Source organism: Kribbella sp. VKM Ac-2571, from assembly GCF_004362255.1.
Lineage (GTDB): Bacteria > Actinomycetota > Actinomycetes > Propionibacteriales > Kribbellaceae > Kribbella > Kribbella pratensis.
Genome location: NZ_SNWS01000019.1, coordinates 56559 through 170315, shown reverse-complemented (window position 1 = coordinate 170315; position 113757 = coordinate 56559). Strand labels below are relative to the sequence as shown.

Below are 113757 nucleotides of genomic sequence, written 5' to 3'. Positions count from 1 at the left end.
GTACCCGATCCCGCCGGTCGTTGTCTCCAGCAACGACGAGAGGTACGCGTCCGCGACGTACTGCGACAGCACCAGGATCCCGATCGCGGGCAGCTCCGCCCGGATCGCCGCCGCGGCCCGCAACCCCTCGTCGCTGTTCCCGGGCGGCATGCGTACGTCGGTGATCACCATGTCCGGCGGATCCTTGCGTACGACGGCCAGCAGCGCGTCCCCGTCCCCCACGGCGTCCCGTACCTCGTGCCCGGCGCGATCCAGGATGCTGGCAAGCCCTTCCCGCAGTAGCAGCGAGTCCTCCGCCAGCACGATGCTCAATCTGGGGCTCAATCGCCGAGTCGGCACGGGCACTCCATCCTCAGTCGGGTCGGCCCACCGGGTGGGCTGTCGACGTCGAGTGTGCCGCCCAGGGCGTCCAACCGCGTCACCAACCCAGTCAGACCCGTCCCCGCACCGAGCTGCGCGCCACCGATGCCGTCGTCCTGCACCGTGATGACGAGCCGGTCGCGGTCCACCCAACCGGTCACCTCGCACGTCGACGCCTGCGCGTGCTTGGCGACGTTCGCGAGCGCCTCACTGACGACGAAGTACGCCGCGGCCTCGATCGGCCCCGGCAGCCGCGTCGGGATCGACAACCGCAGCGTCACCGGCAGCGGCATCCGATCGGCAACTTCCCGTACGGCGGCCTCCAGCCCGTGATCCACCAGCACCCGCGGATGGATGCCTCGGACAGCGGCCCGCAGATCCGCCAACGCAGCCTCCGCCTCGCCGTGCGCCTTCACCACCAACCGCCGGCCCTCGCCCTCCGGCAGGTCCAGCTCGGCCAGACCGAGCGTCATGGTGAGTCCGACGAGTCGCTGCTGTACGCCGTCGTGCAGGTGCCGCTCGATCCGCACCCGCTCGGTCTCGAACGCGTCGACCAGATCCAGCCGGGAACGCCGCAGCTCGGCGAGATTCCGCTGCAGTTCCTCCTGCCGCGGTCCGAGCATCGCCTTCGCCAGCGAGGCCTCCGCTCCGGCGATCACCCCGAGCAGGTACGAGCTGACGGCATAGAACACCGGCCCGAACACGATCAGGAACAGCAGACCTTCGCCGGCCGAGTTCAGGTCCCACGACCCCAGCATCACCGTGTCGCCGCCGCCGGCGAGCACCGGCGTCACGAGCGTGATGCCGAGGATCGTCGCGCCCAGGCCCCCGAACAGTGCACTCAGCGGCCAGACGAAGGTGCCGAGCAGGAACCCGTACCCGAGGGCCCGCATCGACGCCTGCTCGCGGCGCCGGAAGGTCAGCCGTGCCTTCAGCGACAACCCGGCAGGCAGGTTCGCGTGCGGACTGCTGATCCCGTCAAGGAGCATCAGCCCGGCCCGCCACCGCTCGACCCGGCCGATCACCACCCCGATCAGCGGGAACGCGCCGATCATCACGATCCCGATCAGGATCGGGCTCAGCAGCGCGCTCAGACCGGCGAGTCCGATCAGCACCCCGATCGACAGCACACCGACCGGCACCGAGGTGAGGAGGTACGCGTACACGCGCCACGGCCACGACGAGATCAGGTACCGCGGCGACGCCAGCGCGGCCCACACCGTCATAGGTCTCTCCACCGTGCCAACCCTAGGCGTGAGACAGCCCCGGGGCGGTAGCGTGCGCGCTACTGCAGGTCTCCCTCGTGGGCCAGGGTCCAGAACGCCGTACGCCGGTTTGCTGGGACTATGACCGCTACTGCGCCCACCTACCCGTACACCGCGCCGGCCGAGCCGCCTGCGCTGCTACTGGACGGCATCACCAAGACGTACCGCTCCAAGGCTGGGGCGGTCGACGCGCTGCGCGGGGTGACGTACCACTTCGCGCGGGGCTCGTTCACCGCTGTGATGGGCCCGTCCGGCTCTGGCAAGTCGACACTGCTGCAGTGCGCGGCAGGACTCGACCACCCGACCACAGGGACCGTGGTGCTCAACGGAGTCACCCTGCTCGGGCTGAACGAGGTGGAGCTAACGAAACTGCGACGGGCCGAGATGGGCTTCGTGTTCCAGGCGTACAACCTGTTGCCGTCGTTGACCGTGTACGACAACGTGGCCCTCCCCCTGCGCCTCACCGGCCGCCGCCCGGCGCGGAACGACGTACAGCGGGTGCTCGAACAGGTCGGTCTGGAGGAAAAGGCAAAGCGGCGCCCAGCCGAGTTGTCCGGCGGCCAGCAGCAGCGAGTCGCGATAGCACGGGCACTCATCACGCGGCCGTCGGTGTTCTTCGCGGACGAGCCGACCGGCGCACTGGACAGCGGCACGAGCCGGCAGATCCTCGGACTGTTGCGGGAGGCAACCGACCGCGCGGGCCAGACCGTGGTGATGGTGACCCACGACCCCGTCGCGGCCGCGTACGCCGAGCGCGTGCTGTTCCTGTCCGACGGGCTCCTCGCCGGCCACCTCGACCGCGCCACACCCGCCCAGATCGCCGCGGCGATGAGCGACCTGGAGCGGTGATGTTCTTCCTCAGTCGGCAGACCGTCGGGCGGCACCGGTCGCTGTACGCCGGGTCGTTCGTGGCGCTCGCGGTCGGGGTGTTCCTGCTCGGGCTGGCCGCGACCGCGACGGCCGCCACGATCGCCTACCACGGCCCGGCCTCCGCCAGTATCAGCGTCACGACGCTCGGCGGCGACGGTACGGCGCCCCAGAACGTGAAGGTGCCGTTGTCGGACGCCGATGTGTCCGGTTTGCAGACCGTGCTCAGCATGGTCGGAGCGATCAGCGGGTTCATCACGATCTTCGTGATCGCCAGCACGTTCGCGTTCGCCGTCGCGTCGCGGCGGCGGGAGTACGGGCTGCTGCGGCTGATCGGAGCGACGCCGCGGCAGATCCGCCGGATGGTGCTCGGCGAGGCCGTCGCGGTCGCGCTCGCCGCATCGCTGACCGGAGCGATCGCGGCTCAGCTCGCGACACCGCTGTTGCTGCGCAAGGCGTCGTACACCGAGTTGGCACCCGTGAAGCTGGAGCCGGCCTCGCCGTGGGTTCCGCTCGCGATCGCCGTCGGGGCGGGAATGTTGGTCGCGATGCTCGGTGCGCGTTCGGCGGCCCGGCGGGCGGGCCGGGTCGGGCCTGTCGACGCGTTGCGCGAAGCCTCGCTGGAGCCGCCGCGGATCGGGCCGGTGCGGGTCGTGTTCGGGCTGCTGTTCCTGGCCGGTGCGATCACCATGCTGACGCTGATCCGGCCGTCGAGCGGTGAGGGCGCCGTACCGCTCGCGATGTTCACGCCGATGGTGATGGTGATCGCGCTGACCCTGCTCGCGCCCCTCGTCGTGCCGCTGGTCGGACGGGTGTGGGCGGTTCCGCTCGTCGCGTGGACGCAGGTGTCGGGGCGGCTGGCGCGGAGCAACGTGCTCGCGGCACCGCGGCGGAGTGCGTCCCTCGCGTCGCCGATCCTCGCCATCTCGGCGATCGCCGGGTCCATGGTGCTGAGCCTCAGTTTTGCCGCGGACAGTGCGGCGGCGACCATCCGGGACGCGGTCCGGGCGCCGATCGTCGTCACCGGAGCAGCGCCCGTGGCCGGCGCTGGTGTGAAGGCGGTGGATGCGGGTGTGCCTCTTCAGGTGGTTCGGGTGGCGGCCGACTACGCGGAGCTCGAGGATGCCGAGGGGATCGATCCGGTCGTCGCGTCGCAGACCCGGGACCTGACCGTTCGGTCCGGTGATCTCGGCGCGCTGACCGGCAATACGGTTGCTGTCAGCAAAGAGATGGCGGGGTTCGAGGGCTATCGCGTCGGCGACGAGGTCCCGGTGGTGTTCCCCGACCGGACGCCGGTGAAGCTTCGGGTGGTCGCGATCGTGAAGGACGCGTTCGGCGTGAACCCGTCGTTCCTGATCCCGCTCGAACTCGCGCGCAAGCACGCACCGGAGGCCCGGACGGAGCGGAGTTTCGTCCTGCCCGCCGACGGGATTGCTCCGGCCGACCTCGCGCAGCGGATTCCCGGTGCGCAGCTGGCGACCGACTGGGAGGCCGACCAGGCGGAGGGTCTGCGGAAGGGGAACCGGCTGGGGCTCGTCATGCTGCTCGGGCCGGCCGCGCTCTACAGCGCCATCGCGATCGCCAACACGCTCCTCATGGGCAGCCTGCAGCGCCGTCACGAGTTCGTCACCTCACGGTTGCTCGGTGCGACGCCGGCGCAGCTACGGCGCATGGTGCTCTGGGAGTCGTCGCTGGTCGGTGCGGTGGCTCTGAGCCTCGGGGCCGCGATCACGATCACGGTCGGCGTTCTCGTACGGCACTCGATGACATCAGGCGTCGCCGACGTACCGATCACCGTGCCGTGGGGCATCCTGCTGGGCATCGGCGGACTTTGTCTGACGCTGGCGGTAGGGTCCGCTCTGGCCCCGACTACGTACCTCCTGCGGGTCGTGGCCGGGCAAAACGTAATCCAGCAGGGACAATAGGTACGGCGCCGGACCGTCGCGGCGCCCGTACCGCTTGATCGAGGAGTTCGTAGACCCGCATGGCACGTCGTACCAGTACCGCCGAACCCGAGGACTTCGAGGAGCACATCCTCGACGTCGACGTCTCCGACGAGATGCGTACCAGCTACCTGGAGTACGCCTACTCGGTGATCTACTCCCGGGCGCTGCCCGACGCCCGGGACGGGCTGAAACCGGTCCAGCGGCGGATCCTGTTCTCGATGGCGGAGAACAACATCCGCCCCGACCGCGGCCATGTGAAGTCGGCCCGCGTCGTCGGTGAGGTCATGGGTAAGTACCACCCGCACGGCGACGGGGCGATCTACGACGCCCTGGTCCGCACCGCCCAGCCGTGGTCGATGCGCGTGCCGCTCATCGACGGCCACGGCAACTTCGGCTCCCTCGACGACGGCCCAGCCGCGATGCGGTACTGCCTGACTGGTGACACCCGGGTGCGGCTCGCTGACGGCAGCTCGCCCAAGATCGCCAACCTGATGAACCTGCCGGAGAACTCCGAGGCCTACCTGGACCTGGAGGTTCTCGACAAGGACGGCAAACCGGTCCGTGCAACCAAGTTCTTCAACTCCGGCGTACACCCGGTGAAGAAACTGGTGACGAAGAGCGGCCATTCGCTTCGCGGCAGTCATAACCACCCGGTGCTGTGCCTTGTGCCGGTTCTCGGTGTGCCGATGTTCCAGTGGCTGCGGCTGGACGAGGTGAAGCCCGGCACGGTGGTCTGCCTCGCCCGCAACGCGTGGACGACGGACGTCCCGATGGCCCACGAAATGACGCTCGGCACACTGTTCGGCGCCTGGGTGTCAGAAGGGTTCGCTTCCGCGGAACGAGCTGGATTCAACAACACCGACCCGGAGTACTTCGAGTACATTCTCGCCGCGTACGACGCTGTTGTCGGCGGCCCGCGCTACGTCTACTCGAGGAAGACACGGTCAGAGCGCACCATCCACGAGCTCGACGTTCAGAACCTGACGGCGTTCCGGGAGAGCCCGCTGGCGAAGCTGATCGGGTTCAAGGCAGCCGAGAAGCACATCCCGGAAGCAGTGTGGAACGGCACGGTCGGCCTCAAGCGCGCGTTCCTGATGTCGCTCTACGAGGGCGATGGCGGAATCCGCCAGGCCAATGACGCGTCGATAACCGTCCAGTACTCGACGTACAGCCAGACCTTGGCCGCCGAGCTCCAGGAGCTCCTGCTCGAGTTCGGCGTGCACAGCAACCTGACGCATTACGCCCGCGGCGAGTATCGGCTGGTGATCTCCGGCCGACACAACATCCACGCCTTCCACGAGCGGGTCGGGTTCCTGGCCGCCAAACGGCACAAGCTACAGGAACTGCTGCACAAGACGCCGCGGTACACTCATCGGCTCACCGGCGACCACGCGCCGTACGTCGCGGACTTCGTGCGCGAGTCTCTCGGCGCCGGCCGGGGCACGGGTAAGAGCTGGCTGCTCAACCACAACTTCGATCGTTTCGAGCGCTGGCAGGTCGACCGCAGCTTGCTGGTCAGCAAGTTCGAGGATCCCGAGATCCTCGGCGTCGTCGCGCCGATCATGGACTCCGGCTATCGCTTCGTCGAGGTCGCTGCGGTCGAGGACTGCGCGCCCGAGGCGGTGTACTCGATCCGGGTGGACAGCGACGACCACTCCTTCCTCGCCGGTGGCTTCGTCAACCACAACACCGAGTGCCGGATGGCGCCGCCTTCGATGGCGATGACGACCGGTCTGGACGAGGACGTCGTCGACTTCAAACCGAACTACGACGGCCAGGAGACCGAGCCGTACGTCCTGCCGGCCGCCTTCCCGAACCTGCTGGTCAACGGCGCTGCCGGGATCGCGGTCGGTATGGCCACCAACATGGCCCCGCACAACCTGGTCGAGGTGATCCAGGCGCTCCGGCACCTGATCAAGACGCCGGGCGCGGACCTCGACGACCTGATGCGATTCATCCCCGGGCCGGACCTGCCGACCGGCGGCAAGATCGTCGGCCTGGAAGGCATCAAGGACGCGTACGCGACCGGCCGCGGCAGCTTCAAGATGCGCGCCACCGCACGCGTCGAGAACGTCACCCCGCGCCGCAAGGGCATCGTGGTCACCGAGCTGCCGTACTCCGTCGGTCCGGAGAAGGTGATCGAGAAGATCAAGACCTTGGTGCAGAGCAAGAAGCTCCAGGGCATCGCCGACGTCAAGGACCTCACCGACCGTACGCACGGCACCCAGCTCGTCATCGAGGTCAAGAACGGCTTCGTCCCGGAAGCGCTGCTCGAGCAGCTCTACAAGCTGACCCCGCTCGAGGACGCGTTCCACGTCAACAACGTCTGCCTCGTCGAGGGCCAGCCGCGCACCCTCGGCCTGAAGGAGCTGCTCGAGGTCTACCTCGAGCACCGGTACGACGTGACCCGCCGGCGCAGCGAGTTCCGCCGGAAGAAGGCCCAGGACCGGCTGCACATCGTCGACGGCCTGCTGATCGCGATCCTGGACATCGACGAGGTCATCCAGGTGATCCGCAGCAGCGACGACTCGGCCGAGGCCCGGGCCCGGCTGATCGAGATCTACGACCTGTCCGAGGTCCAGGCGAACTACATCCTGGACATGCCGCTGCGCCGGCTGACGAAGTACTCCAAGCTCGAACTGGAGACCGAGAAGGGCGAGTTGGAGCGCGAGATCGAGGCGCTGACCGCGATCATCGAGGACGTCGCACTGCTCCGTAAGACGGTCTCCGACGAGCTCGCCGAGGTCGCGAAGACGTACGGGACGCCGCGGCGGACCGTGCTGCTGGAGTCGTCCGGCGCGACCAAGACGGCCGCCGTGCCGCTCGAGGTCAGCGACGACCCGTGCTGGATCCTGATGAGCTCGACCGGGCTGCTCGCGCGCACCAACGGCGTGGAGCCGTTCGGTCCCAGCGACTCGCGTGCGAAGCACGACGCGATCGTGTCCGCGGTGAAGAGCACCGCCCGCGGGCAGTACGGCCTGATCACCAGCGCGGGCCGCTTGATCCGGCTCGAGTCGCTCGACCTTCCCGCCGTACCGACGACGGCGAACGCGCCGAACCTGCAGGGTGGCGCGCCGATCGCGGAGTTCGTGTCGCTGGACCCGGGTGAGAAGGCGCTCGCACTGACCACGATGGATCCGGATTCGGTCGGGGTCGCCCTCGGTACGGCGGGTGGCGTCGTGAAGCGCGTCGTACCGGATCACCTCAGCAACCGTGACTCGTGGGAGATCATCGGCCTCAAGGACGGCGACGAGGTCGTCGGAGCGGTCGAACTGACTACGGGTGACGAGGAGCTGTGCTTCATCACCTCCGACGCGCAACTGCTGCACTTCCCCGCGTCGGCCGTGCGGCCGCAGGGGCGGACCGCGGGCGGTATGGCCGGCGTACGGCTCGCCGCGAAGGCGAAAGTGGTCTTCTTCGGCGCCGTCGACACCGGGCGTGAGGCGCAGGTCGTCACCATCGCGGGCTCGTCGTCGGCCCTGCCGGGGACCGAGGTCGGCGCGGTGAAGGTGACGCCGTTCAGCGAGTACCCGGGCAAGGGCCGCGGGACCGGTGGTGTGCGTTGCCAGCGGCTGCTGAAGGGCGAGGACGGCCTGCTGCTCGGGTATGTCGGCACGGCGCCGGTGAAGGCCAGCGCGAACAGTGGCGCACCGGTCGAGCTGCCACCTGTCGACATGCGGCGCGACGGCTCCGGCGTACCGGTTGCTCAGCCGATCGCTGCATGCGCTCCCGATCTGGCAGGCTGACCTCTGTGAAGAGAGTGCTCGCGCTGTGCGCGGTCGTGGTACTTGCGGTGGCGGGCTGTAGCGACAAGAAGGACACAGGCGGGAACCAGCCCACCGCAGACGCGGTCGGGCTGCTGACCGACGTCAAGAAGACCATTGACGAGGCCGCCAGCGTGCACATCGTGCTGACCGGGCGCGACCTGCCGGACAACGCGCAGACGCTCGCCAGCGGGGACGGCGTCGCGACGCACGCGCCCGCGTTCAAGGGCAAGCTGACCGTGCGGTCGTCCGGTTCCCCGATCGACGCCGACGTGGTGGCGGTCGGGAGCAAGGTCTACGCCAAGGTGTCGTTCTCCCCCAGCTACATCGAGCTCACGCCGGCCCAGCTGGCCGGCCTCGGCGCACCCGACCCGGCGATCCTGCTCGATCCGGCGAAGGGCCTGACCGCGGTCCTGCCGACGCTCAAGGACGCCAAGGTGAAGGGCGAGACCCGCGAGGGCGCGAAGGTCCTCACCGAGGTCACCGGCTCCGTCGACGGCAAGTCCCTCCAGGGCATCTTCCCGAAGGCCCCGGCCGACCAGAGCTTCCCGAGCACCTTCAAGATCGACAAGAGCAGCAAACAGCTGATCTCGGCGACCATCACCGGCCCGTTCTACTCCGGTGCCACCAGCAGCTACGACGTCACTCTGGACAAATACGGCGAGAAGATCGAAATCACGAAGCCGTGACCCCGAGGACCCGCCTCACGCTGGCTTCGATCGCCGTTGCGTTTGCGGCGGCCGATACGTACGTCGTCGTGCTGGCGTTGCCGGACATGATGGCCGGGGTCGGGCTGTCCGCGGACGAGTTGCAGCGGGCGGCGCCCATCATCTCCGGGTTCCTCCTCGGATACATCGCCGTACTGCCGCTGATCGGGCGGATCGCAGACGTTGCCGGTCGTACGCCGGTGCTCGTCGGGGCGCTGTTGCTGTTCGCGGTCGGGTCGCTGATCACGGCCGGTGCCTACGACCTGCCCCTGGTGGTAACCGGTCGGTTTCTTCAAGGGGTCGGCGGCGGCGGACTGGTGCCGGCGACGCTGGCGTTGGTCGCGGACCTGTGGCCGGCGGAGCGGCGCGGGTTGCCGTTGGGCGTGGTCGGGGCAGTGCAGGAGCTGGGCTCCGTGCTGGGTCCGTTGTTGGGTGCCGTCGTACTCGCGGTAGCTGACTGGCGGTACATCTTCTGGCTCAACCTTGTCGTCGCCGTCGTCCTCGCGCTCCTGCTTCGCGGCCGCTGGCGACCACGGCTCTCGGGCGCCGTCGGGGTGCTCGCTTGTCTTGCGCTCGGGCTGACACTCACAGCACCGGATCGGCTTGCGTCCGGGGTGACGCTCGGTTTGCCCTTTGTGCCCTTCACCGGCACGTCCCGGCTGCTCACGCCGATCGGGGTCGTCACGCTGGTACTGGCGCTTGTCTGGCTCGGTCTCGTGCTCTGGCGGACTCGTGGACATCTCACCGCAGTGCTCTCGCGAGTCGACCTCGTCGGTGCGCTGCTGCTCGCGCTGGCACTGGCTGGTGTCGTGCTCGCTTTCGCGACGGCGGACCCCGAGCGCGAACTGATGTCGCCCGCTGGACCGTGGCTGCTCGTCACCGCCGCCGTGTTCGCCGTCGCCTTCGCGCTGTGGCAGCGTCGTACGGCGGCCGCGATCGTGCCTCGTGGCCTGCTGGGTGGCCGCCCGGCGTGGGGCTCGTTGGTGGTCAGCTTTCTGATCGGATGCGCGCTGATCGCGGCGCTGGTCGACGTACCGGTGTTTGCCCGCACGACACAGGGCGGTGGACAGCTGGCCGCCGCACTGGTCCTGCTGCGGTTCCTGATCGCTCTTCCGGTCGGTGCGGTCGTCGGCGGGTGGCTGACCCGGCGCTATGGGCTCGGATTGATCACCGGTGCCGGGCTCGGCTTGTCCGGGGCGATGTTCGTCGTGATGACGTTCTGGAGCCGTACGGCGCTGGATCACTGGCCGGCGACCGTCGTACTGCTCGTCTGCGGCTTCGGATTCGGCCTGGCGCTGTCACCGCTCAACACCGCGATGCTCGGTGCAACGCCCGCCGACAGCCACGGCCTCATGAGCGCGCTCGTCGTGGTCGCGCGGATGGTCGGCATGCTCGTCGGCGTCTCGGCGCTGACCGCGATCGGCCTCCGCCGGTACTACGCGATTGCCGACGGCATCAAATCGCCCAACGAGCTCTGCCCGAACTCCCCCGGCGACTGCCGCCCGTTCGTCGACGCGCTCCGCGACGCGGCCGTTTCACAAGTTCACGCGATCTTCGCCGGGGCCGCCGTGTGCGCGTTCCTGGCCGCCGCTCTGGGTGTCCTGCTCCTCGGGCGGCGTGGCGTACTGCACACATGATGATCATCATGAGGGACAGGCGTCTCAGGTCGCGTAACGTGAAGCCGTGACACCTGGTACCCCTGCTCCTGCCGCCGGCCTGTGCTCGACGTTCTGTCGGGTACTGCAGGAGCCGTTGCCCGGTACGGCGGTGGTCGCGACCGGATGGGTCGTTGTCGAGCAGCCCGGTCCGTGGGGTGCGAAGGCACCTACACAAAGTCACCTCGACCCGGGATTCGGTGGCGCCTTCGACGACGAGTGCAAGAAGGTCGACGTACGGTTCGGCCTGATCCGCTCCCCTGGCCGGCACGCGGACTCGGTCGAGCGGGCGCACCAGGTGTTTGTCGCCTCCACGAGGCCGGGGAATTCGTGGCTGCTCGGCGGCCAGGTCGCGGATCCGTCCGAGCTCACCGACCTCGACCTCGGCGCGGTCGCCCGTGGTGATCGCGCAGCCGCTGTCGCCTCACTGCCCGTCCTGACACCGCTCGACGAACCGATCGTGCTGGTCTGTACCAATGGGAAGCGCGACGAGTGTTGTGCGCTACTCGGACGGCCGTTGGTGTCGGGGCTGGCTGAGCGCGTGCCGGGTCGGGTCTGGGAGGCCAATCACCTCGGCGGGCACCGGTTCGCGCCGACCGCGACGTACCTGCCGGCCGGGACCATGCACGGGCATCTCACCGTCGACACAGCTGTCGAGGTGCTGGCCGCGGCCGACCGCGGCGAAACAGTGCTGACCGGGCTGCGCGGCCGGTCCACCTGGACCAAACGCGGTCAGGCCGCTGAGGTCGCCGTACGTTCATTGATCGGAGATCTGTCATTGGATTCGTTGGCGGTCGTCGGCGAAGGCGCCGACACCGTCACTGTCCAGCATGTCGACGGGCGGGCGTGGACCGTGCCGGTCACCAGTGCACCAGCCGATCCACCCCGTCCGGACTCTTGCGGAAAGGAACCGTTCGCCATGTCGATTCTGCACGCCGGTACCCCAGTGTCAGGCCCAGTGTCAGGGCCAGTGCGATGAGCGGGGGGTTCGACGACCTGCTCGCCGCCAACGCGGAGTACGCCGCCGACTTCCACTACGGCGGATTCGACGGCATCGCCCATGCCGGGATCGGCCTCGTCACCTGCATGGACTCGCGGATCCCGCCGCTGGAGATGCTCGGTCTCAAGCCCGGTGACGCGAAGGTCCTGCGGTCCGCCGGCGGGCGGGTCACCGAGGTCACGATGACCGGCCTGGTCCTCGGCGTCCAGCTGCTCGGCGTCCGGCGGATCATGATCATCCCCCACACCCGCTGCGCGATGGCCGCGATGTCCGAGGACGACCTCCGCGCGAAGGTCGAGCGGGCCGCCGGCAAACCGGCCGGCTACTTGCCGATCTCGGTCATCCCCGACCAGCTCGAGGCCCTCCGCCGCGACGTCGCCGCCGTCCGCGAACACCCCCTGATCGGCCAGGACATCCTCGTCGGCGGCTTCATGTACGACGTGGACAACGGCCGCCTCACCCAAATCGACTGACCGACACGGCGGGGCACCGTCAGACGAGCCGGGGTAGCCCCTGTTCTTGCCCGGGGTAGGGCGTGTTCATCAGGGTTCGAGGGTGACTTTGCCGGTGTCCAGTTCGTAGTAGGCGCCGGCCAGTTGGAGGTCGCCGGACTTCTCCAGTGGGGCGATGACGGGTGACCGGCGGAGTTCGGCGAGGACGTGGGTGACGTTCGCGTGGACGGCGTTGGTGAGGCGGTCGCCGGGCTTGCCGGAAGTCTGGCGGACGGCAGGAGCAAGGGTGTCGACGAGATAGCCCAGCTTTCCGGGGTGCCTGGTGGGTTCGTCGACGGCCTTGATCGTGGCGTCCAGCGCGCCGCAGCGTTGGTGGCCTAGGACGAGCAGGAGTGGGGTGTGGAGTTCCGCGACTCCGAACTCCAGGCTGCCGATCACGGACCGGTCGAGCGCCCCGCCGGCGCTGCGTACGACGACCAGATCGCCGAGGCCCTGGTCGAAGACGAGCTCGATCGGTACGCGGGAGTCGACGCAGCCGAGGATCGTGGCGAACGGGTGCTGTCCCTTGCTCACCGCGATCCGCCGAGCGATCCCCTCGTCGAGATCCTGCTCCTCGGCGGCGACGAACCGCGCGTTGCCCGCCAGCAACCGCTCCAGCGCCTGCTTGCCATCAGCAACCACAGCCGACGTGAGCGGCTGGCTTCCGACCACACCCGCCGACGTGTGCGGCCCATCACCTCCCACCGCTGCGCCCGGCGACGTACTAGGATCGGCTTCCGTAATGCAGGCAGCGAGGGCACCGGTGCCCAAGGCTGCGCCGCAAGCGGTGAGGATGTGGCGGCGGGACGGAGTCTTCATCGGCGGGTCTCCTCACGCGCACACGGCCGGGGCGGTGCCGTCTCGTCGACCGTAGCAGATTGCATACAGTCTGCAGTACCCATGAACACCGAGGATCTCTCGGATCCCGCCCGGAAATCTGATAGACACCCTTTATGAGACTCCGCCCCAGCTCATTCCACCGCTCCCTGGTCGCCGGCGCCCTGGCGCTGACCGCCGTACTCTCCGGAGCGCCGATCGCCCAGGCACTCCCGGCCACCGCGCCCGCCTTCCGCGGCGGACCGGTCACCGGCTGCCTGGACCAGTCGATCGTCGGCACGGTCGAGGAGCAACGACTCAGCCGAGGCATCAACGGCGGTCCATCAGTGCCCGCGGAGATCCTGCGCCGCTCAGGCTTCGACCGCCAGGTCGACCTGTTCACACAACTCTTGTGCCGCGTCCCCAGCCGCCAGGCCGCAGCAGCCCTCGTACGCACGCAAGGCGAGGCCCTCTGGCGTACGGCGACCCGACGCGCGCAGCGTGCCCCGCAAGGCACCGACGCGCTACCCGCGACGGACGACCGCAGCCTGTACTGGGCGCGCATCTCAATGGCCCTCGCCCTGCGCCAATGGCAACCAGCCTTCGGTCTCGGTACGACGGAACGGGCCAACCTGATCCGCTCGTTCGAGTATGCCTCCCGCGGCATCACCAGCACCCGTTTCACCCCGGGCGTCCGCAAGATCCTCGTCACCGGATTCGACCCGTTCACGCTCGATGCGGACATCCGGATCGGCAACCCGTCCGGCGCCAACGCGCTGACCCTCGACGGCCGGCGCTGGCAGGTGAACGGCACGACGTACGAGATCCAGACGGTGATGTTCCCGGTCCGGTACACCGACTTCGACGAGAACATGGTTGAGAACGCGCTCGCACCGCACTACCGCCCCGGCCCGCAGCACGCCGACCTGGTGATGACCGCGAGCCAGGGCCGGGTGGGCATCTTCGATCTCGAGGTCTTCAACGGACGCCGGCGTTCGGTCAGCTCGATCGGCGACAACAACAACCTCTGGGGCGGCGGCACGATCAGCGCCCCGGTCGTCTCCCCCAGCATGCCGGCAGGCCCCGAGTGGCTCACCTCGAGCCTGCCGCTCGCGCGGATGGCCAAGACCGAGGTCCCGCCGTTCCGGACCCGCGTCAACACCTCCGTGCTGGAGATCCCCGCCGGCGAGACCACACCGGTGCGCCGGCCGGACGGTCCCACGGCCGGTTCGATCGCATCCGAAGGCACCGGCGGCGGGTACCTCTCCAATGAAGTTGCCTACCGCAACACTCTGCAGCGCGACCTGCTCGACCCGTCGATGCCGGCCGGCCATCTGCACGTCCCGGTGCTGTCGTTCGACCTCGCGAACAAGACCGCGATCACCGACCCGACCTACGAGGCCAACCGGGACGCGATCGTCGCCGGCGCCCATGCGATCCTGCGCGCCGCCCTCTCATGATCAGAATAGTCGCCATGTGATCACTATTCTGGTCACAACTTGAGAGTGGCGACCGTCCCTACGCTATTTGTCGACTCTTCGACATTCAGCTCGAGCCTCTCCGCCTGGCCGGTGTCCTCGAGCATCCCACGCAAGAGGCGACCACTGAAGTGATCACCGCCGTACCTGAAGTGATCAGAATTGTGTTCATGAAGTACCGGCCGGACGGTTGCTGGAGGCAACGTCATTCCGCCAGGATGATCGGGAACGCCTGCAGCACCGAGTCGAACTGATGGTCGGGGGCCGGGGCGTCGGTTGCGGGCCGGTTTCCGATTTGGATTGTGTGGAGGCCTGCCGCGATGCCGCCGGCGATGTCGTGGGAGGGGTGGTCGCCCACCATCCAGCCGCCGTCGAGGGTGGTGCCGGTTCGGGTCGCGGCGAGTTCGAAGATTCGTCGGTCGGGTTTGCGGACGCCGACTGTTTCGGAGACGCAGGCGTAGTCGATGGCGTCGGCGAGCTGGGTGTACTCGAGTTTCAGGTTCTGCTGGACGGTGCCGCCGTTCGTCACCACCGCTATGCGCCACCCGGCTGCACGCAAGTCGGCCAATCCGTCGAGCACAGGCTGCTCGACCCAGGCGAACAACGGATGTTCCTCGTCGTACGACGCCACCAACTCGTCCACCGGAGCCGCGAGCCCGAACCGCTCCCGCACCAGCTCGAACAGCTCCGCCCGCGGCCGGAACCCACCGTTGTCATGAGCAACCAACCACTCGACGGCGGACTCCCCCAGCCCGATCCAATCCGCCCACCAACGGGCCCACTTCAGGAACGCCCCGTCCCGATCGATCAGCGTGTTGTCCAAATCAAAACAAACCAACCGAGGCGTCCGCTCCACACCCCCACCCTCACACTCCCCGGACGTCCAGGCCATCACAATTGACCGCACTCCGCGCGGACAAGCGTGCACACGCCGGGCAATTGGCAATTGTGATGGGCTGGGTGTCCGCCTCGACTCAGACGTCGATGCGGTTTTCGTCCAGTTCGTAGGCGCCTTGGACGAGGAACTCCTTGCGGGGAGCCACGTCGTTGCCCATGAGGAGGTCGAAGACCTTGGCGGCGGCTTCGGCGTCGTCCACCGTGATGCGCCGGAGGGTGCGGTGCCGGGGGTCCATGGTGGTTTCGGCCAGCTGGTCGGCGTCCATCTCACCCAGACCCTTGTAGCGCTGCGGCGGCTCCTTCCAGCGGACGCCCTTCTTCATCAGTTCGGCCGTCTTCCGCTGGTACTCCGCGTCGCTGTACGTGTACAGGTACTTGTCCTGCCCCTTCTTCGGGTTCGTCAGCTCGAACCGGTGCAGCGGCGGTACGGCGGTGTAGACGCGCCCCGCCTCGACCAGCGGCCGCATGTACCGGAAGAACAGCGTCGCGAGCAGCGTCCGGATGTGGGCGCCGTCGGAGTCGGCGTCCGCCATGAAGATGATCTTGCCGTAGCGCGCCTGCTCGAGGTCGAACGTGCGGCCCGAGCCGGCGCCGACCACCTGGATGATCGACGCGCACTCGACGTTCTTCAGGACGTCGCTGACCGACGCCTTCTGCACGTTCAGGATCTTGCCGCGGATCGGCAGCAGCGCCTGGAACTCCGAGCTCCGCGCCAGCTTCGCCGTACCGAGCGCCGAATCACCCTCGACGATGAACAGCTCGGACCGGTCGACGTCGTTGCTGCGGCAGTCCGCGAGCTTCGCCGGCAGCGCCGACGACTCCAGCGCGGTCTTCCGCCGCTGCAGCTCCCGGTGCTGACGCGCGGCGACGCGGGTCCGGGAGGCCGCGACGACCTTCTCCAGGACGGCGCGCGCCTGCGCCTTGTGCTCCCGTTTCGTCGACGTCAGGAACGATTCGAGCTCGGTCTGCACGACCTTCGCCACGATCCGCGACGCCGCCGGCGTACCCAGCACTTCCTTCGTCTGCCCGTCGAACTGCGGCTCGGCCAGCCGCACCGTCACGACCGCGGTCAGACCCTCGAGTACGTCGTCCTTGATGATCTCCTCGCCGCTCTTCAGCAGCCGGGTGCCGTCAAGTGCGTTCGTGAAACTCTTCGACAGCGCCCGCTCGAACCCGGCGACATGGGTGCCGCCCTTCGGGGTCGCGACGATGTTGACGAACGACCGCACCTCGGTCTCGTACCCGTCGCCCCAGCGCACCGCGATGTCGACGTCCAGGTCCCGCTCGACGTCGGACGGGGTCATGTGGCCGGCGTCGTCGAGCATCGGCACGGTCTCGGTGAAGTGCCCCGTCCCGGCCAGCCGGATGACCTCGGTCACCTTCTGGTCCGTCGCCAGGAACTCGCAGAACTCGCTGATCCCGCCGTCGTGCTTGAAGGTCTCCTCGGTGAGCTCGTCGCCGCGCTCGTCGCGGATCACCAGCTCGAGCCCCGGCACCAGGAACGACGTCTGCCGCGCCCGGGTGACCAGCTCGTCGTAGTTGAAGGTCGCATCCTTGGTGAAGATCTGCCGGTCCGCCCAGTACCTGATCCGGGTGCCGGTGACGCCCTTCTTGGCCCGGCCGGCCTTGCGCAACCCCTTCGCCGGGGTGAAGCCGGCCGACGCGCCCTCGCCGTCGAACTCACCCGCGACACCGCGCCGGAACGACGTCGTCCAGATCACCCCGCCACGGTCGACCTCGACGTCGAGCCGCGCGGACAGCGCGTTCACCACCGACGCGCCCACGCCGTGCAGACCGCCGGACGCGTTGTACGACCCGCCGCCGAACTTGCCGCCGGCGTGCAGTTTGGTGAACACGACCTCGACACCGCTGAGCTTCGTCTTCGGCTCGATGTCGACCGGGATCCCGCGCGCCCGGTCGACGACCTCGACGGAGCCGTCCTTGTAGAGCACGACGTCGATCCGGTCGCCGTGCCCGGCCAGGGCCTCGTCGACGGCGTTGTCGATGATCTCCCACAGGCAGTGCATCAGGCCGCGGCTGTCGGTGGACCCGATGTACATACCGGGCCGCTTCCGGACCGCCTCGAGACCTTCGAGGACAAGCAGATGGCGGGCGTTGTACGCCGGGTCGATCTCGGTACTGCGAGGCGTCGGGGCGGCCACAGGGCTCCTTCACTGGATTGCCACACTTACACACCGCAGCTTATGCGGCCGCACCCCCAAAACGTGGCAGGCGGGGCCTGTGACGACTGGCCGGTGGGTACCGGAGATGCATGTCGCGACAGGTATCGATCCGGACTCGATTCGGAGTGGCGTACGACACTCCGAATCCGAGCAGACGGTGACGGTTTCATGGCGCACAGTGAGAGAAGAAGCACCCCGCCTCCGTGGCACACCAGAAAATCACCCGAAGACGAAACGATTCCGCGTCAGCAAGCGTCATACGAGGACAGGTGGTTCGTCTCACATACGGACACGTTGTCCCCACCGGGAAGCGATCCGCATGTCAGGATGTTGCAATCTGGTGAGTACGGAACTAGATGAGATGAGGCCTCAATGACTACAGCACTCGCCCCGAGTTCGGCGCTGTCTGCCGCGGATCGTTGTGACCGCTGCGGTGCGCAGGCCTACGTCCGAGTCACCCTGACCAGCGGTGGGGAGCTACTTTTCTGCGCCCACCACGGCCGCGAGCACTCGGAGAAGCTGCGCGACATCGCGATCACCATCCACGACGAGACCGGTCGGCTCGAAGCCACCCCCACGGTCACCGTAGACGACGAGCGGTGACCCACAAGCTGTTCTAAACGCGCCAGCGCCGGCGCCAAAGTCATCACAGGCTTCGATGGCGGTTCACCCGAGAGGTGAACCGCCATCCCTCTTTTGACCGAAAAGGCTTACACGACAGGTACGCCGGGACCGGGCCCGTGCCGCCGTAGTTCCTGCCAGGCGCGCGCCAGCCGCGCGACCGCATCATCAAGCACTTGCTCGGAGTAGGCGAAGGGCACCCGTAAGTAGTCGTTGTGTGCACCCGACGGATCCATGGCCTGCCCGGCCACCACCTCGACGCCGTGTCGCAAGGCCACCTGCGCGAACACGCGCGCATCAGTGTCCGGCAACCTGACCCACAAGGCCGATCCACCGACCGGCGGCGACCATTCCCAGTCCGGTAGCCGTTCGGTCAGCAACTCCCCCATCAGCTTCTTCCGCACGGTCGCCAGCCGCGCCCGGGCCGACGTCACCTCGGTCAGCCGCGGCAGCAGCCGGGCAGTCAGCGCCTGGTCGATGACCGGGCTCCCCAGGTCGGCCAGCGCCTTGTGCCGCGCCAACCGCTCGGCGAGCGGACGCGACGCCCGGATCCAACCGATCCGCAGGCCGCCCCACACAGCCTTCGACACCGACCCGATCGTCAGCACCTCGGCGTCGTCCGGCGCGTACGCCGCAAGCGGCGGCGGGATCTGCGGACCGGCCGGATCCCACGCCGAGTACGCGTTGTCCTCGACCACGACGACCCCGTGCCGCGCCGCCAGTTCCGCGACCTGCCGGCGACGGTTCGCCGACATCAGCCGACCGGTCGGGTTGTGGAACGTCGGCATCACGAACAGCATCGCCGGCTGATGCTCCGCGAACGCGGCCTCGAGCAGATCCGGCCGGATCCCGGCATCGTCCAGCGATACGCCGACCACTCGCCCGCCCGCCGCGCCGAAGAGATCGAAGCACCCCGGCCAGCTCGGCTGCTCGATGGCGACCGTGGCACCGTTGCGCAGGTACATCTGTGTCGCCAGCGCGATCGCCTGATGTGCGCCGGTCGTCACCACGATCTCGTCGGGTGACGTCGGCAACCCGCCCTCGGTGAAGTGTTCCGCGATCCGCTCACGCAGCACCGGCAGACCGCGCGGGTGGTACCCGACGTCGCCGAGCAGTGCGGGCAGCTCGTCGGAGGCCAGCGCGATGAGCTCCGACGACAGTTCGGGCAGCCCAGGATCCACGGCGTACGTGAGCGAGATGACCTCGCCCGGTCCGACGGTGATCCGGTGGAACAGCGACTCGCCGTACCCGGCGGGCATCTGCTTGTCCGATCGTGAACGACCTCGTCCGGCCGTGCGCGCGACCGTCGTACCGCTGCCGCGCCGGCTCTCGACCAGGCCGCGGGCACGGAGTTCGTCGTACGCCGCGACGACCGTCGAGCGACTGATCGCCAACGAGTCGGCCAGGCGCCGTTCGGCCGGGAGGCGGGCGCCGACCGGGAGCTCCGCGGAGCCGATCAGTGCGGCGATCTCGTCGGCCAGCCGCCGGTACAGGCCGCCGCTGCGGATGCTCAGCCGGTGTCCGATCAGGTCGGCCAGCGCCGACGGGTCTCCAGAACGGTCCACTTCTCCTCGGATTGGCTCGGGTGGACTGCTTCTCGCGTCGCCAGGCTAGTACCGGAAGGCAGTCCAGTTCGAGAGCAGGAGTGCGAAGACATGATGATCGGTCAGCTGCTGGGGTTCACCGGCGCGACGGTGGTGCTGGTCGGGATGCCGGGGCCGAACAACCTGTACATCTCGCTTCGCAGCCTCACCCAGGGGCGTCGCGCGGGCGTCGTCTCGGCGCTGGCCGTCGAGACCGGGACGCTCGTCTACATCGTCGTGACCGCGCTTGGTCTCGCCACCCTCGTGCAGGCGTCTCCCACACTCTTCACCGCAATCACCGTCGCAGGGGCGCTCTACCTCGCGTACCTGGGTCTCAAGTTGCTCAAGGCTCCCGTGAGCGACCACGCGGCAGATATCCAGGCCGCGCCGCTCGGCCGGGTGTTCCGCGACGGTGTCGTGGTGAACCTGCTCAACCCGAAGGCCGCGTTGTTCTTCCTCGCGTTCCTGCCGCAGTTCGCGACCCGCGGCGCGGATCCCGCTCAGCTCCGCACCGAACTCCTGGTGCTCGGCGTCGGCACCTTGCTGATCGGCCTCACCCTCGACCTCTGCTACGCGATCGGCGCCGACGCCGTAGGCCGCCGCTTCCGCTCGGTCCGTACGACGAGCCGCCGGCGCAATCTGATCGTCGCGGCGATCTACCTCGGGCTGTCCGCGTTCGCGCTGATCACGGCATTCTCAGGACCCTCCACAACCACCACTGAACCGTTCTCGAACCGCAGCGACAACTTCTCGCCGCCGACCCGCAACCCGTCGAGTTCGAGCACCTGCCAGGGCAGCGAGTCAGCGGGATTGATCGCCAGCGTGCCACCGGGTACGTCGGGCTCGATGCCGAACGCGGCGACCAGGACGGCGACCGCCGAGGCCGCTGCCCACGCCTGCGGACGGCACGAGAGCGGGTACGGCGTCGGCGTACTCTCCACACCCGTCCCGCGTCCGCCGTACAACTCCGGCAGGCGGTAGTCGAACGCCTCCGCCGCACGCACCAGACCCTCGACGTACGACGACGCCACGTCGGCCTGACCGCTCGCGAACAGGCCTTGGACCGTCATCGCGGTGTCGTGCGGCCACACGCTGCCGGTGTGGTACCCGAGCGGGTTGAAGCGGGTCATTGCGGTGGACAACGTTCGCAGCCCGAAGCCACTGTTGAGGTCCTCACCGGCCAGTACGTCGGCGACCGTCTGCTCCTCGTCCGCGTCGAGCAGTCCGGTGCCGAGCAGGTGGCCCATGTTCGACGCACGGCCGGCGACCGGGTTCTTCGCGCCGTCGAGCGCGATCGCCGGGTAGCCGTCGACCCAGAACTCCTCGCGGAAGCGTTCCTGCAGCGCGGTCGCCCAGGTCCGCCACTCGTCGCCGGACTCGCCGTGCGCATCGAGCAGTTCGGCGCCCTTGACGGCAGCGGCGTACGCGTACCCCTGTACCTCGCACAGCGCGATCGGGACCGTCGCCAACGTCCCGTCCGGCCACTGCACCGCGTCGTTGGAGTCCTTCCACCCCTGGTTCGCGAGCCCGTGGCCCGACTCGTCGACGTACTCGAGGAAGCCGTCGTCGTCCGGGTCGGCGTACTCCTTCATCCAGGTGAGGGCGCGCTTCAGGTTCGGCAGCAGGTCACGGACCTCGTCGGCGGGCATGCCCCAGCGCCATGCCTTGTGCAGCGTCATGATCCACAGCTGGGTCGCGTCGTGGGTGCCGTAGTACACGGCTGGGAGGACCAGTCCGCCGCCGTGGTCGGCGACCTCGGCGCGGAGCTCGTGCGGGATCTTGCCCGGCTGTTCGGCGGATCCGGCGTCGACCTTGGTGCCTTGCCGCGCGGCCAGCGCCCGCAGCGTGCCGGCGGCCAGCGTCGGGTCGACCGGGATCAGCATGCCCGACGAGATGAGCGAGTCGCGGCCGAAGAGCGTGAGGTACCAAGGCGGACCGGCGCCGAGGTAGCGGTCGTCGTCGGCTGCGAGTTGGAGCGCGCGGACGTCCTCGAGCGAACGGTCCAGCCAGCGTTCGACGCGTTTGTCGTCACAGCGGACAGTGACGTCGTACGGCGTGCGCTCGGCCGGCGGCTCGATCGAGAAGCCGGTGTTCGACTTCGGGAAGTCGGCCGTCACGCGCACGGTGATGGTGAACTCCTCCCCCGGCTCGACGCGCGGCGTGGCCGAAACGCCGGGGTCGGCGGTGACCACGACGCGGGTGTCGTCGCTCTCCCAGCGCGTGCGGCCGGGGCCGTCCGGGAGCGGGGCGAGTTGCGGCAGGCCGGTGGCGGCGCCGCTGCGGACCGCCGCCGTGCCGGCGAGATCGGTGCCGAGGGCAACATCCAGCCGGCCCTCGATCGCCGACCGGGAACGGTTCACCAGGGTGATGCGCTCGGTGAGACCTTCGGAGTCGACGGTCCGGGTCCGGTACAGCATCACCGTCGGGTCGTGCCGGGTGTCGCCGAGCCCCTCGACCATCGCGACGTACTGGTGGGTGGCCGCGTCCCGCTCGTCGACGTGCACCGGGATCGGCTCGCGTCCGTCGACCGTCACGCTCAGGTGGGACAGGATCCGGCGGTCCCGGGCGTACACGCCCTCGGCGCCGGATCCGGTCAGCTGACCGGAGCGGGGCGACAGGACCACCCACGGAGCAGCGAGCGCGGTGACCAGTTCGTGCAAAGGGGACGACATGTCTCCACCCTAAAGGTCGGTCGGTGCGAGAGAGTGTGGGTATGGAGACAGGCGTGGCCGTACTGGTCGGGATCGGGATCTTCGTCGGGATCGTGGGCATCGTCGTACCGATCCTGCCCGGGGCGATTCTCAGCCTGGCGGCGATCCTGGTCTGGGCGATCGTCGAGCACAGCGCGATCGGGTGGGTCGTGTTCGCGATCGCCGTGGTCCTGATCGGTGCTAGTCAGGTGGTGAAGTACGTCGTACCGGAGCGGCGGCTCCGTGAGGCCGGCGTACCGCGGCGGTCGATGATCGTCGGGATCCTGCTCGGCATCGTCGGGTTCTTCGTCATCCCGGTGGTCGGCATGTTCGTCGGCTTCCCGATCGGCGTCTACCTGTCCGAGCTGCAGCGGCAGCGCGACCACGCCGCGGCCTGGACCTCGACCAAGCACGCGCTCCGCCAGACCGGCGTCTCCATCCTCATCGAACTGGTCGGCACGTCACTCGCCGCAGCCGTCTGGCTCGTCGCGGTGCTTTTCGTCGTCTGAGCGACACAGTTCTTAGGTGATTGCCAGCTTCCTCTTATTCGCTGTGGAGGTTCGTCCAAGCCCGACGCGCCATCCTGGGAGGGACGAGTGCCGGGTGACGTCCCGGTACGCAGTACGGAAGGCGCAGCAGGATGAAGCTCTCTCAGAAGCGATGGCGGCTGCTCGGCACGGTGGCCGCCGTGGCCGTGACGACTACGGCCGGCGGGGTCGCTTGGGCCGCCAGCAACGCGGACCCGACGCCTTCGCCGTCGGCCTCCCCCTCCAGCCCGTCGACGCCCGGGCAGCAGCAGAAGCCGGACCGACCGGGCAAGGGCGGATTCGGGCCGCGGGGCGAGTTCGGGCTCGGCGGGGCGCTGCACGGCGAGTTCGTCGTACCGAAGGACGGCGGCGGGTACCAGACCGTCGCGACCCAGCGCGGCGAGGTCACCGCGGTCAGCAAGGACTCGATCACCGTGAAGAGCGCGGACGGGTACAGCCGGACCTACACGCTCACCGAGGACACGCTGGTCAACGCGGCCCGCGACGGCATCGACGACGTCAAGACCGGGAACACCGTGACCGTGATGGCTGTGGTCACCGACGGCAAGGCGACAGCCAGCTCGGTGAACGACGGGACCGTTCGCGACGCGGCAGGCCAGAAGTGGGGCTTCAAGCACGGTCCACGCTGAATTCGCACCGGGTAGGCGCGGACGACTCACAGGTGATTGCCAGGAACCTTCCAGGGTTCGCATGGGAACCACCGGCACACTGACACCATGAGTCCGCATCTGCTGGTTGTCGACGACGAGCCGAACATCGTCGAGCTGCTGTCCGCGAGTCTGCGGTTCGCCGGGTACGACGTGACCACGGCGACCCACGGCGCCGAGGCGCTGCGCAAGGCGCGGGACGTGGAGCCTGACCTGGTCGTGCTCGACGTGATGATGCCCGGGCTGGACGGCTTCGAGGTCGTACGCCGGTTGCGCGGTGAGGATCGGCACGTGCCGGTGCTGTTCCTCACCGCCCGCGACGCGGTCGAGGACAAGGTGCTCGGCCTGCAGACCGGCGGCGACGACTACGTCACGAAGCCGTTCAGCCTGGACGAGCTGGTGGCGCGTGTGCGTGCGCTGCTCCGCCGGTCCGGTCATCGCGAACAGACCACGACCGAGGCCGCCGTACTGCGGTATGCGGACCTGGAACTGAACGAGGACAGCTACGAGGTCTTCAAGTCCGGTCAGGCCGTGCAGCTGTCGCTGACCGAGTTCAAGCTGCTGCGGTGCCTCCTGGAGAACGCTGAACGGGTGATGTCGAAGGGCCAGATCCTGTCCGCGGTCTGGAACTACGACTTCGCCGGGGACGCCGGCGTGGTCGAGTCGTACATGTCCTACCTGCGCCGTAAGGTCGACACCGGCGATCAGAAGCTGCTCCACACGGTCCGCGGGGTCGGCTACGTCCTGCGTACTCCGCGAGGCCCCAACTGATGCCACTGAACCACCGGCGGTTCGCCGACCGATACCCGCTACGGGTCACCATCGTCGTGGTCCTACTGGCGCTGGTCGCGCTCGCCCTGGCCGCCTCCGGTGTGCTGGCGACCACGATCATGCGCGGCTACCTGACCGACCGCGTCGACGAGCAGCTGCGGCAGACCGCCTCGCAACTCGCCCACGTCAGGAAGGACAGGCGTCCGCCGCCTCCGGGAGGCTTCGGAGAGCGACGGCTGCTACCGAGTGCGTTCGTCGTGCAGTTCAACGAGGCGGACGGGAGTAGCGCCGACGGTGCCTACGGCGCGCGGCTGTCCGATCCCGATCCACTGCCGAAGTTGCCGGTTCTGAACCTCAACCAGGTCCGTGCGCGCGACGGGCGGCCGTTCGAGGTGGATGCGGTCTCCGGTGGTGCCCGCTGGCGGGTGCTTGCGGTCGAGAACGCCAACGGCGACGGATCGGTCATGGTGGCGCAGAGTCTCAAGGACATAGACCACACGATCCAGCGGCTGGTGGGCATCCAGGTCGCGGCCGGGGTGATCCTGCTGGTGCTGCTGGCCGGCGTCGGGACTTACGTCGTACGGCGAAGTCTGCGCGGACTCGAGGACGTGGAGCACACCGCGGTTGCGATCGCCGGCGGGGATCTGAGCCGACGGGTACCGCAGCGGGACCCGCGGACCGAGGTCGGGCGGTTGTCACTGGCGCTGAACCAGATGCTCGGGCAGATCGAGACCGCGTTCGCGCAGCGCACCGCGTCCGAGTTCGCGGCGCGCCGGAGTGAGGACGCGGCGAGACAGTCGGAGGATGCCGCTCGGCAGTCCGAGGAGCGGATGCGGCGCTTCGTGGCGGACGCGTCGCACGAGTTGCGTACGCCGTTGACGTCGATCCGGGGATTCGCCGAACTGGCCCGGCACCGGGGTGACGTGACAGACGCCGACACGATGCGCCGGATCGAGGACGAGGCCAAGCGGATGGGCCTGCTCGTCGACGACCTGCTGCTGCTCGCGCGCCTGGATCAGCAGCGCCCGTTGCGTTCGGAGTCCGTCGATCTGCTCCCGATCGCGGCCGACGCCCTGCACAACGCGCAGGCCGTGCAGCCCGAGCGCGACATCTCGCTGACGATCCTGCCCGACTCGGAAGCGCCGGTCGTCTCCGGTGACGAGGCACGTCTGCGCCAGGTCCTCGGCAACCTGGTCAGCAACGCCCTGCACTACACCCCCGTCGACGCACCGATCACCGTCTCCGTCGGTACCCGCGGCTCCGAAGCCATCCTCGAAGTCAGCGACACCGGCCCCGGCCTGACCGACGAACAGAAGTCCCGCATCTTCGAACGCTTCTACCGAGTAGACACCGCCCGAACCCGCTCCACCGGCGGCTCAGGCCTAGGCCTCTCCATAGTCGCCGCCCTCGTAGCCGCCCACCACGGCCACGTAACCACCACCGACACCTACCCCCACGGCGCAACCTTCACCGTCCACCTACCCCTCGCCCCAGCAGGACTCAGTGACGGCGTAGCTTGACCGTGCAGTCGCGGCGGTTGATTGGTGCGCCGTCGCGCAGGACTTGGGCGCGGTCGTGTACGCGGCTGACCAGGGTCTCCCACTCGCCGTCCGGAAGGGCCAGGCTCTCGATCACTTCGTCGGGCTCCGGGAAGTGGATGTCGGGGTGCGGGTTGTGCTCGCCGGGCGGGAAACCCAGGTGGCCCTCGATCAGCAGTACGCCGCCTGGCGCGACAGCCGCTGCTGCCCTACGCAGGATCGCGTCGCGAGCCAGTTCGGTCTTGGAGTGCAGGAACTGCGCGGACACCAGGTCGAACTCCCCGTCCGGGAACGACTTCCCCAGCTCGTGCAGCTGCCAGTCGATCCGATCGCCGACGCCGGCGGCCTTCGCGTGCGCGACGGCGCGACCCAACGCGACCGTCGAGATATCAACAGCAGTCACGGCCCAGCCCCGCTCAGCGAGCCAGATCGCGTCGGCGCCTTCACCGCAGCCGAGGTCGAGCGCCCGGCCCGGCGTCAGACCGGACACCTCGTCGACGAAGGCGACGTTCGGCTTGCCGCTCCAGATCTGCTCGTGCTCGGTGTAGAACGCGTTCCAGTGCTCGTCAGGGAGCTGTTCGGTCGTCATGGACCGATGGTCCGCGACCCGCCGCCATGCGGCCAACAATGTTGCCGGATTGGCAACCCTAGCTGTCGCGGACAGGCAGCGGCTCGGCCTTCCCGACCACGAAGGCGTACGTCAGCGCGCCGATCACCGCCACCACCCCCGCGACGGCGAACGACGGCAGGTACGACCCGTGGTAGACGTCGAGCAGCAGACCGAACACGTACGGGCTGATGATCCCCGCGATGTTCGACGCGAAATTCTGGATGCCGCCGATCGACGCCACATGCCGCGACGACGGCGCCACGTCACCCGGCAAGGACCAGATCCCCGTCGCCGCGATCGCCAGGCTCGCGTAGGAGATCGCCAGGAACAGCAAAGCGACGTACACCGACTTCGCCGGCGCCGCGAACACGATCGCCGCACCGCCGAGCAGACCGCCCACCATCACGGTCTTCCGAACCCGCGTCACGTCCGCCCCGGCCCGGATCCGCCGGTCGGCGACGATGCCCGCGATCCAGCCACCGGCGATCGCCGTGATGCCGGGCAGCGTCCCGAGAGTCCCGAGCTCCTTCAGGTCGAGCCCGCGGGCGTCCTTCAGGTACGACGGGAACCAGGTGAGGAAGAAGTAGATGACGAAGTTCAGGCAGAAGAAGCCGAGCATCATCCCGCGGATCGTCCGGTACCGGAACAGGTCCCGCCAGCGTACCTGCGCCGCCGCCTCGGAGTCGTTCTCGTCGATCCGCGCACCGTTCGACGCGATGTAGGAACGCTCCTCGGCGTTCGCGTGCCGGTGCTCCATCGGGTCGCGGTAGTACCAGTACCAGACCGCCGCGAGCATGATCCCGAGTACGCCGAGCACGACGAAAGAGAAGTGCCAACTCACCAACGCGATCAGGCCGGTCACGACCGGCAGCGACAGCACTGTCCCGACCCGCGAACCCGAATCGATCACCGCGCTCGCGAACGCCCGCTCGTGCGCCGGGAACCACCGCGACGCCGCCTTGGTCGCACTCGGGTACGCCGGCGCCTCCCCCGCGCCGAGCGCGAACCGGAACGCGAACAACGACCAGAACCCGCGCGCCAGCGGCGTCAGCGCGGTCACGACGCTCCACCACAACGCCGCGAACGTGAACGCCTTCCGCGAGCCCACCTTGTCGGCGAACCAGCCCGCCGCGAGCATCGCCCCGTCGTACGCCCAGAAGAACGCGCCGAGGATCAGGCCCTTCTCGGCGTTGCTGAGGTCGAGGTGCAGATCGTCCTCGATGAACGGCAGCGCGACGCTGAGGTTCGCGCGATCCAGATAATTCAGTGAGAGCCCGACGAACGCGAGCCCTAGGATCAGGTACCTCGTACGGCTGGCTCCTGGTGGAGCCTTCACAGACGTGGCGGTCACTGTGCGCCTCCGATCGACAGCGGATCGTCGGCACGCTACCTCGACCGGTCCCTCTGTGTAGACAAACGTTTCATAGAGTGGAATGAGGTTCGAGTGATCGAGGACGGCGAAGAGATCCCGCTGCTCGGCGGCGACGTGACCGAGGGCCTGGTGCGCGTCGGCGACACGGTACGGCGACCGCCCGGCGAACGCGCCGAACTCGTCCAGGACGTCCTGCTGCACCTGGAGAAGGTCGGGTTCGAGGGCGCGCCGCGATTCCTCGGCATCGACTCGGCCGGCCGCCAGGCGCTCACGTACGTCGAGGGCGAGGTCGCGGGCCGCCCGCGGCCACCGTGGATCGCGGACGAGGAGCGGATGATCTCGGTCGCCCGGCTGCTGCGCGCGTACGACGACGCGGTCGAGGGATTCGGCATCCCGGAGAACCTGCCCGCGCCGATCGAGCCACCCGGTCTGCCGGACCTCAACGATCCGCCGGAGCTGGTCGGCCACCAGGACGTGACACCGGAGAACGTGGTCTTCCGGGAAGGCCGCGCGTACGCCCTGATCGATTTCGATCTCGCCCGCCCGGTGAGCCGGGCCCGTGAGTTCGTGAACCTGATGCTGTGGTGGGCCCCGCTCGGCGCCGACGCCGATCTCGACCCCGAACTCCGTGGCCTGGACCGTCCCCGGCGCTGCCGGCTACTCGCCGACGCCTACGGCCTCTCCCCCGCCGACCGCGCCCGTGCCCTGGAGCTCACGATCGGATTGAACGTGCGCGCCTGGCACACCATGAAATACCGCGCCGAAACCCTGGGCGGCGGCTGGCAGCGAATGTGGAGCGAGGGAGTAGGCGACAAGATCCGAGCCCGCCAAACCTGGCTCGAAGCCAACGCCGACTCCCTCACCACAGCTTTGGTCAACTGACAGCAACCTCGTCCTGGACCTGCTGCTGATCAGACGTCTTGCGGTCCCGCAACAGCACGAGCGACAGCACCGCCGATCCCAGGACCGCCACTGCGCTCACCACGAACGTGCCTGACATCGCCTGCGCGAAAGCCGTCCGCGCGGTCTCAGCCAGACCATGGTCTCCACCGGCCACCGCCAGCGCCTCACCGATCGACCGTCGCGCCGCGGCCGGCGCCGACTCAGGCATGTTCGCGGTGAAGTTGTTCGCCAGCGCCGACCCGAGGATCGCGATCCCCAACGCCGCGCCCGCCTGCTGCACGGTGTCGTTCAACGCCGATCCGACACCGGCGTGCTCGCGCGGCACCGCACCCATCAGCGCCGCAGTCGCCGCCGGCTGGGCCAGTCCGGCGCCCGCACCGAACACACCCAACGCCAGTGCGACCATCCCGAACCCGTCGTCCGCGGACAGTGTCGACATCACCCAGAAGCCGCCGGCCAGCACGACCAGCCCGGCAACAGTCATCGGCCGGTTTCCGATCTTCTGACCGAGCGTCGCCCCGACGCCGTTCACCAGGATGACCGCCACCGCCATCGGCGCCATCGCCAGACCGGCCTTCGTCGGCGAGTACCCGAGGACGAACTGCAGGTACTGCGTCATTGCCAGGATCAACCCGCCATTGGCGACCTGCAGCAGCACCAGCGACAGGCTGCCGCCGCTGAAGTTCCGGTCACGGAAGAGCGCCAACGGGACCATCGGCACCGGCGTCCGCAGCTCCCACCCGACGAACAAGGTCAGTCCGGCAACGGCGACCGCCAGCATCGGCCAGGACAGCCCGTGCTCCGGCAGGTCGATGATCACCCAGACCAGCGCCACCAGACCGACCATCGACAGCAGCGCACCGATCGGGTCGGGCTTGCGCCACGGCCCCTTGGACTCCGGCATCAGGACCACCGCCGCCGCGATCGCCAGCACCACCACCGGAACATTGATGAGGAACACCGATCCCCACCAGAACTTCGCGATCAACGCGCCGCCGAGCACCGGCCCGCCGATCAGCCCGACCATCAGCACCGAGCTCCAGATCGACATCGCCCGGCGGCGTTCGCCGGCGTCGAAGACCGTGATCAGCACCGACAACGTGCTCGGCATCACGATCGCCCCGCCGACACCCATCAGCACCCGTCCCGCGATCAGCATCTCGGGAGTTCCGGCGTACGTCGCCAGCAGCGACGCGACACCGAAGATCGCCAGGCCGGTGATCATCACCTTCTTGCGCCCGTACCGGTCGGACAGGCTGCCCGCGGTCAGCAGCAGGCCCGCGAACACCAGGATGTAGCTCGCGACGATCCACTGGATCTCCTGCGCGCTGGCACCGAGGTCCTCGGTGAGCACCGGGATCGCGACGTTCAGGACCCCGTTGTCGAGCACCAGCACCATCGTGCTCAGGCAGAGCACGATCAGAATCAGCCATCTGCGCGGATGCCGAGCGGTCATCGCGCACCTCCTCGAGTCAGTTACTTGAACAGTGTTCAGATAGCTTGAACAGTGTGCAATTTCGATTGAACGCTGGTCAAGTCCTGCACGATGTTCAGTAATCGGTTAAGGTGGAGGCATGTCGAGCGAGGACTACACGTCGGTCTGGACGCGACCGAAGCGCGGCCGGCGCCGTGAGCAGCCCGCGCTGACCCAGGACCAGATCGTCGCGGAGGCGATCAAGCTGCTGGACGCCGACGGGCTGGAGGCGCTCACGATGCGCAAGCTCGGCGCGGCGCTCGGCGCGGTGGCGACCGCGGTCTACTGGCACGTCGCCAACAAGGACGAGCTGCTGGAGCTCGTCGTCGACGAGGTGTACGGCGAGATCGAGGTGCCGGGGGTCGCGGATCCGTCCGCGTGGCGCCCGGCAGCCGAAAGCGCGGCGCGCAGCGTGCGGGCGATGATCGTCCGGCACCCCTGGGTGGCGCCCACGCTCGCCGACGTGGGCATGAACTACCTCGGGCCGAACCTGATGCGGATCTCCGACGACCTGCTCGGCATCTACCTGGCGGCCGGCTTCGAGCTGATCGAGGCGGACCGGGCCGCCAACACCGTGCTCGGCTACGTGATCGGCGTCGCGTCGGTCGAGGCCGCGACCGTCAGCAAGCTCAAGCGCACCGGCAAAGACATGGCGGCGTGGCAGGCCGAGGTCTGGCCCGCCGCGGTCAGGGCCGCCGAGCCGTACCCGCATATGCGGGCGCTGTACGCCGCCAACAGCAACACCGACCTCGAAGCCGGCAGCGAGGACAGCTTCAGCTACGGCCTCGCCAGAATCCTGGACGGCCTCGAAGCCCGCCTGTGACCGGGCGGGTTGCCCGAGGCTGGGCGCCTCGGGCAACCGGGTGGTCAGTGGGTGATGGCGACCTCGGTGCCGGACTTCGCGGACTCGTAGATCGCGGACAGCATCTTGGCCATCTCCAGGCCCTGTTCCGCCGTGGCGTCGGCGGGGATCTCGCCGCGGCAGATGCGCAGGAAGTGGTCGATCTGGTTGGCGAACCCGACCCGGAAGTCGAATCCGAGCGAGTCGATCTGCGGCTGGACGTGCAGCAGCGTGTCGTGCCGCTCGGTGATCATCAGCAGCTCGGGCTCGATCTCGGCGCCGCCCTTGTCACCGTGGATCCGGACGCTGATCTCGTTGCGCGCGTGCAGCGAGTACGACGTGGCCACGTCGAGGACCGCCCCGCCCTCGAACCGGATCTGCGCGGTCGCGAAGTCCTCGACCGTGTTCGGCCGCGCCGCCGACGCGGCCTTGTACCGGGTCAGGTTCTGGATGTTGTCGCGGGCACCCAGCAGCGTGAACGTCGCACCGGACGCGGACACCGCCTTCGGCATCCCCATCAGGTACCAGCACAGGTCGATGATGTGGACCCCGAGGTCGATCAGCGGACCGCCGCCGGACAGTTCCACGTCACCGAACCAGCCGCCAGGATTGCCGGCCGTCCGCAGCAGCGTGGCCCGGGCCGCGTAGATGTCACCGAACTCGCCGGCGTCCAGGAACCGCTTGGTCACCAGCGCGTTCGGCGCATACCGCCGTACGTACCCGATCTGCAGCGCCTTCCCGGTCTCCTCGACCGCCTTCACCAGCGCCTCGGCCTCGGGCACCGTCACGGTCATCGGCTTCTCGACCAGGACGTCCTTGCCGGCCCGCAGCGCCGCCTCGGCGATCGGGGCGTGCAGCGTGTTCGGCACGCACACGCTCACCGCGTCGATGCCCGGATCCGCGAAGATCTCCGCGGCGTCGCCGGTCACCCGCTCCACACCGAACTGCTCACCGCGGGCCTTCGCCCGCTCGAGGTCCACGTCGCACACGGCGACGAGCTCGGACTGGGGGTTCGCCTGGTACGCCTTCAGGTGCTCGACGGCGATCGAGCCGAGCCCGATCACGGCAATCCGCGTCGTCATGTCACGCCACGCTTTCAGTCAGTCGGATGATGTTCGCGAGCGAGCGCTCGATGGCCGGAAGCGGTGCTTCCATGCCCTCGAACTCCAGGCTCACCGGTACGTCGGGCTTGGTCGCGACCAGTGCGAGCAGGCCGGGGAGGTCCACGTCGCCGTGACCCGACACCGTGCCGAGCAGGTAGTCGCCGGCCAGCGTCTTGAGCCAGCCGTCGCCCGCCGAACGGCGGATGTGGAAGTCCTTCACGCCGATCGACGCCGCGACGTCGATCAGGCCGGCGGCGGTCTTGCCCGGCACCTCGCCGACGCACAGGCCGTTGCCGAGGTCGAGGGTGACCCGGAAGTTCGGGCGGTCCACGGCGTGCACGAGCCGGGCCAGCCGGTCGCTGCCGTTCATGAAGAAGCCGTGGTTCTCGATCGTCGACACGATGCCCAGGTCCGCGGCGTGGTCGGCGACCGCACGGCAGCCCTCGACGACCTTCTCGAACGTCGTCTCGAACTCGCCCGGGTCCTGCTCACGCCATGCCCACGGCGCGACGTCGTGCCGGAAGATGCGGGCGCCAAACGCGTGCGCGACGTCCAGCTGCCGGCGGAGACGGTCGATCTCCGCGCCGTCGGCGGTCCGCAGATCGCCGCTGACCAGGTAGTTCACGATCGGTACGCCGATCTCCTCGGCGTGCTTGGCCGTGTCGCGGACGACGTTCTCATTCTCCAGGTAGTACTCGCCGTCCATCGCGGCGACCTCGATGTGCCCGGCCGACGAGGCCGCGACCCAGTCCAGGACCGCGATCAGGTCCATCTCGCCGCTCGTCATGAGCTGGCGGAAGCAATACGAGCTGACTCCTAGCTTCACTGCGTGGTCCTCTCGAGTTCGTGAGTGATGTGGGCCCACGGACTGGGGTAGTCGTGGACACCGTAGATACCTGAGCTGCACCGGTCGAACGCATTGCCGACCGCCCCGAGCACCACCGCTTCGCGCCCCAGCGCCGAGGCGACGAAGGGCGGCCGCTCGGGGAAGACCAATTCCTGCTCGACCGCTGCCGTGAGCGGACGAAGCAGCGCGCCGCTGTCCTGCAGGGCCCCGCCGCGCACGACCACGACCTCGGGATCGACGACCAGCAGCACGGTCGCGATCCGCCCGGCGATCTGCGCACAGAAGTCCTCGACCTCCGCCTGCGCGTCGGCATCACCGGCGGCTGCCGCACTCAGCACCTCCGCACTGGTCGGCCGCACAGACCACACGAGCTGCCCGCGCTGCGCATTGCGCGTCCATCGCATGCCGCGCTGCGCGCCGAGCTCGCCCGCAAGGCGATGCCGACCCTGCCGGATGACGCCGTTCAGGACGATCGAGACGGAGAGCCGATGGCCGATCTGGAGATAGACGACATCGGAGTACCCACGGCCCGCGCCGCCGCGTTGCTCGGCCAGCGCCGCCAGCTTGATGTCGTTGTCGACGACGATCGGTTGTTCGAGCTCCTTCGCCAGCAACTCCGCGACGGGCACGCCGACCAGGTCCGGCATCGCCAGACTGGCACGCAGGCGACCGTCGGCCTCGACCACGCCGGGCAGGCCTACACCGACCGCGCGAAGACGCCCGAGGTCGATCGACCGGCCCGCGCGTGCGAGATCGGTCGAGCCGGCTGCGGCGTCGAGTGCGCGTGGGATCAGCGAGAGGTCGGCCTTCCGCTCGGGCGCCAGTTCGGCGTACCCGAGCCGGCGGCCGGACAGGTCGCAGATGATCGCGCGTGCGCCGCGGGGACCGAGGTCGACGCCGGCGACCAGTCCGGTCTCGCGGGCGAACCGGAACGCGCGAGCAGGTCGGCCCGGGCCGGCCGTCGCCGGGCTGGCCGCCTCGACCAGCCCGGTCTCGAGGAGATCGTCCAGGACGGCATGCACCGTCGGCCGCGACAGGCCGGTGCCCTCGCTGATCGCGCCGACCGTGCGCGCCTCGTCGGCGTCGGCGAGGTAGCGCAGACACGCGACCTGGTTCGCAGATCGCTCCGCCTGGGCGGCGCCGCGTGCACTGTCCATCGACCCCAACCCATTATGGAACCGGCTTTAATAAAGACGGTAACAGAACGCGTGAGCACACAGCAACGCTTCCCCCCAACGGACCGCCTAGCGTTGGAGGATTGTGCGTTCGGCGAGGGTCCAGGTGGTGGTTGTGAGGAGGTAGAGGCCGGCGGCCAGCGGTACGAAGGCGGCGGTCAGGAGTGTGCCGAACGGCAGCACTTGGGCGACCCGTCGTGACAACGTGGTCGCCGACGGGTCCAGCTGCCGTAGTTGGAGTCGCGCCGAGAACCATGCGACCACAGCGAGTAGTACCGCGATCACGATGTACGCCGGGGTGCCGGTGAGGATCGGCCAGTGGACGCCGAGCGGGGCGCCGAGCAGGTTGCCGCTGATGAGCTGGTTCGACTCCCCCGCCACCATGGTTCGCGAGAACAGCGTGTACATCAGCCAGAAGAACGGCAGCTGCGCGAGCGTCGGCAGGAAGCCTGCGAACAACGACGTACCGGACTCCGTCTGCAGCTTCGCCACCTCACGCTGCAGGCGCTCCGGATTGTCGCGATGCCGCTCGGTCAACTGCTTCAGCTGCGGCATCAACTCCGCGCGGGCCTTCAACCCGCGGTGCGCCCGCACGCTCAACGGGACAAGGGACAACCGTACGGCGAGGGTGCACACCACGATCGCGATGACCGCGGCGTACGCGCCGGCGAACGGTTCGAGAGTGGCGACGAGGGACGTGAGCAAGTGATAGGCACCGGCGACCGGTGCCTCCAGGAAAGAAGGCACAGCAAAACTCCACGAGTGTGTAGGAACAGGTAGCGAGGTGGAGCGCTACCGTCCCGGTGCTCGTGGGCGTGGCCGCCCGGCCGCGCCAGGATCGCGCAGCCGGAGGAACACGGTCTGCTCGGCGCGGTCCCGGACCGAGGTGGCGCGGGCAAGCAACGGCACCGCGGTCGGGGCAGATGCCCGCGCGACCACGACCAGCGCCAACAGCAAAGCCGCCGCCATGAGTACGGCGGCGGCCAGTGAAGCCGTGTCGAACACAGGGATCACCGACGCGAGCACGCCGGCGATCCACTGCGTCATGACATGGGCGTATCTGATGGTCCCGCGCCGTAGCGAGCAGGTGCTCGGTGCGGTGGCTCGGCGTGCTGGAGCGAAGGCGTCGATGTGGTTTCATCGTGGCCTTTGCTCCAGTGCGGCGAGATGCCGTGCCGAGTGCCGCGCAGTAGGCGGGGGACCATCAGATACGCCCCTAGTCCAGGTAGTCCCGGAGGACCTGCGAGCGCGACGGGTGCCGCAGCTTCGACATGGTCTTGGACTCGATCTGGCGGATCCGCTCGCGGGTCACGCCGTACACCTTGCCGATCTCGTCGAGCGTCTTCGGCTGGCCGTCGGTGAGACCGAACCGCATCGAGACCACGCCGGCCTCGCGCTCGGACAGCGTGTCCAGGACCGCGTGCAACTGCTCCTGCAGCAGCGTGAACGAGACCGCCTCGGCCGGCACGATCGCCTCGGAGTCCTCGATCAGGTCGCCGAACTCGGAATCGCCGTCCTCACCGAGCGGGGTGTGCAGCGAGATCGGCTCACGGCCGTACTTCTGCACCTCGATGACCTTCTCCGGGGTCATGTCGAGCTCCTTGGCGAGCTCTTCCGGAGTGGGTTCGCGACCGAGGTCCTGCAGCATCTGCCGCTGGACGCGGGCCAGCTTGTTGATGACCTCGACCATGTGCACCGGGATCCGGATGGTCCGGGCCTGGTCGGCCATCGCGCGGGTGATCGCCTGCCGGATCCACCAGGTCGCGTACGTCGAGAACTTGTAGCCCTTGGTGTAGTCGAACTTCTCCACCGCGCGGATCAGACCGAGGTTGCCCTCCTGGATCAGGTCCAGGAACAGCATGCCGCGGCCGGTGTAGCGCTTGGCCAACGACACCACCAGGCGCAGGTTGGCCTCGAGCAGGTGGTTCTTGGCGCGCCGGCCGTCCTCGGAGATCCACTCGTACTCGTCGCGGACCTTCTCCTTGAGCTTGGCGGCCTCGTCGGCGATCTGCTCCTCCGCGAACAGGCCGGCCTCGATCCGCTTGGCGAGCTCGACCTCCTGCTCGGCGTTCAGCAGCGGGACCTTGCCGATCTGCTTCAGGTAGTCCTTGACCGGGTCCGCCGTGGCCCCCGCGACCATCACCTGCTGCTCGGGCTCGTCGGTCTCGTCGGCCTCGGAGACGATGAAGCCCTGATCCTCGGTGAGCTCCTTCTCCAGGCCCTTCACCGCTTCCGGCTGGAAGTCGGACTCGTCCACCTCGTCGAGCGCGCGCGGCTTCCCGGTCTTCGGGTCGATCGACAGACCCGCCTCGGACACTGCCTTCTTCGCCGGAGCCTTCTTGGCAGCGGCCTTCTTCGCGGGGATACCGTCCTCCTTGGTGCCGGCGGCCTTCACCGCCGCCTTCTTCACGGCCGCCTTCTTGGCAGCGGGGTCGGTCACTCGGGCGCTGGTCCTCGGAGCCGTGCTACGGGCCGTGGCGGCCACGGTCCGGGCCGGCTCGGCGGGAAGATTCTCGGACGAGCTGGACGACACGAATTACCTCTCGTCTGACGCAGGGTTTGTACGACGGTACGACTGATGACGCTGTGGGTGCTGCTGAGTCTTTGGGTACTGCGGTTCGCGGCTGCCCGCTGGTCAGGCGGCGGCAACAGTCCATTGTAATCCGCGAACCAAGCCCAGGCGTCGCGCGACCCCCCGCTGACGTCATTTCCGGGGGGCCGCCGCCGTCGATCGTCTCACCCGTTGCGGGTCTGCCGCAGTGGACGCGCCACCACCCGCTGCCGAACCATTTGCTGCTCCTGCTTGAACTGCCGGACCTTGACCAGCGACGCCACGTCGATGACGTCCGCGACCGACTTGAACGCGCCGTCCTCGCCGTACGGCTCGGAGGCCTCGCGCCAGCCGCGCGGCCGGACCTTCAGTTGCTTGCCGAGCAGCGCGACGAAGATCTTCGCCTTCTGCGCACCGAACCCCGGAAGTGCCGACAGCCTCGCCAGCAGGTCGTCCCCCGACTTCACGTCGGACCACAGGGCCGACGCGTTTCCTGCGTAATGGTCGTCCAAGTGCTTGGCCAGCGTCTGGATCCGGGCCGCCATCGCGGTCGGGAACCGGTGCACGGCCGGCGGACCGGCCACCACCTCGACGAACGCGTCCGGGTCGTAGTGCGCGACCGTGGCCGGGTCGAAGGGACCGATCATCCGCTTCGAGATCGCGACCGGGCCGGCGAACGCCCGCTCCATCGGGATCTGCTGGTCGAGCAGCATGCCGACCAGCAGGGCGAACGGATCTCTGCTCAACATCTCGTCGGCGTCGGGCTGCTGCGCAAGGCACAGCTTCCTGCTGCGTGTGGAAGTCACCTCAGTCCTCCTCCCCTTCAGACAACTCAGGCTCGGCCTTCACGGCCAGCACCGGACACGGCGCATCGAGCAGCACCCGCTGCGCGTTGCTGCCGAGGATGAGCTTGCCGACCGGGGAACGGCGCCGTAGGCCGATCACGATGAACTCCGCATGCACCTGCTCGGCGACGGCCACCAGGTCCTCCGCCGGGTCCAGGCCACGCACCAGCTGCCGCACCTCGTACGGCACACCGGTCGAGTCGAGCTGCTCCCGTACTTCCGTCAACGCGGCGTCACTCGCCGCAGCCTCGTCGGTGTCGAAGCTGCGCCCACCTCGGTGCGAGTTCACCACCACCAGCTTGGCGTCCCGCAGCGTTGCCTCCTCCGCTGCGCGCCGAAGGGCCGCACGGCCTTCCGCCTTCGGCACATAACCCACGACGATGGTCGTCATCGCCCTGCCTCACCTCCGGGTGTGTGTCGACCCGTCTCGAACGATACTGCTCCCGACCGCTGTCGGCATCCGCTGCATTTGCACCTGTTGTGTCGCACCGGTGACGGAGGGCTGCCGGTGCCCGGGTCCTACCCGCGGCGGGCCCGCCTAACCTTCCGGTGGCCACACCTTTGCAGGGCTGTCACCAAATGCGCCACCCCTGTAGTCCGGGTCGTTATCGAACTCGCGCGGAAATCGTCGATCCCGTTGCCTTGGGCAAGATCGAACGGGTTCCGCCAGAAGGACCGGGGTTCCGCCGCCATGTCCGCCGCGACCGTCCTACGCTGTCCTACGTTGTCCTGCGAACGACGGCGTACGAACCGGTTCAGTTCAGCTCAGTCCACCGGCCACTCGTGCACCGGCGTGTTGTCGTGCATGTGGTCGCGGTACCGGCTGAGCATCCCGCGCAACGCGTCCTTGCGTCCGTGCGATCCCTTTGTATACAGGCGGTGGAACTCGTCGGCCTGCCACGACGCGCCGTTGCGGCCGGTCAAGCAGCGTTGCTCGATGATCCCGAGCAGCCGGTCCCGTACGGCGACGTCCACACCCCACGCGTCGAGGCCGCGAACCGCCAACGGCAGCAGGCGTCTGAGCACCAGCTCCGTCGCACGCGCCGTACCGACGCCGGGCCAGAAGACCTCCGCCTCGATGCCGCTGCGGGCCGCGGAGTGGAAGTTCTCCTCGGCGGCGCTGAACGACATCTGCGACCAGATCGGCCGTTCGTCGTCGGCCAGCGCACGCACCAGCCCGAAGTAGAACGCGCCGTTGGCAATCGTGTCGACGACGGTCGGGCCGGCCGGCAGGACACGATTCTCCACGCGCAGATGCGGCTTCTCCCGGACAACGTCGTACACGGGCCGGTTCCAGCGATAGATCGTCCCGTTGTGCAGGCGCAACTCCGAAAGGGCCGGTGTGTCACCGCGATCCAGAACCGCGATCGGATCCTCGTCGGAGGTGACCGGCAGCAGGGCCGGGTAGTACCGCGAGTTCTCCTCGAAGAGGTCGAAGATCGAGGTGATCCATCGTTCGCCGAACCATACCCGCGGCCGGACGCCCTGCGTCTTCAGCTCGTGCGTGCGCGTGTCGGCAGCCTGCTCGAACAAGGCGATCCGCGTTTCGCGGAGTAGTTCCTTGCCGAACAGGAACGGCGAGTTGGCGCCGACCGCGAGTTGTACGCCGGAGATCGCCTGCGCCGCGTTCCAGTACCGCGGGAACGCCTCCGGTGTCACCTGGAGATGGAACTGCGTCGACGTACAGGCGGCCTCGGGGAGGATGCTGTCCGCGGTGACCTGCAGCCGTTCGACGCCGTCGATGGCGATCTGCACGTCCTCGCCGCGGGCGGCGAAGATCTGGTCGTTGAGCAGTGCGTACCGCGGGTTGGTGCTGAGCGCCTCGCGGCGGATGTGTTCGGTGAGCAGCGTGGGCAGGATCCCGATGGTCACCATCGACGAACCGGTCCGCGCCGCCTTGTCCTCGGCGGCGTTCAGGCTCTCCCGGATGCTCGCCTCCATGGTGTCCAGACCGAGTCCGTCGATCTGGCCGGGCGGCACGTTGATCTCGATGTTGAACTGGCCGAGCTCGGTCTGGAACGCGTCGTCCTCGATCGCGCTCAGCACCTCGGAGTTCTTGAACGCCGGGTCGCACTTCTCGTCGACCAGGTTCAGCTCGATCTCGATCCCGGTCATCGGCCGCTCGGGCGCGAACCGGTTCTCGCGCAGCATCCGCGCGAAGGCGTCCAGGTTGCGGTGCACCTGTTCGCGGAACGCGGTCCGGTCCGCCCGGGTGAACTCGACCCGGTCGACTTCCTCACCCATCGCGCCCTCCCGTGGTGGCTCGTAGCCTCAGTCTGCCTGAAGGTGCCCCCAGATGTGCTGCCGAACCACCCACAGGTGCGTCGCTCCTCCGCTCCGCACCGCCGGTCTTGCCCCCGGCAACCTTCCGATCGGTCCAGTGATTGGCCCGGTGAGGGGTGGGAGCGGCTGGGCTCGGAGGGGGTTCGGGCGCGGGAATGTCGGTGGGGCCAGGGACACTGGACAGGTGCGAGACGATCCGTCGGTGCTGCACGTGGACCTGGACGCGTTCTTCGCGGCGGTCGAGCAGCGGGACAAGCCGTCCCTGCGGGGCAAGCCCGTGGTGGTCGGCGGCGTCGGCGTGCGGGGAGTCGTGTCCACCGCGTCGTACGAGGCACGCAAGTACGGCGTGCGCTCGGCGATGTCGACCGCCGAGGCGCGATCCCGTTGCCCGCACGCGGCGTACCTGAGTCCGCGCTTCGAGGTCTACCGGAAGAGCAGCCAGGCCGTGATGGCGGAGATGCGGGCGTTGTCGCCGCTGGTCGAGCCGCTGTCGCTGGACGAGGCGTTCATCGATCTGGCGGCGAGTGGGCTGACCGGGCTGACGGTCGAGGACGTGCAGGCGATCGCCGACGACCTGAAGGCGGCCATCTACAAGGTGTCCGGCGGGCTGACCGCGTCCGTCGGTGCGGGTACGTCGAAGTTGATCGCGAAGATCGCCAGCGACCTCGACAAGCCGGACGGCGTGGTCGTCGTACCGGCCGGGACCGAGGCAGAGTTCCTGGCGCCGATGCAGGTCACCGTGATCCCGGGAGTCGGTCCGGCGACCGCGCAGCGGCTGAGCATGGCCGGTGTGCGCACCGTCGCGGACCTGCAGCAACTCGACGAGGACGAGTTGATCCGCCAAGTCGGGTCCGCGCACGGCACCAGCCTGCACCGGCTCGCCGTGGCGGCCGACGACCGACCCGTCGTGAGCGATCGGGAGACCAAGTCGGTCAGCGTCGAGGACACGTTCGAGACCGACATCATCGACCGCGCGCTGCTGACCGCGATCAGCGACCGGATGGCGCACCGCGTCGCCGAGCGCCTGCGGAAGGCGCAGCTGTCCGGCCGGACCGTGACGGTCAAGACGCGGATGCACGACTTCACCACGCACACCCGCTCGTCGACACTGGCCGGCCCCACCGACGACGCGCGGGTGGTCGCGCGGGTCGCGCGCCGGCTGCTCGAGGAGAGCGACATCGGCGGCGGCATCCGGTTGCTCGGTGTAGGCGTCTCGTCACTCGCCGACTGGATCCAGGACGACCTGTTCACCGAGGGCGAGCACGCCGAGAACCCGGTCGAGGTGGTCGAGCTGCCGGCCAGGCCGCGCGACCAGCTCGGATTCCATCCCGGGCAGGACGTCGCGCACCCGGACTACGGCCGCGGCTGGGTCTGGGGCTCCGGACGCGGGCGCGTCACGGTCCGGTTCGAGACCGCGGACACGCCGCCGGGCCCGGTCCGGACGTTCTCCGTCGACGACCCGGCCCTGACAAAAGTGCAGCACAGCGGTGCCGATGCGGACGACGAACCCCAAAGTGACCAGAATGTCCCGGGTGAATGAGGAACGACGGGGGGTGTACCCGTTCTGCGGGCCGTGCACGGCGGGTTCGGAGGCGTGGCGTGCCGCCGAGACGGCCGGGCCGATGGGTAGCAGGTTCTACGGACACCGGAACGTGTGCGAGAACTGCGGGTCGTCGGTGCGGACGCTGTACAACACGGTGCTGTGGGTTCCGGTGTCGAAGGTCGGACGGTTCCGGATCATCCCGACCGGCGGGCGCACGTACGTCGGCCGCAAGGTGGTCGATCAACCCGTGCCGGCCGTCGTACGGCGGGAGCCCGTGTCGGCGATCGTGAATCATCCGGAGCTCGACGGCGCTCCGGCGTACAAGCAGGCCGAGGCGTACTGGGAGGAGCGCGAGCCCGGGCAGGCGTTGCCGTTCTACCAGTCGGCGCTGGCCGAGCGGGAGAAGGTGCTGGCGGCCGACGACCCGGCGACGTTGCGGGTCCGGTTGCGGGTGGCGCAGGGGCTGCTGGCGACCGCGAACTACGGGCGGGCGATCGCCTGGTTCGAGTTGGTGAGGCCGCAGCTGGTCGAGGTGTTCGGGCCGCATCACGAGCTGACGCGGGCGGCGACCGAGGCGATGACCGGTGCGCGGTTGATGGTCGGAGGTCCGCGGTCGGAGGCTCAGTTGCTCGCGGACATCGTCGCGGCCGACGCGTTCGTGGACGACGATGCGCAGTTGTTGCGCGATCGGGCAGCACTTGGGAAGGCGTTGCTCGCGTGCGGCGACATCGCGGAGGCGGTCGAGGCGCTGACCCAGGTCATCCGCGACGCACCGCCTGGTCATCCGGACACGGCGATCTACCGCAAGGCTTTGGTGGAGGCGTGCGGACTCGTCGAGGCGCGCGGGAAGAGGCGCGACGTACAGGTCGCCGAAACCGCGCGACGGTTGCTCAGCGGCGTAGACGCACCGACAAGCACGTGACACAGCCCTCGAGCTTCTCGAACTCGCTGATGTCGACCACGATCGGCCGGTAGCCAAGGCCTTCGAACAGCTGCGCCGACTTCGGCGCCGACACTGCCATCAGCAGCCGGTCGTCGTTCAGCAGTACGACGTGCGCGCCGGCTTCCTCGGGCACCGCACGGAACGCGTCAAAAGCGGTCGGGTCGTCGACGAGTGGCTCGTAGCCGACGACCGTTCCGTCGGGTAGTGCAGTCACGGCCGACTTGAGGTGAAGGACCTTCCGCACCGGGACGGCGCGCACCTCCGCACCGAGCGGTGCGAACGCGTCGCGCAGTTGCTGGATCCCGGCGGCGTTCGTCCGGCCGCCCTGCCCGACATAGATCGTCGAGCCGATCTTCAGTACGTCGCCGCCGTCGAGTGTCCCGGGCTCCTTGATCTTCGCGATCCGGTACCCCTGCGCGGCAACGGTCTCCTCGGCTGCTGCCGCCTCGGCACGCCGCTCGTCCGCGCCAGCCCGGGCGATCACCGCGAGGTCGCCGTACACGACCATCGTGTCCTCGATGAACACGCTGTCCGGACACTCGTCGATCGGCGGTACTTCGACGGTCTGCCAGCCGGTGTCGTGCAGTGCGTCGACGTACCGCTGCCATTGCTCGAACGCCAGGTCGAGGTCCACCGGCCGGCGCTCGATGTGCGTGACGAGCCCCTCGGCGAGTCGCGGGCTCGGGCGGCGGACCAGGGCTGTCAGCGGGGTCGGCGGCGGGGTTGACGGCATGGTCGCAGGGTATCCGGGTACCGGCAGGCAACCGAGAAAGGAGACAACGGATGCCGAAGATCCTTCCGGCAGCGGGTGGTGACGTGGTCGAGATCATCCTCGCCGACCACAGGTGGTTCGAGGAGGCGCTGCGCGAACTGCGGGACGTGCGTAGCGATCGTGCGGCGGTGCTCGCCGACCTCGCCACCGTCCTGATCGCGCACGCCGAGGCCGAGGAGTCGAAGGTCTACCCGGCGCTGCGGCGCAAGGACGCGATCGACGCCGACGAGGTCGAGCACTCCGAACACGAGCATGCCGAGGGCAACGATGCACTGCTCGCCCTGATGGAGGTCGACGACACCGGTAGCGAGGAGTTCAGCGAGAAGCTGCACGAGCTATCCGAGGCGCTCACGCACCACCTCGACGAGGAAGAACGAGACGTCCTGAACCCGGCGCGGACGGACGTCGACGAAGGCGTCCGCCGCCGGCTCGGGGACTCGTTCGCCGAGGAGCGCGCCCGACTGATCGAGTCCGGCTGCGGCGACATCGCCAACGTACGGAAGGTCGTCGCGGCCGAACAGCAGAACAACTAGGGCCTAGGCTGTGTCCGTGCGCGAACTCACCGCCGTGGCGAACCTGACGGTCCCACCCGAGGCGGCCTTCGAGATCTTCACCGACGAGTTCGGTCGATGGTGGCCGCCGGAGTTCTCCTGGTCGGGAGCCGACCTGCTGACCGACATGGGCCTGCTCGACGGCGTCTTGTACGAACTCGGTCCGCACGGCATGCAATGGGACTGGGGCCGGGTGCTGAGGTGGGAGCCGGGTCGCCGGCTCGTGTTCAGCTGGCAGATCGGTCCGGACCGGGTGCCGGTCCCCCGTGCCGAGGACGCGACAGAGGTGGAGGTCACCTTCGACGGGTCGACGGTGACCGTCGCCCATCGCGGCTGGGAGCGGCACGGCGAGGCCGGCGCCGAGTACCGGAAGAATTTCGAGCAGGTGTGGCCGTACGCGCTCGGCCGGTTCGCCGAGTACGCCGCCAACCGTCCTCGCTAGAGCTCGACGGTGAGGCCTTCCTCGGCGGCGATCACTTCGCCGGCGAAGACTCGCTTCGCCTCTGCCACGGACACTGATCGATCCGAGCCCGGCCAGAAGTGCGTCAGCAACAGCCTCGATGCTCCTCGAGCGCCCTCGGCCGCTTCGGTAGCCGTCATCACGTAGCGGGGCTGGGTCTGCGGTGACGGGCCTTGAAGTGTCGCATCCGAGATGAAGAGATCGGTTCCCTCGGCCAATCGCGCCAGGTCGGGCGATGGGCCGCTGTCCCCCGTGTACCCCACTGAGACCCCTGGCGCTGTGAGCCGTACGCCGAGATTCGTCTTGTAATGCGGGAGTTCCACCGTCAGGACCTCGAACGGCCCGATCCGCGTCGTCGTCGCCAGGTCGTGGACGGCGAAGACGTCGGCCGGGTCCGGGTGCGGCTCGAGTGCTCGCAGTACGTCGAGAACGCCGGGTGCGCAGTGCAGCGGGACCGGTGGCGCGTCAGGCGCCTCGTAGTAACGCACCCGGGCCAGGCCGCTCACGTCGACACAGTGGTCCGGGTGCTGGTGCGTCACGACGATCGCGTCGATCTCGCCCTTCGGACAATGTTCGAGCAGTCGCGGCAGGGCGGCGTACCCGAGATCGAGGACGACCCGGAAACCGTCGTACTCCAGCAGGAATCCCGCGCACGCCCTGCCCGCCTCCGGCCAGGCGCCGCAGGAACCCAGGACGGTCAGCGACCTCACGCGAACGGCTGGTTCGTCGGCACGATGTGCTTGCCGAGCGGCACCAGCGAGACCGGGATCAGCTTGAAGTTCGCGACGCCGAGCGGGATGCCGACGACCGTCAGGCACAACGCGATACCGGTGGTCAGGTGGCCGAGCGCCAGCCACCAGCCCGCGACGACGATCCAGATCAGGTTGCCGAGCAGCGCACCCGCCCCGGCGCTGCGCTTGTCCACGATGGTCCGCCCGAACGGCCACAGCGTGTACGCCGCGATGCGGAACGACGCGATCCCGAACGGGATCGTGACGATCAGCACGCAACAGATGATCCCGGCGATCGCGTATCCGACCGCCAGCCAGAACCCGGCCAGAACCAGCCAGATCAGGTTGAGGAGCGTCTTCATGCCCCCCAGCGTGCCACCTGGCCGGTGTGATCCAGGACCAACTGGGCGACAAGTCCGGGATCGTTCCGGGGCATCCAGTGGCCACCCCTGACCACCTTGACCGTGAGGTTCGGGGCCCAGCGCGCGATGTCGGTCTGCAGCGGAGTGGTGACGAAGGGATCGGCATCCGGTGACACGGCGAGCACGGGCACGTCGCTACGTCGCTCTGCCGGCCGGAGGAGGCGTGGGATGACGTTCGCGCGGTACAGCTTCATGCCGTTCACGTAGTCGGTGAGAGAGCGGTTGTCGTCGGGCTGTTGCTTCTCGAGGCGATTGAACGCGCGGTGCGCCCAGCCCTTGCGCCAGCCGAGCTCCGGGAGCCACGGGAGGTGGAAGTAGAAGATGTACCACGAGTGCAGCAACTGCTTGAGAGCTGCGAGAGAGCGCTGTCTGAGGAAGTAGCCGGCGTGGTCGAGTGACGGGCCGGAGATGGACGTGAAAGAGGCGATGCGAGGGTGCAGGTCCGGGGCGGTGACGAAGTGCCAGGCCTGGATGGAGCCCCAGTCGTGAGCCAGCACGTGCACCGGCCGGTCGGGTGACACCTGGTCGATGACTGCCTGGAAGTCCTCCTGCAGGCGATCGAGTGTGTACGCGGCGGTGCTTGCCGGATGGTCGGAGTCGCCGGCGCCTCGGACGTCGTACGCGACCACCTGGAAGTCGTCGGCAAGCAACTCGGCCACCGGCCCCCACAGCGATGCGTTGTCCGGATAACCGTGCACACAGACGAGCATCGGGCCACCGTGGTTGCCGTAGTCGTAGACGGCGAGGGTGGTGCCGTCTCGGCTAGTAGCTGTCGACTTCGAGGGTGGCAAAGGTCATCCCCGCTTTCACCAGGCGCTCGCGCAGAGCGGGTCCCATGGCCGCGGCCGTCGTGGTCTGGCCGGCGGTCTGCGGTAGATCGTCGAGCGCCAGACACAGAGCGCTCTCCCCGAGCATCTTCGCGGTCTCGTCGTACCCCGGGTCGCGGCCCGCGACCTCGGTGATCACCTGCTTGCCGCCGCCGCGGCCGACGAACCGGACGTTGAACCACGACCGCGCCCGGCGCTCCGCGCTCGGTCCGTCACCGGGCTGCAGCCGCTTGAGGAGCGCGTTCCGGACCGGCGGGACCTGGGCGCCCGCGATCAGCAGACCGACCCCACCGAGGCCTGCGGCAACAGTCGGGAGATGCTTCACCGCGGCGTAGTGCGAGTACCGGAAGTCCGGCCCGTAGCGATCGAGCAGCCGGGCCGAGTACCCGACGATCTGCGGATCGATCGTCGGCAACGGAACCGCCCAGAACCCTTGCTGACGGTGGAGCTTCCCCGCAACCGCTCGCGCCCTCCGGTCCGTCGGGCTGGGTTCGGCTGCGCGCCGCCGGCGATGCGCGTCCAGGTGCTGCTTCGGCCGCGAGAACGCCGTGATCGCGGTGTGGAACGTGCCCCCGGACGGCCGGCCGCCGGCGCGCAGCAGCCCGTCCACCTGGATGGGCACGTTCTGCGGCAGTTGCTCGACGGTGTACTGCACACCGAGGTCGTACGGGATCGAGTCGAAGCCGCACGCGTGGATGATCCGCGCGCCGGTCTGCGTCGCGCGCTCGTGATAGCGCACGTACATCCGGTCCATGAACTCTTGCTCACCGGTCAGATCGAGGTACCCGGTCCCGGCCTCGGCGCAGGCGGCGACGAGCGCCTCGCCGTACCGGACGTATGGCCCGACTGTGGTGGCGACGACCTTGGTGGACTCGGCGAGTTCGCGCAACGAGGTCGGGTCGGTGACGTCCGCGACCAGGATGTCCCTGCCGAACCGCTCGAGCTTCTGTTTGTTGCGTCCGGCAACGGCCCAGCGCAGGCCCTCCGGTGCGTTCTTCTCCCGGTACTCCGCGGTGAGCGCGCCCGTGAACCCGCTCGCACCCAGCAGCACGACGTCGTACTCGCGGCTCATTCCTGCACTCATTCCTGCACTCATTTCTGCACTCATTTCTGGGCAGCCTTCTCCGCGTCCGCCAGCCCGCCTGCGCCAGTCGGCCGGGACGAGGCCTCGGCGCCGCGGGACTGAATGTCGGCCAGGGCAGCCGCGTCGGCCCTCGGGACGCTGAACCGCGAACCGGCCTCGATGACATGCGGGATCACCCAGCGGAACACCTTCAGCGCGCCGATCCAGCCCGGCACGTGAACGGTGCGGGAGCGCTTTCTGATGCCCTCGACGAACTTGTGCACCGCGAACTCCAGCGGGTACGTCTTGCCCACTCCCGGGATCCCGGTCCGGGCCTTGCCGAACACCGGATGCGCGTCGACCCCGCGCACCATGTCGGTGTCGACGAACGTCATGTGCGCGACGCCGACCCGTACGCCGAGATGCTTCAGCTCGGCGCGCAGCGTGTCACCCATCGCCTCGACTCCGGCCTTGGACACGTTGTACGACGCCAGTCCCGGGATGTGGACGATCGCGGCAAGGGACGAGACGAGCAGCAGATAGCCCTTGCTCTCCAGCAGATACGGCAGCGTCAGGTGGACGGTGCGCCAGACGCCGATCAGGTCCACGTCCAGTACGCGCTCCCAGACCTTCGGGTCCATGCTCCGGCTGAAGCCCGGCGCGGCGATCCCGGCGTTCGCCATCACGACGTCGATCCGGCCGTAGCGCTCGGCGATCGCCTCGACCGCGGTCCGCAGCGAGTCGGTGTCGGTGACGTCCGCCTCCCACCAGCCGGCGTCCGGGCCGCAGTCCTCCGCGACCTTCTTCAGCTCGTCCGGCTCCAGGCCGACCAGCGCGAGCTTCGCGCCGTCCTGCGCCAGCTTCCGGGCGACCGCGGCGCCGATCCCCCGGGAGGCGCCGGTGATGAGCACGACTTGACCGGCCAACGGACGCATCTGGGACCTCCAGCTTTGTTGAGTGGATACTCAACAGTAAGTGCTTGTTGACCAAATACTCAATAGACTGCCTGTATGAGCCAGACCTCCTCCGGTGCTCGACTGCGGCCCGACGAGCGGCGGGCGCAGATCCTCGCGGCCGCGCGCCGGGTGCTGCTTGCGGACCCGCACCGCGAGCTCACGGTCGAGCTCGTCGCCGCCGAGGCCGGCGTCTCCCCCGCTCTCCTGTTCCACTACTTCGGCTCGAAGAAGAAGTTCCAGTACGCCGTCATCGAGGAGGCGGCCGCCGAGGTCATGCTGCGCACTGCCCCGGATCCGTCGCTGCCGCCCGACGAGCAGCTGGTTGCCGGCATCCGCGCGTTCGTGCGCGCCGTACTCGAAGCTCCTCAGCTGTACCGGGCAACCCTGCTGATGTCGGCCGCTGGGGACCCCGACGTCAGAGCGCTGCACTCCGACCTCCGCCGTGTCTTCAGCCAGTGGGTGATCAGGGCCGTCGCCGAGCGCGGTATCGAGATCACCCCCGTCGTCGAGCTCGCATGTCACGGCTGGCAGGGTTACGTCGAACAGACCCTGCTGGTGTGGATCGACAACCCGACCGTCTCGCCGGAAGCCCTCGAGCATCTGTGCGCGCAGTCCCTGGACGCAATCCTGTCGACAACCAGCCTCACGACGACCTCCGAGTGAGTGTGAATGACCAAGTTCTTCCTGACGGTTCATGTTCTCGCCGCGATCCTCTGCGTCGGTCCGGTCACCGTTGCGGCCAGCATGTTCCCCCCGATCGCACGCCGCATGCTCGGCGCCGAAACTCCGGACCCGGGCGGTCTCCAGGTGCTGCATCGGATCACCCGGGTGTACGCGTGGGCCGGCCTCGCCGTACCGGTCTTCGGGTTCGCGGTCGCGGGTGGCATGGAGGTGATGGACGAGGCCTGGCTGATCATCTCGATCGTCCTGACACTGGCCGCCGCACTCGTCCTCGCGTTGCTGGTCGTGCCGGCGCAGTCCGCCGTACTCGCCGTCGCCGACCAGTCCGCCGAGGCGCGGAGCGGGGTGCTCTCGAAGGCGAAGTTGCTGTCGATGACGAGCGGGATCTTCGGTCTGCTCTGGCTGATCGTCCTGGTCCTGATGGTCGTCAAGCCGGGGCACACCGAGGGGTAAGGTTCGGCCCGTGCTGACGGTTGCCACGGTGAATGTGAACGGGATCAGGGCCGCCTTCCGGCGCGGGATGGCGCCGTGGCTGGTGAGCACGGACCCGGACCTGTTGCTGATGCAGGAAGTTCGCGCGTCGGACGACGTACTGCGGGAACTCCTCGGCGGCGACTGGAACATCGCGCACGCCGAGCCGGCGATCGACGGGCACAAGGGACGCGCGGGCGTCGCGGTCGCGAGCCGGCGGCCGATCAAGGACGAGCGCGGCGAGATCGGTCCGGAGCGGTTCGCCGGGACCGGGCGCTGGGTCGAGGCGGACGTGGTGCTGGACGACGGTACGACGTTGACCGCGGTCAGCACGTACGTGTTCACCGGCGAGTTCGAGACCCCGCCGCGGCAGGAGGAGAAGTACGCGTTCCTGGACGCGATCACCGCCCGGCTGGCCGAGCTGCGGGCGGACGGGCGGCACGTGCTGATGTGCGGCGACCTGAACATCGCGCACCGCGAGGAAGACCTGAAGGCCTGGAAGGCGAACCGCAAGAAGAGCGGCTTCCTGCCCGAGGAACGCGCCTGGATGGACCGTCTCTTCGAGTCCGGCTGGGTAGATCTGGGCCGCCGCTTCGGCGGTGAAGGCCCCGGCCCCTACTCGTGGTGGTCCTGGCGCGGCAAGGCCTTCGACAACGACGCCGGCTGGCGCATCGACTACCAGATCGCCTCCCCCGAACTCGCCGCGTCCGCCACCACCTGCGTCATCCACCGAGCCCCGACGTACGCCGAACGCTGGAGCGACCACGCCCCCGTCGTGGCGACGTACAACCTCTGAGTGACCGCTGTCCGACGTCGCAGGTAGTCTCGCCGCATGTCCGAGAATCCTTCTTCTGCTGTCACATCTTCTGGCACATCTTTTGGCACACCGCCGGTTGCCGCCCGGAAGCCGGTTGAGCGGGTGCATCACGGCGATGTGTTCGTCGACGACTACGAGTGGTTGCGGGACAAGAGCGACGACGAGGTGCTGGAGTATCTGCGGGCCGAGAACGCCTACACCGAGGCGCGGACGGCGCACCTGGAATCGTTGCGTGAGGCAATCTTCAAGGAGATCTCGGACCGCACGCTGCAGACCGACCTGAGCGTTCCGGCCCGGCGCGGCGGGTACTGGTACTACTCGCGCACGATCGAAGGGCAGCAGTACTCGCTGCACTGCCGGGTCAAGGTGGACGGCGACCAGCCGCCGGCCACCGACGGCGAGATCGCCGGCGAAGAGGTCATGCTGGACGGCAACGAGGTGGCCGGCGACTCCGAGTTCTTCTCGCTCGGCACCGTCGACGTGTCCCCCGACGGCCGCCTCCTGGCGTACTCCGTCGACCTCAAGGGCGACGAGCGGTTCACGCTGCGGATCAAGGACCTCGACACCGGGGAGCTGCTGCCGGACGAGCTGCCCGAGGTGCACTACGGCTCAGCCTGGTCCGCCGACGGCTCGACGATCTTCTACTCGAAGGTCGACGACGCGTGGCGCCCGTACCAGGTCTGGCGGCACACCCTCGGCGAGACCGGACCTGATTCTGACGTGCTGGTCATGGAGGAGCCCGACGAGCGGTTCTGGGTCGGCGTCGACCTGACCCGCAACGAGCAGGCCATCATGATCGCCCTCGGCAGCAAGCTCACCAGCGAGGTCTGGCTGCTCGACGCCCAGAACCCGACGGGTGACCCGGTCGTGGTCGCGCCCCGCCGCGAGGGCGTCGAGTACGACGTCGAGCACGCCGGCGACCAACTGCTGATCACGCACAACGCCGACGCGGCCAACTTCTCGCTGGCCTCCGCGCCGCTCGACTCCCCCGGCGACTGGACGACGCTGATCGAGGGCGACGAGACCAGCCGTCTGCTCGGCGCGGACGCGTTCGCCGATCACGTCATCCTGTACCGGCGCCGCAACGCGCTCACCGAGCTCGCGATCATGCGGCGTGGTCAAGACGGTACGGGCGGGTTCAGCGATCCCGAAGTACTCGAGTTCGACGAGCCGATCTACACCGTGTCGCCCGGCCGCAACGACGAGTGGCACGACACGCGGTACCGCTTCGGCTACACCTCCCTCGTCACCCCCGGTTCGACGTACGACGTGGACGTGGCGACCGGTGAGCGGCGGCTGCTCAAGCAGCAGCCCGTGCTCGGCGGCGTCGACCTGAGCGACTACACGCAGTACCGGGAGTGGGCGACGGCGCCGGACGGCACGAAGGTGCCGATCTCGATGGTCGCGCGCAAGGACGTCGCGCAGGACGGGAACGCGCCGGTCGTCCTGTACGGGTACGGCTCGTACGAGTCCTCGATGGACCCGTGGTTCTCGATCCCGCGGCTGTCGCTGCTCGACCGCGGCGTGGTGTTCGCGATCGCGCACGTCCGCGGCGGCGGCGAGCTCGGCCGGCACTGGTACGACGACGGCAAGATGCTCACCAAACGGAACACGTTCACCGACTTCATCGCCGCCGCCGAGCACCTGGTGCAGGCCGGCTGGACCAGGCCGGAACGGATCGTCGCCCAGGGCGGCAGCGCCGGCGGGCTGCTGATGGGCGCGGTCGCGAACCTGGCCCCGCAGGCCTTCGGCGGAATCGTCGCGGAAGTCCCGTTCGTCGACGCGCTGACGACGATTCTGGATCCGTCGCTGCCGCTCACCGTGATCGAGTGGGAGGAATGGGGCAATCCGCTCGAGGACGCCGAAGTCTACGAGTACATGAAGTCCTACTCGCCGTACGAAAACGTCACCGCCCAGCGCTATCCGCGCATCCTGGCGATCACCAGCCTGAACGACACCCGGGTGTTCTTCGTGGAGCCGGCGAAGTGGGTGGCGAAACTCCGGGCGACCGCGACCGGCGAGGTCGACGTACTCCTCAAGACCGAGATGGAGGCCGGGCACGGCGGCCGCAGCGGGCGGTACGACGCCTGGCGCGAGGTCGCGTTCTCGCTCGCCTGGGAGCTCGACACCCTCGGCCTGAGCTGAGAGGCCGGGAATTTCTGGCCCCGGACGTGTGTTGTGCAACACATTCGGGGCACCGGAACGGTGGATTTCTGTACCGATTCTCAGGTTGTGTCCCGGAGTGTTGGGCCGAACAGGCCACGAGCGCCCCGGGACACCGGTTTCCACGGCGAATTCGCTGCCGGGAACTCTCAGGGAACCTTCAGGGTGTTTACACACTGGTACCGGAATCTTGAACCCTACTCGAGCGTTGCTCTCCATGTAACGACGAAGGGAGTTTCGGTGGCTCGCATGGCTCGTGTCCGGTCCACGGACGACGGTATCGACGGCAAGGACAGCGTCGGTCTCTACCTCGAGGAGATCGCTCGCACTCCTTTGCTGACGGCTGAGGAAGAAGTCGAGCTCGCTGAGACGGTCGAGGCAGGACTCCTGGCGGAGCAACTGCTGGCCGAAGGGCGGGTTGGACGTAAGAAGGGCGGAGCGCCCAAATATGCCACGGAGGAGGAGCTGGAGTGGCTGGCCGAAGAGGGCCGGCGCGCGCAGCAGCGGTTCGTGACCGCCAACCTCCGGCTCGTGGTGTCGATCGCCCGCCGCTACGGGCGGTCCCAGATGCCGCTGCTGGACCTGGTCCAGGAAGGCAACACGGGACTGATCCGCGCGGTGGAGAAGTTCGACTACCGGAAGGGTTTCAAGTTCTCGACGTACGCGACCTGGTGGGTGCGGCAGGCCATCACCCGCGGTATCGCGCAGCAGGCCCGGGTGGTCCGGCTGCCGGTGCACGTGGTGGAGCAGCTGAACCAGATCGGGTCCGCACGGCGCACGCTGGAGCGCAAGCTCGGGCGGGAGCCGGAGATGGACGAGATCGCAGCCGAGCTGAACCTGGACGAGGAGCGGGTCACCGAACTGATCCGTATCGGCCGGGACCACATCAGCCTGAACAGCCCGGTCGACGACGAGGGTGAGACCTCGCTGGGTGACCTGATCGCGGCCGAGACCGCGCCGGGTCCGGACCAGCTGGTCGCCGACGCGTCGGACCGTTCGGGACTGTTCAGTCTGGTCGACCAGCTCGACCCGCGGTCCGCGGACGTGATCCGGCGCCGCTACGGCCTGCACGACGGCCGCCAGGCCAAGCTGGCCGACATCGGCGCGGTGCACGGCATCTCGGCCGAGCGGGTCCGCCAGATCGAGCGCGAGGCTTTGGGCCGCCTCCGCCTGATGGCAGATCCGACGCTGGCCGCGTAACACCCACCCCGAAACCCCTCAGGACCCCCGAGCCACGATCTGGCTCGGGGGTCCTTCGGTTGTCAGGTGCCGGCCGTAGCGCGTTGTGGACGTCAAGCGGCTGCTTCGTTCCAGGAATCGATCAGCGGGGGCAGCTCGGACAGGCGCTGGACGGTTGCGTCCGGCGTACCTTCCGTGTGGCCGATCTGCTCGAGCGGGATCGCGCTGTGCGGCAGGTGCGCCGCGCGCATCCCGACGTTCTGCGCGCCCCAGACGTCGTCGAACAGCCGGTCGCCGACGAACAGGCACCGGGACGGCTCGTCCACCCCGACTGCCCGCATCGCGGCCAGGAACGACTCCGGGTGGGGCTTGGTGTGCGCGATCTCGCTGGTGTAGACGGCGCCGTCGAGCAGGTCGAGTACGCCGTCACGCGCGAAGACCTCCTCGTGCCGCCGACGCGGCCAGATCGTGTTCGACAGCACACCGACCTTGAGACCGCGATCCCGAAGCGCCTGCAGCGTGTCGACCGCGTCCGGCTCCAGCTCGGTGTGCGGGTCCCACTGGCGCTCGTACTCCGCCAGCGCCGCGGGTGTCATCACCACCTCGGCGAGCGCACACACCTCCTCCAAGGTGCTGCTGCGGTGCTCGTCGCGCGACCGCAGCCAGACAGAACTCTCGGCCGCCACCAGGCGGGCCGCCAGCTCGTCGGCGTTGTCCTCGTCGAGCAGCACGGACACGGCCCTCCACATCTCGCGGAGAGATATGTCGTGCCAGGTTGCCAGCGTGCCGCCCCAGTCGAACAGGACGGCTTCGATCTTCGCGTTCGTCACCCGGCAAAGCCTGCCAGAGCCGACCGACAGTTCTCGCCTGCTTTTCAGCTCAGCCGGCGGATCTGCTGCCGGCGGGCCAGCCAGGTGACGGCGATCACGTAGAACGCCAGGCACGGAATGTCCGCGACGAACAGCGTCCACGGGCCGCTGCCCTGCACGTTCCACTGATCCCCCCGGCCAGTTGCCGCCGGCAACAGGAAGGCGATCAGGTTGTTCAGCACGTGCAGAGCGATCGCGGCCTCCAGTCCCCCGGTCCGGACGGTCAACCAGCCGACCACCACCGCGAACAGGAAGATGTCGGCCATCGCCCAACCCAGATACCCGTGGGCAGACGCGAAGGCGGCAGCGCCGACGACGATCCCGGGCCACGGCGAACGGAACAGCGTCCGCAACCACCGCGCCCGCCCGTTCGGGTCGTCCGGACCGTACGCGCCGACCGCCTGGATCAGCCAGCCGCGGAACACGAACTCCTCGGCCGCCGACTGGAACGGCACCAGGAGCAGGATCACCAGCGCCGGTACGACGAACGCACCGAAACCGATCCAGTCTCCGCCGGCCGTCCCGATCGAGTCGTCGGCGGGGAACACCGCGTCGACCAGCACGCCCATCGCGAACGAGAGCGCGATGTACCCGAACGCCGGCAGGCAGCACCACAGCAGCCAGCGCCAGCGGATCCGGTTCAGCACCGAGGCGACGCTCCAGAACGGCCGGCGTTGCACCATCCACGCGACCAGACCGACGATCGGCGTCAGGACGCCGAGCAGCACCAAGGTCATGGCGAGGTTCTCGGTGTCGCTCGGGAAGATGTCCGTACCGCTCGGCGCCGGGAACGGTCCGGCCAGGAGCCGGTGCGCGATCACCCAGATCACCACGACGGCTGAGGTCAGGACGAACCCGAAGAGGCCGAGCAGGACGGTTCCGACGAAGGGTCGCCACCAGGCGTGCTTCGGCGTACGGGCGAGCCGGTGGTACGGCGTCCCTTCCGGCGCTGCGACTGTTCGCGGCTCGTGGTTCACGTACGGCGACGGATAAGCGCCGTACGGATATTGATACGGCGGTGGGTATTGCTCGGGATATGGACCAGAGTGGGGCGGCGGTGGTGCGGGCTGCCCCGGCTGGGAGTATGGGCCCGGTTGCGGCGACGGTCCGGGCTGTTGCGGGTCCATAACTGGACTCTAGAAGATCGGGCCAACTGGACGGAGGGAGAACAAGGTGGTTACTGAACCGACGCTCGGGGCGAACCGGCAGACGGACGCGTTACCGCAGTCCGTGCTGATGCCGTTGAGCGGTTCGGCCATCTTCCTGGTGGTCCAGGTGCAGCCTGGCGGCGAGGACCGGACCCGGGACCTGCTGGAGCGGCTGAGCGGTCTCGTGCGTTCGGTCGGGTTCCGGGTTCCGGCCGGCAACCTGTCCTGTGTCACCAGCATCGGCTCGGACGTCTGGGACCGTTTGTTCAGCGGTCCGCGCCCGGCCGAGTTGCACCCGTTCGTCGAGCTCAAGGGCGCCACCCACCACGCGCCGTCGACGCCTGGCGATCTGCTCTTCCACATCCGGGCCTCCCACCAGGACCAGTGCTTCGAGTTGGCCAGTCAGATCATGACCGTGCTAGACGGCGCCGCGACGGTCGTCGACGAGGTGCACGGCTTCAAGTACTTCGAGATGCGTGACCTGCTCGGCTTCGTCGACGGCACCGAGAACCCGACCGGCAGCGAGGCGCACGCCGCCGTACTGATCGGCGACGAGGACCCGGACTTCCGCGGTGGCAGCTACGTGATCGTGCAGAAGTACCTGCACGACCTGAAGGCGTGGAACGCGCTGACGGTCGAGCAGCAGGAGCTCGCCGTCGGCCGGACCAAGCTCGACGACATCGAGCTCGACGACGCCGAGAAGCCCGGCAACGCGCACATCGTGCTCAACGTGATCGAGGACGACGACGGCAACGAGCTGCAGATCCTGCGCGACAACATGCCGTTCGGTACCGTCGGCACGCAGGAGTTCGGCACCTACTTCATCGGGTACGCCAAGACGCCGGCGGTGACCGAGCTGATGCTCAGGCGGATGTTCATCGGGGTTCCCGAGGGCAACCACGACCGGCTCCTCGACTTCTCCACCGCGGTCACCGGCTGCCTGTTCTTCACACCCCCCGCCGACTTCCTGGACGACCTGCCGCCGGCGCCCTGAGCGTCATTCCCCGAACAGCGGGGCGTCGACGACGCTCCCCCAGCTGAAGTCGATCTGGTCGTTGAAGGTGGCCGGCACCTTGCCGAGCGAGTTGATCACGGTGGCGGTCCCGTTCGCGTGCCCAACGGCGTACAGGTAACCGGCGCCGAGATCCTTGTCGATGGCGAGCAGCAGCGTTCCGTAGTTGCCGCAGCGGGCAGTGAGCAGCCGCTCGAAGCTTCCCCAGGTCTTGGTCCGCAGCGGCTTCACGACGGGCTTCATCGGCGACGTCAGCGGGATGAGGATCGTGTAGAGCGCGCCGCCCCGCGTCGTCGCCAGCAGGGTGTCGTACGTCGACGTACGGCTCAGGAGGGCGACCGCCTTGACCGACGAGAAGCCCGGGTACGAACCGGCGGCGTGCCACACCACGGTGCCGTTCTGCGGGCTGAGGTTCCAGCGGTACAGCGAGCCGTCGCTGCGGAGTGCGTACATCCGCCAGCCGGGCGTCTGCAACGACCACGACTGCGTCAGGGTCCGGAACGCGCTCCAGCCGCTGCCGACCCGGGTCAGGTCGCTGCTCACGACCTGCCCGCCGGTGCCCTTCTTGACCCACTGGTGCGACCGGTACAGCACGTCGCCGGAGACGACGTGGCCGTCGAGCGAGGTCTCGTCGCCGAAGTCGTCGTCCCACGTCCAGCTGGTGCTGAGCGAGATCGCGCGGCCGCCGAACGGATTCTTGGCCATCACCTCGACCGGCTTCACAGTGATCGGCGACGTCGCGTTGACGTAGCGATCGACGGTGTCGTTGCCAGCCGTCAGACCGCCGGACTGCACGTAGCAGGTCGTCGCAGCCGGAACCGCTGTCGCCGTACCGGTGCTCGTCAGTACTGGAACCGCCAGGGCCAGGCCCGCCAGTGCCGCAATCGAACGTCGCATCTCGACTCCCCCAAACATGTCCATTCGTTGCCGATCTATTGATCTCGATGCACGTTGTCGAGACAAAGTTGCGGTGCCCGGAACTGTCGGCGGGTTGAGTGACACTGGGAACATGTTGCTCACCGAGGTGGTCGAGACGTCGGCCGCGCTGGCCGGGACCCGGTCGCGGCTGAAGAAGGCCGAGTTCATCGCGGGGTTGTTGTCCAAGGCCACCGAACCGGCCGCGATCGAGATCGTCGTGACCTACCTGTCGGGCGAGCTGCGGCAGCGGCGCACCGGGGTCGGCTGGCGGACGTTGATGGACACGCCGGAGCCGGCTGCCGAGCCGACGATCACGGTCGAGGAGGTCGACGCGACGTTCGCGGAGCTGGCGGAGATGTCGGGCACCGGCGTACAGGCCCGCCGACGGGCTGCGGTGGACGGGTTGTTCGCGCGGGCGACCGCGGACGAGCAGCGGTTCCTGCGGCTCCTCGTCGGGGGTGAGCTGCGGCAGGGTGCGCTCGACGGGGTGATGGCGGATGCGGTCGCGCGAGCGACGGGCATTCCGCTGAACAAGATCCGGGCCGCGGCGATGTTGCGCGGGGCGGCCGCACCGGTCGCGGTCGCCGTACTGACCGAGGGCGAGGCGGGGCTCGCGCAGTTCGGGCTCGAGGTCGGTCGCGGGGTGCAGCCGATGCTCGCGCAGTCGGCAACGAGTGTGGCGGAGGCGTTGGAGAAGACGGGTACGCCGGCCGCGCTCGAGTGGAAGCTGGACGGGATCCGGATCCAGGCGCACCGGGACGGCGGGAAGGTCGTCGTCTACACGCGGACGCTGGACGACATCACCACACGGGTGCCTGAGGTGGCGACCGCCGTACTCGCGCTCGATGCACAGCAGGTCGTGCTTGACGGCGAACTCATCGCGTTGCGCGCCGACGGACGACCGGAGCCGTTCCAGGTGACGGGGTCGCGGACGGCGACCCGGGCTGCGACGGGGCCGGAGTCTGTCCCGCTGACGCCGTACTTCTTCGACATCCTGCATCAGGACGGCGAGGACCTGCTCGGGCTCGACGGTGCCACGCGACACGAGTGGCTGGCGAAGCTCGTGCCTGAGGAGCGGCGGGTGCCGCGACTCGTGACCGACGATGCGGAGGCCGGTCAGGCGTTCTTCGCGGATGCCGTGCGCCGCGGGCACGAGGGTGTGATGGTGAAGTCGTTGACCGTCCCGTACGAGGCGGGCCGGCGCGGTTCGGGATGGGTCAAGGTCAAGCAGACGCACACGCTCGATCTGCTCGTGCTGGCGGCGGAGTGGGGTCACGGGCGGCGGACGGGCTGGTTGTCGAACCTGCATCTGGGCGCGCGGGACGAGGAGACCGGCGAGTTCGTGATGCTCGGGAAGACGTTCAAAGGGCTGACGGACGAGCTGCTGCGGTGGCAGACGGAGCGGTTCCAGGAGCTCGCCGTACGGCGGAACGACTGGGCCGTCTATCTCCGGCCGGAGGTGGTGGTGGAGATCGCGTTCGACGGCGTACAGACCTCACCGCGGTATCCGGCCGGGATGGCGCTGCGGTTCGCGCGGGTGATCCGGTATCGCGAGGACAAGCGTCCTGCCGACGTTGATACCGTGCAGACGGTGCGCGAGATTCACCTCGGACCCGGCGCGGAAGAGAGTGTGGGCGATGAGTGAGGACCCGGATGTCGTGTCGCGGCGGATCGCGCGCGAGTCGCTTGATCGGGACGACCCGACCGGCTGGTTCGAGAATCTGTACGCCGCGGCCGCCGGGGGGTCCGCGGTCATCCCGTGGGATCGCGGTACGGCGCACCAGTTGCTGACCGAGTGGGTCCAGGAGTCCGCGCCGGACGGTGCGGACAAGACGGCGCTGATCGTCGGGGCGGGCACTGGGTGGGACGCCGAGCTGATCGCCGACCGCGGGTACGACACCACCGCGTTCGACATCTCCCCCACCGCGATCGAGACCGCGGTCCGCAATCACCCGGGCTCGAAGGTGCACTATCGCGTCGCCGATCTGCTCGCGCCACCGCCCGACTGGCCGCGCGCGTTCGACCTCGTGGTGGAGATCTACACCGTGCAGGCGCTCCCGATCGCCCTGCAGCCCGAGGCCGTCAAACACGTCACCGAGTTCGTAGCACCCGGCGGCACGCTGCTCGTCATCGCCGCCGCCCGCCCGGACGACCAGCCCGACGACGCCGTCGAAGGCCCACCCTGGCCCCTCACACGCGCAACCATCCAGTCGTTCGCCGGCGCGGATCTCCGCCTCATCCAACTCAGCCAGTCCCCCAGCCCAGCCGACCCAACCGTCCTCCGCTGGCGAGCCGAGTACCTACGCGACTGAACTCCCATGTCCGACCTCCCTCCGCTCGTGCAGCGAGCCCAGGACGCGGCCATTGAAGTCGGGATGCCGCTGCGGCGGGAAGGAACCGGTCCGTCCTGTTGCCTGCCGGAAGTGGGTCGATTCCTTGCCGTCCTGGCGGCCGGGTGTGTTGGCGGCCTGATCGGTGAGGCGGGAACCGGTGTCGGCTTCGGGGCGGCGTGGATGGCATCGGCGATGCCGGCCGATTGCCGTCTGGTGACCGTGGAGGTCGACGAGACCCGTGTGGCCGCGGCTCGGCGGGTGTTCGCGGACGAGCCGCGGGTCGAGGTGGTGCACGGGGACTCGTTCGACGAGTTGGGGCGGCGAGCGCCGTTCGATCTGCTCTTCGCGGACGGCGGGCAACAGCCCGGCCGGATCGTGGACCTGCTGCGGATCGGCGGGCGGCTGGTGAACGACGACATCACGCCGGTGGACGTGCTGCCGGCTGATTCGCCGTACCGTGAACACGATCCGAAGCGGGAGTTCTTCTTCGGCGATCCGCGGCTCGTGGCGGCCGAGGTGGTGTTGCCGGACCTGCGGAATTCGCTGCTGGTGGGGAGCCGGGTGGGTTGAGATTGCATGGGAACATTTGTTCGATAATCATGTAGACTCGGGATATGGCGGGGCGAAGTGTGGTGGGGCCGACGGCGTTGCGGATGATGCTCGGGAGTCATCTGCGGGAGCTGCGTGAGCGCGCCGGCGTCAGCCGCACCGATGCCGGCTGGGCGATCCGCGCCTCGGAGTCGAAGATCAGCCGCCTCGAGCTCGGCCGGGTCGGGTTCAAGGAACGGGACGTCTCCGATCTGCTGACCTTGTACGGCGTGCAGGACGCCCGCGAGCGCGATCGGCTGCTGCAGCTGGCCCGCGAGGCGAACGACCCCGGCTGGTGGCACCGGTACGGCGACGTCACGCCCGAGTGGTTCGACTCGTATCTCGGGCTCGAAGCGACCGCCGAGCTGATCCGGACGTACGAGATCCAGTTCGTGCCCGGCCTCCTGCAGACCGCGGACTACGCGCGCGCCGTCGCGCAGCTCACGCCTGGTGGCGCTCGTTCCGACCATGAGATCGAGCGGGTGGTCGCCCTGCGCACCCGCCGGCAACGGGTGCTCGACCGCGAGCCGCCGCTCAAGCTCTGGGCAGTCATCGAGGAGTCCGTGCTGCACCGGCCGATCGGCGGTACCGACGTACTGCGGAGCCAGCTCGACGCGCTTCGCGAAGCCATCACCCGCCCGAACGTGACCGTCCAGATCGTTCCCCTCGAAAGCCCCGGCCACGCCGCCACCGGAGGCGCCTTCAGCCTGCTCCGCTTCCCGCAACGCGACCTGCCCGACATCGTCTACCTGGAACACCTGACCAGCGCGCTCTACCTGGACAAACGCGACGACGTAGAGGCCTACACCCAAGCACTGGACCTCCTGGCCTCCACCAGCCCGTCCCCCCACCACACCCAACAACAACTAACCCGCCTCCTCGCGCGCCTCCCGTAAATCGATCCCGCCGAAGGGCCTCGCAACGCACGCTAGCCGAACCGCTGCCCTCCTCTTCGACGCAGCGAGTTCGCTGCCCCACCCCACGGGATATCCATCAGCCCTTCCCCATTGGTAGGCGAGGCGAGAGAGCACGTCTTCGGGTACGCCGGGAATGGGATCAACGGAGTGCCCACAACGCCCGGGGGTATCCGGCTCGACGTCCGATGCGCGGGTGCTGCTCACTCCGATCGGGTCTCGTGCAACAGGCAATCGTGGGTCGGCACCCGGTATTGCCTGTTCCCACACACCAGATCCTGTCCCAAGCCCTGCCCGCACGCCCCGTCCCCAACCCCTGCCCCACGGCCCACCCCGTCACCACACCCTGTCCCCAAGCCCCGTCACCAAGCCCCGTCACCAAGCCCCGTCCCGTCCCAGGCCCACCCCGTCACCACACCCTGTCCCCAAGCCCCGTCACCAAGCCCCGTCACCAAGCCCCGTCCCAGGCCCGCCCCGTCACCACGTCCCGCCGGTCGTCGAGCATGCAGCGCCCTCTCGGGTGTGAGGTTCTCTGCTGGTATGCGAGGGGAAACGCTGCGCTTGAGGGATAACCGGCGGCGGCGCTTGTGACTGATCCGTTGTGGTGGTTTGCGGAACAAAATTGCCAGCCGGTGACGAAAATGTTCCGGAAAGGGCGGGCGTCCGGGTCGGGCCGGATCGGCCGACCACGGATACGAACGCACCGGATCACCGACTCCCGTGCTCCACTAGTGGGTGATCAGTGCGGGTGCCGGCAGCTCCAGCGGATCGGCTCCGGGCGGCGCACGAGCGGGTCGCGGGACCGCCGGGTGCCGGGACCGCCGGGTCGCGGGACCGCCGGGTGCCGGGACCGCCGGGTCGCGGGACCGCCGGGTGCCGGCACCGCCGGGTCGCGGGACCCCCGGGTGCCGGGAGCGCCGGGCGGCGGCGGGTCAGCCCGGTGGCGGTGGTTTGGGGAGGATTTTGTTCCGATGTGGGCAGGAGATCCTCCCCAGATTCGGCTCCCGGGAGGCGTGGCCGGTGGCGGCGCGGTGGCTCGGCAGCGCGGAGTCGTGCTCGCCGCGTGGAGGAGCGGCTTGGTGCGGGTGGGTCAGACCTCGAGTTCTTCGCCGTGGGCGTTGATGGCCAGGTCGGGGTGGTGGAGGTCGAAGGCTGGGGACTCTGAGCGGATTCGGGGCAGCTTCTCGAAGTTGTGGCGGGGTGGTGGGCAGCTCGTGGCCCACTCCAGCGAGCGGCCCCAGCCCCACGGGTCGTCGACCTCCACCCGTGGCGTGCGGCGCGACTTGTAGACGTTGTACAGGAACGGCAACGTCGAGACCCCGAGGACGAATGCGCCGACCGTCGACACTTGGTGCAGCACGGTGAAGCCCTCGCCTGCGCGATAGTCGGCGTACCGCCGCGGCATCCCCTCGACCCCCAGCCAGTGCTGCACCAGGAACGTCGTGTGGAAGCCGACGAACAGCAACCAGAAGTGCAACTTGCCCAGCCGCTCATCGAGCATCCGCCCCGTCAGCTTGGGCCACCAGAAGTAGAACCCGGCGAACATCGCGAACACCACCGTGCCGAACACGACGTAGTGGAAGTGCGCGACCACGAAGTACGAGTCGTTCAACTGATAGTCCAGCGCCGGCGAGGCCAGGATGATCCCGGTCAGACCGCCGAACAGGAACGTGACGAGGAACCCCACCGACCAGAGCATCGGCGTGTCCATCGAGACCGACCCGCCCCAGATCGTGCCGATCCAGTTGAAGAACTTCACCCCGGTCGGTACGGCGATCAGGAACGTCATGAACGAGAAGAACGGCAGGTTCACGCCGCCCGTCACGAACATGTGGTGCGCCCACACCGCGATCGACAACGCCCCGATCGCGAGCGTCGCCGCGACGAGGCCGTAGTACCCGAAGATCGGCTTGCGGCTGAACACCGGGAGGATCTCGGTGATGATGCCGAAGAACGGCAACGCGATGATGTACACCTCGGGATGCCCGAAGAACCAGAACAGATGCTGCCACAGCAGGGCACCGCCGTTCGCGGCATCGAACACGTGCGCGCCCAGCGTGCGGTCCGCCTCCAGCACCAGCAGCGCCGCCGCCAGGATCGGGAACGCGATCAGCACCAGGATCGACGTGATCAGGATGTTCCAGCAGAAGATCGGCATCCGGAACATCGTCATGCCGGGAGCGCGCATGGTGATGATCGTGGTGATGAAGTTGACGCCGCCCAGGATCGTGCCCAGACCGGCCATCCACAGACCCATGATCCACAGGTCTCCCCCGATCGCCGGCGATCGCATCCCTCCGTTCAACGGCGCGTACGCCGTCCAGCCGAAGTCGGCCGCCCCGCCCGGGCTCAGGAACGCGCCGAGGGTGATCAACCCGCCGAACAGGAACAACCAGTAACTGAACATGTTCAGTCGCGGGAAAGCCACGTCCGGAGACCCGATCTGCACCGGCATGATGACGTTGGCGAACCCGACGAACAGCGGCGTCGCGAACAGCAGCAGCATGATCGTGCCGTGCATCGTGAAGAGCTGGTTGTACACCTCCTCGTTCACGATCTGCAGGCCTGGCTCGGCCAGCTCGGCGCGGATCACCAGCGCCATCACGCCGGCGATCAGGAAGAACGCGAACGACGTGACGAGGTACAACTGGCCGATCACCTTGTGGTCGGTCGTCGACAACAGCCGGCCGATCACCTGCCCCAGCGGCCGCCGCCCCACCTCGGCAGCGGTCGAGGTGCGCTCGGTGACTCCGGCATGCCCGCTGACAGTGGCCATGCGCTCCTCCGTATTGCCGCTTCCCTTCGATTAGACACCTATGGATCGTGATTCAGCTAGCTCTGGGGCCCCGCCGCGATCATCGCGCGTACGTCGGCCAGCCGCAGCGTCGCGGGGTCGACGTCCATCAGGCACCACGTCGCCCCCGCCTCGGCGTACGGGCGTGGATCGACCGACGGCTCCAGGGCCACCGCGATGTCGTAGTCGTCCAGATCGCCCCGAAGTTCCCGCAGTACGGCGGCAGGCTCGGCCACCTGATCCGGTGACGTGAGGTTCACCGGGAAGAATCCGTCGTACCGCGCCGCCCGCCGGACCGGCTTCGCATTACCCGGGAATCCGGCGAGCCACACCGGCACTCGACCGGCCACCGGACGCGGCAGAAACCGGACGTCGTCGACGAGGTAGTGCTTACCGTGGTGGTTGACCGGCTCCCCCGTCCACCCTGCGGTGAGGATGTCGAGCGTCTCGTCCATCCGCTCGGCGCGCCTCCGGTCGTCCAGTTCTTCGCCGGTCTTGGAGTACTCCTGCGCGAACCGGTCGCTGCCGAGCCCGACGCCGAGGATCAGCCGGCCGCCCGAGAGCCGGTCCAGGGTTGTTGTCTCACGCAACAACTTGGTCGGTCGCCGGCGTGCGATCGGTGACACCATTGGGCCGATCCGCAACTGTTCGGTGGCGGTCGCCATGGCGCTCATCGTGATCCACGGGTCCGACACCTCGCGGATCGGTTCCCGCCACCACAACTGGTCCCAGAGGAAGAACCCGTCCCATCCGGCCTCCTCGGCCGCCGCCGCGAGCCGCGCAACCTCGACCGGATCGGACAACTCGTCGAACAGCGGCAGCCAGATTGCGAACTTCATCAGCTCTCCTCAGTGTGCTTGACGAGCTCGTCGACAAACGCCTTCCAGTACGGCGCGGACAGTCCGTGTCCCATGCCCGCTAGCACTGCTAGCCGAGCGCCTGGCACCGCATCGCGGATCGATTCGCCATGCGGCAGCGGGAACAGCGGATCCGCATCGCCGTGCAGCACGAGGACCGGCATCGCCAGGTCGCCGAAGCCACCGTTCCGCGGCCCGTCGAAGGTCATCGCGAAGTGGTTCGTCAGCGAGGCCTCGTAGTTCCGCGCTCGCGCCATGTCCTCCCGCACCAGGGCACGGGCCTCGGCCTCGTCGAAGTGACCCGCCGCCTCGGCTTCGATCGACCGTACGACGTATTCCTCGACCGCAGCGGCGTCCGCGAAGTCCGGCGTACCCAACCGTGGCATATCGGGCGATGGCGGCGGGAGGCCGTCGTCACCGGTGCTCGTCGACACGAACGTCAGCGAAGCGACTCGTGACGCATGGTCGACGCCCAGGATCAGCGCCGTACCGCCGGACATCGACTGCGCCACCACGTGCGCCCGCTCGACGCCGAGTGCATCGAGCAGACCGACGGCGTCGGCCGCCAGGTCGCTCATCGCGTAGCCCGGTTCGCCGGTGGGGAACGACGTCGAGCGGCCGGTGTCGCGCTGGTCGTAGCGGATCACGAAGCGGCCGCGCGCCGCCAGCTCGGTGCACAGCCGGGCGTCCCACCAGAGCATGGACGCTCCGGCGCCGTGGATCAGCAGGACCGCGGGATCAGCCGGGTCGCCGTACGTCTCCGCGCTGAGTTCGACGTTGTTGACTGCGTAAGTTGCGGAAGTTGTCATGCCTCGACCGTAGAAGCGGGCGATCATCGTGAAAAGCGATTGATCCTGATCAAAGCGATCGCCATCGGCGATAGAGTGTCTACATGTACGAGTTACGTCATCTGGCGACGCTGGCCGCTGTCGCCGACGAGGGGTCGTTCGGCCGGGCCGCGAACAGGCTCGGGTACACGCAGTCGAGCGTCAGCCAGCAGATCGCGGTCCTGGAGAAGGCGGCCGGCGGTCCGCTGTTCGACCGGCCCGGCGGGCCGAAGCCGGTCCGGATCACCCCGCTGGGCACCGTCGTTCTGCAGCACGGACGCGAGTTGCTGCGTCGCGCCGACGAGATGCGCGATGGGATCGAGCGATTCCGGGCCGGCGACAGCCGAATCGACATCGGCACGTTCCAGACCGTGTCGAACACGCTGCTGCCGCAGGTGATCCGCGGACTCCGCGACGCGCATCCGGGGTGTGACATCCGGCTGTTCGAGGAGGAGACCGATGATCCCGACCTCGCCGGGCTCGACCTGATGTTCTTCGACGGCCGGGGCGGCGACGGCATCGAGAACCTCAAACTGCTGGACGACCCGTACTTCCTCGTCGCGAGGCCCGGCGACTTCCCGGCCGGGCCGGTCCCACTCGACATGCTCGACGGACTGTCGCTGGTCGCGCATCCCGCGATCTGCCACCAGGCCGTCATCGAAGACTTCCTGAACGCCCGCGGCATCCGCCCGCAGGTCGTGTTCCGCACCGAGGGCAACGAGGCGCTCCTCGCGATGGTCCGTGCGGGCCTCGGTGCAGCACTGATGCCGCGTCTCGCCGTACTCCGCGACGACGAGAGTCTGGCGCTGCATCAGCTCACGCCAGAACTCCCGCCGCGAGAGATCGTCTTGCTGTGGCAGGCCGGCCGCACGCACTCACCGCTTGCAGCGCACGCGATCGAGCTCGCGCAGAGTGCGGCGGCCGCCCTCGTCTAGCCTGGCCTAACTGACGGTCAGGACCTTCGACGCCGTCTGCGTGCCCTGGTGGTCGGCGTCCGCCAGCCACACCACGCGGTACGTGTACGTGCCGCGTGCGGTCGGCTTGATCGAGAACGCGTACTTCCCGTTCGTCGTCAGCTTGCCGGTCGTCACGGCCACCCACGACGTACCGGAGCGACGCTGCAGGTACGCCGTCGTACCCGCATGAGGCGGGTTCAGGTAGCCGTACAGCAAGGTCGATCCGCCGAGCCTGATGGCCGCCGGAGTCAGGTACGCCGACATCGCCGGATGAACCTGCACGAGCGCCGCGGCGCTCCGCGTCCCGAGCACGCCGGTCGCACCGTTGTAGCCCCACATGTAGTACGTCGACACCGCCGGCTTCGGCGTGGCCCTCGCCACACCGTTGGCGTCGGAGGTGAACGTGCCGACCGTCGACCACTTACTGGCGTTCTTCGCCTTCGCGTACAGCACCACCGGTACTCCGGCCAGCTTGGCGCCGTCGAGCCGGGTCACGGCCGTCGAGAGCGTCACCGCGCCGGTGTACATGATGGAGGCCGCGCTCGCCCCGATCGTCGCCTTCGACCCGACCAGTCGTACGTCGACGCCCGGGCCGATCTTGCCCTTGCTGTCCTTGACCCACACGCGATACGCGTAGCTGGCCGAGTTCGCCAGCCCTGTGTGGGTGAACATGCTCGCGGTGCCGTTGTAGATCGGGGTACCCGACGTCGGCAGCTGCGGCGGCGTCGAGCCCGACGCAGCGCGGACCATGATCTGCCCGAGCGTCGTGGTGGCCGGCTTCGTCCACCGCAGCGTGGCAGCCGCGACCCCACCCGACACGCTAAAGCTACTCACCGGAGGCGGCGGAGCCGTCAGGTTGAGGTAGTTCTTGTCGATATTCAGCGTCACGCCACCGTTGGTCTCAGTCAGGTTGGCGTACTGGTGCACCCGCTGGTGATTGTTCCAGTAGGTATCCGGGATGTAGCGAGTCGAACCGACGGGCGTGTAGCCCCAGTGCGCGAACCAGATGTTGTCCGGTCGCGTGTACGCCGTACTGGTGTATGCGCTGGCAAGATCGGCGCCGCCCGAGGAGGCGCTGACGTACGCACCGCCGAGGTACCCCCGCGAGTTCAGTTCCTGGGTCCAGCCACTCAAGTACGAAAGGACGGACGCTTTGCACGCGGCAGTCGACGGATAGCCCTCGATGTCGCTGTAGATCGCGCTCCGCTGCGCGAACCCGAGCGCCTGCGCCGCCGCCACCGCGTTGATCGCAGCATTCCGGCCTTGGGTCACCGCCGTCGACAGGATGGGCGAGATGCGGCTCGCAGCCGGGAACCTCGTCGTGCACGGCGCCTGTAGACCCACGTCGAGGAGCAGGAACTGCCAGCCCTTCGCGGCGTTCGTCGCGACCCAGTCCGGGGTCAGATTCGGCTGCGTGGCGCACGTACGCACTCCGCCGCTGATGTAGATGCCGATACCCTGATAGTTCGGCCGCCACGCGTCCATGGTGGACTGCGGCGGCGCGTCGCAGGCGTCGAAACCCTGGCCCGCGAAGTTGCCTGTTGCAACGATCGTGGGAGACACGGCCGCCTGCTCGGCGACTCGTACCGACGACGTCTTCGTCACCACCCGGCCGGTCGCGAGCAGGTCGCTGGCCGTACGCTCGGCACCTGGCGCGTAATACGCCGTCGCCAGCACGCCCGCGTCGGCGACCGCGCGGCGGAGCAGCCCGTCGCTGGACCGCTGCGACGTGGTCAGCGGCTCCAGGATCAGGCCGGAGCTCCGGCCGACGAGGTGCGCCGGGCAGTTGGCCTGCGCCGTACTGCGGCCCAGGTATACCGCTGGGCGGTCGAGTCGGACGCAGGTGGTTGGGTTGGCGGCTACGTCGACGACCGGCCAGCTGGCCGGGACGGTGACTTGGTAGCCGCGGTACGAGACGGTTTTGGTGTCTTCAGCGGTGGCCGGTCCGCTCAAAGCGACTCCGGCGACCAGGCCAAGGGCAAGAGCGAGCCCCCCAGGTCTGAACAACCTCACATTGCTCCCCAGTTCATCGTTGAACGGTGCCCCCAAGTGAAGGCGAGCGCCTGCGCTCCTGTCGAAGAGCATCCGGCACTCGCCTCGATGCCCAGATGCTATCGGCGCAGCAAGTTCAGCCGTCGGGCAGTCTGTTTTGGATCGATCGGTCCATAACGTGCTAAGCTCGGCGACGTGCCGAGACCGAGGACCTTCGACGAGGACCGGGCCGTGGATGCCGCGATGCGGGTTTTCTGGACATCGGGCTACGAGGCCACCTCGACCCAGGACCTCTGCGCGGCGACCGGGCTCGGCCGGAGCAGCATCTACAACACCTTCACCAGCAAGCGCGATCTGTTCGACCGTGCGCTGCGGCGGTACGTCGACCGCTTCACCGCTGCCCAGCTCGAGATCATCCAGGACTCGAGATTGCCGATTCGCGAGCGGGTCCGGCGGATCCTGTGGACCGCGGTCGAGCCGGATCCCGAGGAACCGGCCGGCTGCTTCGTGATCAACACGATCGTGGAGCTCGGCCCGAAGGACGCCGAGGTCGTCGATCTCCTCGATCGCGACCACGAGGCGAAACTCGCCGCACTGACGACCGCTATCCAGGCGGCGCAGTCCGCGGGTGAGCTCGACCCGGAGCAGGATGCGGCCGGGCTCGCGACGTACGTCTTCACTGTCCTCGGCGGCCTGCGCGTGGCCGCCCGCCGTGGCGCGACACCCGAGAGTCAGCGGGTCGTCGTCGAGGCGACGCTGCGCAGTTTCTGATTCCTACCGACCATCGGTTCGGCACGCCCAGATTTTGAACCGATCGATCTAATATTGAGAGGCTCCGATGCCCCGCGCTGTCTACCTGCTCGGCCTGGCGATCTTGGCCCAGGGCACGTCCGAGCTGATGCTCGCCGGTCTGCTCCCCGAGATCGCGACCGATCTGAACGTCTCCATCCCCGCGGCCGGGTTGCTGATCTCCGCGTTCGCCGTCGGCATGCTCGTCGGCGCACCGATCCTGGCCGTCACGACGTTGCGCTGGTCCCGGCGCGCCGCGATGCTCGCCTTCCTCACGATCTTCGCGCTGACACACGTGGCCGGCGCCCTCACCTCGTCGTACGGCGTGCTGCTCGCCACCCGCGTCGCGGGCGCCTTCGTGTACGCCGGTTTCTGGGCGGTTGCCTCGGTGACCGCGATCGAACTGGCCGGTCCCGAAGCGCGCGCGAAGGCGATGAGCGTCCTGGCGAGCGGGCTCACCGTGGCCACGATCGTCGGGCTGCCGGCGGGGACCTTGCTCGGTCAGCACCTCGGTTGGCGGTCGGCGTTCTGGGGGGTCGCCTTGCTGTCGGTCCTCGCGATCGGCGGTGTCGCCGCGACCATCCCGCGGGGACGCGGACAGAGCGCTCCCCGGCTGCGTCTCGAGCTGCGCAGTATGGCGAATCCGCAGCTCTGGCTCGCGTACGGGACGACGGCGCTGTCGACCGGCGCGATCCTGGTGATCTTCAGCTACCTCGCTCCCCTGCTCACCGAGACCACCGGGCTGTCCGCGGCCTGGGTGCCGGTGATCCTGGCGCTGTACGGCGTCGGCGCGCTGGTCGGGATCACGATCAGCGGACGCACCGCGGATCGGCGACCTTTCAGCACGCTCGTCATCAGCCTGACCGGAGTGGTCGCCGCGGCGATCCTGCTCGCGCTCGCGACCGGCACTCCGTGGCTCGCCATCCCGGCGATCATCGGCGTCGGGACGTTCGGCTTCGCCACCAACCCGGCGGTGAACTCGCGGGTGTTCGGCGTCGCCGGATCCGCCCCGACGCTCGCCGCCGCCTTCAACATCTCGGCCTTCAACGTCGGCATCACGGTCGGCCCCTGGCTCGGCGGGCTGGCGCTCGACGCGGGCGCGGGCTACTCCGCGGTCGGCTGGATCGGCGCGGGTCTCGGAGTGCTTGCCTTCGGCACCATTCCGCTCGCTGTCCGGGCTGCGGGCAGGAACAGTCAGCCGGCGTACGAGAGCGCGAGCTCGATGACCGGCGCGTAGGCCGCGCGGCGGTCGTCCGTCCAGGTCGAGGCACCGCCGGCGAGGTCATCGGTCGTCATGCGGTAGATCAGTGCGCGCACCAGCATCTGGCCCCACTCGGGCAGATGCGCCCATCGTGCGGCGAGCTCCGGTTCGGCGGCGTACCAGCACAGTGCGTCGGCGACGGCGACAGCCGCTGCCCAGGACGGCGGTCGCCAGTAGACGGGCCAGTCGATGATCGCCGGCGGGAGACCGTCGGCGAACATCACGTTTCCCGGCAGATCACCGTGCACCACCTGCGCCGCCAGGTCCACCGGCCGCCACGCGGCAACGAGCGGCCCGACCAGGTCGACGTACGCCGGACTTCCGTCGACCGACTGTTCTCGCCAGGCGACGCGGTCGCCGTCCGCCCACGGATCGTGGCGGGTGTCGATGAACTCCGGTCGGGGCAGCCCGGCGACGGCCTCATGAAACGCGGCCGCGGCGGTGAGGATCTCGTCCTGTCGCCGCACATCTGTCGCACCGACCAGCAGCTCACTGGCTTCCCACCCGAACGCGACCCACGCGCCGTCCCGGGCCCGCACCGGCCGCGGTACCCGGAAGTCGCCAGACTCCGGCAAGCTGTTCAGCACCTCGGCGCGCCATCCGGACTCCGCGTCGGCGCGCTTGAGCACGACCGCTCCCGACCGCCAGGTCTCCCCCTGTCCCCCGGCCAACCGAGTAGGCGGCTCAGCCACGCCGAAGGCATCCAGCACCACACGCGACGGTCCCTGCATAACTGCACTCTTTCATCGCCAGGGTCGACGCGGCGGGAGGCTGAACGGGTGGCCCCGCGTCACCCCACCACCACTTCTTCCATTTCTGCTTCTTCGTGCTCGGGTCGTTTCGCGAGTCGGTGTGCGCTCGTCGGCCGGGTGGGATCTAGGATTTCGCGGTGACTGATCTCGACCTGTTCGGCGACCTCGACACCGGGGCGCTTCCGGAGCGGCAGCAACGGATTCTGGTGGTGATCCGGGACTGGGTGACGCGGCACGGGTATGCGCCGAGCAGCCGGCAGATCGGCGACGCGGTCGGGTTGCGTTCCTCGTCGTCGGTGTCCAAGCACCTGGCCAGTCTCGAGGAGAAGGGGTTCCTGCGCCGGAGTCCGTCGGTCTCGCGGCCGATCGACGTCCGGATGTTCCTCCAGGAGCCGACGGGCGGGGCGACGAGTGACGACAACGTGCCGGTGCCGGTGGTCGGCGACATCGCGGCCGGTACGCCGATCTCCGCGATCGAGCACGTGGACGACGTACTGCAACTCCCTCGCGGGCTGACCGGCCGCGGCACCGTGTTCGGCCTGCGCGTCCGCGGCGAGTCGATGATCGACGCCGCGATCTGCGACGGCGACATCGTCGTCGTCCGCCAGCAGTCCGAGGCCCACTCCGGCCAGATCGTCGCCGCAATGCTCGACGACGAGGCAACGGTCAAGGTCTACCGCCGCCGCAACAACCACGTCTACCTGGAACCCCGCAACCCCGCCTACGAGGTCATCGACGGCGACAACGCCACCATCCTCGGCGTAGTCGTCTCAGTCCTCCGCAGCGTCTAACGCTTCACACCGAACAACTGGTTGATCCCGGGGGTTGATGACACGAGCCAGGCTAGGAGGGTGGAGATGGCGAAGGTGGTGGAGAGGAGTATGGCGTACTTGAGCCAGAGGTTGGTGTGCCAGGTGACGATGAAGTAGGCGAGCGCGAGGATGACCGGCTGGTGGATGATGAAGTAGGGCATGGCGGCTCGGGCCAGGCGTGGCGGTAGTGGGCGTTGGAGGGCGGGGGCGCGGAGGCCCAAGCCTAGGACCGCGACCAGCCAGCCCCAGACGGCTAGCGTGATGAGCGGCGAATACCAGGCGTACGGCCACGAGTAGCCCGGGTTCGGCCACCAGCCGTCGAGGAAGTCGATGATCCCAGTGACGACACCGAGCACAAACGCACCGACGCCGAGAAACAACCCTGGTACGGCGTCCCGTCGTACGGCGGCCAGGAGGCGCTCGTCCGACATCACCAGATACCCCACAACGAAGAAGTCGAAGAAGAACACGAACTCGCCCCACCCGTGCTCCGGACCGGGCGCAGCGAGCAGCAGCAGGTGAATCGGCACGAGCGGTACGGCGAGCAACAGGATCGACCCGCGCCGCTGACATCGTCGCGCGATCCAGTCAGTCTTACCGCGCAGCAACAGGAACACCGGCAGACCGAGTACGGCGAACTGAATCAGATAGATCAGGAACCACAGGTGGTACGTGTCGCGTAACCACAGCGGCGCATCGCCGGCCAGATCGCTGAAGAACGTCCCCGCATCGCCGAGGAACGAGGACGTCGACCGGCCCTTGTGATGCTGCTCGATGAAGTACTGCAGCGGTGAGAGCAGCACGTACGCGACGAAGAACGGAACGAGCAACCTCAAGGAGCGCTCTCGGAGGAACTCGAGCGCGCTCCGCCACCGCAGCGCCAGCCACGCGGCGGAGCCGGAGATCATGAAGAAGAACGCCAGCCCCCACAGCCCCAGGAACGCGATCGCGACCGAGATCCCCGCACTCGTCTGCGCGTTCTTCACATGCCAGTCGCCGTCGTCGAACGGCCGCAGGGTGTGGAACACGAACACCCCGAACACCGCGATCACGCGCAACCAGTCGAGAAACCACAACCGTTCGCCCCGCCCCTCCACGCCCATGGAGCAAGGATGGTGGCTCAGCGGGCCAGGCGCTCCTTGAGCAGGCCGAGCTGTGCCGGATTGGCGGTCAACTCGGCGGCACACTCATCGGCGTCATGGGCCTCGGCAATACGGCCGAGGTCGCGGAGGAGCTGTGCGCGGGTCGCGTGGAACAGGGAGTACTGCTGGAGGCCGGCGGTCATTCCGTCGAGTTCTGCGAGGGCGGCTGCAGGTCCGCGGACGTAGGACAGCGCAATGCATCGGTGCAGGCCGGCGACGGGTGTCGGCTGCAGCGTGAGGAGCATGTCGTAGAGCACAAGGATCTGCGGCCAGTCCGTCTCGGACCAGGTGGCCGCCTCGCTGTGACACGCGGCGATGGCGGCCTGCAGCTGGTACGGGCCGGGTGCGCGGTGCCTGCGGGCGGTGCGCGTCAGGAGAGCGGTTGCGTCGGCGATCGCTGCGTGGTCCCACGACGTACGGTCCTGGTCCTCCAGCAGGATGAGGTCGCCGGCCGGCGTGAAGCGGGCCGCCGTACGGGCTCGATGCAGTCTGATGAGAGCGAGCAGGCCGGCTACCTCGGGTTCGTTGGGCAGGAGGCCGTGGAGCAGTGCGGTCAGCCATTCGGCGTCGTCGACGAGATCGCGCGAGTGCGCACGTTCCGCCGTACTCGACAGGTAGCCCTCGTTGAAGAGCAGGTAGATGACCGTCAGTACTTCGTTCAGGCGGTCGGGGAGCTCGTCGTCTCGCGGGATCCGGTACGGGATGCCCGCATCGGTGATCTTGCGCTTCGCCCGCGTGATCCGTTGCGCGACCGCGGACTCGGATGCCAGGAACGCGGCCGCGATCTGGGCAGTCGTCAGACCGCACACCACCCGGAGCGTCAGCGCCACCTGGGCCTCGCGCGCCAACGCCGGGTGGCAGCAGGTGAAGATCAGGCGCAGCCGATCATCCGGCGGCGGCTGCTCCAACGGTTGCAGGAGCGCGAGTTTCGCGCGGTAGTTCTGCTGCCGACGCAGTACGTCGAGTCCGCGGCGCTTCGCGACCGTGAACAGCCACGCGTCCGGCCGGTCCGGGATACCTTCGACCGGCCAGCGCTTCAGCGCGATCTCAACGGCGTCCTGGACCAGGTCCTCGGCCGCGGAGAAGTCCCCGAGCACCGACATCAGCGCCCCGGCCAACCGCCCCGCGTGGTCACGCACCACGCGGGCCAATTCGTCTTCGGTGCTCACATCTGGGCGACCGGCCGGATCTCGATCACCGGGCAGGCCGGCCAGGTCTTCACCATCCGCAGCGCCTCGTCGAGGTCCTCGACGTCGATCTCGGTGAACCCGGACACGACCTCCTTGCCCTCGATGAACGGCCCGTCGGTGGTCAGCTGCCCACTGTCCAGCCGGACCGTCGTCGCGGTTTCCCGGCCTTGCAGCTTGCTCCCCCGGTTGGTGATCTTGTCCGCGTGGTCGTCGAACCACTGGTACACCCGCCGGTACGCCTCCTCCTTCTCGGCCGGATCCAGCGCCGCGAACTCGGTCGCGAATTCCTCGGTCTCGATGAACATCAGCACGTACTTCACCCGAATACCTCCTTGAGGACAGTCTCGCTCAGGAGACGATCGACCCGGGCCACGATCCGACAGTCTGCGATGGTGGGTCCATGAAACATCCGTTGTTCGCCCGGATCTACACGCGGGTTCGGCCCGCCATGGACGAGCAGGGCGCGGCCGATCACCGCCGCCGACTGCTCGCCGGAGCGGAAGGCCGGGTGGTCGAGGTCGGAGCGGGTGACGGCGGCAACTTCACCCACTACCCCGCCGACGTGGTCAGCGTCCTCGCCGTCGAGCCCGAGCCCTACCTCCGAGCCCAGGCCACGCGCCAGGCCGCAACGGCACCTGTTCCGGTCGAGGTCGTCGACGGTACGGCGGACCACGTGCCCGCTGATGACGCATCGGCAGATGTCGTCGTCATGTCACTCGTCCTCTGCTCGGTCCCGGATCAGCAGACCGCACTCGCCGAAGCACGGCGGGTCCTGCGGCCGGGCGGCGAGCTCAGGTTCTACGAGCATGTGGCCGCGGACGGCGGGCGACTGGGGACGGTTCAGCGGGTCGCGGACGCGACTCTGTGGCCGCTGTTCGTCGGCGGTTGTCACGTGCACCGCGACACGGCGCAGGCGATCACCTCAGCCGGCTTCGTGATCGAGGAACTCGACCACTTCGCGTTCCCACCCGACCAGGTAACCCCGGCCAGCCCACACATCCTCGGCACCGCTCGCCGGCCTTGAACTCCGCCCGTGGCCGGCCTGGCTCAGGGTGTGAGGTCCATCGCCGCGGTGCCTTCCTGGAAGTTCGTCGGCACGGAGACCTGGTCGTGCACGATCAGCCACTGCCCATCGATCTTCTGCCAGGCGGCGGTCCAGCGCAGCCAGTAGTCGATCTTGCCTCCGAGCTTCATCGCGGCGTTCATGTGGTTCAGCGAGTACACGACCGCGAGATCGCCGTCGACGACGACGGTCAGATCCTGCACCTCGTACTCGAGTGGCAGCTCGAAAGCATCGAACACGAGGTCCCAGTTCTTCCACTTGGTCTCGGCGCCGAGGTGCCGCAGCGGCGGCTGGATGTCGAACGAAACGACGTTGGGGGCGAAGATCGTCCTGACGGCGTCCCGGTCACCGGTGCGGATGGCGTCGAGCAACGTGTCGACACGTTCCCGGAGGTCGGCTTCGGATACTGCGTTCTGTGTGGTCATGATCGGTACGACGAGATGCCGCCCTGAACTGTCAGACCTCACAGTTCACCGGGCTGTGTCGTCGTACCAGGTATGAACGAGGAGAGGACCGACATGAGTGACCCGGCCCTGAGCGCGATCATGAGCGAGCGGCGGCAGCTGATCAATCTCGCGTACCGGCTGCTGGGGTCGCTGGCCGACGCCGAGGACGTGGTCCAGGAGACGTACGCGCGCTGGTACGCGATGACCCCGGACGAGCAGCAGGCTATCGACAACCCGGCCGCGTGGCTGACCAAGGTCGCGAGCCGGATCTGCCTCGACCTGCTGCGGTCCGCCCGCGCCCGGCGGGAGCGGTACGTCGGCGAATGGATCCCCGAGCCGCTGCCCGAAACCACCGAGTGGCACACCGGATCCGCCGACCCCGCGGACCGGGTGACGCTGGACGAGTCGGTGAACATGGCGTTCCTCGTCGTACTCGACGCGATGACGCCGGCCGAGCGGGTCGCGTTCATCCTGCACGACGTCTTCCGGTACCCGTTCCCGGAGGTCGCCGAGATCGTCGGGCGGACACCGGCGGCATGCCGCCAGCTGGCCTCGTCGTCCAGGCGCCGGATCCGGGACGCCGAGCACCCGGCGGCGCCGTCGGCGCGGCGGGCGGAGCTGGTGCGCGAGTTCAAGGCGGCCTGGGAGGCGACCGACATCGCGGCACTCGTCAACCTGCTCGATCCCGAGGTCACCGCGGTCGCCGACGGCGGCGGCATCGTGAAGGCCTCGCTCGCGCCGGTGCACGGTGGCACCGCCGTCGCGCGGTACTTCGCCGATCTTCCGGTCTTCAACCTCGGCCGCACGCTCATCGAGCGCACGGTCAACGGTCAGCCCGGCCTGGTGATCGAGTTCGAAGGTGTCGTCGAGACCGTCATCGCGTTCGACGTGGCCGGTGACCGCATCACGAACATCTGGGCGATCAGGAACCCGGAGAAGCTGCAGCCCTGGAAGAGCTGACCAGCGTGGTCACGGTCTCCTGGGCGCAGGCCTTGTTGACGCCGATCCCGCCGCGCGCGCCGCGTTTGATCCAGCCCGCCACGTAGTGACCGGGCCGGCCGACGACGGCGCCGCGGACGTTCGGGACGATCCCGCGGTCCGCGTCGAACGGCAGCCCGTCGATCGGCCGGCCCTCGAACCCGATCGCGGTGAACAGGTTGCCCGCCGCAATCGTCTCGCCGGAGTCGAGCGTCAGCCCGTCGGACGTCCAGCTGGTCGGCCGGGCGTGGTACCGGAGCTCGACCCGGTCGCCGGCCGCGGCGAGCAACTCCTGCAACGCCGTCTCCGTGTACGCCGCGGTCTCGGGCCCGCGCCGGCCGAGCAGCACGACCTCCTTGATCCCGCTGGCCGCGAGCGTACGACGTACCTCCGGGGTCACGTCCATCGAGCGCAGGCGTTTCTCGTCGCTCAGCAGGATCCGCGCGAGGTCGATCGCGACGTTCCCGTTCCCGACCACGACGGCCCGCGGTCCGTGCAGCTCGACCGGCAGCGAGGCACCGGGACGCCCGTTGCACCAGGCAACGAAGTCTTCGGCGGTGCAGGCCGCCTCCTCGCCGGCGATCCCGAGCCGCCGGCTGCGGCGCGCTCCGACGGCGTGGATCACTGCGTCGTACCCGCTGGTCATCGACGCGGCGTCGGTGCCCGGCAGCCAGCGCACCCGGGAGTGCCCGACGATCCGCTCGAACGTGTCGATGATCTGCTTCGTCCGCGGGTGGTCCGGCGCGACGCCGAACCGCACCAGGCCGCCGACCCGGTCACTGCGGTCGACCAGCGTCACCTCGGCCGTTGTCCGCAGCAACAACTCGCGCGTCGCGTACATCCCCGCCGGTCCGGCGCCGACGACGAGCACCCGGCGCGGACCGTCGCCCCAGACCTGGTACGACGGCGGTTCCCAGCTGTCCAGGTCCGTGGCCTCGAGCGGTTCCCGTTCCGCGAAGTACGCCGCGTTCCGCTCGACGTCCTCAGGCGCCGCCTGGTCGGCCGGTTGCGCCGCGTCCACCGGGCAGATGTCAGCGCACGCGCCGCAGTCGATGCAGGTACGCGGATCGACGAACAGACTCACCCCGGCGCCGAACCCGGGCTCACCAGGCGACGGGTGGATGCTGTTCATCGGGCAGACCGCGACGCAGCTCGCGTCGGAGCAGCACTCCCCCGAGATCACATAACTCACAGCAGACCGGTCCGCCGATACACCCGGGCCGCCGCAGGCGTCAGCAGCCCGACCGATCCGAGGAAGTCCATCAGGTTCGCGCAACTTGTCCGCAGCAACGACCGGTGGTGCTCGTTGCGCCGTGCCTCGCGTACGGCGCGCTCGACGTCCAGCCCGACGTTCGCGTAGACCTCACGACTCACCATGCTCGACACGATCATGTCGGCGGCGATCGCGATCACCAGCGCACTCACCCAGCGCCGCCCACGCCCCGCGCCGGCCAGCCGTTCGCGGGTCTCCTCGCGTGCGAACACCATGTGCCGCGACTCCTCCACCACGTGGATGTGGTTCACGGTGCGCACCAGCGGCTCGACCCGGCGGTCCCGCATCCAGTCGCGCTGCATGACGTCCAGCACCTCTTCGGCCACCAGAATCGCGGCGTACGCCGTCTCACCGGTCGCGACCGTCTTGAACATCCGGCCGAGCTCTCGCGCGAGCAGCCGCGGGCGGTACGCCGGCTCGACCAGGCGGCCGGACGCCTTCGCGAACATGATCGAGTGCCGGCACTCGTCGGCGATCTCGGTCAGCGCCCACTGGAACTCGGCGCTCCGCGGCGGCTTGTCGTACACGTCCCGGAGGATCATCTGCTGCAGGATCAGCTCGAACCAGATCCCGGTCGTCGCCACCGACGCGGACTCGTGCCGGGTCAGCTCCCGCTGCTGCGCCTCGGTCAGCTCGCCCCAGTACGGCGTCCCGTAGAGCGTGCTCCACTCCGGCGACATCCCGTACCCGTCGCCGACCGGAGCGTCCCAGTCGATCTCGGTCTCCGGATCCCGGGACAACCGGCTCGCCGACCCCAGCAACCGCTCAGCGGTCTTGTCCATCGAGCACACCTCCGAGTCGATATGACATCGTCTATGTAACATACTCGATGGTTCACATCCTGTCGAGGACTACATTCCCCCTGTGACGGATCGAGCGATGACGATGTGGCCGTTGTACGCGGCGGGGTTCACGACCGCCTTCGGCGCGCATGCGGTGGCGGCGAACCTCGGCGCCTCCTCGTCCGACGCCGTCACCTCGCTCCTCACGCTCGGTTTGCTGCTCGCCCTGTACGACGGCGCGGAGGTGCTGCTGAAACCGGTGTTCGGCACGATCGCGGACCGGATCGGCGCGCGGCCGATGCTGCTGTTCGGACTCGCCGGTTTCGCGGTTGCCTCCGGCACCTATGTGCTCGTGGACCGGCCCGGCTGGTTGTGGGTCGCGCGCCTCGGACAGGGCGCGGCGGCCTCGGCCTTCTCCCCCGCCGCCTCGGCGCTGGTTGCCCGGCTGAATCCGTCGGCGAAGCACGGGCGGGCCTTCGGTAGCTACGGGTTCTACAAGAGCATCGGGTACACGGCCGGGCCGTTGCTCGGTGGTGGGTTGGTGTGGCTCGGCGGGTTCCGGTTGTTGTTCGGCGTGATGACTGTTCTCGCCGCGGGCGTTGCCGTCTGGGCACTTATCGCCGTACCCGCAGTGCCGCCGTTGCCGCGGACCCGGCAGACCGTGCTGGATCTTGCGCGGCGGATCACCGACCCGGTGTTCCTTCGCCCGACCACGGCGCTCGCGGCTGCGACGGCGGCATTGTCGGTCGGTGTCGGGTTCCTGCCGGTCACCGGCGCGGCGGACGGGCTCGGCACGATCGCGACCGGCGCAGCCGTGTCATTGCTCGCGGCGACTGCGGCGGTCGTGCAACCGCGGGCGGGCCGCGCACTCGACGCCGGCAAGCTGACCACGCGAGCCGGCATCGCACTGGGGCTGGTTCTGGCAGCGGTCGGCTTCGTCTGCGCCGCGCTGCCCGGCGTTGCGTTCCTGCTGATCGCGTCCGCGTTGATCGGTGCGGGCACGGGCGTGATCACACCGCTCGGGTTCGCGGCGCTGGCCGCGAGTACGCCGCCCGAACGACTCGGCCAGACCATGGGCACCGCCGAGCTCGGACGCGAGCTCGGCGACGCGGGCGGCCCGCTGCTCGTCGCCACGATCGCGACAGTCGCCGTACTCGATGTCGGCTATCTCGCCCTCGCCGTACTCCTCGCACTCGGGCTGCTCATGCTCCGCCCGGCACGAAACTGAACAGGCTCTGCCCAGTCACCAGCGGTTCCGGTACGCCGGTGAAGCGGTGCACGCCCACCCCGAAATCGGCCTCCGGATCGGATACCCACACCCGCTCGAAGCCGCGCGCCTCGAACCAGTCGCAGATCGTCGGCACCAGGTCCGGCTCGTCGCGATGACGCGTCCAGATCACCGTCCCACCGGTGCGGCAGAGCTGCGGGGTCGTGGCAACCGTGCGCTGGATGTCCGCAGGGGTGATGTTGCCGAAGATCCCGCACAGCAGAACCAGCTCAGCCGGCACCATGCCGACGTACTGATCGGTCAGCGACGCGTCGCCCGTGACGACCTCGACCTGATCGAGACCGCTCGCCCGCTCACGGGCAAACGCCGACAACTCGGGGTCGAGCTCGACCAGGCGCGCCCGTACGTCGGCACGCCGCGGGTGGTCCTCCAGTACGTCGATGAGGTCCCGGCCCTGCCCCGCACAGAGGCTGATCACCGGAACCGGACCCGCCGGGGCTCGATCCAGTGCCGCGCGTACCTGCCCTTGCACCGCCTCCAAGCGCCGCGACAGTGCGGAATCAGGATCGTCGTACTTCGTGTGCCACGTCTGCCAATCCATGACCCGCAGCCTAAACGGGTGTTGGGGAGGATTTCCTGCCCGATCCGGGAAGGAATCCTCCCCAGGTCCGGTGACAATGCGCGCGATCTGTAATCTCTCGGTGACGGAGAGGCAGGAACTTCCGGGGGCGATGGATAGTTGTCCTTCAGGAGCCTGCGCGCGATCAGAGGAGAGTCATGGCACGGCGTGTCGAAGAGAAGGCTGCGGCCCGCGAGCGGATCGCGGCGCAGCTGGCCGCCCAGCAGCAGGCGGAGCGGCGGCGACGCCTGCTGCTCGCAGTCGGCGCGGTCGTCCTGGTCGTGGTGATCGTCGGCGGCCTGGTGACGATCCGGCTGGTCGGCGGCGGCAAGAAGACCGCGACCGGGCCGAGCGGCGCGGCCGACGCGGGTCTCGTCACCACGCTCTCCTCGATCCCGGACTCGACGTTCGCCGCGGTCGGCACCAGTGACGTCAAGGCCGCCCCGAAGGCGATCACCGCGCCGGCCCTGACCGCGGGCGGGAAGCCGAAGGTGCTCTACATCGGCGCCGAGTTCTGCCCGTACTGCGCAGCGGAGCGCTGGCCGGTCACGGTCGCGCTGTCCCGGTTCGGGACCTTCAGCAACCTCGGTACGACGCATTCCGCGTCCGAGGATGTCTTCCCGAACACGCCGACGCTGTCGTTCCACGGAGCGACGTACACCAGCCAGTACCTCGCCTTCACGGGCGTCGAGACGACCACGAACGAGATGGTCGGGAACGGGTACAAGCCGCTCGACACCCCGACGGCCGAGGACCAGAAGACGTTCGACATGTACAACAAGCCGCCGTACGTCGACAGCGACGGCTCGATCCCGTTCATCGATCTCGGCGGCAAGTACGTCGGGTCCGGGGCGACGTACAGCCCGGAGCTGCTGGCCGGTAAGACGCAGACCGAGATCGCGGACGCGCTCAAGGACCCGTCGAGCCCGATCGCGAAGGCGGTCGACGGCTCCGCGAACGTCTACACCGCGGCGATCTGCAAACTGACGAACAACCAGCCGGCGAAGGTCTGCTCGACCGACGCGGTGACAGCGGCGGCGGCGAAGCTCGGCTCGGCGAAAGGCTGAGCGTGCCTAGTTCAAGCACCGAAACCGCGCAGCACCCGTCCCGGACCTCGTTGGGCTGGATCCCCTGGGCCACGCTTGTGGTGTCCGTGGCCGGTCTCGCGGTGGCGGCGTACCTGACCTATGAGCACTTCACCGCCGGCACCACGCTCGCGTGCCCGGACACCGGGGTGGTCAACTGCGCCAAGGTGACGAGCAGTCAGTACTCGAAGGTCTTCGGAATCCCAGTGGCACTGCTCGGTCTCGCGTTCTTCGTCGGCATGACGGCCCTGTCGGTGCCGCCGATGTGGCGTACGTCGTCACCGTGGCCGAGTCGACTGCGGCTGGCCGGCGTACTGACCGGAGTCGTGTTCGTCTGCTATCTGATCTGGGCCGAACTGTTCCAGATCAACGCGATCTGCCTGTGGTGCACGGTCGTTCACGCCCTGACGCTGGTTCTGTTCGCGCTGGTGATCATCCGCCTGGCCCTGGTCCCGCCCGCGTCATGAAATAGCGCTGCCGGGGGTACCAGAGCCGCATGGTCAAGTACCCCGGAGCCGAGGCATGGGTCCCGCACGACGGCGGGATGCGGAAAGTCCGTGCCGTGCTCGGCGAATGCCGCGGCTGCGACCTGTGGCAGGACGCCGAGCAGGCCGTCGCCGGCGAAGGGCCGGTGCGGGCGCGGATGATGATCGTCGGCGAGACGCCCGGCGACCACGAGGACAAGGAAGGACACGTCTTCGTCGGTCCGGCCGGGCATCTGCTCGACAAGGCGCTGGCCGAGGCCGGCATCGTGCGGTCGGAGGTGTACCTGACGAACGCCGTCAAGCACTTCCGGTTCGAACGGCAAGGAAAGCGACGGATCCACAAGACGCCCGCCGCCAGTCAGATCACGGCGTGCCATCCCTGGTTGCGCCGCGAGCTCGAGATCGTGAAGCCCTCGTTGGTCGTGGTGATGGGGTCGGTCGCGGCCAAGGCTCTCCTCGGCTCGACGTTCCGCGTGACGCAAGAGCGTGGCAAGCGGGTGGAGTTGCCGAGCGGCCTGCCAGCCGTGGCCACCGTGCATCCATCCTCGGTGGTTCGGTCGGAGGAGTTCCGGCGTGACTTCGGGCTCTTCGCCGACGATCTCCGGGTCGCGGTCGACCTACTCGGCTGACCACCGCCAGTCCCGGACCTCCGGCAGGTCCTCGCCGTACTTGGTGACGTAGGCATGATGGCGGGTGCGTTGGTCCGCGAAGTACTGCCGCGTCGACACCGCCCGGGACTGCAGCGACGGCACCCGGTCGATGACGTCCATCGCGAGGTGGTAGCGGTCCAGGTTGTTGCGGACCACCATGTCGAACGGCGTGGTCGTCGTACCCTCCTCGACATAGCCGCGGACGTGCAGGTTGGCATGACCGTGTCGCCGGTAGGTGAGGCGATGAATCAGCCACGGGTAGCCGTGATACGCGAAGATCACCGGCTTGTCCGTGGTGAACAGCGCGTCGTACTCCGCGTCGGGCAGTCCGTGCGGATGCTCGGTCGCGTCCTGGAGCCGCATCAGATCCACGACGTTCACGACGCGGATCCGCAGGTCCGGCAGGTGCTCGCGGAGCAGGTCGACCGCGGCCAGCGTCTCCATCGTCGGTACGTCGCCCGCGCAGGCCATCACCACATCGGGGTCGCCCTCGTCGTTGCTCGCGAAGTCCCACACGCCGACACCGCGAGCGCAGTGCACCGCCGCTTCGTCCCAGTCGAGCCAGTTGGGCTGCGGCTGCTTGCCGGCGACCACGACGTTGATGTAGTTCCGCGTCCGCAGACAGTGGTCCATCGTGGACAACAGCGTGTTCGTGTCCGGCGGCAGGTAGACCCGGACGACCTCGGCCTTCTTGTTCACCACATGATCGATGAACCCCGGATCCTGATGCGAGAACCCGTTGTGGTCCTGCCGCCAGACGTGCGACGTGAGCAGGTAGTTCAGCGACGGGACCGGCCGCCGCCACTCCAGCCGGTTGATCGTCTTCAACCACTTCGCGTGCTGGTTGACCATCGAGTCGACGATGTGGACGAACGCCTCGTACGACGAGAACAGACCGTGCCTGCCGGTGAGCAGGTACCCCTCCAACCAGCCCTGGCAGGTGTGTTCGCTGAGGATCTCCAGCACGCGGCCGTCCGGCGCGAGGTGGTTGTCCGTCTCCCGGCGCTCGGCGAGCCACCGCTTTCCGGTTTCCTCATAGACGGCGCTCAACCGGTTCGACTCCGTCTCGTCCGGGCCGAACAGCCGCAGGTTGTCCGGGTTCCGCCGGAAGGCGTCCCGCAGGAACGCGCCGAAGACCTTCGTCGGCTCCCCGTCCTCGGCGCCGGGCACCTTGACCGGTACGGCGTACTCCTCCACCGGCGGCAGCTCGAGGTCACGGCTCAGCACACCGCCGTTGGCGTGCGGACTCGATCCCATCCGCCGCTCCGGACCCGGTGCGAGCTCGAGAAGCTCCGGGACAGGACGGCCCTGCTCGTCGAACAGTTCCTCGGGCCGGTAGCTGCGGAGCCAGTACTCCAGTTGACGCAGATGGTCCTCGTTCGTGCGGACGCCGGACAGCGGCACCTGATGGGACCGCCATGTGTCCTCGACCTGTTCGCCGTCGAGCGTTCGCGGACCCGTCCATCCCTTCGGCGTACGCAACACGATCATCGGCCAGGCGGCGCGCGCGGGTTCCTGATCCGCGGACCGTGCCTCGCGGTGGATCTCGTCGATCCGATCCAGACACCGGTCCAGCGTGGCTGCCAGCGCCTGGTGGACCTCGGCCGGCTCGGTGCCCTCGACCAGGTACGGCTCGTACCCGTATCCCTGCATCAGCGCGGTCAGCTCCTCGTCACCGATCCTCGCCAGCAACGCCGGGTTGGCGATCTTGTAGCCGTTCAGGTGCAGGATCGGCAGTACGGCGCCGTCGCGCGCCGGGTTCAGGAACTTGTTCGAGTGCCACGACGCCGCGAGTGGACCGGTCTCGGCCTCACCGTCGCCGACGACACAGGCCACGAGCAGATCGGGGTTGTCGGCGGCAGCGCCGTACGCGTGACTGAGTGAATAGCCGAGCTCGCCGCCCTCGTTGATCGACCCCGGCACGTCCGCCGCCACGTGACTCGGGATACCTCCCGGGAAGGAGAACTGCCGGAACAGCCGCCCCATCCCCGCCTCGTCCCGCGTCGTGTTCGGGTACGCCGCTGTCCAGCTCCCCTCCAGCCACGTGTTCGCCACCAACGCCGGACCGCCGTGTCCAGGGCCGGTCACGAACAACATGTCGCGATCCCGCTGCCTGATCACGCGGTTCAGGTGTGTGTAGATCAGGTTCAGCCCGGGCGTCGTCCCCCAGTGGCCGAGCAGCCGCGGCTTGATGTGTTCCGGTCGCAGTGGCTCCCGCAGGAGCGGATTGGCGAGCAGATAGATCTGGCCGACGGACAGGTAGTTGGCCGCGCGCCAGTACGCGTCGATCCCCTGCAACTCGTCGTCGCGCAGTGCCTTGGTCTCGATCCGCTCCACGAGGGACCCCTCCAAACGTCGCCGACGTACTTGTGTTCCGGGCTGGTACCCGGTGCCGGTCTGCAACATTCGGGCGAGTGCGGGTAGCATGGGATCTCGATCGCGCACACAGGAGCGGTGCATTCTGAGCCGTGTTCCTGGAGGACCCTCTGAACGGCCCTCTGCACGTTATTGGGTACGTCACGGGGTCGCGCCCCGTCGGCGGGTCGGTCCCCGCGTGGTCCGGTATTCCGTCACGGCTCCGCCGTGGCACGACACAGGAGGAAATGTTGGCCCGACGAGGTCAGCGCCAGCCCGGCGCTACCCGTTCCGCTCCCCGTCGCAGGCGTCGCGTCCGTGACGGCGAGTCCGACGGTCTGATCCAGGTCCTCGCACAGGCCGTCCGGGAGGTCGAGGCCGCGGTCACCCGCGCCGCGATCAAGCCGTCGACCCGGACGAAGTTCCAGGTCGTCGCCCTGCTGGTCCGCGAGGAGCGGGCCCGGGTGAACGGCGCCGAGTCCGCCACCGAGGCGTACCGCACCGAGCAGCTCCGGCGGCTCGACGGGATCGCGACGATCCTGGCGAAGACCGCCGCCATGGAGCCCTCACTGCTCGGCCTGCTGGCCGAGGACGCGGTGATCTCCGAGGCCGCGGCCGCGCTCCGGCGGCAGATGCTGGAGGACGCCGGGATGGACGCGCCCGAGGAGCCGGAGCCGGAGCAACCCGCCGCTCCCCCGGAGACGCAGACCCGTCGGGTGGTCCCGCAGGCGGTCGTGGCGCGGCAGCTCGCGAACCCGTTCCTCGCCCCGGACTTCTCCAACGCCCCGACCCGCGCGGCCAAGCCGAGCCGCCTCGGCGGCTGGGAGCTGATCGGGCCGCTGCTGCGCTCGTTCGAGCACGCGTCGGCCTCGGCCACCATGCATCTGCCCGACCCGAAGTCGCTCCAGCTGACCGGTGGCATCGACGCGCTCCGCCGCCGCGGCCTCGAACTGATGCCGCACCAGGCCGGGCTGATCGAAGCCGCGGCGCAGGGCCACCGGACGTTCCTGCTCGCCGACGAGCCCGGCCTGGGCAAGACCGCCCAGGCGCTGCTCGCCGCGCAGGCCGCCGAGGCCTATCCCCTGCTGGTCGTCGTGCCGAACGTCGTGAAGACGAACTGGGCCCGCGAGGCCGGCCTCTGGACACCCCGCCGTACGCCGACCGTCATCCACGGCGACGGCGACACGATCGACGGGTTCGCGGACATCGTCGTGGTGAACTACGAGATCCTCGACCGGCACGTCGGCTGGCTCGGGGACCTCGGGTTCCGCGGCATGGTCGTCGACGAGGCGCACTTCATCAAGAACAAGAAGTCCCAACGGTCGCGCAACGTGCTCGAGCTCTCGAACCGCATCCGCGCCAAGATCGCGCACCCACTCCTGATGGCGCTCACCGGTACGCCGCTGATCAACTCGATCGAGGACTTCACCGCGATCTGGGAGTTCCTCGGCTGGATCGACGAGAAGGCGCCGCGGGCCGAGCTGATGGAGAAGCTCGACGCGACCGACCTGACCCCGGCCGACCCCGGGTTCAACGCGGCCGCACGCGCCTGCGTGATCGACATGGGTATCGTCCGCCGCCGCAAGGTCGACGTCGCCGCGGACATCCCGGCCCGCCGGATCGCCGACCTCCCGGTCGAGCTCGACGGTGCCGCCGGCCGCTCGATCCGGGCCGCCGAGCGGGAGCTCGCGGACCGCCTCGTCGAGCGGTACCGGACCGCGCTCGAGACCCGTCGCCTGGGCATCGTCGTGGACGGTATCGACCACGACCTGGTCCGCCAGGTGGCCGGCTGGGAGCGGGCCGAGATGGCGAACAAGAAGAGCGGCGACAACGTGTTCAGCCTGTTCCGCCGGATCGGTCAGGCGAAGGCGGGTCTGGCCGCCGACTACGCGGCACAGCTGGCGCAGAACGTCGGCAAGGTGGTGTTCTTCGCCCGTCACATCGAGGTGATGGACACCGCCGAGGAGCTGTTCGCCGAGCGCGGCATCAAGTATTCATCGATCCGCGGCGACCAGACCGCACGGACCCGGCAGAAGAACATCGATGCCTTCGTCAACGATCCCGAGGTGTCCATCGCGGTCTGCTCGCTGCTGACCGCCGGTGTCGGCCTCAACCTGCAGGTCTCGTCGAACGTCGTGCTCGCCGAGCTGTCCTGGACGAACGCCGAGCAGACCCAGGCGATCGACCGGGTGCACCGGATCGGTCAGGACGAGCCGGTCACCGCGTGGCGGATCATCGCGGCGCAGACTATCGACACCCGGGTGGCCGACCTGATCGACGCCAAGGCCGGCCTGGCCGCCAAGGCCCTCGACGGCTCCGACGAAGAGGTCGGATCCTCCGCCGACTTCCAGCTCGAGGCCCTGGCTGCCCTACTGACCCGAGCCCTCGAAGCCACGGTCTGACGCAGCTCCGGCGGCGGTGATCTCCACGCAGCACTCACCGCCGTCGGGATCGAGGACCGCCTCGACAGTGTTCGCCTCCAGGCCGGACAACAGGCCGGAGACGAAGGCGTGGTTGAAACCGCACACGGCCTCCGGCTGCGCCTGCGCCAGCGGGTGAAAGGGGCAGCTGCCCAACCGCACACACCCCGGCCGCGGCCGCACCGGCTCGAAACCGGCGCCCGACAAAGTTGCCTCCGACAACGTCAGCGCCCGCTCGACGCTCAGCCGCCCCGGCCGGGACCGGGCCCGCTCCTGTTCGCCCAGGCGCTCGCCACGACGGAACGCGGCCCGGCGCGCCGATTCCAGGGGGCTGACCGGCTCGTCGCTGAGTGCGCCGTCGAGCAGGATCTCCGCCAGCAGGTCCGGCTGACGCGGCGGGATCGACACCCTCAGATCGGTGCCCACCGGTTCGTACAGCTTCGGGGCCCGGCCCACTGTCCGCAGCCGGCCGGCGTGCTCGAAATGCGACCGCAGCAACCCCGCCTCGACCAGCCGCTCGAGATGGAACGCGGCGAGCTTCCGCGAGATCCCCACCTCGGCCGCGGCGTCGTCGCGGCTGATCGGGCGCCCGGCCCGCCGGGCGAGGTCGAACATCCGGCGTCGCGACTCGTCGCCGAGCGTCGCCAGCGCCACGATCGCCGCGTCGTTCACCCTGCTCACGATAACGGTCATCCCAATGGGCGAAAACCCAGAATCCCGCGAGATCTTGACCGAACCTCCTCAATAAGACCAAAATCAATTGGTGAAATGAGGAGGCCCGATGTCTGATCGGCAGACGGCGACGAAGCGCCCGGTGAGCGCCCTGCTCACGGGTCCGTACGGTCACCCGTTCCATCCGGTCCTGGTCACGATTCCGATCGGGGCGTGGGTGGCGAGCTTCGTCTTCGACATCGGGTCCCGCGCGGCATCGGACGCGTCGTACCTGGTCCGCTCCTCGGAGTGGCTGATCGTCATCGGCATCGTCGGCGCGCTGGCGGCGGCGAGCGTCGGGCTGCTGGACTTCTTCACCCTCCCCAGCGGCACACGAGCGTTCCGGACCGGGCTGATCCACCTCATCTTGAACGTCACCATCACCCTGGCGTACGCGGCAAACGCCTGGTGGCGTCACGGCGAGGAGGACCAGGTCGCGATCGGGCCGGTCGTGCTGTCGGGCGTCAGTTTGGTGGCCTTGGGAATCTCGGGCTACCTCGGGGGCAAGCTGGCGTTCCGGTACGGCGTCCGGGTCGCGGAGGAGCAGGACCAGGCGGAAGGTTTCGAACCGAGGAGCTGACATGGCTGTCGCCGCATTGATCACCTGGCTGATCACCGCGCTCGGAGGCTTCTATCTGCTCTACACCTGGATCAGCAAGGGCGGTCCACGAAAGCCGAGCACCAGTCGGTTCCCGCCGGCGCTGATCTTCGGCCACTTCGCCCTGGCCGCGGCCGGTCTGGTGGTGTGGATCTTCTACGTGATCGTGGACAACGACGCGCTGGCGTGGATCGCGTTCGTCCTGCTCGTGCCGGTGGCGGCACTAGGCTTCACCATGCTGGCCCGGTGGTTGCCCACGTATCGCTCCCGCACAGCAGCCGGTTCCGTGGCGACCAGCACCGAAGCTCCGCCCGAACGGCACTTCCCCATCGCGGTCGTGGGTGGCCACGGCCTGTTCGCGGTCACGACCGTTGTTCTGGTCCTGTTGACCGCGCTAGAGGTCGGTGGAAGCTGAAGTCAACTCCCCTACCGGCAACTCGGCGCCGATGACGTTGGTCGCCGGCGCCAGTGGGCAGGTCCATTCCGGGCTGTAGGCACAGGACGGGTTGTACGCGAAATTCAGGTCGACGACGAACTCGTGCAGGTCGCCGCCGAGGTCCGCGCCCTTCACCGTGTCGATCAGGTAGCGGCCGCCGCCGTACGTCGACGTACCGGCCAGCGCGTCCTTCACCGGGACGAACAGGCCACCGCCGTACGACTCCAGCCACCACACGTCCAGGTCACCCACCGGCAACTGGAGTACGCCGACGCGCGAGAACGGGATCACGCCGTCGGTCGCGGACTGGAACTCCCAGCTGAACGGCTTCACGTCGGTCTCGATCGTCACCTCGAAACGGAACTCCGGCCGGTACGGCGCGACGGGCGCGCCGGCGTACGTCGCCCGCTGTTCCGGCGGGACCGGTGAGGCCGGGTGGTTCGTCAGCAGCTCGTTGCGGCCGGCTTGCCACTGGGCGTGGGCGGTGGCCGGATCGCTCTCGGCGCGGATGTCCCGGTAGAGCGCGAAGACCTGTCGGCGCCAGTCGGCGACGGCCAGCGCGGGGTTCCTTTGGTTCACAAGGTCTCCTGTCAGCTCTTCAGCGCTTCGGCGGATTTCGCCCAGTTGTCGTGCAGGCGGTCGACGTACGACTGGGCCTGCGAACCGGCCTTGCGGCCGCGGGCGAAGATCCGCATGTTGCCGCCGCCCGCGTTGTAGCCGAGGGCAAGCAACTCGTCCTTGGTGTAGAGGTCGGCGCGCTTGCTCGGCAGCCGTTTCGCGAGGTCGTGCAGGTGCCAGGCCGCGGCCTGGATCGCCAGCGCGGGGTTGTCGGGCAGCTCTTCCCACTTCCGGTTCGCGAAGTCCCGGCCGCGTTTGGTCTCGTCGAACGCGGGCTTGTGCATGTTCGCGATCCCGAACGCCGGATCGGAGTCCACCTCGGCCCACTGCCGCTCGAACTTCGGATCGTGCGGCTTGTACGACTCGTTGTACAAGATTGCCATCAGCAACTGCGGGTTGATCCCAGCCTGCTTCGCGTACCGCCGTACGTCGGACGCGAAATGCGCCGGATCGTAGTCGTCGTACCACGGCTTTGTGCTCGTCGCTGAAGGCTTTGTCGTTGGCGGTTTCGTCGTGGATGGTTTCGTGGCCGTCGAGTGCTTCGGGGTGGACGCCGGCTTGCCGGCGTTGTCGTTGCCGTCCGAGCATGCCGCCCACACCCCCGCCACCAGCACCCCGACCGCGACCCACGACCATCGCTTCGCCACCTGCACTCCTCAAACCTACAGCTCAGCAGCACGCGTGCAGCGGCCCGCAACCGGGTACTGCGAGACCGTGCCCGAACTGCCCGATGTCGAAGGCTTCCGGCAGGTCCTCGCCGACCACGCCGTCGGTCGCCGGATCCAGGCGGTCGACGTCCTCGATGCCGGCGTACTGCGCGGCGTGACCGGGCCGGATTTGCACCGAGCACTGGCCGGCCACCAGTTCCGTCCACCGTGGCGGCACGGCAAGCACCTCGTCGTACCGCTCACGCCCTCCCGCCGGCAGGCCGCGATCCTGCTGCATTTCGGGATGACCGGCTCATTGCACTGGGCGACGGATGCGAACCGGCACCGTTTCGACCGGGTCGTGTTCCGGTTCGCGGAGGGAGAACTGCGTCTTCGCGACATGCGGAAGCTGCACGGCCTGCGCTACGCGCCTGACCAGGCAGCGATCGACCGCGTACTCGACAAGCTCGGTCCCGACGCGGCCGACCTCACCGCGCCTGAGCTCCGCGATCGCCTCGCCGATCGTCGCGGTCAGGTGAAGCCGGTCCTGATGGATCAGTCCGTCGTCGCCGGCCTGGGCAACCTGCTCGTCGACGAGATCCTCTGGAGAGCCCGGATCAACCCGCGTCGGGCCTGCACCCAGTTGGATGCCGACGACGTCCGCCGCTTGCACGCGAGGATGCGGACCGTTCTGCGGCAATCCGTCCGCGCGGGCCGGGTCCCGCCGCGTGCGACGTGGCTGACCGGCCGGCGCGACGATCCGTCGGGTTCCTGTCCGCGGTGTGGTACGACGCTTTCGCACACCCGCATCGGCGGCCGCGGTACGACGTGGTGCGGGCACTGCCAGGCGCGCTGAGCTGAGCGCACGTTCGGAAAGCGCTTGCTACGGTGGTGGGGTGATCTACGAGCTGAACCATGTCGGCGGCCGGGTCCAGGATCTCGAGGCGAGTTTGTCGTTCTACGGCGGGCTCGGGGCGGAGGTGGTCGACCGGCTGTTCATGCCCGGTCCGCGCGTCCACCGGGTTCACATCCAGCTCGCGACCGGCCTGGTCGAGCTGCTCCACCACGAGCAGCCCGACCCGCAGGCGACGTACGGGCTGAACCACATCGGCTTCATGACCGACGACCTCGACGGCGACTACGCCCGGCTGATGGCCCTCGGGTACGCCGAACTCTCGTCGCCGCGCGTGGCCGGGAGCGGGCAGGGCCGGCTCGCGTTCCTGTCCGACCCGAACCGCGTCCGCGTCGAACTGCTCCAGCGCTCGGAAGAGTTCCGAGTCCCGCCGATCACGACGGGCCCGGTGCTCGGCTTCGCGCACGTGGCGGTCGCGGCACCCGACCTCGAGGCAGCGGCCGAGTTCTACGGCACCCACCTCGGCATGGAACGCGTATCCGACAACACCTTCCGCCTAGGCGCCGACACCCTCAAACTCGTACCCCCGCCCGCTGCCACCATCGCCCACCTGGCCTTCACCACCGCGGCCCCCACCGCCGACACCCAGGACCCCGACGGCACTCCTGTGACCTTCCGCGCCGCGTGACCCGCTAGGGCGGGCTCCCAGCACTCACCAACCCACCTCCAGCACGCCGGGCAGCCCCACCCGCCGCCTGAACCCGCGCGGCGGTCCGAGGTTGATGAGTGGTGCACGTCCACCCCCCACGCGAGGGGATATCCCCGCCAATGGAGTCAGGCGGGTTCTAGCCTGGGGGTCGTGTTCGACTATGACGGCGAGATGCGGTTCTTGCAGGGGCGGTTTCGGTCTGCGTGGGGGGTGCGGGACGGGGATCGGGTGCTTGATGTCGGATGCGGGGGCGGGCAGACGACGCGGGAGGCAGCCGCGGATGTCGGGCGGGGGCGTGTGGTCGGGGTGGATGTTTCCGAGCGGATGCTGGAGCAGGCGCGACGGCGTACGGCGGACGAACGCATCAGCTATCTCCTCGCGGACGCAGCGACGTACGACTTCGGGGAGGGGTCGTTCGACGTGTGCATCAGCCGGTTCGGCGTGATGTTCTTCGACGATCCGGTGGGTGCGTTCGCGAACTTGCGGCGGGCGTTGCGACCTGGTGGCCGGCTCGTCGCGATGGTCTGGCAGGCGCGAGCGGACAACGAATGGGCACAGGCGATCCCAGCGACGATCGGCGGCGACGCGACGGCGCGGGACGATTCGCCGTTCTCGCTCGGGGATCCGGATGTTGCGCGGGGCATCCTCACGTCTGCGGGCTTCGGCGAGGTGACGTTCGCCGCGGTGCATGAACGGCTGTACTACGGTCCCGACGTCGAGACGGCGTACGAGAACGTGCTCCAGCTCCGCGAACCGCTAGCACTGCTGGCGGAGCTGTCGCCGGCCGACGCCGAGCGCGCTCGGGCCGACCTGCGTGCGATGCTCGCCGCGCACGACAGCGGTGACGGCATCCTGTTCGACTCCGCTGCCTGGATCGTCACCGCGAAGTGACCGGCGTCACATTTCGCGGATGTCGTATCCGTCGCTACCCGCACGACGCTCAGGCACAAGCACCACACACGACTTGATCAAGGAGCACCAGATGCGTTCCCTCATCACCACCGCGTTCATCTCCCTCGACGGCGTCGTGGACTCGCCCGGCGGTGAGCCGGGCTACCGCAACGCGGGCTGGACCTTCAAGGACATCCCGTTCGAGGAGGCGGCGTACGCGCTCAAGGGCGAAGAGCAGGACGAGGCCACCGCGCTCCTGCTCGGCCGGGTCAGCTACCAGGCGTTCTCGCCGGTCTGGCCGGGGATGACCGTGGAGTTCGCCGGCTACAACGCGATGCCGAAGTACGTCGTCTCGACCACCCTCCAGGACAGCGACCTGGTGTCGAACTGGGGCGAGACCACCATCCTCCGCTCCCTGGACGACGTCGCCGCGCTGAAGGAGACCGAGGGCGGCCCGATCATCATCAACGGCAGCGCGACCCTCAACCGCAACCTGTCGGACGCGGGCCTGATCGACCAGTACAACCTGCTCGTCTTCCCGGTCCTCCTCGGCGCCGGCAAGCGGCTCTTCAGTGACGCCGACCGCGACAAGATCAACCTCAGCCTCGCCTCGAGCGAGTCCTACTCCAACGGCGTCCAGAAGCTCGTGTACGCCGTGCAGCACTGACCGCTGTACTACCGTTCGAGCATGTCCGTTGACGTGCTCGCTCTTGCTCAAGAGCGGCTGGGATTCCAGACACTGCGAGTGGGACAAGAAGACGCCGTACGGGGTGTGGTCGGCGGGCGGGACGTCCTCGCGGTGCTGGCCACCGGAACCGGGAAGACAGCGATCTACCAGTTGGCCGGGCTGGCGCTCGGCGGGGTGACGGTGGTCGTGAGTCCGCTCGTGGCGTTGCAGCGCGATCAGTTACGGGCGTTGCGTCCGGCCGGCGTCGAGGTTGCGGAGCTCAACGCGACCGACCACGCCGGCCGCCGCGCCGCCCATGACCTGTTGACGAACGACCGGCCCGGATTCGTGCTGCTGTCCCCCGAGCAACTCACGCATCCCGACGTACTCGAACTGCTCGCCGCGTCCCGGCCGAGGCTGGTGGCCGTCGACGAGGCGCATCTGGTCAGCGAGTGGGGTGAGGACTTCCGGCCCGACTACCTCCGTCTCGCCGCCGGGGTCCGGGCGATGGGACGACCGCCGATCCTCGCGCTCACGGCAACCGCCGCGCCGCCGGTGCGCAAGGAGATCGTGCACCGCCTGGAGATGGACGACCCGGCTGTCGTCGTCGGCGGGTTCGACCGCCCGAATCTCAACCTGGCCGTGTTCACGTTCGCCGACGACAACACCAAGAACCGCCGGCTGCTCAGCCACGTCCGGTCGTCGCGCGGCCCGGGCATCGTGTACGTCGGCACCCATCGTCATGCGGAGGACCTCGCGCACGAACTGAACACGGCCGGCGTCGCTGCCCAGGCGTACCACGCGGGCCTGCCCGCGAAGCAACGCCGCCAGGTGCAGGACACGTTCCTGGACGGCGAGTGCCGCGTCGTGGTCGCGACGATCGCGTTCGGGATGGGCATCGACAAACCGGACATCCGCTGGGTGAGCCATGCCGAGGCACCGTCGTCGGTGGACGCGTACTACCAGGAGATCGGCCGCGCCGGCCGCGACGGCGAACCGGCCGACGTCGAGCTGTTCTTCCGGCACGCCGACCTGGGGCTGAACCGCTTCTTCGCGTCCGGCGGCGTCACCGACGCCGACCTGCTCGCGGTCGCCACCGCGATCCACGAACACCGTCCGAAGGACATCGCCGCGCTGGCCTCTGCTTCCGGCCTCGGCACAGCCCGGGTCGAGCGCGCGCTGGGCCGGCTGACCGACGCCCGCGTCGTTGCTGTCGGCCACCAGTTCCACCTGGCCCGCGGAGTCGACGTCGACCGGGCCGTCACCGCGGCGTCGGCCGTCGAACACGATCGTCGCGAGGTCGCGAGATCCCGGGTCGAGATGATGGCTGCGTACGCGGAGTACGGCGGATGCCGGCGCGAGTGGCTGCTCAGCTACTTCGGCGAACGGTACGACGGCCCGTGCGGCAACTGCGACAACGATCTCGCCGGCCATACCGCGGCGCCGCCCGAGGACCAGCCGTTCCCGGTCGGCAGCCGGGTCGTTCATCGCGCCTTCGGCCCCGGTCTGGTCGAGCACTACGACGGCACCACGATGACGGTCCTGTTCGACCGCGTCGGCTACAAGGAACTTCGTACGGCGTTCATGATCCACAACCAACTCCTGCAAGCCGAGGTCGCTCCATGAGTATCGACGTACGACCCGCCAGTGTTTTCGAGGATGTGCGGGCGGTGATCGGGCCCAAGTCGCCGACGGCCAGCGTCTGCTTCTGTTTGAGTTATCGGATTCCGTCCAAGCTCAACAACTCGCTTCGCGGGCCGGCGCGTGGGGCGTACGTCGAGGAGCTCTGCCAGGCGACGCCCGCGCCCGGCGTGCTCGCGTACGACGGTGACACGCCGGTCGGATGGGCCGCGATCGCACCGCGGGCGGCGACGACGTTCGCCCGGAACCGGAAGATCCCGCACGTGGACGAGCTGCCGGTGTGGTCGTTGTGGTGCATCCGGGTCCGCCCGGGGCACCGCGGCCAGGGGATCTCGCACGCGCTGATCGCCGGCGCCGTCGAGTTCGCGCGCGAGAACGGGGCGCCGGTCGTCGAGGCCTATCCGCTCGACAACGGCGACAGCAAGGTCGATCTCACGATGGCGTACGCCGGGATCCGCAGGAACTTCGAGCACGCCGGGTTCACGAAGGCCGCCGACACCACGTCGACCCTCGCCGGGCATCCCCGCGTTCTCATGCGTCTCGATCTCCGCTGAGCCAGCGCGCGGCCGCCTGGTACGTGTCGTCGGGCCTGGAGTTGAACGCGATGGCCGCGTCCGGTGCGTGCTGCCGCGTCAGGTTGACGATCCGCTCGAACAGCTCGAGCTGCTCCTCGTTCTTCCGGATCCCGCCGCCGATCACAACGCACTCCCACCGCTGCGCGGCCAGTGCCGCGCGCACGACCGCCTCGATGTCGTCGCTGCCGTCCAGCCCGACAAGGCAGGTCTGTGCGCCGACGCCGTGCGCGGCGAAGTCCGCCATCCCGACCTGGATTCCGGTCGCCACCGGCTCCGGGTCCCACGGCCCCGGAACCCGGTACGGGTCGAGACCAATCACCAGCACCCGCGCGTCACCGCCCATGCCCGCGACCCTACTACTCGGGCGTGGTCGGTTAGGTGAGGTCAAAGGACAGCAGGGTGATGCTGTGGGGTGGGAAGTCGTAGCTCGCGTCAGTCAGTTCGACGGGGCCCAGGTCGCGCAAGCTCACGGTGTCCGGGGCGGTGAGGCTGTTGGATGCGAGTACGTCGTCCGCGGTCAGTTGTTTCGCCGCGGCCCGTGCCGGCAGAGCGTCTCGACTCGCGTCGAGAGTCAGGCCTGCGCGGATCGCGGTGTCGCGGTGGCGGTTGATGACGGCGATGCGAAGCGAGTCGCCGTCGGTTGTCTGGGTCGCGGAGACGTCCAGATCCGGGACGGTTGCCGGACAGGTGCGGAACTCGCCGTGGTGGTCGCGCTCGTCGCCCTGCCGTACGGCGGTCAGCTTGCCGGGCGACCGTACGTCGGCTGCGAGGGCGATCGGGCCGAGGTGGTTCTGGTACAGATCCCAGACGTGGTACGTCGCCGCGCGCACGGCACCGCCGGGACGGGCAACGATCACGCCGTTCGCGTTCAGCAGGTTCACCGTGTTCGCCATCGCGACCGGGACCTCGCGGCCGCCGGCGCGGTGCAGCGCGTGGAAGACGCCGGCGTAGAAGAGCGCGTCGGCGAGCGTTCTCGGACTCCACCGGTTCACGCGGTGGGCCGGACGGGTCGGTAGGCCGTCGACCTCGCGGGCGATCGTGCCGCCGTCGTCGGACGGCTGCGGTTCCGGCCAGGTGGTGGGCTCGACGTGCCTGATGTTCCATTCGTCCAGGGCCAGCGCCAGCGGACGCTCGCCCGCGATGGCCCCGACCAGGTCCGAGTACTCGACGATCTGCTGCTCGAAGTAGAGCGACTGGGCGACGATCGCGTCGTACTCCGCGTCGCCGTCGATCAGCTGGGCCGTCGCGCCGTACAGATGGAACGAGAGGTAGTCGATCTGGTTGCCAACGGCCCCTAGTACGGTCTCGGTCCAGCCTTCGCGGTCGTCGGTCTTTCCGACCGCGACGAACTTGAGCGACGGGTCGACAGCTCGCATGAAGCGGGCATGCTCGGCCGCGTCGGCGGCGTACGCGGCGGCGCTGCGGTGGCCCATCTGCCAGTCGCCGTACACCTCGTTGCCGAGTCCCCAGTACTTCACGCCGTACGGCGCCGGATGGCCGTTGCGGGACCGCCGCCGGGTGTACTCGGTGTCGCCGCCGTAGTTGGTGTACTCGACCCAGCGGACCGCCTCGTCGACGTCACGGCAGCTGTGCGCGAGATACGGCTCGGTCCCGACCTCCGAGCACCACGCCAGGAACTCGTCGGTCCCGAAGTGGTTGCTCTCCTCGGAGCCCCACGCAAGCTCGAGTCGTCGCGGCCGGGAGTTGCGCGGTCCGATGCCGTCTTCCCAGTGGTACGCCGACGTGAAGTTGCCGCCCGGCCAACGGACGACCGGGAGACCGAGTTCCCGGCAGAGCTCGATCACGTCTCTCCGCAGACCGTTCCTTGCGCCGTCGCCGCCGTACGCCAGCGGTGAGCCTTCGTCGAAGACGCCGCCCTCGATGTTGCCGAAGAACGCGGACTCCAGGAAGTGCCCGTAGATCATCGGGTCGATGGCGTGCCGCCGGTCCCGGCGGATGTCGATCGTCGCGGCGGGAGTCACAGGCGGGAGGCCTCCTGGTCGAGAGGTTCGAGAGGATCGACAGGGTCGAGAGGGTCGAGAGCGGTCGTGAGTACGAGGGCGATGCCGCCGCGGGCGGCGGCGTCGGGGCCGAGTGCTGCGCGGGTGACTCGTACCGTGCGGTGGACCTGGCTGTGGGTGTACCGGCGGAGCGCGGCTTGCAGCGGCTTGAACAGGTGGTCGCCGGTCTCGGTCAGTTCGCCGCCGATCACGACGACTTCCGGATTGACGGTGTTGCAGGCCGCGGCCAGAACCTCGCCGACCCTAGTGCCGGCGTCCGCCAGCAGATCGCGCGCCTTCTGGTCGCGGGCGTCGAGGATGTCGTTGCATTCCGCTTGCAGGGTTGTCAGCGACACGTAGCGTTCGAGACAGCCGCGGCCGCCGCAGGGACAGGCCGGTCCGTCGCGGTCCACGGTGATGTGTCCGAGCTCCCCCGCCGCGCCACCGGCGCCCGCGAACAGTCGCCCACCGAGCACGAGTCCACCGCCGACGCCGTACGACAGCCGCAGATACAACGCGCTGCCGACGCCCGACCCTGCGCCCCACACCGCCTCCGCCAGCGCTGCTAGCCGTGTGTTGTTGTCCACGTGAACAGGTACGCCGAACCGCGCGGAAATCGTCTCGCGCACCAGCTCCACCCGCTCCGAGCGCGCATCGGCCGCCACCGGGCCGACGATGCCGACACCGACACCGGCGAGCGCGGTCAACGAGATTTCGTGGCGGGTGGTCAGGTCGTCGACCAGATCCAGCGCGAGCTGCACGCGGCGCGCCCACGACGTACGTTCCGCGCAGGCGACCGCGCCCGAGGCGACGAACTCGTGCGCGACGTTCGAGATCGTCACCTGGATCCGGCGCTGCCCGAGGTCGATCCCCAGGGCGAGTCCACCGGCCGGATTCAACGTCAGGACCGAAACCGGCCGCCCCCGCCCGCGGAGTTCAGCGCCGGCCGGACCTTCGCCGCGGCGCTCGGTCAGTGCCTGCTTGCTCAGGAGGGTTTGTACGATCGACGAGAGCGTCGCGCGGGAAAGGTCGGTCTGTTCCGCGAGCTGGGCGCGGGTCAGCGGACCGCGGGTGCGCAGGGCGGAAAGCACCCGTTCCTCGTGTGCCTCCCGGAGCAGCCGGAGCGGTCCGGACGATTCCCTACCCACGGGACCTGACTGTGGCCGCCGGACCAGCTTTTTGTCAACACTCAAGATTTAATACACTGATCCGCATGCGGCCGAACGTTCTGCTCCTCTGCACCGACCAGCAGCGGTTCTCCGCGCTCGGTGCCTCCGGCAACGACGAGATCGAGACCCCGAACCTCGACCGGCTCGCGTCCCAGGGCGTGCTGTTCGAGAACTGCTACGTGCAGAACCCGGTCTGCGGCCCGTCCCGCGCCAGCCTGATGACAGGCCGGTTCGTGCACCAGCACGGCCTCTGGGCGAACGGCGTCGGACTGCCGGACCACGAGCGCCTGTTCAGCAAGGACCTCGCCGACGCCGGGTACGACTGCGGCTTGGTCGGCAAGTTCCACCTCAACGCATGCTTCGGCGGCCGCTCCGAGAAGCGCCACGACGACGGTTTCCGCGTCTTCCGCTGGGCACACGACCCGTACCCGGGCTCGTCGGAGAACGAGTACCACCGCTGGCTCCACACCGTCCGCCCAGACCTGGCCGGAGCAGAGGTCGACTACGACACACTCCCCGCCGAACTCCACTACAGCCACTGGATCGGCGAGCAGACGATCGACTTCCTCACCCACTCCCGTGATCGCGAGAAGCCGTTCCTGTTCGTCGCCAACTTCTTCGACCCGCACCACGGGTTCGGCGCCCCTGAGGACTATGTACGTCGTTACCGGGACAAGGAACTGAGCCGCCCGCTCCCCGACGACCTGACCGGGAAGCCACCGATCCAGACGGAGGCGTCCCACGAGTCGTACGCCGGCCACGCGCGCGGCTTCACGTCGTACAGCCCGGAAGAGCTCCAAGAGGTCAAGGCGGCGTACTACGCGATGGTGACGCTCGTCGACGAGGAGGTCGGCCGGATCCTCGACGCACTCGACGCCGAAGGCCTCAGCGACGACACGCTCGTCATCTTCACCAGCGACCACGGCGAGATGCTCGGCGACCATCAGCTGATGCTCAAGGGCCCGATGATGTACGACGAGGCCGTCCGCGTCCCGCTCATCCTCCGCCGGCCCTCGACGATCCCCGCCGGCACTCGCAACACCGAGCTCGTCCAGTGGATCGACCTCGGCGCCACGATCCTCGCCGCCGCCGGACTGCAGCCCCTCGGCGAGGGACAGGATCTGCTGCCGCTGGCCACCAATCGCGCAACGGGACGCGGCTGGGCGGTGAGTGAGTACCGCAACAGCGGCCACCCGTACGCGACTCCGGTCCACCTCACGATGCTCCGGCGCGACCACTGGAAGCTCATCGTCCAGCACGGCTCCCCCGCCACCGACAGGGAGCGGACCGGCGAGCTGTACGACCTTGCCGCCGATCCGAACGAGCTGCAGAACCTCTGGGACGACCCGCTGCACCGAGACATCCGCACCGAGCTCCAGGAGTTCCTCCTCGACGTCCTCGTCGCCACCGAGGACCGCAGCCAGGAACGGGTCGCCGACTGGTGAAATCCCGTCAAGCGGTCGTGAAGCGCTGTTCGACGGCGTCGAGGAAGCCTTCGACCTGCCGGTACGTCTCGGAACTGTAGGCGCCGATGCTGCGTTCGGTCCCGAGGGCTTCGCGCATCGCGTCGAGGTAGCGGCGCTGCAGGATCTCCATCTGTTCGCGCGTGTCAGCCTTGGTCTCCCGGAGCTGCCGGCTCCCGGACACCAGGCGCGGCACGATCCGGTCCTTCAGCGTGCTGACCACGACCGGATCGAGAGGCTGACCGTCGACGGTCTGCTCCTCGAGCGGGCCGACCGCGTCGATCGCGGCCTCGCCGATCTGCCGCATCAGCGCCTGCACCGAGTCGCGCTTGTCCTCGCTGCTCTCCGGGCGGAACCGCATCTTCGCGATCACCGCGGGCAGCGAGATCCCGAACAGCACCAGCGTGATCAGCGCGACGATGAACGCCGCGAGCACGACCGTGTCGCGATGCGGCGTACCGGCCGGAATCGTCTGCGCGGCCGCGACCGTCACGACACCGCGCATCCCGGCCCAGGCGAGCACCAGCAGGCCGCGGCCGGTGATCGGTTCGCGCTCCTCGAAATCCGCGTCCGCCCGGCCGCGCGCTAGCCGTTTGCGCGCCCAAGCGAGGCGGTTCTCCTCCCGGGCACCGGCCGGCTCCATCGAGTCCAGGTGCTCCTCGAACTGGTCCAGCTGAGCCCGGACCTGCTCGGTCCGGTCGTTCCGGCCGAACCGGCTCTGCAGCCAGGGCCACGCCAGGCCGAGGAAACGCAGTACGACCAGCAGGCCGACCACCAGCAGGACGAGCCCGGTGATCTCGCCGATCGTCGTCTCCGCGCGGGCGTCGTCGACCAGCTCCGGCAACTGGTAGCCCATCGCGAGGAAGACGCCGCTCTCCAGGATGAAGCTGATCGTCGTCCAGGTAGTCGCCTGCGTCTGCCGGTCGCGCGCACTGAACTTCCGGCTGCCGAGAGCACCGGTCAGCAGGCCGGCGAGCACCACGGCGAGTACGCCGGACGCGTGCGCCTCCTCGGCCGGGAAGTAGGCGAGGAACGGTACGGCGAACGAGATCGTCGTGTTGAGCACCGGGTCGTCGAGACGCTGCCGCAGTACGACGGTCAGCAGGCCGACCGCCACCCCGATCAGGATCGCGCCCACGACCGCCCAGGCGAAGTCGAGCACCGTGTGACCGAGGCTGAAGTGGGTGGTGACGGCGAGCGCGGCGACCGCCGTGCGCAGGACGACGAGCGCCGAAGCATCGTTGACGAGGCTCTCGCCTTCGAGCACGATCATCAGTCGGGGCGGGAGCCCGACCCGATGCCCGATCGCGGTCGCCGCGACCGCGTCGGTCGGGCTCACGACCGCACCGAGTGCGGTGGCGAGCGCGAACGAGATACTCGGGAAGATCGCGTGGACAAGGGCCCCGATCACCAGCGCGGACACGATCACCATCACGATCGACAACCACGAGATGAGCCCGAAGTTCCGCCGTACGTCGAGGACCGGAAGCTGGACCGCCGACGCGTAGAGCAACGGCGGCAGGATGCCCGCGAGAATGATCTCGGGCTCGATGTGGATGGCCGGCGTACTCGGCAGGTAACTGGCCCCGATGCCCAGAGCAACGAGCAACAGCGGCGCGGCGACGCCCGTCCGGCGCGCGAAAACCGACGCCGCGATCATGATCGCGAGTCCCGCTCCGGCAATCAGAACGATCTGATGGTCCACGTGACAGCACTCTAGGGCCGGTCACCGGTGTGCCCGGGTAATGACCAGGGATTCTCACTGGTGTCACGGGGGCGCCGGAGCCGCACAGTAGAGGTCAGTGAACGAGTTGAATCCTCTGGAGGAAGTCATGAGCACCGACCTGAAGCTGGAAGCCGTTGTCGTCCCGGTCGCGGACGCCGATCGGTCGAAGGAGTTCTACAGCGGCCTCGGCTGGCGGCTGGACGCGGACTTCGCGTTCGACAACGGGTTCCGGGTCGTGCAGTTCACCCCGCCGGGCTCCCCCGCTTCGGTCCAGTTCGGCACGAAGATCACCTCGGCAGAGCCGGGGACTGCGCAAGGGCTCTACCTGGTGGTGACCGATGTGGAGGCGGCGCGGTCGGAACTTCTGGCGCAAGGGGCCAAGGTCAGCGAGGTCTTCCACCCGGCTGCTCCCGGCGCACAGTTCGAGGCCGGCGACACCGGCGGTCGGGTGAGCGGGCCGGCAGACGAGCGGTCGAGCTATGGGTCGTTCGCGACGTTCAGTGACCCCGACGGCAACACCTGGCTGTTGCAGGAAGTCACCAAGCGGCTGCCCGGGCGCGTTGACGACGCGACGTACACCTCCGTCGACGACCTCGAAGCGGCCCTCCGGCGCGCCGCGGCCGCCCACGGCGAGCACGAGGCCCGCACCGGCCAGGCCGACGAGAACTGGCCGACCTGGTACGCCACGTACATGCTCGCCGAGCGCACCGGTGCCGAACTCCCTCAGTAACTGAATTGTCCGTGGGCGCGGCTAGCGTGCCGATCATGAACCGGATCGATCGGCTGTATGCGCTCGCCGAGGAGTTGCGGGCGGCGGGTCCTCGGGGGCGTACGGCGCGGCAACTGGCGGCGCGTTTCGAGGTGAGCGTACGGACCATCGAGCGTGATCTCAGCGCTCTCGGGCAGGCCGGCGTACCGCTGGCGACGAAACAGGGACGCACGGGCGGGTACTCGGTGGACCGGTCGATGAGCCTCCCGCCGCTGAACTTCACCGCGCGGGAGGCGATGGCGGTCGCGGTGGCGTTGAGCCGCGGCAACCACGTGCTGTTCGCACGCGACGCCCGGACCGCGCTGCAGAAGATCGTGGCCGCGATGCCGCAGCGGGATCTCGACGAGGCGCGGACGGCGGCGGCGAAGGTGCGGCTCCTGGTGCGGCCGGTGCCTGATCCGGACGGTGAGATCGCGGAGCGGATCTGGCGCGCGGTGCGCGACAACCACGTGCTGCGGATCGAGTACACCGACGTCGGCGGTGTCGGGACCGAGCGGGAGGTCGAGCCGCAGCACGTCGTCGTCGGCCCGAACGGCTCCTACCTGACCGCCTGGTGTCATCTGCGTCAGGAGGACAGGGTGTTCCGGATGGATCGGATCACCCGCGCCGAACGCACCGCGACACCACCGTCGCGGCCGCTCGCGACCGGCGACCTGGAGGTGGACGGTTACGAAACCAAGCTGCCGCACGCCGCGCTGCGTCCCGAAGATCTCTTCCCAACTCCGACATAGGGCTGTCGCGAACCGCTGAAACCGTGGGGTCCGTTGCACACAGGAAGTCCTCGGATGAAAGAGAGAGATCGATGAGTACTCCGGCCCCTGGCACGCTGGCCTGGTTCGAGGTCGCGACCGACGACCCCGAGACCACCCAGAAGTTCTACGGCAGCCTGTTCGACTGGACCTTCGAGTCCGACGGCGCCCTGGCCGCCACCGGCCTCGAGTACCGCAACATCAAGGCCTCCGGCGCCGACCGGCCGATGGGCGGCATCTTCGGCACCAACGGGCAACTGCCGAGCCACGCAGTGTTCTACATCCTGGTCGCCGACATCGAAGCCACCTGCGCCGACGCCGAACAGCTCGGCGGCACCGTGATCAACAAGCGCCTCGACGCCACCCCGGCGTTCGCCTACCTCCGCGACCCGTCCGGCAACCAGTTCGGCGTCTTCACCCCACCCGCCGCCTGACCCGACCCACCCACTGCGCGTCGCCACCGGTTAACGCCGGCGGGGAGCCGCTAGCCGGACAGTTGCCAGGTCAGGTGATCGGACGGGCGCGGCCGGTACGAGCACGTCGTGCCGGTGCGGATGGCGTCGCGCAGGTGGGTGGCCAGGGGCGGGTCCACCGATTCGATGCGGGCGATGGCGGTGGCGATCGCCTTGGTGGCGGCTACCCGGGCGCGTTCGGCGGTGGAGCCGGTCGCGCGCGGGCGGCCTGTGAGACCGACGGCCGAGGTGAGCTCGGCAAGGAGGGCTTCACGTTCCGCGGTGAGGGACTCGACGCGCGCCAGGTCGGCCCAGTCGGCGACCTCGGCCAGTTCGGCGGCGAGGTCCGACAGCCGATGCCGGTACGCCGTGGCCGCCTGACGATCGAGCTGCGGGCCGGTGTCCGGCTGAATCACCGTGGCTGTGCCGTCGGTGACGAGATCGATCGCCGACACCGGCCGACCCGGCTGAGCCAGAAGCCGGTGCAGGTACTCGAAGCCGCGGAGCGCCCGCAGCGGGCGAGCCTCCGACCCGATCAACCACAACCCGTCGCCAACCGGCCGGAAATGTACGACGGTCTCGGTCGATGCCGGCGTGGTCGGGTCGCATGCGGACTGCAGGCGGTTCTGCCACCACGTCGCTCCGAGGCGGCGGTAGGTCGCCAGGGCTGTGGCTCGTAGCTGGTCGGCGCGGGCATGGTCGCCCGTGAAGGCGGCGGCTCGGGCCAGGGAGTCGTCGGTGACGCCGTGGAAGTAGACGGCTCCGGCATTCAGCACGGCCCGGTTCTCGTACGGCGTGAGCAGGCGAGTCGCCGTACCGACGATCTGCTCGTCGCCGACCGCGAGTGCCGCCTCGAGTACGCAGTGCAGGTTGAGGAGGTAGTTCAAATCGCGGGGCAGCGACTCCAGCACGTCCGGGCCGAGCTGTTCGAGCAGGGCCCGGGCGCGATCGTGACGACCGAGCAGCGCCCAGAGCGACGCGGCTTCGGTGGCGACCTCTACGACTCCCTCGGAGCGTGCGAACTGTTCCATCAGCTCCGCGGTCTCGGCAGCGGAGTCGGCCTCGCCGGCGTGCAGCGCGGTATACGCACGCATCACCTTCGCGACCATCCACGCGTCGGCCAGTCCGGCCTCTGCGGCAGCACCTTCCGCGACCTCGATCAGCGCACTGGTGTCGACGCCGCGGACGTGGTCGTACATCCACCGCCGGGATGCCGCGAAGAACCGGGCTCTGGGCGACTCGGCCGCCAGCAACTCCAAGGCGCGCAACTGGCTCTGGATCACCTGCACTCGCAGGGTCTCCCAGCCGACCTGCAAGCTCCAGAGATGGCCGCGCAGCCGCGCCTCGGAATCGAGTACGTGAGCGGACACCTCGTCCAGCTGCGCGGCTGTCACCTCCCGAAGCGTCAGTTCGTCCGGTCCCCAGTGAGCCGCGAGCACCGCATCCAGACAGTCCGCGATCAGCTCCGGGTCACCGGCCTGTTCCGCATGCGCCAACGCCTCGTCCGCGAACGACGCGGCCCGGTCCGCGTGCCCGCCGTATGCCCAGCAGCGGGCCAGCGCCGCAGCGACCCGGGCCCGGCCGGCGTCGTCGGTCGTGCGGACGAGTACGTCGTACAGCTCGGCCGCGAGCCGCCCCGGTTCGGTGCCGAAGACGTGCCCGGCCGCGGCATCGAGAACCACCCGGGTCCGCGCCGCCAGCTCGGTCTCCCGCCGGCTCGTCACACCATCACGGTACGGCGTTCACGACCGGATCAGCGTCACCTCGGCGGCGTGCTCGGCCTGCCTCGCCTCGTCCCAGTCTCCGGTGCAGTAGACCCTCAGCTCGGTGATCTCACCGGCCTCGTCGATGTCGGCGGTGAGCTGTTCGCGGCAGTACCAATTCTGTTCCTCGTGCCGCCATCGCTCCTCGAACGCCATCACGAACCCATGCTCGGTCCGATCGACCCGCTCGACCCGGACCACGCCCGGGTACGGATGCCACCGACGACGGCCCTCGATCGTCGCAGCGCCGGTGGCGAACTGCACCCGCCAGTGCGGCAGGCTCACGTCGGCGAAGCAGTCCGCCGCGAACGTCCGGTCCGGCGCCACGCCGGTCTCGAGCCACTCCACCACGCGCGCCACCGACACGTCGACCTCGGCGGCGACGGTCCTCATGCCCGCTCCAGGTTCGCCCCGACGACGGCCATCGTCTTGTCCAGTTCCGCTGTCGGACTGAACTCCACGATGCTCGTCCCCGCCGTGAGCAGCGGGAGATGGCCCGGTCCGGCGTAGTACGCGTCGCCGGCCCGGAACGTCTCGCTGTGGTCGTCCCAGCGGAAGGTGATCTCCCCCGCCGTGACCACGCCCCAGTGCGGGCACTGGCAGCGGTCGTCGGGCAGTCCGGCGAAGTACGGCGCCGGGTCCACATCACGGGGGTAGCTCTCGAACGCGACGGTGTAATCGCCCACCGCGGCGTACCTTCCGGTCAACTCGGGAATCTCGACCGCCACCGGCGTGGCAGCCAGGTTCGCACTCGGCATGGTGTCCTCCTCCACTCGTTCAACTTCGTTGGACACCCGTACGGCGTGACTCCCGAGGGAACGATCGTGACGCGGCCCGTCAGACCGCCAGGCGACCGCCGTCGATGGGGAGGGTGGCGCCGTGGACCAGGGAGGCTGCGTCGGAGGCGAGGAAGACGATGCCTTCGGCCACCTCGTCCGGGGCACCGACGCGCTGCAGGGGCGTCGTGGCCGCCAGGTTGTCGAGGTTCTCGCCCATGACCGCGGTGCCTTCGGTGCGGATCGGCCCCGGGCTGACCGCGTTCACCCGGACGCCGGCCGGCCCGAACTCGGCCGCCCAGGCCCGGGTCAGCAGCTCGACAGCCGCCTTGCTCGAGCCGTACGCCGCCATTCCGGCCATCCCGACGTACGCGACGATCGTGGTCACGTTGACGATCGCGCCCGCTCCGCGCGCCGCCATCAGCGGAGCGAGCTCGGCGACCAGGTAGAACGGCGCCCGTACGTTGACTGCGTACACCGCGTCGAAGTCCGATTCCGGCACCTCGGCGGTCGGCCCGAACGGGAAGATTCCGGCGTTGTTGATCAGTACGTCGACCTGCCCGAGGTCGATCGCCTGCTTGGCCAGCGACCGCACACTCGCCAGGTCGGCCAGATCCGCCTGGACGAAGTCCGCCCTACCGCCGTCGGCCCGGATCTCCTCGACCGCCCTGCTCCCCCGGACAACGTCCCGGCCGCTGATCACCACGTGCGCGCCGCGCCGCGCGAGCTGCCCGGCCACGGCGCGGCCGATCCCACTGTTGCCGCCGGTCACGAGTGCGGTCCGCCCGGCGAAGTCCTGCGTCATATCGGTTCCGTCCATCCACTAGTTGGAGTCGTTGCCACCGATAGTTCGCCGACGAAATTGGAGTATCAACTCCAAAATCCGTACGGTGGGTGGCATGACGGAGATCGCACGGCAGCTGACCAGGAAAGGGCAGGCGACCCGGGACCGGATCGTCGTGGCCGCGGCGCGGCTGATGCTCGAGTACGGCGTCGCGCGCACCACGATCGAGGACATCCAAACGGCGGCCGGCGTCAGCCCGTCGCAGCTGTACCACTACTTCCCCGGCAAGGACGCGCTGGTCTCGGCCGTCGTCGATCACCAGGCGACGCAGGCGCTCGACGTACAGCAAGGCTGTCTGGAGCGGCTCGACACGATCGACTCGCTCGGCCGGTGGCGGGACGTGATGGTCGGCATCCTCACCGAGATGCAGTGCGTCGGCGGCTGCCCGCTCGGCTCGCTGGCGAGCGACCTCTCGGACAGCGACCCGGTCGCCCGCACCCAGCTCGCCGCCGCATTCGCGCGCTGGCAGGGCCTCATCCGTGAGGGCCTGAGCGACATGCAGGAACGTGGCGAGCTGGCCGCCGACGCCGACCCGGGGAACCTCGCCGTCGCGATGCTCGCGGCGGTGCAGGGCGGGCTGCTGCTGAGCCAGGTGAATCGCGACCCTGCGCCGCTGCGCATCGCGGTCGACACCATGATCGACCACCTGCACGCCTTGACGCGACCTGCGGTTCCGTAGAGGGTTCTCAGGCACCCTCTAAGGTTCGCAGTATGGGTAGCAGTGTCTACGTTGCTTCGGTGGAGGGCACGACCGGGAAGTCGACGGTGGCTCTCGGGGTGCTTCACCAGTTGTCCCGGCGAGTCGGGCGGGTGGCGGTGTTCCGGCCGATCGTCCGCGCGGACACCGCGACACACGGCGGACGGGACTACGTTCTCGAGCTGCTGATCTCGCAGGACGCGGTCGAGCAGTCGTACGACGACGGCGTCGGGGTCACGTACGACGAGGTGCACGAGGATCCCGACGCGGCCCTGGACACCATCGTCCAGCGCTATCACGCGGTCGCCGAGCACGCTGACGCGGTGCTGATCGTCGGCAGCGACTACACCGATGTCGGCACGCCGACCGAGTTCTCGTTCAACGCGAAGATCGCCGCGAACCTCGGCGCGCCGGTGCTGCTCGTGCTGAACGGGTTCGGCCGGACGCCGCACGACGTCCGGGCGATCGCCGACATGGCCGTGGCCGAGCTCGCCGCGAACCACGGCTCGCTGTTCGCCGTGATCGCCAACCGGGTGGACGACGGCGAAGGCAAGTCCCTCGTCGCGGCGCTCGACGGAATCGGCGCGCCGGCGTTCGCCATCCCCGAGGAGCCGGTGCTGAACCAGCCGCTGGTCGCGGACCTGATGGCCCCGATCGACGGCCGGCTCCTGAGCGGCGACCCGGAGCTCCTGACCCGCGAGGTCACCGGGCTGATGATCGCCGGGATGACGATGCCGAACGTGCTGGACCGGCTGTTCGACGGCGCCGCGGTCGTGACCGCCGGCGATCGCCCGGAGGTCGTGCTCGGCGTCCTGATGGCGCACGCGTCCCGGACCTTCCCGCAGATCGCGGCCATCGTGCTCAACGGCGGCTTCGAACTCCCGAGCCAGGTGCAACGACTGATCGAGGGACTCGGTGTCACGTTGCCGATCATCGAGACCGATCTCGGTACGCAGGCCACTTCCGCCAAGCTCACCGCGGTCCGCGGGCGGCTCACTAAGGACGCGCCACGCAAGATCGACACGGCCCTGGCACTCTTCGACCAGTACGTCGACGGTACGGCGCTCCTCGACCAGCTCGCGCTCGCCCGCAGCAGCGCGGTGACACCGCTCATGTTCGAGCATCAACTGGTCGACCGGGCGGTCTCCGACCGCAAGCACATCGTGCTACCGGAGGGCGAGGAGGAGCGGATCCTGCGCGCAGCCGACGTACTGCTGCGGCGGGGCGTCGCCGATCTCACCCTGCTCGGCGATCCGACCACGATCAGCGCGAAGGCCGCGGGGCTCGGCGTCGACGTGACCGCGGCGCACGTCGTACATCCCGAGAGCAGTGAGTTGACCGAGCAGTTCGCCGCCGAGTACCACCGGCTACGGCAGCATCGCGGCGTCGATCTCGACCGGGCGCGCGAACTGGTCCGGGACGTGTCGTACTTCGGCACGATGATGGTGCAGCTCGGGCTCGCGGACGGGATGGTGTCAGGCGCCGTCCACACCACCGCGCATACCATCCGGCCGGCGCTCGAGGTGGTGAAGACCGTCCCGGACGTCTCGGTCGTCTCGTCGGTGTTCTTCATGTGCCTGCAGAACCAGGTCCTGGTGTACGGCGACTGCGCGGTGAACCCGGACCCGACGGCCGAACAGCTCGCCGACATCGCGATCTCGTCCGCCGCGACCGCGACCGCCTTCGGGGTCGAGCCCCGGGTCGCGATGCTGTCCTACTCGACCGGCACGTCCGGCGCCGGCACCGACGTGGAAAAGGTGTCCAAGGCAACGAACATCGTCCGCGAACGCGCACCGCAGCTGCCGGTCGAGGGCCCGATCCAGTACGACGCCGCCATCGACAGCGCCGTGGCACGGACGAAGCTGCCGGACTCCCCCGTTGCCGGACGGGCCACGGTGTTCGTGTTCCCGGACCTCAACACCGGCAACAACACGTACAAGGCAGTGCAGCGCTCGGCGAACGCCGTCGCGGTCGGCCCGGTCCTGCAGGGCCTGCGCAAACCGGTCAACGACCTGTCCCGCGGCGCGACCGTCCGGGACATCATCAACACAGTCGCGATCACAGCGATCCAGGCCCAGGAAGGCGGAACGCGATGAGTGATCACGTACTGGTGATCAATGCCGGATCGTCTTCCCTCAAGTACAGCCTCGTCGAAGCGAAGTCGGGTGAGGCCGCGGCGACGGGGCTCGTCGAGAAGATCGGCGAAGCGCATAGCCACCACGTGCACCACGGGCCCGACGGCGAGTTCAACGACGACCGGGCGGTGGCTGATCACGAGGCGGCGCTGGAGGCCGCCGTACAGGCGTTCGAGACGCATGGTCCCGCGCTCGATGAGGTGGACATCGTGGCCGTCGGGCACCGAGTCGTCCACGGCGGCGACCGGTTCGCGGCGCCTGCGCTGGTCGACGACGAGTTGATCGCGGCGGTGACCGAGCTGGTTCCGCTGGCACCGCTGCACAATCCCGCGAATCTCGAGGGCATCGAGGTCGCGCGGCGGCTGCTGCCGGACCTGCCGCATGTCGCGGTCTTCGACACGGCGTTCCATCAGACGTTGCCGCCGTACGCCTACACCTACGCGGTGCCGAGCTCCTGGCTGGACGAGTACGGCATCCGGAGGTACGGGTTCCACGGCACGTCGCACTCGTTCGTGTCCGGTCAGGCCGCCGCGCTGCTCGGGCGTGAGCTCGAGGACGTGAACCTGATCGTGCTGCACCTCGGCAACGGTTGCTCCGCGACCGCCGTCCAGGCCGGCAGATCCGTGGACACGTCGATGGGGCTGACGCCGTTGGAGGGTCTGGTGATGGGGACCCGGTCGGGCGATCTCGATCCGGCCATCCACGGGCTCCTCGCGCGGGTCGCGGGCCGGTCGGCCGAGGAGACCGACCGGGCGCTGAACTCGGAGTCCGGGCTCAAGGGCCTCACCGGCGTGAACGACTTCCGCGAGGTGTCACGCCGCCGGGCAGCCGGAGACGAGCGGGCAGAGCTCGCGTTCGACATCTACTGCTACCGCTTGAAGAAGTACATCGGCGCGTACTACGCCGTACTGGGAAGGGTCGACGCGATCGTCTTCACCGCCGGTGTCGGTCAGCACTCAGCCGAAGTGCGCGCCGCCGCCCTCAGCGGCCTGGAAGGCCTGGGGATCCACCTCGACCCGATCCGCAACGCGGACCCCACCGACAACATCGCCTCCGCCGAGGACAGCCCGGTCGCCGTCCTGGTCATCCCCACCAACGAGGAGTGGGAAATCGCCCGGCAGGCACTCGACGTCGTCCGCAGTTAGTCCGCTGGCTGGTTGCGGAAGGCTTCTACCGCTGTGGGGAGGGTGTAGAAGACGCGGTCGGGGCCCAGGCGGTCGAGGAAGCCGGCGTTGTTCAGGTCGTCGCGGAGTTCTTGTTTGACCCGGGCGAGCGCCAGGACGATGCCGCGGGACTTCAGGTCCTCGCGCAGGGCGTCCAGGGCGTCGAGCGCGGTGATGTCGATCTCCACGTTCGCCTCGGTGTTCAGCAGGAACCAGCGCACCGGCGTCGGCGCCTCGTCGGCCGCGGCCAGCGCGCGGCGATGGAAGTCCTCGGCGTTCGCGAAGAACAACGGCGAGTCGTACCGGTACACAACCAGACCGGGCACTGGCACCGCATCCGGGTAGTCGTCGAGGTCGTGCATCCCCGCGATCCCGGGAACGTAGCCGAGGATCCCGTCGTGCGGCCGGGCGACGCGACGTAGTACGTCGAGCACGGACAGCCCGACCGCGACGAGTACGCCGTACAGGACGTCGAGCGCGACCACACCGACGGTCGTTGCCACCGCCAGCAGGAACTCGCTGCGGCGGAACGACGCGATGCGGCGGAACTCTCCCAGTTCGATCAGGCGCAGCGCGGCGTACACGACCAGGGCGCCGAGCGCGGGGATCGGGAACGTCTCTAGCAGCGGGCCGGCGAAGAGCAACGTCGCGACGATGGTGAGCGCAGCCACCAGCGAGTAGACCTGGCTCTTCGCGTTGGAGGCGTCCGCGAGGGCGGTACGGCTGCCGCTGCTGCTGATCGGGAAGCCGCGCAGAAGGGCCGCCGAAACGTTCGCCAGTCCGAGTACGAGCAGTTCCCGGCCCGAGTCGATGCGCTCGCCACTGCCGCGGCTCTCGAAGGCGCGGGCGGTGAGGACCACGTCGGTGTAGCCGACCAGCGCAACACCCACCGCAGGCAGGACAAGCAGACCAAGGTCCTGCACTGACAGCGCAGGCACGTGCGGCACGGGCAGACCGCTGGGAATCGAACCGACCAGTGCCACTCCTCTGTCGCCCAGATCAGCCGCCCAAGTCACTAGCGCTGCTAGCGCCACCACTACGAGCGGGCCGGGGATCCGAGGCGTCCAGCGGGCCAAGGCGAGCAGCAACGCCAGAGCCGCCACCGACAACATCACCGGAGCGACCTTCCAGTCACCGATCAGCCGGAGCGCGGACAGCACCTCCGCCGGTGGGGAGTCACCTTTGACGGATGCACCGGTGAGCCGTCCCAGCTGGCCGGTCATCATGATCACCGCGATACCGGCCAGGTAGCCGATCAGCACCGGCTTGGACAGCAGATCGGCCAGGAACCCGAGCCGCGCCGCCCACCCGAGCAGACAGATCGCTCCGACCAGCAGTGCCAGTACGGCGGCCAACTCGGCGTACCGCACCGGGTCCCCAGCGGCGAGCGGGCCGATCGCGGTGGCTGTGAGCAGCGCCGTCGTCGACTCCGGACCGAGTGACAGCAGCCGCGACGAGCCGAGGAAGAAGTAGAGCACCAACGGACCGAGCGCGACCCACAACCCGGTCACCGCCGGCAGACCAGCGAGCTGCGCATACGCCATCACCTGCGGGACGAAGTACGCCGCGACCGTCAGGCCGGCGAGTACGTCGGCCCGCAACCAGCCCCGCTGATACCGGCGCAGCGTCTCGACTCCGGGAATCGTCAAGCTTCACCCCTTTCGGGAAACAGTGTCCTTCCTGCTCGGGACTTTCGGCCCTACTGCCACGCTCGAAGTCGCCGGACCGTTGACTCGTGGACACCTTTGGGACGACGC

Annotated in this window: 108 protein-coding genes and 4 pseudogenes (2 of these 112 running past the window's edge); 59 read left to right on the top strand and 53 right to left on the bottom strand. The window is 68.8% G+C overall.

Annotated elements, in window-relative coordinates; genetic code table 11:
* Positions 1-312, bottom strand: the start of a protein-coding gene (locus EV651_RS33790; RefSeq protein WP_202870630.1) for a response regulator transcription factor. 327 nt of this gene lie to the left of the window's left edge; only the first 312 of its 639 coding nucleotides appear in the window; the start codon lies at positions 310-312; its stop codon lies off the left edge, out of view.
* Positions 313-320: 8 nt separating this feature from the next.
* Entirely contained in the window at positions 321-1586 is a 1266-nt protein-coding gene (locus EV651_RS33785; protein WP_238157366.1) for a sensor histidine kinase, read from the bottom strand.
* 120 nt (positions 1587-1706) lie between these two features.
* On the opposite strand from EV651_RS33785, the gene EV651_RS33780 reads away from it, so the two are divergent.
* The 9 genes and pseudogenes from EV651_RS33780 to EV651_RS33740 all read left to right on the top strand — a co-directional run bounded on the left by EV651_RS33780 (position 1707) and on the right by EV651_RS33740 (position 12037).
* A complete protein-coding gene (locus EV651_RS33780; RefSeq protein WP_133789319.1) occupies positions 1707-2474 on the top strand; it encodes an ABC transporter ATP-binding protein in 768 nt (255 codons plus the stop codon).
* Complete coding sequence (locus EV651_RS33775; RefSeq protein WP_133789318.1) at positions 2474-4417, top strand: FtsX-like permease family protein; 1944 nt, start codon at positions 2474-2476, stop codon at positions 4415-4417. The genes EV651_RS33780 and EV651_RS33775 overlap by 1 nt, the downstream gene beginning before the upstream one ends.
* A 59-nt stretch (positions 4418-4476) precedes the next feature.
* Positions 4477-5085 (top strand): annotated as a pseudogene (locus EV651_RS43440) (DNA gyrase subunit A); the annotation flags it as partial.
* 39 nt (positions 5086-5124) lie between these two features.
* Positions 5125-5736 (top strand): annotated as a pseudogene (locus tag EV651_RS43435) (LAGLIDADG family homing endonuclease); the annotation flags it as partial.
* A 237-nt stretch (positions 5737-5973) separates the two neighbouring features.
* Positions 5974-8184, top strand: a pseudogene (locus tag EV651_RS43430) (DNA gyrase subunit A); the annotation flags it as partial.
* 5 nt (positions 8185-8189) lie between these two features.
* Positions 8190-8891 carry an LppX_LprAFG lipoprotein gene (locus tag EV651_RS33755; RefSeq protein ID WP_133789317.1) on the top strand — a complete coding sequence of 234 codons (702 nt, stop codon included), beginning with the start codon at positions 8190-8192 and terminating at the stop codon, positions 8889-8891.
* A complete protein-coding gene (locus tag EV651_RS33750; RefSeq protein ID WP_133789316.1) occupies positions 8888-10546 on the top strand; it encodes an MFS transporter in 1659 nt (552 codons plus the stop codon). The genes EV651_RS33755 and EV651_RS33750 overlap by 4 nt, the downstream gene beginning before the upstream one ends.
* A gap of 46 nt (positions 10547-10592) precedes the next feature.
* A complete protein-coding gene (locus EV651_RS33745) occupies positions 10593-11543 on the top strand; it encodes a sucrase ferredoxin (protein WP_133789315.1) in 951 nt (316 codons plus the stop codon).
* Positions 11540-12037, top strand: coding sequence for a carbonic anhydrase (locus tag EV651_RS33740; RefSeq protein WP_133789314.1), 498 nt, complete (start codon positions 11540-11542; stop codon positions 12035-12037). The genes EV651_RS33745 and EV651_RS33740 overlap by 4 nt, the downstream gene beginning before the upstream one ends.
* A 69-nt stretch (positions 12038-12106) precedes the next feature.
* On the opposite strand, the gene EV651_RS33735 is transcribed toward EV651_RS33740, so the two are convergent.
* Complete coding sequence (locus EV651_RS33735) at positions 12107-12874, bottom strand: carbonic anhydrase (protein ID WP_133789313.1); 768 nt, start codon at positions 12872-12874, stop codon at positions 12107-12109.
* 134 nt (positions 12875-13008) lie between these two features.
* On the opposite strand from EV651_RS33735, the gene EV651_RS33730 reads away from it, so the two are divergent.
* On the top strand, positions 13009-14331 hold the full coding sequence (locus EV651_RS33730) for a hypothetical protein (protein ID WP_133789312.1): 1323 nt from the start codon (positions 13009-13011) through the stop codon (positions 14329-14331).
* Positions 14332-14554: 223 nt separating this feature from the next.
* Here EV651_RS33730 and EV651_RS33725 read toward each other — a convergent pair whose 3' ends face one another.
* Together EV651_RS33725 and EV651_RS33720 are read right to left on the bottom strand one after the other, a co-directional pair.
* A complete protein-coding gene (locus EV651_RS33725) occupies positions 14555-15205 on the bottom strand; it encodes an HAD family hydrolase (RefSeq protein WP_238157364.1) in 651 nt (216 codons plus the stop codon).
* A 118-nt stretch (positions 15206-15323) separates the two neighbouring features.
* The gene (locus EV651_RS33720; protein WP_133789310.1) at positions 15324-17408 is read right to left on the bottom strand and encodes a type IIA DNA topoisomerase subunit B; all 2085 of its coding nucleotides are present in this window, start codon (positions 17406-17408) and stop codon (positions 15324-15326) included.
* A gap of 393 nt (positions 17409-17801) precedes the next feature.
* Between EV651_RS33720 and EV651_RS33715 the strand changes: the two genes are divergently transcribed.
* On the top strand, positions 17802-18032 hold the full coding sequence (locus tag EV651_RS33715) for a hypothetical protein (RefSeq protein ID WP_133789309.1): 231 nt from the start codon (positions 17802-17804) through the stop codon (positions 18030-18032).
* A 107-nt stretch (positions 18033-18139) separates the two neighbouring features.
* On the opposite strand, the gene EV651_RS33710 is transcribed toward EV651_RS33715, so the two are convergent.
* On the bottom strand, positions 18140-19615 hold the full coding sequence (locus EV651_RS33710; protein ID WP_202870629.1) for a PLP-dependent aminotransferase family protein: 1476 nt from the start codon (positions 19613-19615) through the stop codon (positions 18140-18142).
* Between the two features lie 90 nt (positions 19616-19705).
* Between EV651_RS33710 and EV651_RS33705 the strand changes: the two are divergent.
* Positions 19706-20260: pseudogene (locus EV651_RS33705) on the top strand (LysE family translocator); the annotation flags it as partial.
* 29 nt (positions 20261-20289) lie between these two features.
* Here the strand turns inward: EV651_RS33705 and EV651_RS33700 are convergent.
* Positions 20290-22305, bottom strand: a complete 2016-nt coding sequence (locus EV651_RS33700) for a glycogen debranching N-terminal domain-containing protein (RefSeq protein WP_133789307.1) — start codon at positions 22303-22305, stop codon at positions 20290-20292.
* 41 nt (positions 22306-22346) lie between these two features.
* Here EV651_RS33700 and EV651_RS33695 point away from each other — a divergent pair, with 41 nt between their 5' ends.
* From EV651_RS33695 to EV651_RS33680, 4 genes are all read left to right on the top strand, one after another.
* On the top strand, positions 22347-22832 hold the full coding sequence (locus tag EV651_RS33695) for a DUF456 domain-containing protein (RefSeq protein ID WP_133789306.1): 486 nt from the start codon (positions 22347-22349) through the stop codon (positions 22830-22832).
* A 131-nt stretch (positions 22833-22963) separates the two neighbouring features.
* Positions 22964-23500, top strand: a complete 537-nt coding sequence (locus EV651_RS33690; RefSeq protein WP_133789305.1) for a hypothetical protein — start codon at positions 22964-22966, stop codon at positions 23498-23500.
* A gap of 87 nt (positions 23501-23587) precedes the next feature.
* Positions 23588-24289, top strand: coding sequence for a response regulator transcription factor (locus tag EV651_RS33685; protein ID WP_130385800.1), 702 nt, complete (start codon positions 23588-23590; stop codon positions 24287-24289).
* Positions 24289-25809 (top strand): cell wall metabolism sensor histidine kinase WalK, encoded by a 1521-nt coding sequence (locus EV651_RS33680; protein WP_133789304.1) that lies wholly within the window; start codon positions 24289-24291, stop codon positions 25807-25809. Before EV651_RS33685 ends, EV651_RS33680 begins: the two co-directional genes overlap by 1 nt.
* Here EV651_RS33680 and EV651_RS33675 read toward each other — a convergent pair.
* Both EV651_RS33675 and EV651_RS33670 read right to left on the bottom strand, forming a co-directional pair.
* Positions 25790-26416: a cyclopropane-fatty-acyl-phospholipid synthase family protein gene (locus EV651_RS33675; RefSeq protein ID WP_133789303.1), complete on the bottom strand. Its 627-nt coding sequence runs from the start codon at positions 26414-26416 to the stop codon at positions 25790-25792. The two genes, EV651_RS33680 and EV651_RS33675, sit on opposite strands and share 20 nt — an antisense overlap.
* Positions 26417-26474: 58 nt before the next feature.
* Positions 26475-27788, bottom strand: a complete 1314-nt coding sequence (locus EV651_RS33670) for an MFS transporter (protein WP_202870628.1) — start codon at positions 27786-27788, stop codon at positions 26475-26477.
* 93 nt (positions 27789-27881) lie between these two features.
* On the opposite strand from EV651_RS33670, the gene EV651_RS33665 reads away from it, so the two are divergent.
* Positions 27882-28691, top strand: a complete 810-nt coding sequence (locus EV651_RS33665; protein ID WP_133789302.1) for a phosphotransferase — start codon at positions 27882-27884, stop codon at positions 28689-28691.
* Here the strand turns inward: EV651_RS33665 and EV651_RS33660 are convergent.
* Positions 28684-30168, bottom strand: a complete 1485-nt coding sequence (locus EV651_RS33660; RefSeq protein WP_133789301.1) for an MFS transporter — start codon at positions 30166-30168, stop codon at positions 28684-28686. The two genes, EV651_RS33665 and EV651_RS33660, sit on opposite strands and share 8 nt — an antisense overlap.
* 118 nt (positions 30169-30286) lie before the next feature.
* Here EV651_RS33660 and EV651_RS33655 point away from each other — a divergent pair, with 118 nt between their 5' ends.
* Positions 30287-31009 carry a TetR/AcrR family transcriptional regulator gene (locus EV651_RS33655; RefSeq protein WP_133789300.1) on the top strand — a complete coding sequence of 241 codons (723 nt, stop codon included), beginning with the start codon at positions 30287-30289 and terminating at the stop codon, positions 31007-31009.
* Positions 31010-31053: 44 nt separating this feature from the next.
* Here the strand turns inward: EV651_RS33655 and EV651_RS33650 are convergent, their stop codons facing one another.
* The 9 genes from EV651_RS33650 to EV651_RS33610 form a co-directional block, all read right to left on the bottom strand.
* On the bottom strand, positions 31054-32109 hold the full coding sequence (locus EV651_RS33650) for a Gfo/Idh/MocA family protein (protein WP_133789299.1): 1056 nt from the start codon (positions 32107-32109) through the stop codon (positions 31054-31056).
* A 1-nt stretch (position 32110) separates the two neighbouring features.
* Positions 32111-32956: a sugar phosphate isomerase/epimerase gene (locus EV651_RS33645; RefSeq protein ID WP_133789298.1), complete on the bottom strand. Its 846-nt coding sequence runs from the start codon at positions 32954-32956 to the stop codon at positions 32111-32113.
* The gene (locus EV651_RS33640; RefSeq protein WP_133789297.1) at positions 32953-34134 is read right to left on the bottom strand and encodes an ROK family transcriptional regulator; all 1182 of its coding nucleotides are present in this window, start codon (positions 34132-34134) and stop codon (positions 32953-32955) included. The genes EV651_RS33645 and EV651_RS33640 overlap by 4 nt, the downstream gene beginning before the upstream one ends.
* A gap of 87 nt (positions 34135-34221) precedes the next feature.
* A complete protein-coding gene (locus EV651_RS33635; protein ID WP_133789296.1) occupies positions 34222-34899 on the bottom strand; it encodes a membrane protein insertase YidC in 678 nt (225 codons plus the stop codon).
* Between the two features lie 45 nt (positions 34900-34944).
* Entirely contained in the window at positions 34945-35199 is a 255-nt protein-coding gene (locus tag EV651_RS33630; protein ID WP_133789295.1) for a DUF6412 domain-containing protein, read from the bottom strand.
* Between the two features lie 169 nt (positions 35200-35368).
* Positions 35369-36685, bottom strand: coding sequence for an RNA polymerase sigma factor (locus tag EV651_RS33625; protein WP_133789294.1), 1317 nt, complete (start codon positions 36683-36685; stop codon positions 35369-35371).
* Between the two features lie 203 nt (positions 36686-36888).
* On the bottom strand, positions 36889-37509 hold the full coding sequence (locus tag EV651_RS33620; protein ID WP_133789293.1) for an HhH-GPD-type base excision DNA repair protein: 621 nt from the start codon (positions 37507-37509) through the stop codon (positions 36889-36891).
* Between the two features lies 1 nt (position 37510).
* Positions 37511-37939: a universal stress protein gene (locus EV651_RS33615; RefSeq protein WP_133789292.1), complete on the bottom strand. Its 429-nt coding sequence runs from the start codon at positions 37937-37939 to the stop codon at positions 37511-37513.
* A 374-nt stretch (positions 37940-38313) separates the two neighbouring features.
* Positions 38314-39792: a glutamate--cysteine ligase gene (locus EV651_RS33610; RefSeq protein WP_133789291.1), complete on the bottom strand. Its 1479-nt coding sequence runs from the start codon at positions 39790-39792 to the stop codon at positions 38314-38316.
* A gap of 223 nt (positions 39793-40015) precedes the next feature.
* Between EV651_RS33610 and EV651_RS33605 the strand changes: the two genes are divergently transcribed.
* Together EV651_RS33605 and EV651_RS33600 are read left to right on the top strand one after the other, a co-directional pair.
* Entirely contained in the window at positions 40016-41371 is a 1356-nt protein-coding gene (locus EV651_RS33605) for a DNA polymerase IV (protein WP_133789290.1), read from the top strand.
* Positions 41364-42296 carry a tetratricopeptide repeat protein gene (locus EV651_RS33600; protein WP_133789289.1) on the top strand — a complete coding sequence of 311 codons (933 nt, stop codon included), beginning with the start codon at positions 41364-41366 and terminating at the stop codon, positions 42294-42296. Before EV651_RS33605 ends, EV651_RS33600 begins: the two co-directional genes overlap by 8 nt.
* On the opposite strand, the gene ddaH is transcribed toward EV651_RS33600, so the two are convergent.
* Positions 42265-43050 (bottom strand): dimethylargininase, encoded by a 786-nt coding sequence (gene ddaH, locus EV651_RS33595; RefSeq protein ID WP_133789288.1) that lies wholly within the window; start codon positions 43048-43050, stop codon positions 42265-42267. The genes EV651_RS33600 and ddaH overlap by 32 nt on opposite strands.
* Positions 43051-43100: 50 nt before the next feature.
* Here ddaH and EV651_RS33590 point away from each other — a divergent pair, with 50 nt between their 5' ends.
* Both EV651_RS33590 and EV651_RS33585 read left to right on the top strand, forming a co-directional pair.
* On the top strand, positions 43101-43622 hold the full coding sequence (locus EV651_RS33590; protein ID WP_133789287.1) for a hemerythrin domain-containing protein: 522 nt from the start codon (positions 43101-43103) through the stop codon (positions 43620-43622).
* 16 nt (positions 43623-43638) lie between these two features.
* Positions 43639-44082 carry an SRPBCC domain-containing protein gene (locus EV651_RS33585; protein ID WP_166658878.1) on the top strand — a complete coding sequence of 148 codons (444 nt, stop codon included), beginning with the start codon at positions 43639-43641 and terminating at the stop codon, positions 44080-44082.
* On the opposite strand, the gene EV651_RS33580 is transcribed toward EV651_RS33585, so the two are convergent.
* Genes EV651_RS33580 through EV651_RS33560 form a run of 5 tightly spaced genes read right to left on the bottom strand, consistent with a single transcriptional unit; the run spans position 44079 to position 48078 of the window.
* Entirely contained in the window at positions 44079-44810 is a 732-nt protein-coding gene (locus tag EV651_RS33580) for an MBL fold metallo-hydrolase (protein WP_133789285.1), read from the bottom strand. The two genes, EV651_RS33585 and EV651_RS33580, sit on opposite strands and share 4 nt — an antisense overlap.
* Positions 44807-45193 (bottom strand): YccF domain-containing protein, encoded by a 387-nt coding sequence (locus EV651_RS33575; protein ID WP_133789284.1) that lies wholly within the window; start codon positions 45191-45193, stop codon positions 44807-44809. Before EV651_RS33575 ends, EV651_RS33580 begins: the two co-directional genes overlap by 4 nt.
* Positions 45190-46044, bottom strand: coding sequence for an alpha/beta fold hydrolase (locus tag EV651_RS33570; RefSeq protein ID WP_238157362.1), 855 nt, complete (start codon positions 46042-46044; stop codon positions 45190-45192). Before EV651_RS33570 ends, EV651_RS33575 begins: the two co-directional genes overlap by 4 nt.
* The gene (locus tag EV651_RS33565; protein WP_238157361.1) at positions 46016-47164 is read right to left on the bottom strand and encodes a trans-acting enoyl reductase family protein; all 1149 of its coding nucleotides are present in this window, start codon (positions 47162-47164) and stop codon (positions 46016-46018) included. Before EV651_RS33565 ends, EV651_RS33570 begins: the two co-directional genes overlap by 29 nt.
* A gap of 20 nt (positions 47165-47184) precedes the next feature.
* Entirely contained in the window at positions 47185-48078 is an 894-nt protein-coding gene (locus EV651_RS33560) for an SDR family oxidoreductase (RefSeq protein ID WP_133789283.1), read from the bottom strand.
* A 75-nt stretch (positions 48079-48153) separates the two neighbouring features.
* Here EV651_RS33560 and EV651_RS33555 point away from each other — a divergent pair, with 75 nt between their 5' ends.
* The 5 genes from EV651_RS33555 (at position 48154) to EV651_RS33535 (ending at position 53431) form a co-directional block, all read left to right on the top strand.
* The gene (locus EV651_RS33555) at positions 48154-48762 is read left to right on the top strand and encodes a TetR/AcrR family transcriptional regulator (protein ID WP_133789282.1); all 609 of its coding nucleotides are present in this window, start codon (positions 48154-48156) and stop codon (positions 48760-48762) included.
* A gap of 6 nt (positions 48763-48768) precedes the next feature.
* A complete protein-coding gene (locus EV651_RS33550) occupies positions 48769-49233 on the top strand; it encodes a DUF2269 family protein (protein WP_133789281.1) in 465 nt (154 codons plus the stop codon).
* Positions 49234-49243: 10 nt separating this feature from the next.
* A complete protein-coding gene (locus tag EV651_RS33545) occupies positions 49244-50047 on the top strand; it encodes an exodeoxyribonuclease III (RefSeq protein ID WP_133789280.1) in 804 nt (267 codons plus the stop codon).
* Between the two features lie 36 nt (positions 50048-50083).
* On the top strand, positions 50084-52213 hold the full coding sequence (locus EV651_RS33540) for a S9 family peptidase (protein WP_133789279.1): 2130 nt from the start codon (positions 50084-50086) through the stop codon (positions 52211-52213).
* A 258-nt stretch (positions 52214-52471) separates the two neighbouring features.
* Positions 52472-53431 carry an RNA polymerase sigma factor RpoD/SigA gene (locus EV651_RS33535; protein ID WP_133789278.1) on the top strand — a complete coding sequence of 320 codons (960 nt, stop codon included), beginning with the start codon at positions 52472-52474 and terminating at the stop codon, positions 53429-53431.
* 92 nt (positions 53432-53523) lie between these two features.
* Here EV651_RS33535 and EV651_RS33530 read toward each other — a convergent pair whose 3' ends face one another.
* Positions 53524-54240: an HAD family hydrolase gene (locus EV651_RS33530; RefSeq protein WP_133789277.1), complete on the bottom strand. Its 717-nt coding sequence runs from the start codon at positions 54238-54240 to the stop codon at positions 53524-53526.
* A 44-nt stretch (positions 54241-54284) separates the two neighbouring features.
* Positions 54285-55256, bottom strand: coding sequence for a CPBP family intramembrane glutamic endopeptidase (locus tag EV651_RS33525; RefSeq protein WP_133789276.1), 972 nt, complete (start codon positions 55254-55256; stop codon positions 54285-54287).
* A gap of 196 nt (positions 55257-55452) precedes the next feature.
* Between EV651_RS33525 and EV651_RS33520 the strand changes: the two genes are divergently transcribed.
* Entirely contained in the window at positions 55453-56421 is a 969-nt protein-coding gene (locus EV651_RS33520; protein WP_133789275.1) for a Dyp-type peroxidase, read from the top strand.
* A gap of 3 nt (positions 56422-56424) precedes the next feature.
* Here the strand turns inward: EV651_RS33520 and EV651_RS33515 are convergent, their stop codons facing one another.
* A complete protein-coding gene (locus tag EV651_RS33515; protein WP_133789274.1) occupies positions 56425-57336 on the bottom strand; it encodes a hypothetical protein in 912 nt (303 codons plus the stop codon).
* A gap of 112 nt (positions 57337-57448) precedes the next feature.
* On the opposite strand from EV651_RS33515, the gene EV651_RS33510 reads away from it, so the two are divergent.
* The 4 genes from EV651_RS33510 (at position 57449) to EV651_RS33495 (ending at position 61174) form a co-directional block, all read left to right on the top strand.
* Positions 57449-59002 (top strand): ATP-dependent DNA ligase, encoded by a 1554-nt coding sequence (locus tag EV651_RS33510; protein ID WP_133789273.1) that lies wholly within the window; start codon positions 57449-57451, stop codon positions 59000-59002.
* Positions 58995-59669, top strand: a complete 675-nt coding sequence (locus EV651_RS33505) for a bifunctional 2-polyprenyl-6-hydroxyphenol methylase/3-demethylubiquinol 3-O-methyltransferase UbiG (protein WP_133789272.1) — start codon at positions 58995-58997, stop codon at positions 59667-59669. Before EV651_RS33510 ends, EV651_RS33505 begins: the two co-directional genes overlap by 8 nt.
* A 111-nt stretch (positions 59670-59780) precedes the next feature.
* A complete protein-coding gene (locus EV651_RS33500) occupies positions 59781-60260 on the top strand; it encodes an O-methyltransferase (RefSeq protein WP_166658877.1) in 480 nt (159 codons plus the stop codon).
* A gap of 44 nt (positions 60261-60304) precedes the next feature.
* On the top strand, positions 60305-61174 hold the full coding sequence (locus tag EV651_RS33495) for a helix-turn-helix transcriptional regulator (RefSeq protein ID WP_133789270.1): 870 nt from the start codon (positions 60305-60307) through the stop codon (positions 61172-61174).
* Positions 61175-62282: 1108 nt separating this feature from the next.
* Here EV651_RS33495 and ctaD read toward each other — a convergent pair.
* The 3 genes from ctaD to EV651_RS33480 are packed head-to-tail and all read right to left on the bottom strand — an operon-like array spanning position 62283 to position 65652.
* Positions 62283-63968, bottom strand: coding sequence for a cytochrome c oxidase subunit I (gene ctaD, locus EV651_RS33490; RefSeq protein ID WP_133789269.1), 1686 nt, complete (start codon positions 63966-63968; stop codon positions 62283-62285).
* Between the two features lie 56 nt (positions 63969-64024).
* Positions 64025-64825 carry an LLM class flavin-dependent oxidoreductase gene (locus tag EV651_RS33485; protein ID WP_133789268.1) on the bottom strand — a complete coding sequence of 267 codons (801 nt, stop codon included), beginning with the start codon at positions 64823-64825 and terminating at the stop codon, positions 64025-64027.
* Complete coding sequence (locus EV651_RS33480; protein WP_133789267.1) at positions 64825-65652, bottom strand: alpha/beta fold hydrolase; 828 nt, start codon at positions 65650-65652, stop codon at positions 64825-64827. Before EV651_RS33480 ends, EV651_RS33485 begins: the two co-directional genes overlap by 1 nt.
* Positions 65653-65735: 83 nt before the next feature.
* Between EV651_RS33480 and EV651_RS33475 the strand changes: the two genes are divergently transcribed.
* The gene (locus EV651_RS33475; protein ID WP_133789266.1) at positions 65736-66605 is read left to right on the top strand and encodes a LysR family transcriptional regulator; all 870 of its coding nucleotides are present in this window, start codon (positions 65736-65738) and stop codon (positions 66603-66605) included.
* 6 nt (positions 66606-66611) lie between these two features.
* Here EV651_RS33475 and EV651_RS33470 read toward each other — a convergent pair whose 3' ends face one another.
* Positions 66612-68633, bottom strand: a complete 2022-nt coding sequence (locus EV651_RS33470; RefSeq protein ID WP_370353793.1) for a glycoside hydrolase domain-containing protein — start codon at positions 68631-68633, stop codon at positions 66612-66614.
* A gap of 180 nt (positions 68634-68813) precedes the next feature.
* On the opposite strand from EV651_RS33470, the gene EV651_RS33465 reads away from it, so the two are divergent.
* Both EV651_RS33465 and EV651_RS33460 read left to right on the top strand, forming a co-directional pair.
* On the top strand, positions 68814-69389 hold the full coding sequence (locus tag EV651_RS33465; protein ID WP_133789264.1) for a TetR/AcrR family transcriptional regulator: 576 nt from the start codon (positions 68814-68816) through the stop codon (positions 69387-69389).
* Positions 69390-69456: 67 nt separating this feature from the next.
* Positions 69457-70644, top strand: coding sequence for a Cmx/CmrA family chloramphenicol efflux MFS transporter (locus EV651_RS33460; protein WP_133789263.1), 1188 nt, complete (start codon positions 69457-69459; stop codon positions 70642-70644).
* On the opposite strand, the gene EV651_RS33455 is transcribed toward EV651_RS33460, so the two are convergent.
* On the bottom strand, positions 70602-71399 hold the full coding sequence (locus EV651_RS33455; RefSeq protein ID WP_238157359.1) for a TIGR02569 family protein: 798 nt from the start codon (positions 71397-71399) through the stop codon (positions 70602-70604). The two genes, EV651_RS33460 and EV651_RS33455, sit on opposite strands and share 43 nt — an antisense overlap.
* Positions 71400-71557: 158 nt before the next feature.
* Between EV651_RS33455 and lexA the strand changes: the two genes are divergently transcribed.
* Positions 71558-72211 carry a transcriptional repressor LexA gene (gene lexA, locus EV651_RS33450; RefSeq protein ID WP_133789262.1) on the top strand — a complete coding sequence of 218 codons (654 nt, stop codon included), beginning with the start codon at positions 71558-71560 and terminating at the stop codon, positions 72209-72211.
* Here lexA and EV651_RS33445 read toward each other — a convergent pair.
* Genes EV651_RS33445 through EV651_RS33435 form a run of 3 tightly spaced genes read right to left on the bottom strand, consistent with a single transcriptional unit; the run spans position 72208 to position 74884 of the window.
* Positions 72208-73335, bottom strand: coding sequence for an acyltransferase (locus tag EV651_RS33445; protein WP_133789261.1), 1128 nt, complete (start codon positions 73333-73335; stop codon positions 72208-72210). The genes lexA and EV651_RS33445 overlap by 4 nt on opposite strands.
* Before the next feature lie 17 nt (positions 73336-73352).
* On the bottom strand, positions 73353-74543 hold the full coding sequence (locus tag EV651_RS33440) for an RNA polymerase sigma factor (protein WP_238157358.1): 1191 nt from the start codon (positions 74541-74543) through the stop codon (positions 73353-73355).
* Entirely contained in the window at positions 74540-74884 is a 345-nt protein-coding gene (locus tag EV651_RS33435; RefSeq protein ID WP_133789260.1) for a YciI family protein, read from the bottom strand. Before EV651_RS33435 ends, EV651_RS33440 begins: the two co-directional genes overlap by 4 nt.
* Positions 74885-74964: 80 nt before the next feature.
* Between EV651_RS33435 and EV651_RS33430 the strand changes: the two genes are divergently transcribed.
* Positions 74965-75588, top strand: coding sequence for a class I SAM-dependent methyltransferase (locus EV651_RS33430; RefSeq protein ID WP_133789259.1), 624 nt, complete (start codon positions 74965-74967; stop codon positions 75586-75588).
* Positions 75589-75611: 23 nt separating this feature from the next.
* Here the strand turns inward: EV651_RS33430 and EV651_RS33425 are convergent, their stop codons facing one another.
* Positions 75612-76052 carry a nuclear transport factor 2 family protein gene (locus EV651_RS33425; protein ID WP_133789258.1) on the bottom strand — a complete coding sequence of 147 codons (441 nt, stop codon included), beginning with the start codon at positions 76050-76052 and terminating at the stop codon, positions 75612-75614.
* A gap of 93 nt (positions 76053-76145) precedes the next feature.
* Between EV651_RS33425 and sigJ the strand changes: the two genes are divergently transcribed.
* Positions 76146-77033, top strand: a complete 888-nt coding sequence (gene sigJ / locus EV651_RS33420; protein WP_133789257.1) for an RNA polymerase sigma factor SigJ — start codon at positions 76146-76148, stop codon at positions 77031-77033.
* Here sigJ and EV651_RS33415 read toward each other — a convergent pair.
* Positions 76996-78243, bottom strand: coding sequence for an FAD-dependent oxidoreductase (locus EV651_RS33415; protein ID WP_133789256.1), 1248 nt, complete (start codon positions 78241-78243; stop codon positions 76996-76998). The two genes, sigJ and EV651_RS33415, sit on opposite strands and share 38 nt — an antisense overlap.
* The gene (locus tag EV651_RS33410; protein ID WP_238157357.1) at positions 78240-79106 is read right to left on the bottom strand and encodes a diiron oxygenase; all 867 of its coding nucleotides are present in this window, start codon (positions 79104-79106) and stop codon (positions 78240-78242) included. The genes EV651_RS33415 and EV651_RS33410 overlap by 4 nt, the downstream gene beginning before the upstream one ends.
* A gap of 82 nt (positions 79107-79188) precedes the next feature.
* Between EV651_RS33410 and EV651_RS33405 the strand changes: the two genes are divergently transcribed.
* Positions 79189-80334, top strand: coding sequence for an MFS transporter (locus tag EV651_RS33405; protein ID WP_238157356.1), 1146 nt, complete (start codon positions 79189-79191; stop codon positions 80332-80334).
* Here EV651_RS33405 and EV651_RS33400 read toward each other — a convergent pair.
* Positions 80309-80935: an SAM-dependent methyltransferase gene (locus EV651_RS33400; RefSeq protein WP_133789254.1), complete on the bottom strand. Its 627-nt coding sequence runs from the start codon at positions 80933-80935 to the stop codon at positions 80309-80311. The two genes, EV651_RS33405 and EV651_RS33400, sit on opposite strands and share 26 nt — an antisense overlap.
* A 176-nt stretch (positions 80936-81111) precedes the next feature.
* On the opposite strand from EV651_RS33400, the gene EV651_RS33395 reads away from it, so the two are divergent.
* From EV651_RS33395 to EV651_RS33385, 3 genes are read left to right on the top strand one after another with little or no spacing between them, the layout of a single operon-like run.
* Positions 81112-82020: a DUF929 family protein gene (locus EV651_RS33395; protein ID WP_133789253.1), complete on the top strand. Its 909-nt coding sequence runs from the start codon at positions 81112-81114 to the stop codon at positions 82018-82020.
* Positions 82021-82022: 2 nt separating this feature from the next.
* On the top strand, positions 82023-82505 hold the full coding sequence (locus EV651_RS33390) for a vitamin K epoxide reductase family protein (RefSeq protein WP_238157355.1): 483 nt from the start codon (positions 82023-82025) through the stop codon (positions 82503-82505).
* A gap of 29 nt (positions 82506-82534) precedes the next feature.
* Positions 82535-83152 (top strand): UdgX family uracil-DNA binding protein, encoded by a 618-nt coding sequence (locus EV651_RS33385; RefSeq protein WP_133789252.1) that lies wholly within the window; start codon positions 82535-82537, stop codon positions 83150-83152.
* Here EV651_RS33385 and EV651_RS33380 read toward each other — a convergent pair.
* Entirely contained in the window at positions 83141-85510 is a 2370-nt protein-coding gene (locus EV651_RS33380; protein ID WP_238157354.1) for a phosphoketolase, read from the bottom strand. The genes EV651_RS33385 and EV651_RS33380 overlap by 12 nt on opposite strands.
* Positions 85511-85776: 266 nt before the next feature.
* On the opposite strand from EV651_RS33380, the gene EV651_RS33370 reads away from it, so the two are divergent.
* Entirely contained in the window at positions 85777-87930 is a 2154-nt protein-coding gene (locus EV651_RS33370; RefSeq protein WP_238157353.1) for a DEAD/DEAH box helicase, read from the top strand.
* Here EV651_RS33370 and EV651_RS33365 read toward each other — a convergent pair.
* Entirely contained in the window at positions 87898-88620 is a 723-nt protein-coding gene (locus EV651_RS33365; protein ID WP_238157352.1) for a metalloregulator ArsR/SmtB family transcription factor, read from the bottom strand. The two genes, EV651_RS33370 and EV651_RS33365, sit on opposite strands and share 33 nt — an antisense overlap.
* A 109-nt stretch (positions 88621-88729) precedes the next feature.
* Between EV651_RS33365 and EV651_RS33360 the strand changes: the two genes are divergently transcribed.
* Both EV651_RS33360 and EV651_RS33355 read left to right on the top strand, forming a co-directional pair.
* Positions 88730-89239 (top strand): DUF2231 domain-containing protein, encoded by a 510-nt coding sequence (locus EV651_RS33360; protein ID WP_133789249.1) that lies wholly within the window; start codon positions 88730-88732, stop codon positions 89237-89239.
* Between the two features lies 1 nt (position 89240).
* Positions 89241-89672 (top strand): hypothetical protein, encoded by a 432-nt coding sequence (locus EV651_RS33355; protein ID WP_133789248.1) that lies wholly within the window; start codon positions 89241-89243, stop codon positions 89670-89672.
* Here EV651_RS33355 and EV651_RS33350 read toward each other — a convergent pair.
* Both EV651_RS33350 and EV651_RS33345 read right to left on the bottom strand, forming a co-directional pair.
* Positions 89652-90272: a DUF1684 domain-containing protein gene (locus EV651_RS33350; RefSeq protein WP_202870626.1), complete on the bottom strand. Its 621-nt coding sequence runs from the start codon at positions 90270-90272 to the stop codon at positions 89652-89654. The genes EV651_RS33355 and EV651_RS33350 overlap by 21 nt on opposite strands.
* An 11-nt stretch (positions 90273-90283) precedes the next feature.
* Positions 90284-90958: a transglycosylase SLT domain-containing protein gene (locus tag EV651_RS33345; RefSeq protein ID WP_133789247.1), complete on the bottom strand. Its 675-nt coding sequence runs from the start codon at positions 90956-90958 to the stop codon at positions 90284-90286.
* A gap of 34 nt (positions 90959-90992) precedes the next feature.
* On the opposite strand from EV651_RS33345, the gene EV651_RS33340 reads away from it, so the two are divergent.
* The 6 genes from EV651_RS33340 to EV651_RS33315 all read left to right on the top strand — a co-directional run bounded on the left by EV651_RS33340 (position 90993) and on the right by EV651_RS33315 (position 96273).
* The gene (locus EV651_RS33340) at positions 90993-91814 is read left to right on the top strand and encodes an Fpg/Nei family DNA glycosylase (RefSeq protein WP_238157351.1); all 822 of its coding nucleotides are present in this window, start codon (positions 90993-90995) and stop codon (positions 91812-91814) included.
* 40 nt (positions 91815-91854) lie between these two features.
* Positions 91855-92499, top strand: a complete 645-nt coding sequence (locus tag EV651_RS33335) for a VOC family protein (RefSeq protein ID WP_133789246.1) — start codon at positions 91855-91857, stop codon at positions 92497-92499.
* 171 nt (positions 92500-92670) lie between these two features.
* Positions 92671-93411: a class I SAM-dependent methyltransferase gene (locus tag EV651_RS33330; protein WP_202870625.1), complete on the top strand. Its 741-nt coding sequence runs from the start codon at positions 92671-92673 to the stop codon at positions 93409-93411.
* Between the two features lie 91 nt (positions 93412-93502).
* On the top strand, positions 93503-94078 hold the full coding sequence (locus EV651_RS33325) for a dihydrofolate reductase family protein (RefSeq protein ID WP_133789245.1): 576 nt from the start codon (positions 93503-93505) through the stop codon (positions 94076-94078).
* A gap of 21 nt (positions 94079-94099) precedes the next feature.
* Complete coding sequence (locus EV651_RS33320; protein WP_133789244.1) at positions 94100-95704, top strand: ATP-dependent DNA helicase RecQ; 1605 nt, start codon at positions 94100-94102, stop codon at positions 95702-95704.
* On the top strand, positions 95701-96273 hold the full coding sequence (locus EV651_RS33315; protein ID WP_133789243.1) for a GNAT family N-acetyltransferase: 573 nt from the start codon (positions 95701-95703) through the stop codon (positions 96271-96273). Before EV651_RS33320 ends, EV651_RS33315 begins: the two co-directional genes overlap by 4 nt.
* On the opposite strand, the gene EV651_RS33310 is transcribed toward EV651_RS33315, so the two are convergent.
* The 3 genes from EV651_RS33310 to EV651_RS33300 are packed head-to-tail and all read right to left on the bottom strand — an operon-like array spanning position 96251 to position 99442.
* Positions 96251-96637: a hypothetical protein gene (locus EV651_RS33310; protein WP_133789242.1), complete on the bottom strand. Its 387-nt coding sequence runs from the start codon at positions 96635-96637 to the stop codon at positions 96251-96253. The two genes, EV651_RS33315 and EV651_RS33310, sit on opposite strands and share 23 nt — an antisense overlap.
* 31 nt (positions 96638-96668) lie before the next feature.
* The gene (locus EV651_RS33305; protein WP_238157350.1) at positions 96669-98276 is read right to left on the bottom strand and encodes an alpha-L-arabinofuranosidase C-terminal domain-containing protein; all 1608 of its coding nucleotides are present in this window, start codon (positions 98274-98276) and stop codon (positions 96669-96671) included.
* Complete coding sequence (locus EV651_RS33300; protein WP_166658876.1) at positions 98273-99442, bottom strand: ROK family transcriptional regulator; 1170 nt, start codon at positions 99440-99442, stop codon at positions 98273-98275. Before EV651_RS33300 ends, EV651_RS33305 begins: the two co-directional genes overlap by 4 nt.
* A 65-nt stretch (positions 99443-99507) precedes the next feature.
* Here EV651_RS33300 and EV651_RS33295 point away from each other — a divergent pair, with 65 nt between their 5' ends.
* Positions 99508-100908: a sulfatase gene (locus tag EV651_RS33295; RefSeq protein WP_133789240.1), complete on the top strand. Its 1401-nt coding sequence runs from the start codon at positions 99508-99510 to the stop codon at positions 100906-100908.
* Between the two features lie 7 nt (positions 100909-100915).
* Here the strand turns inward: EV651_RS33295 and EV651_RS33290 are convergent, their stop codons facing one another.
* Positions 100916-102631, bottom strand: a complete 1716-nt coding sequence (locus EV651_RS33290) for a sodium:proton antiporter (RefSeq protein WP_133789239.1) — start codon at positions 102629-102631, stop codon at positions 100916-100918.
* Between the two features lie 127 nt (positions 102632-102758).
* On the opposite strand from EV651_RS33290, the gene EV651_RS33285 reads away from it, so the two are divergent.
* From EV651_RS33285 to EV651_RS33275, 3 genes are all read left to right on the top strand, one after another.
* Complete coding sequence (locus tag EV651_RS33285) at positions 102759-103382, top strand: VOC family protein (protein ID WP_133789238.1); 624 nt, start codon at positions 102759-102761, stop codon at positions 103380-103382.
* Between the two features lie 35 nt (positions 103383-103417).
* Entirely contained in the window at positions 103418-104152 is a 735-nt protein-coding gene (locus tag EV651_RS33280; protein ID WP_133789237.1) for a YafY family protein, read from the top strand.
* Positions 104153-104223: 71 nt separating this feature from the next.
* Positions 104224-104604 (top strand): VOC family protein, encoded by a 381-nt coding sequence (locus EV651_RS33275; RefSeq protein WP_133789236.1) that lies wholly within the window; start codon positions 104224-104226, stop codon positions 104602-104604.
* Positions 104605-104654: 50 nt separating this feature from the next.
* On the opposite strand, the gene EV651_RS33270 is transcribed toward EV651_RS33275, so the two are convergent.
* The 4 genes from EV651_RS33270 to EV651_RS33255 all read right to left on the bottom strand — a co-directional run bounded on the left by EV651_RS33270 (position 104655) and on the right by EV651_RS33255 (position 107981).
* On the bottom strand, positions 104655-106346 hold the full coding sequence (locus tag EV651_RS33270) for a hypothetical protein (RefSeq protein WP_133789235.1): 1692 nt from the start codon (positions 106344-106346) through the stop codon (positions 104655-104657).
* Between the two features lie 18 nt (positions 106347-106364).
* Positions 106365-106778, bottom strand: a complete 414-nt coding sequence (locus EV651_RS33265; RefSeq protein WP_133789234.1) for a hypothetical protein — start codon at positions 106776-106778, stop codon at positions 106365-106367.
* Positions 106775-107143, bottom strand: a complete 369-nt coding sequence (locus EV651_RS33260) for a cupin domain-containing protein (RefSeq protein WP_133789233.1) — start codon at positions 107141-107143, stop codon at positions 106775-106777. The genes EV651_RS33265 and EV651_RS33260 overlap by 4 nt, the downstream gene beginning before the upstream one ends.
* 79 nt (positions 107144-107222) lie before the next feature.
* A complete protein-coding gene (locus EV651_RS33255) occupies positions 107223-107981 on the bottom strand; it encodes an SDR family NAD(P)-dependent oxidoreductase (RefSeq protein WP_238157349.1) in 759 nt (252 codons plus the stop codon).
* Between the two features lie 79 nt (positions 107982-108060).
* Between EV651_RS33255 and EV651_RS33250 the strand changes: the two genes are divergently transcribed.
* From EV651_RS33250 to EV651_RS33240, 3 genes are read left to right on the top strand one after another with little or no spacing between them, the layout of a single operon-like run.
* Entirely contained in the window at positions 108061-108684 is a 624-nt protein-coding gene (locus EV651_RS33250; RefSeq protein ID WP_133789232.1) for a TetR/AcrR family transcriptional regulator, read from the top strand.
* Positions 108685-108716: 32 nt separating this feature from the next.
* Positions 108717-110798, top strand: coding sequence for a phosphate acetyltransferase (pta, locus tag EV651_RS33245; protein ID WP_133789231.1), 2082 nt, complete (start codon positions 108717-108719; stop codon positions 110796-110798).
* Positions 110795-111982 (top strand): acetate/propionate family kinase, encoded by a 1188-nt coding sequence (locus tag EV651_RS33240; RefSeq protein ID WP_133789230.1) that lies wholly within the window; start codon positions 110795-110797, stop codon positions 111980-111982. Before pta ends, EV651_RS33240 begins: the two co-directional genes overlap by 4 nt.
* Here EV651_RS33240 and EV651_RS33235 read toward each other — a convergent pair.
* Entirely contained in the window at positions 111979-113649 is a 1671-nt protein-coding gene (locus EV651_RS33235; protein WP_202870624.1) for a SulP family inorganic anion transporter, read from the bottom strand. The genes EV651_RS33240 and EV651_RS33235 overlap by 4 nt on opposite strands.
* Positions 113650-113735: 86 nt before the next feature.
* On the opposite strand from EV651_RS33235, the gene EV651_RS33230 reads away from it, so the two are divergent.
* Positions 113736-113757: the 5' end (the start) of a pyridoxamine 5'-phosphate oxidase family protein gene (locus EV651_RS33230; protein WP_133789229.1), read on the top strand. The gene runs 431 nt beyond the window's last position; the window shows 22 of its 453 coding nt (coding positions 1-22); its start codon is at positions 113736-113738; its stop codon lies beyond the right edge, outside the window.

Coding starts and splice junctions, on each gene's coding strand:
- EV651_RS33785 (WP_238157366.1), bottom strand. CDS start 1,586: ATGACGGTGTGGGCCGCGCTGGCGTCGCCGCGGTACCTGATCTCGTCG.
- EV651_RS33780 (WP_133789319.1), top strand. CDS start 1,707: ATGACCGCTACTGCGCCCACCTACCCGTACACCGCGCCGGCCGAGCCG.
- EV651_RS33775 (WP_133789318.1), top strand. CDS start 2,474: ATGTTCTTCCTCAGTCGGCAGACCGTCGGGCGGCACCGGTCGCTGTAC.
- EV651_RS33740 (WP_133789314.1), top strand. CDS start 11,540: ATGAGCGGGGGGTTCGACGACCTGCTCGCCGCCAACGCGGAGTACGCC.
- EV651_RS33735 (WP_133789313.1), bottom strand. CDS start 12,874: ATGAAGACTCCGTCCCGCCGCCACATCCTCACCGCTTGCGGCGCAGCC.
- EV651_RS33730 (WP_133789312.1), top strand. CDS start 13,009: ATGAGACTCCGCCCCAGCTCATTCCACCGCTCCCTGGTCGCCGGCGCC.
- EV651_RS33715 (WP_133789309.1), top strand. CDS start 17,802: ATGACTACAGCACTCGCCCCGAGTTCGGCGCTGTCTGCCGCGGATCGT.
- EV651_RS33700 (WP_133789307.1), bottom strand. CDS start 22,305: ATGTCGTCCCCTTTGCACGAACTGGTCACCGCGCTCGCTGCTCCGTGG.
- EV651_RS33695 (WP_133789306.1), top strand. CDS start 22,347: ATGGAGACAGGCGTGGCCGTACTGGTCGGGATCGGGATCTTCGTCGGG.
- EV651_RS33690 (WP_133789305.1), top strand. CDS start 22,964: ATGAAGCTCTCTCAGAAGCGATGGCGGCTGCTCGGCACGGTGGCCGCC.
- EV651_RS33685 (WP_130385800.1), top strand. CDS start 23,588: ATGAGTCCGCATCTGCTGGTTGTCGACGACGAGCCGAACATCGTCGAG.
- EV651_RS33680 (WP_133789304.1), top strand. CDS start 24,289: ATGCCACTGAACCACCGGCGGTTCGCCGACCGATACCCGCTACGGGTC.
- EV651_RS33675 (WP_133789303.1), bottom strand. CDS start 26,416: ATGACGACCGAACAGCTCCCTGACGAGCACTGGAACGCGTTCTACACC.
- EV651_RS33660 (WP_133789301.1), bottom strand. CDS start 30,168: ATGACCGCTCGGCATCCGCGCAGATGGCTGATTCTGATCGTGCTCTGC.
- EV651_RS33655 (WP_133789300.1), top strand. CDS start 30,287: ATGTCGAGCGAGGACTACACGTCGGTCTGGACGCGACCGAAGCGCGGC.
- EV651_RS33650 (WP_133789299.1), bottom strand. CDS start 32,109: ATGACGACGCGGATTGCCGTGATCGGGCTCGGCTCGATCGCCGTCGAG.
- EV651_RS33640 (WP_133789297.1), bottom strand. CDS start 34,134: ATGGACAGTGCACGCGGCGCCGCCCAGGCGGAGCGATCTGCGAACCAG.
- EV651_RS33630 (WP_133789295.1), bottom strand. CDS start 35,199: ATGACGCAGTGGATCGCCGGCGTGCTCGCGTCGGTGATCCCTGTGTTC.
- EV651_RS33615 (WP_133789292.1), bottom strand. CDS start 37,939: ATGACGACCATCGTCGTGGGTTATGTGCCGAAGGCGGAAGGCCGTGCG.
- EV651_RS33610 (WP_133789291.1), bottom strand. CDS start 39,792: ATGGGTGAGGAAGTCGACCGGGTCGAGTTCACCCGGGCGGACCGGACC.
- ddaH (WP_133789288.1), bottom strand. CDS start 43,050: ATGCCGTCAACCCCGCCGCCGACCCCGCTGACAGCCCTGGTCCGCCGC.
- EV651_RS33590 (WP_133789287.1), top strand. CDS start 43,101: ATGCCGAAGATCCTTCCGGCAGCGGGTGGTGACGTGGTCGAGATCATC.
- EV651_RS33575 (WP_133789284.1), bottom strand. CDS start 45,193: ATGAAGACGCTCCTCAACCTGATCTGGCTGGTTCTGGCCGGGTTCTGG.
- EV651_RS33565 (WP_238157361.1), bottom strand. CDS start 47,164: ATGAGTGCAGGAATGAGCCGCGAGTACGACGTCGTGCTGCTGGGTGCG.
- EV651_RS33560 (WP_133789283.1), bottom strand. CDS start 48,078: ATGCGTCCGTTGGCCGGTCAAGTCGTGCTCATCACCGGCGCCTCCCGG.
- EV651_RS33555 (WP_133789282.1), top strand. CDS start 48,154: ATGAGCCAGACCTCCTCCGGTGCTCGACTGCGGCCCGACGAGCGGCGG.
- EV651_RS33550 (WP_133789281.1), top strand. CDS start 48,769: ATGACCAAGTTCTTCCTGACGGTTCATGTTCTCGCCGCGATCCTCTGC.
- EV651_RS33540 (WP_133789279.1), top strand. CDS start 50,084: ATGTCCGAGAATCCTTCTTCTGCTGTCACATCTTCTGGCACATCTTTT.
- EV651_RS33515 (WP_133789274.1), bottom strand. CDS start 57,336: ATGCGACGTTCGATTGCGGCACTGGCGGGCCTGGCCCTGGCGGTTCCA.
- EV651_RS33510 (WP_133789273.1), top strand. CDS start 57,449: ATGTTGCTCACCGAGGTGGTCGAGACGTCGGCCGCGCTGGCCGGGACC.
- EV651_RS33505 (WP_133789272.1), top strand. CDS start 58,995: ATGAGTGAGGACCCGGATGTCGTGTCGCGGCGGATCGCGCGCGAGTCG.
- EV651_RS33495 (WP_133789270.1), top strand. CDS start 60,305: ATGGCGGGGCGAAGTGTGGTGGGGCCGACGGCGTTGCGGATGATGCTC.
- ctaD (WP_133789269.1), bottom strand. CDS start 63,968: ATGGCCACTGTCAGCGGGCATGCCGGAGTCACCGAGCGCACCTCGACC.
- EV651_RS33485 (WP_133789268.1), bottom strand. CDS start 64,825: ATGAAGTTCGCAATCTGGCTGCCGCTGTTCGACGAGTTGTCCGATCCG.
- EV651_RS33480 (WP_133789267.1), bottom strand. CDS start 65,652: ATGACAACTTCCGCAACTTACGCAGTCAACAACGTCGAACTCAGCGCG.
- EV651_RS33475 (WP_133789266.1), top strand. CDS start 65,736: ATGTACGAGTTACGTCATCTGGCGACGCTGGCCGCTGTCGCCGACGAG.
- EV651_RS33460 (WP_133789263.1), top strand. CDS start 69,457: ATGCCCCGCGCTGTCTACCTGCTCGGCCTGGCGATCTTGGCCCAGGGC.
- EV651_RS33455 (WP_238157359.1), bottom strand. CDS start 71,399: ATGCAGGGACCGTCGCGTGTGGTGCTGGATGCCTTCGGCGTGGCTGAG.
- EV651_RS33445 (WP_133789261.1), bottom strand. CDS start 73,335: ATGGGCGTGGAGGGGCGGGGCGAACGGTTGTGGTTTCTCGACTGGTTG.
- EV651_RS33430 (WP_133789259.1), top strand. CDS start 74,965: ATGAAACATCCGTTGTTCGCCCGGATCTACACGCGGGTTCGGCCCGCC.
- EV651_RS33425 (WP_133789258.1), bottom strand. CDS start 76,052: ATGACCACACAGAACGCAGTATCCGAAGCCGACCTCCGGGAACGTGTC.
- sigJ (WP_133789257.1), top strand. CDS start 76,146: ATGAGTGACCCGGCCCTGAGCGCGATCATGAGCGAGCGGCGGCAGCTG.
- EV651_RS33410 (WP_238157357.1), bottom strand. CDS start 79,106: ATGGACAAGACCGCTGAGCGGTTGCTGGGGTCGGCGAGCCGGTTGTCC.
- EV651_RS33400 (WP_133789254.1), bottom strand. CDS start 80,935: ATGGATTGGCAGACGTGGCACACGAAGTACGACGATCCTGATTCCGCA.
- EV651_RS33395 (WP_133789253.1), top strand. CDS start 81,112: ATGGCACGGCGTGTCGAAGAGAAGGCTGCGGCCCGCGAGCGGATCGCG.
- EV651_RS33385 (WP_133789252.1), top strand. CDS start 82,535: ATGGTCAAGTACCCCGGAGCCGAGGCATGGGTCCCGCACGACGGCGGG.
- EV651_RS33370 (WP_238157353.1), top strand. CDS start 85,777: ATGTTGGCCCGACGAGGTCAGCGCCAGCCCGGCGCTACCCGTTCCGCT.
- EV651_RS33360 (WP_133789249.1), top strand. CDS start 88,730: ATGTCTGATCGGCAGACGGCGACGAAGCGCCCGGTGAGCGCCCTGCTC.
- EV651_RS33355 (WP_133789248.1), top strand. CDS start 89,241: ATGGCTGTCGCCGCATTGATCACCTGGCTGATCACCGCGCTCGGAGGC.
- EV651_RS33325 (WP_133789245.1), top strand. CDS start 93,503: ATGCGTTCCCTCATCACCACCGCGTTCATCTCCCTCGACGGCGTCGTG.
- EV651_RS33320 (WP_133789244.1), top strand. CDS start 94,100: ATGTCCGTTGACGTGCTCGCTCTTGCTCAAGAGCGGCTGGGATTCCAG.
- EV651_RS33315 (WP_133789243.1), top strand. CDS start 95,701: ATGAGTATCGACGTACGACCCGCCAGTGTTTTCGAGGATGTGCGGGCG.
- EV651_RS33310 (WP_133789242.1), bottom strand. CDS start 96,637: ATGGGCGGTGACGCGCGGGTGCTGGTGATTGGTCTCGACCCGTACCGG.
- EV651_RS33295 (WP_133789240.1), top strand. CDS start 99,508: ATGCGGCCGAACGTTCTGCTCCTCTGCACCGACCAGCAGCGGTTCTCC.
- EV651_RS33285 (WP_133789238.1), top strand. CDS start 102,759: ATGAGCACCGACCTGAAGCTGGAAGCCGTTGTCGTCCCGGTCGCGGAC.
- EV651_RS33280 (WP_133789237.1), top strand. CDS start 103,418: ATGAACCGGATCGATCGGCTGTATGCGCTCGCCGAGGAGTTGCGGGCG.
- EV651_RS33275 (WP_133789236.1), top strand. CDS start 104,224: ATGAGTACTCCGGCCCCTGGCACGCTGGCCTGGTTCGAGGTCGCGACC.
- EV651_RS33265 (WP_133789234.1), bottom strand. CDS start 106,778: ATGAGGACCGTCGCCGCCGAGGTCGACGTGTCGGTGGCGCGCGTGGTG.
- EV651_RS33260 (WP_133789233.1), bottom strand. CDS start 107,143: ATGCCGAGTGCGAACCTGGCTGCCACGCCGGTGGCGGTCGAGATTCCC.
- EV651_RS33255 (WP_238157349.1), bottom strand. CDS start 107,981: ATGGACGGAACCGATATGACGCAGGACTTCGCCGGGCGGACCGCACTC.
- EV651_RS33250 (WP_133789232.1), top strand. CDS start 108,061: ATGACGGAGATCGCACGGCAGCTGACCAGGAAAGGGCAGGCGACCCGG.
- pta (WP_133789231.1), top strand. CDS start 108,717: ATGGGTAGCAGTGTCTACGTTGCTTCGGTGGAGGGCACGACCGGGAAG.
- EV651_RS33240 (WP_133789230.1), top strand. CDS start 110,795: ATGAGTGATCACGTACTGGTGATCAATGCCGGATCGTCTTCCCTCAAG.